General features: G+C 72.4%; 106 protein-coding genes, 1 tRNA gene and 1 riboswitch (2 of these 108 only partly in view). Of the genes, 58 read left to right on the forward strand and 49 right to left on the reverse strand.

Annotation, left to right across the window (positions count from 1 at the left end; translation table 11 throughout):
- On the forward strand, positions 1–53 hold the 3' portion of the coding sequence (locus tag ABD236_RS32850) for a GntR family transcriptional regulator (RefSeq protein ID WP_344080613.1). The gene continues 865 nt to the left of window position 1, outside the view; only the last 53 of its 918 coding nucleotides appear in the window; its start codon lies off the left edge, out of view; it ends in the stop codon at positions 51–53.
- Positions 54–70: 17 nt separating this feature from the next.
- Positions 71–814, forward strand: a complete 744-nt coding sequence (locus ABD236_RS32855) for an HAD family hydrolase (RefSeq protein ID WP_344080616.1) — start codon at positions 71–73, stop codon at positions 812–814.
- 20 nt (positions 815–834) lie between these two features.
- On the opposite strand, the gene ABD236_RS32860 is transcribed toward ABD236_RS32855, so the two are convergent.
- On the reverse strand, positions 835–1,809 hold the full coding sequence (locus tag ABD236_RS32860) for a zinc-binding dehydrogenase (RefSeq protein ID WP_344080620.1): 975 nt from the start codon (positions 1,807–1,809) through the stop codon (positions 835–837).
- Between the two features lie 120 nt (positions 1,810–1,929).
- Between ABD236_RS32860 and ABD236_RS32865 the strand changes: the two genes are divergently transcribed.
- The 6 genes from ABD236_RS32865 to ABD236_RS32890 all read left to right on the forward strand — a co-directional run bounded on the left by ABD236_RS32865 (position 1,930) and on the right by ABD236_RS32890 (position 7,249).
- A complete protein-coding gene (locus tag ABD236_RS32865) occupies positions 1,930–2,538 on the forward strand; it encodes a TetR family transcriptional regulator (protein ID WP_344080623.1) in 609 nt (202 codons plus the stop codon).
- A gap of 115 nt (positions 2,539–2,653) precedes the next feature.
- Positions 2,654–4,786, forward strand: coding sequence for a HelD family protein (locus ABD236_RS32870; protein WP_344080627.1), 2,133 nt, complete (start codon positions 2,654–2,656; stop codon positions 4,784–4,786).
- A 205-nt stretch (positions 4,787–4,991) separates the two neighbouring features.
- Positions 4,992–5,576, forward strand: coding sequence for a YceI family protein (locus ABD236_RS32875; protein ID WP_344080630.1), 585 nt, complete (start codon positions 4,992–4,994; stop codon positions 5,574–5,576).
- A gap of 124 nt (positions 5,577–5,700) precedes the next feature.
- Positions 5,701–6,132 carry a helix-turn-helix domain-containing protein gene (locus tag ABD236_RS32880; RefSeq protein WP_344080632.1) on the forward strand — a complete coding sequence of 144 codons (432 nt, stop codon included), beginning with the start codon at positions 5,701–5,703 and terminating at the stop codon, positions 6,130–6,132.
- 35 nt (positions 6,133–6,167) lie between these two features.
- Complete coding sequence (locus ABD236_RS32885; protein ID WP_344080635.1) at positions 6,168–6,782, forward strand: hypothetical protein; 615 nt, start codon at positions 6,168–6,170, stop codon at positions 6,780–6,782.
- A 116-nt stretch (positions 6,783–6,898) separates the two neighbouring features.
- Positions 6,899–7,249, forward strand: a complete 351-nt coding sequence (locus ABD236_RS32890; protein WP_344080998.1) for a DUF2516 family protein — start codon at positions 6,899–6,901, stop codon at positions 7,247–7,249.
- A gap of 88 nt (positions 7,250–7,337) precedes the next feature.
- Here ABD236_RS32890 and ABD236_RS32895 read toward each other — a convergent pair whose 3' ends face one another.
- The 3 genes from ABD236_RS32895 to ABD236_RS32905 all read right to left on the reverse strand — a co-directional run bounded on the left by ABD236_RS32895 (position 7,338) and on the right by ABD236_RS32905 (position 11,104).
- Positions 7,338–8,762 carry a PP2C family protein-serine/threonine phosphatase gene (locus ABD236_RS32895; RefSeq protein ID WP_344080638.1) on the reverse strand — a complete coding sequence of 475 codons (1,425 nt, stop codon included), beginning with the start codon at positions 8,760–8,762 and terminating at the stop codon, positions 7,338–7,340.
- A gap of 145 nt (positions 8,763–8,907) precedes the next feature.
- Positions 8,908–9,924: a C40 family peptidase gene (locus tag ABD236_RS32900; protein ID WP_425544007.1), complete on the reverse strand. Its 1,017-nt coding sequence runs from the start codon at positions 9,922–9,924 to the stop codon at positions 8,908–8,910.
- Between the two features lie 391 nt (positions 9,925–10,315).
- On the reverse strand, positions 10,316–11,104 hold the full coding sequence (locus tag ABD236_RS32905) for a class I SAM-dependent methyltransferase (RefSeq protein ID WP_344080644.1): 789 nt from the start codon (positions 11,102–11,104) through the stop codon (positions 10,316–10,318).
- A gap of 211 nt (positions 11,105–11,315) precedes the next feature.
- Between ABD236_RS32905 and mshA the strand changes: the two genes are divergently transcribed.
- Positions 11,316–12,659: a D-inositol-3-phosphate glycosyltransferase gene (mshA, locus tag ABD236_RS32910; RefSeq protein WP_344080647.1), complete on the forward strand. Its 1,344-nt coding sequence runs from the start codon at positions 11,316–11,318 to the stop codon at positions 12,657–12,659.
- Positions 12,652–13,137, forward strand: a complete 486-nt coding sequence (locus ABD236_RS32915; protein ID WP_344080650.1) for a type III secretion system chaperone family protein — start codon at positions 12,652–12,654, stop codon at positions 13,135–13,137. The genes mshA and ABD236_RS32915 overlap by 8 nt, the downstream gene beginning before the upstream one ends.
- Before the next feature lie 278 nt (positions 13,138–13,415).
- Here the strand turns inward: ABD236_RS32915 and ABD236_RS32920 are convergent, their stop codons facing one another.
- On the reverse strand, positions 13,416–14,693 hold the full coding sequence (locus ABD236_RS32920; RefSeq protein WP_344080653.1) for an MDR family MFS transporter: 1,278 nt from the start codon (positions 14,691–14,693) through the stop codon (positions 13,416–13,418).
- Between the two features lie 174 nt (positions 14,694–14,867).
- On the opposite strand from ABD236_RS32920, the gene ABD236_RS32925 reads away from it, so the two are divergent.
- The gene (locus ABD236_RS32925; protein ID WP_344080656.1) at positions 14,868–15,629 is read left to right on the forward strand and encodes a phosphoglyceromutase; all 762 of its coding nucleotides are present in this window, start codon (positions 14,868–14,870) and stop codon (positions 15,627–15,629) included.
- Between the two features lie 308 nt (positions 15,630–15,937).
- On the opposite strand, the gene phoU is transcribed toward ABD236_RS32925, so the two are convergent.
- Positions 15,938–16,615, reverse strand: coding sequence for a phosphate signaling complex protein PhoU (phoU, locus tag ABD236_RS32930; protein ID WP_344080659.1), 678 nt, complete (start codon positions 16,613–16,615; stop codon positions 15,938–15,940).
- Positions 16,616–16,828: 213 nt separating this feature from the next.
- Here phoU and phoR point away from each other — a divergent pair, with 213 nt between their 5' ends.
- Positions 16,829–18,106 (forward strand): two-component system sensor histidine kinase PhoR, encoded by a 1,278-nt coding sequence (phoR, locus tag ABD236_RS32935; protein WP_344080662.1) that lies wholly within the window; start codon positions 16,829–16,831, stop codon positions 18,104–18,106.
- A 5-nt stretch (positions 18,107–18,111) separates the two neighbouring features.
- Positions 18,112–18,783 (forward strand): two-component system response regulator PhoP, encoded by a 672-nt coding sequence (gene phoP, locus ABD236_RS32940; protein ID WP_465270246.1) that lies wholly within the window; start codon positions 18,112–18,114, stop codon positions 18,781–18,783.
- A 117-nt stretch (positions 18,784–18,900) separates the two neighbouring features.
- Here phoP and ABD236_RS32945 read toward each other — a convergent pair whose 3' ends face one another.
- Positions 18,901–19,581 carry a copper chaperone PCu(A)C domain-containing protein gene (locus tag ABD236_RS32945; protein WP_344080667.1) on the reverse strand — a complete coding sequence of 227 codons (681 nt, stop codon included), beginning with the start codon at positions 19,579–19,581 and terminating at the stop codon, positions 18,901–18,903.
- A gap of 629 nt (positions 19,582–20,210) precedes the next feature.
- Between ABD236_RS32945 and ABD236_RS32950 the strand changes: the two genes are divergently transcribed.
- The 6 genes from ABD236_RS32950 (at position 20,211) to ABD236_RS32975 (ending at position 26,481) form a co-directional block, all read left to right on the forward strand.
- Positions 20,211–20,693 carry a CarD family transcriptional regulator gene (locus tag ABD236_RS32950; RefSeq protein WP_003953493.1) on the forward strand — a complete coding sequence of 161 codons (483 nt, stop codon included), beginning with the start codon at positions 20,211–20,213 and terminating at the stop codon, positions 20,691–20,693.
- Between the two features lie 248 nt (positions 20,694–20,941).
- Entirely contained in the window at positions 20,942–21,679 is a 738-nt protein-coding gene (ispD, locus tag ABD236_RS32955; RefSeq protein ID WP_344080670.1) for a 2-C-methyl-D-erythritol 4-phosphate cytidylyltransferase, read from the forward strand.
- Complete coding sequence (ispF, locus tag ABD236_RS32960) at positions 21,669–22,172, forward strand: 2-C-methyl-D-erythritol 2,4-cyclodiphosphate synthase (protein ID WP_344080673.1); 504 nt, start codon at positions 21,669–21,671, stop codon at positions 22,170–22,172. The genes ispD and ispF overlap by 11 nt, the downstream gene beginning before the upstream one ends.
- 145 nt (positions 22,173–22,317) lie before the next feature.
- Positions 22,318–23,718 (forward strand): cysteine--tRNA ligase, encoded by a 1,401-nt coding sequence (gene cysS, locus ABD236_RS32965; protein ID WP_344080676.1) that lies wholly within the window; start codon positions 22,318–22,320, stop codon positions 23,716–23,718.
- A gap of 119 nt (positions 23,719–23,837) precedes the next feature.
- Positions 23,838–24,797 (forward strand): 23S rRNA (guanosine(2251)-2'-O)-methyltransferase RlmB, encoded by a 960-nt coding sequence (gene rlmB / locus ABD236_RS32970; protein ID WP_344080679.1) that lies wholly within the window; start codon positions 23,838–23,840, stop codon positions 24,795–24,797.
- Positions 24,798–24,915: 118 nt separating this feature from the next.
- A complete protein-coding gene (locus ABD236_RS32975; protein ID WP_344080683.1) occupies positions 24,916–26,481 on the forward strand; it encodes a DoxX family membrane protein in 1,566 nt (521 codons plus the stop codon).
- Positions 26,482–27,153: 672 nt separating this feature from the next.
- On the opposite strand, the gene ABD236_RS32980 is transcribed toward ABD236_RS32975, so the two are convergent.
- The 3 genes from ABD236_RS32980 to ABD236_RS32990 form a co-directional block, all read right to left on the reverse strand.
- Complete coding sequence (locus ABD236_RS32980; protein ID WP_344080686.1) at positions 27,154–27,879, reverse strand: nucleotidyltransferase family protein; 726 nt, start codon at positions 27,877–27,879, stop codon at positions 27,154–27,156.
- 38 nt (positions 27,880–27,917) lie between these two features.
- Positions 27,918–28,328 carry a hypothetical protein gene (locus ABD236_RS32985; protein ID WP_344080689.1) on the reverse strand — a complete coding sequence of 137 codons (411 nt, stop codon included), beginning with the start codon at positions 28,326–28,328 and terminating at the stop codon, positions 27,918–27,920.
- 225 nt (positions 28,329–28,553) lie between these two features.
- Complete coding sequence (locus tag ABD236_RS32990) at positions 28,554–29,690, reverse strand: ABC transporter ATP-binding protein (protein WP_344080692.1); 1,137 nt, start codon at positions 29,688–29,690, stop codon at positions 28,554–28,556.
- Positions 29,691–29,918: 228 nt separating this feature from the next.
- Here ABD236_RS32990 and ABD236_RS32995 point away from each other — a divergent pair.
- Both ABD236_RS32995 and ABD236_RS33000 read left to right on the forward strand, forming a co-directional pair.
- Positions 29,919–29,995, forward strand: a tRNA-Thr gene (locus ABD236_RS32995).
- A gap of 165 nt (positions 29,996–30,160) precedes the next feature.
- Positions 30,161–32,314 (forward strand): restriction endonuclease, encoded by a 2,154-nt coding sequence (locus tag ABD236_RS33000; protein ID WP_344080695.1) that lies wholly within the window; start codon positions 30,161–30,163, stop codon positions 32,312–32,314.
- Between the two features lie 313 nt (positions 32,315–32,627).
- Here ABD236_RS33000 and ABD236_RS33005 read toward each other — a convergent pair whose 3' ends face one another.
- Complete coding sequence (locus ABD236_RS33005) at positions 32,628–34,025, reverse strand: NAD(P)/FAD-dependent oxidoreductase (RefSeq protein WP_344080697.1); 1,398 nt, start codon at positions 34,023–34,025, stop codon at positions 32,628–32,630.
- A 212-nt stretch (positions 34,026–34,237) separates the two neighbouring features.
- Here ABD236_RS33005 and ABD236_RS33010 point away from each other — a divergent pair, with 212 nt between their 5' ends.
- On the forward strand, positions 34,238–34,975 hold the full coding sequence (locus tag ABD236_RS33010) for a DsbA family protein (RefSeq protein WP_344080700.1): 738 nt from the start codon (positions 34,238–34,240) through the stop codon (positions 34,973–34,975).
- Here the strand turns inward: ABD236_RS33010 and ABD236_RS33015 are convergent.
- Entirely contained in the window at positions 34,953–35,627 is a 675-nt protein-coding gene (locus ABD236_RS33015) for a rhomboid-like protein (protein ID WP_344080702.1), read from the reverse strand. The genes ABD236_RS33010 and ABD236_RS33015 overlap by 23 nt on opposite strands.
- 34 nt (positions 35,628–35,661) lie before the next feature.
- Here ABD236_RS33015 and ABD236_RS33020 point away from each other — a divergent pair, with 34 nt between their 5' ends.
- Positions 35,662–36,549 carry an aminoglycoside phosphotransferase family protein gene (locus tag ABD236_RS33020; protein WP_344080705.1) on the forward strand — a complete coding sequence of 296 codons (888 nt, stop codon included), beginning with the start codon at positions 35,662–35,664 and terminating at the stop codon, positions 36,547–36,549.
- A 73-nt stretch (positions 36,550–36,622) separates the two neighbouring features.
- Positions 36,623–37,099: a GNAT family N-acetyltransferase gene (locus ABD236_RS33025; RefSeq protein WP_344080708.1), complete on the forward strand. Its 477-nt coding sequence runs from the start codon at positions 36,623–36,625 to the stop codon at positions 37,097–37,099.
- On the opposite strand, the gene ABD236_RS33030 is transcribed toward ABD236_RS33025, so the two are convergent.
- The 6 genes from ABD236_RS33030 to ABD236_RS33055 form a co-directional block, all read right to left on the reverse strand.
- On the reverse strand, positions 37,051–37,326 hold the full coding sequence (locus ABD236_RS33030) for a hypothetical protein (protein ID WP_344080711.1): 276 nt from the start codon (positions 37,324–37,326) through the stop codon (positions 37,051–37,053). The two genes, ABD236_RS33025 and ABD236_RS33030, sit on opposite strands and share 49 nt — an antisense overlap.
- An 88-nt stretch (positions 37,327–37,414) precedes the next feature.
- Positions 37,415–38,266, reverse strand: coding sequence for a helix-turn-helix domain-containing protein (locus ABD236_RS33035; RefSeq protein ID WP_344080714.1), 852 nt, complete (start codon positions 38,264–38,266; stop codon positions 37,415–37,417).
- 28 nt (positions 38,267–38,294) lie between these two features.
- On the reverse strand, positions 38,295–38,816 hold the full coding sequence (locus ABD236_RS33040) for a DUF6879 family protein (RefSeq protein ID WP_344080717.1): 522 nt from the start codon (positions 38,814–38,816) through the stop codon (positions 38,295–38,297).
- Positions 38,788–39,030, reverse strand: a complete 243-nt coding sequence (locus ABD236_RS33045; protein ID WP_344080720.1) for a hypothetical protein — start codon at positions 39,028–39,030, stop codon at positions 38,788–38,790. The genes ABD236_RS33040 and ABD236_RS33045 overlap by 29 nt, the downstream gene beginning before the upstream one ends.
- A 125-nt stretch (positions 39,031–39,155) precedes the next feature.
- Complete coding sequence (locus tag ABD236_RS33050; RefSeq protein ID WP_344080723.1) at positions 39,156–40,163, reverse strand: zinc-binding dehydrogenase; 1,008 nt, start codon at positions 40,161–40,163, stop codon at positions 39,156–39,158.
- A 138-nt stretch (positions 40,164–40,301) separates the two neighbouring features.
- On the reverse strand, positions 40,302–41,459 hold the full coding sequence (locus ABD236_RS33055) for an FAD-dependent oxidoreductase (RefSeq protein WP_344080726.1): 1,158 nt from the start codon (positions 41,457–41,459) through the stop codon (positions 40,302–40,304).
- A 111-nt stretch (positions 41,460–41,570) separates the two neighbouring features.
- On the opposite strand from ABD236_RS33055, the gene ABD236_RS33060 reads away from it, so the two are divergent.
- Positions 41,571–42,239, forward strand: coding sequence for a pentapeptide repeat-containing protein (locus ABD236_RS33060; protein WP_344080728.1), 669 nt, complete (start codon positions 41,571–41,573; stop codon positions 42,237–42,239).
- Between the two features lie 41 nt (positions 42,240–42,280).
- Here ABD236_RS33060 and ABD236_RS33065 read toward each other — a convergent pair whose 3' ends face one another.
- From ABD236_RS33065 to ABD236_RS33075, 3 genes are all read right to left on the reverse strand, one after another.
- The gene (locus tag ABD236_RS33065) at positions 42,281–42,784 is read right to left on the reverse strand and encodes a hypothetical protein (RefSeq protein WP_344080731.1); all 504 of its coding nucleotides are present in this window, start codon (positions 42,782–42,784) and stop codon (positions 42,281–42,283) included.
- Between the two features lie 273 nt (positions 42,785–43,057).
- Positions 43,058–43,684, reverse strand: coding sequence for a response regulator (locus tag ABD236_RS33070; RefSeq protein WP_344081002.1), 627 nt, complete (start codon positions 43,682–43,684; stop codon positions 43,058–43,060).
- Positions 43,685–43,709: 25 nt separating this feature from the next.
- Complete coding sequence (locus tag ABD236_RS33075) at positions 43,710–44,831, reverse strand: sensor histidine kinase (RefSeq protein WP_344081006.1); 1,122 nt, start codon at positions 44,829–44,831, stop codon at positions 43,710–43,712.
- A gap of 232 nt (positions 44,832–45,063) precedes the next feature.
- On the opposite strand from ABD236_RS33075, the gene ABD236_RS33080 reads away from it, so the two are divergent.
- Positions 45,064–45,636 carry a GlcG/HbpS family heme-binding protein gene (locus tag ABD236_RS33080; protein ID WP_344080734.1) on the forward strand — a complete coding sequence of 191 codons (573 nt, stop codon included), beginning with the start codon at positions 45,064–45,066 and terminating at the stop codon, positions 45,634–45,636.
- An 81-nt stretch (positions 45,637–45,717) separates the two neighbouring features.
- On the forward strand, positions 45,718–47,118 hold the full coding sequence (locus ABD236_RS33085; protein ID WP_344080738.1) for a M1 family metallopeptidase: 1,401 nt from the start codon (positions 45,718–45,720) through the stop codon (positions 47,116–47,118).
- Positions 47,119–47,145: 27 nt separating this feature from the next.
- Here the strand turns inward: ABD236_RS33085 and ABD236_RS33090 are convergent, their stop codons facing one another.
- On the reverse strand, positions 47,146–48,651 hold the full coding sequence (locus ABD236_RS33090) for a M4 family metallopeptidase (RefSeq protein WP_344081009.1): 1,506 nt from the start codon (positions 48,649–48,651) through the stop codon (positions 47,146–47,148).
- Positions 48,652–49,128: 477 nt separating this feature from the next.
- A complete protein-coding gene (locus tag ABD236_RS33095; RefSeq protein WP_101388906.1) occupies positions 49,129–49,704 on the reverse strand; it encodes a TerD family protein in 576 nt (191 codons plus the stop codon).
- Between the two features lie 186 nt (positions 49,705–49,890).
- On the opposite strand from ABD236_RS33095, the gene arfB reads away from it, so the two are divergent.
- Positions 49,891–50,325, forward strand: a complete 435-nt coding sequence (gene arfB / locus ABD236_RS33100) for an alternative ribosome rescue aminoacyl-tRNA hydrolase ArfB (protein ID WP_344081012.1) — start codon at positions 49,891–49,893, stop codon at positions 50,323–50,325.
- Between the two features lie 180 nt (positions 50,326–50,505).
- On the opposite strand, the gene ABD236_RS33105 is transcribed toward arfB, so the two are convergent.
- Positions 50,506–50,979, reverse strand: a complete 474-nt coding sequence (locus tag ABD236_RS33105; protein ID WP_425544008.1) for a flavin reductase family protein — start codon at positions 50,977–50,979, stop codon at positions 50,506–50,508.
- Between the two features lie 558 nt (positions 50,980–51,537).
- Here ABD236_RS33105 and cdgB point away from each other — a divergent pair.
- A complete protein-coding gene (gene cdgB, locus ABD236_RS33110; RefSeq protein WP_344080743.1) occupies positions 51,538–53,211 on the forward strand; it encodes a diguanylate cyclase CdgB in 1,674 nt (557 codons plus the stop codon).
- 107 nt (positions 53,212–53,318) lie between these two features.
- On the forward strand, positions 53,319–54,314 hold the full coding sequence (locus tag ABD236_RS33115; protein ID WP_344080746.1) for a CBM35 domain-containing protein: 996 nt from the start codon (positions 53,319–53,321) through the stop codon (positions 54,312–54,314).
- Positions 54,315–54,428: 114 nt separating this feature from the next.
- Here ABD236_RS33115 and ABD236_RS33120 read toward each other — a convergent pair whose 3' ends face one another.
- The 3 genes from ABD236_RS33120 to ABD236_RS33130 all read right to left on the reverse strand — a co-directional run bounded on the left by ABD236_RS33120 (position 54,429) and on the right by ABD236_RS33130 (position 57,586).
- Positions 54,429–55,349 (reverse strand): 1-phosphofructokinase family hexose kinase, encoded by a 921-nt coding sequence (locus tag ABD236_RS33120; RefSeq protein WP_344080749.1) that lies wholly within the window; start codon positions 55,347–55,349, stop codon positions 54,429–54,431.
- Between the two features lie 99 nt (positions 55,350–55,448).
- Complete coding sequence (nagA, locus tag ABD236_RS33125) at positions 55,449–56,594, reverse strand: N-acetylglucosamine-6-phosphate deacetylase (RefSeq protein WP_344080752.1); 1,146 nt, start codon at positions 56,592–56,594, stop codon at positions 55,449–55,451.
- On the reverse strand, positions 56,594–57,586 hold the full coding sequence (locus ABD236_RS33130) for an ROK family protein (protein WP_344080755.1): 993 nt from the start codon (positions 57,584–57,586) through the stop codon (positions 56,594–56,596). The genes nagA and ABD236_RS33130 overlap by 1 nt, the downstream gene beginning before the upstream one ends.
- 304 nt (positions 57,587–57,890) lie before the next feature.
- Between ABD236_RS33130 and ABD236_RS33135 the strand changes: the two genes are divergently transcribed.
- The 3 genes from ABD236_RS33135 (at position 57,891) to otsB (ending at position 60,757) form a co-directional block, all read left to right on the forward strand.
- Positions 57,891–59,108, forward strand: coding sequence for an extracellular solute-binding protein (locus tag ABD236_RS33135; protein ID WP_344081018.1), 1,218 nt, complete (start codon positions 57,891–57,893; stop codon positions 59,106–59,108).
- Between the two features lie 503 nt (positions 59,109–59,611).
- Positions 59,612–59,854 carry a DUF3263 domain-containing protein gene (locus tag ABD236_RS33140; RefSeq protein ID WP_344080758.1) on the forward strand — a complete coding sequence of 81 codons (243 nt, stop codon included), beginning with the start codon at positions 59,612–59,614 and terminating at the stop codon, positions 59,852–59,854.
- Positions 59,855–59,914: 60 nt separating this feature from the next.
- A complete protein-coding gene (gene otsB / locus ABD236_RS33145) occupies positions 59,915–60,757 on the forward strand; it encodes a trehalose-phosphatase (protein WP_344080761.1) in 843 nt (280 codons plus the stop codon).
- A 163-nt stretch (positions 60,758–60,920) separates the two neighbouring features.
- Here the strand turns inward: otsB and ABD236_RS33150 are convergent, their stop codons facing one another.
- Both ABD236_RS33150 and ABD236_RS33155 read right to left on the reverse strand, forming a co-directional pair.
- On the reverse strand, positions 60,921–62,306 hold the full coding sequence (locus ABD236_RS33150) for an alpha,alpha-trehalose-phosphate synthase (UDP-forming) (protein ID WP_344080764.1): 1,386 nt from the start codon (positions 62,304–62,306) through the stop codon (positions 60,921–60,923).
- 75 nt (positions 62,307–62,381) lie between these two features.
- Positions 62,382–63,329 (reverse strand): glucosyl-3-phosphoglycerate synthase, encoded by a 948-nt coding sequence (locus tag ABD236_RS33155; RefSeq protein WP_344080767.1) that lies wholly within the window; start codon positions 63,327–63,329, stop codon positions 62,382–62,384.
- 176 nt (positions 63,330–63,505) lie between these two features.
- Positions 63,506–63,633: riboswitch (SAM riboswitch) on the forward strand.
- Between the two features lie 17 nt (positions 63,634–63,650).
- On the opposite strand from ABD236_RS33155, the gene thrC reads away from it, so the two are divergent.
- The 4 genes from thrC (at position 63,651) to groL (ending at position 67,854) form a co-directional block, all read left to right on the forward strand.
- Positions 63,651–64,961, forward strand: a complete 1,311-nt coding sequence (gene thrC / locus ABD236_RS33160) for a threonine synthase (protein WP_344080770.1) — start codon at positions 63,651–63,653, stop codon at positions 64,959–64,961.
- Between the two features lie 33 nt (positions 64,962–64,994).
- Positions 64,995–65,273, forward strand: a complete 279-nt coding sequence (locus tag ABD236_RS33165) for a MoaD/ThiS family protein (RefSeq protein ID WP_344080773.1) — start codon at positions 64,995–64,997, stop codon at positions 65,271–65,273.
- 409 nt (positions 65,274–65,682) lie between these two features.
- On the forward strand, positions 65,683–65,886 hold the full coding sequence (locus ABD236_RS33170; protein ID WP_005315736.1) for a cold-shock protein: 204 nt from the start codon (positions 65,683–65,685) through the stop codon (positions 65,884–65,886).
- 345 nt (positions 65,887–66,231) lie between these two features.
- Complete coding sequence (groL, locus tag ABD236_RS33175) at positions 66,232–67,854, forward strand: chaperonin GroEL (protein ID WP_067162842.1); 1,623 nt, start codon at positions 66,232–66,234, stop codon at positions 67,852–67,854.
- Between the two features lie 88 nt (positions 67,855–67,942).
- Here groL and murQ read toward each other — a convergent pair whose 3' ends face one another.
- Both murQ and ABD236_RS33185 read right to left on the reverse strand, forming a co-directional pair.
- Positions 67,943–68,860, reverse strand: a complete 918-nt coding sequence (gene murQ, locus ABD236_RS33180; RefSeq protein ID WP_344080779.1) for an N-acetylmuramic acid 6-phosphate etherase — start codon at positions 68,858–68,860, stop codon at positions 67,943–67,945.
- A 42-nt stretch (positions 68,861–68,902) separates the two neighbouring features.
- Positions 68,903–69,823 (reverse strand): MurR/RpiR family transcriptional regulator, encoded by a 921-nt coding sequence (locus ABD236_RS33185; RefSeq protein ID WP_344080782.1) that lies wholly within the window; start codon positions 69,821–69,823, stop codon positions 68,903–68,905.
- Positions 69,824–69,913: 90 nt separating this feature from the next.
- On the opposite strand from ABD236_RS33185, the gene ABD236_RS33190 reads away from it, so the two are divergent.
- A complete protein-coding gene (locus ABD236_RS33190) occupies positions 69,914–70,285 on the forward strand; it encodes a hypothetical protein (protein WP_344080785.1) in 372 nt (123 codons plus the stop codon).
- Complete coding sequence (locus tag ABD236_RS33195; RefSeq protein WP_344080788.1) at positions 70,282–70,551, forward strand: DUF4031 domain-containing protein; 270 nt, start codon at positions 70,282–70,284, stop codon at positions 70,549–70,551. Before ABD236_RS33190 ends, ABD236_RS33195 begins: the two co-directional genes overlap by 4 nt.
- Before the next feature lie 17 nt (positions 70,552–70,568).
- Here ABD236_RS33195 and ABD236_RS33200 read toward each other — a convergent pair whose 3' ends face one another.
- Positions 70,569–71,201, reverse strand: coding sequence for an HD domain-containing protein (locus ABD236_RS33200; protein ID WP_344080791.1), 633 nt, complete (start codon positions 71,199–71,201; stop codon positions 70,569–70,571).
- 537 nt (positions 71,202–71,738) lie between these two features.
- Between ABD236_RS33200 and ABD236_RS33205 the strand changes: the two genes are divergently transcribed.
- Both ABD236_RS33205 and ABD236_RS33210 read left to right on the forward strand, forming a co-directional pair.
- On the forward strand, positions 71,739–72,977 hold the full coding sequence (locus ABD236_RS33205; protein ID WP_344080794.1) for an alpha/beta hydrolase family protein: 1,239 nt from the start codon (positions 71,739–71,741) through the stop codon (positions 72,975–72,977).
- Between the two features lie 121 nt (positions 72,978–73,098).
- Entirely contained in the window at positions 73,099–73,788 is a 690-nt protein-coding gene (locus ABD236_RS33210) for a copper homeostasis protein CutC (protein ID WP_344080798.1), read from the forward strand.
- A gap of 46 nt (positions 73,789–73,834) precedes the next feature.
- On the opposite strand, the gene ABD236_RS33215 is transcribed toward ABD236_RS33210, so the two are convergent.
- From ABD236_RS33215 to ABD236_RS33225, 3 genes are all read right to left on the reverse strand, one after another.
- Positions 73,835–75,064 carry an LmeA family phospholipid-binding protein gene (locus tag ABD236_RS33215; RefSeq protein WP_344080801.1) on the reverse strand — a complete coding sequence of 410 codons (1,230 nt, stop codon included), beginning with the start codon at positions 75,062–75,064 and terminating at the stop codon, positions 73,835–73,837.
- Between the two features lie 143 nt (positions 75,065–75,207).
- Entirely contained in the window at positions 75,208–75,882 is a 675-nt protein-coding gene (locus ABD236_RS33220) for a hypothetical protein (RefSeq protein ID WP_344080804.1), read from the reverse strand.
- Positions 75,883–76,011: 129 nt separating this feature from the next.
- Positions 76,012–77,199, reverse strand: coding sequence for an MFS transporter (locus ABD236_RS33225; RefSeq protein WP_344080807.1), 1,188 nt, complete (start codon positions 77,197–77,199; stop codon positions 76,012–76,014).
- Positions 77,200–77,289: 90 nt separating this feature from the next.
- Here ABD236_RS33225 and ABD236_RS33230 point away from each other — a divergent pair, with 90 nt between their 5' ends.
- Entirely contained in the window at positions 77,290–77,622 is a 333-nt protein-coding gene (locus ABD236_RS33230) for an ArsR/SmtB family transcription factor (protein WP_344080810.1), read from the forward strand.
- Positions 77,623–77,728: 106 nt separating this feature from the next.
- Here the strand turns inward: ABD236_RS33230 and ABD236_RS33235 are convergent, their stop codons facing one another.
- Positions 77,729–79,780: a HelD family protein gene (locus ABD236_RS33235; RefSeq protein WP_344080813.1), complete on the reverse strand. Its 2,052-nt coding sequence runs from the start codon at positions 79,778–79,780 to the stop codon at positions 77,729–77,731.
- Between the two features lie 364 nt (positions 79,781–80,144).
- Between ABD236_RS33235 and ABD236_RS33240 the strand changes: the two genes are divergently transcribed.
- Together ABD236_RS33240 and ABD236_RS33245 are read left to right on the forward strand one after the other, a co-directional pair.
- Positions 80,145–80,336, forward strand: a complete 192-nt coding sequence (locus tag ABD236_RS33240; protein WP_344080816.1) for a hypothetical protein — start codon at positions 80,145–80,147, stop codon at positions 80,334–80,336.
- 179 nt (positions 80,337–80,515) lie between these two features.
- On the forward strand, positions 80,516–81,679 hold the full coding sequence (locus ABD236_RS33245; RefSeq protein ID WP_344081021.1) for a glycosyltransferase 87 family protein: 1,164 nt from the start codon (positions 80,516–80,518) through the stop codon (positions 81,677–81,679).
- Here ABD236_RS33245 and ABD236_RS33250 read toward each other — a convergent pair.
- Complete coding sequence (locus ABD236_RS33250; RefSeq protein WP_344080819.1) at positions 81,660–83,309, reverse strand: DNA repair helicase XPB; 1,650 nt, start codon at positions 83,307–83,309, stop codon at positions 81,660–81,662. The two genes, ABD236_RS33245 and ABD236_RS33250, sit on opposite strands and share 20 nt — an antisense overlap.
- 284 nt (positions 83,310–83,593) lie before the next feature.
- Positions 83,594–86,152, reverse strand: a complete 2,559-nt coding sequence (locus ABD236_RS33255; protein ID WP_344080822.1) for a helicase-associated domain-containing protein — start codon at positions 86,150–86,152, stop codon at positions 83,594–83,596.
- 81 nt (positions 86,153–86,233) lie between these two features.
- Between ABD236_RS33255 and ABD236_RS33260 the strand changes: the two genes are divergently transcribed.
- Together ABD236_RS33260 and ABD236_RS33265 are read left to right on the forward strand one after the other, a co-directional pair.
- On the forward strand, positions 86,234–87,229 hold the full coding sequence (locus ABD236_RS33260; RefSeq protein ID WP_344080825.1) for a hypothetical protein: 996 nt from the start codon (positions 86,234–86,236) through the stop codon (positions 87,227–87,229).
- Positions 87,230–87,645: 416 nt separating this feature from the next.
- Positions 87,646–88,287: an HAD family hydrolase gene (locus ABD236_RS33265; RefSeq protein WP_344080828.1), complete on the forward strand. Its 642-nt coding sequence runs from the start codon at positions 87,646–87,648 to the stop codon at positions 88,285–88,287.
- On the opposite strand, the gene ABD236_RS33270 is transcribed toward ABD236_RS33265, so the two are convergent.
- Entirely contained in the window at positions 88,284–88,532 is a 249-nt protein-coding gene (locus ABD236_RS33270) for a hypothetical protein (protein WP_344080831.1), read from the reverse strand. The two genes, ABD236_RS33265 and ABD236_RS33270, sit on opposite strands and share 4 nt — an antisense overlap.
- Before the next feature lie 174 nt (positions 88,533–88,706).
- On the opposite strand from ABD236_RS33270, the gene ABD236_RS33275 reads away from it, so the two are divergent.
- The gene (locus tag ABD236_RS33275) at positions 88,707–89,090 is read left to right on the forward strand and encodes a cold-shock protein (protein ID WP_067162767.1); all 384 of its coding nucleotides are present in this window, start codon (positions 88,707–88,709) and stop codon (positions 89,088–89,090) included.
- 7 nt (positions 89,091–89,097) lie between these two features.
- Here ABD236_RS33275 and ABD236_RS33280 read toward each other — a convergent pair whose 3' ends face one another.
- The 4 genes from ABD236_RS33280 to ABD236_RS33295 are packed head-to-tail and all read right to left on the reverse strand — an operon-like array spanning position 89,098 to position 92,471.
- Positions 89,098–89,955 carry a 1,4-dihydroxy-6-naphtoate synthase gene (locus tag ABD236_RS33280; protein ID WP_344080838.1) on the reverse strand — a complete coding sequence of 286 codons (858 nt, stop codon included), beginning with the start codon at positions 89,953–89,955 and terminating at the stop codon, positions 89,098–89,100.
- Positions 89,948–90,601, reverse strand: coding sequence for a futalosine hydrolase (locus tag ABD236_RS33285; protein ID WP_344080841.1), 654 nt, complete (start codon positions 90,599–90,601; stop codon positions 89,948–89,950). The genes ABD236_RS33280 and ABD236_RS33285 overlap by 8 nt, the downstream gene beginning before the upstream one ends.
- Position 90,602: 1 nt before the next feature.
- The gene (locus ABD236_RS33290) at positions 90,603–91,097 is read right to left on the reverse strand and encodes a DUF2771 domain-containing protein (RefSeq protein ID WP_344080844.1); all 495 of its coding nucleotides are present in this window, start codon (positions 91,095–91,097) and stop codon (positions 90,603–90,605) included.
- 27 nt (positions 91,098–91,124) lie between these two features.
- A complete protein-coding gene (locus tag ABD236_RS33295) occupies positions 91,125–92,471 on the reverse strand; it encodes an MFS transporter (protein ID WP_344080847.1) in 1,347 nt (448 codons plus the stop codon).
- 291 nt (positions 92,472–92,762) lie between these two features.
- Here ABD236_RS33295 and ABD236_RS33300 point away from each other — a divergent pair, with 291 nt between their 5' ends.
- Both ABD236_RS33300 and ABD236_RS33305 read left to right on the forward strand, forming a co-directional pair.
- Positions 92,763–93,671, forward strand: coding sequence for a DUF3027 domain-containing protein (locus tag ABD236_RS33300; protein ID WP_344080850.1), 909 nt, complete (start codon positions 92,763–92,765; stop codon positions 93,669–93,671).
- Positions 93,672–94,195: 524 nt separating this feature from the next.
- A complete protein-coding gene (locus tag ABD236_RS33305; protein WP_425544005.1) occupies positions 94,196–97,297 on the forward strand; it encodes a sacsin N-terminal ATP-binding-like domain-containing protein in 3,102 nt (1,033 codons plus the stop codon).
- 385 nt (positions 97,298–97,682) lie between these two features.
- Here the strand turns inward: ABD236_RS33305 and ABD236_RS33310 are convergent, their stop codons facing one another.
- Positions 97,683–100,100 (reverse strand): HAD-IC family P-type ATPase, encoded by a 2,418-nt coding sequence (locus ABD236_RS33310; protein WP_344080853.1) that lies wholly within the window; start codon positions 100,098–100,100, stop codon positions 97,683–97,685.
- A 110-nt stretch (positions 100,101–100,210) separates the two neighbouring features.
- Positions 100,211–100,480 carry a DUF2530 domain-containing protein gene (locus ABD236_RS33315; RefSeq protein ID WP_344080856.1) on the reverse strand — a complete coding sequence of 90 codons (270 nt, stop codon included), beginning with the start codon at positions 100,478–100,480 and terminating at the stop codon, positions 100,211–100,213.
- Between the two features lie 246 nt (positions 100,481–100,726).
- Here ABD236_RS33315 and ABD236_RS33320 point away from each other — a divergent pair, with 246 nt between their 5' ends.
- On the forward strand, positions 100,727–102,172 hold the full coding sequence (locus ABD236_RS33320; RefSeq protein WP_344080859.1) for an NCS2 family permease: 1,446 nt from the start codon (positions 100,727–100,729) through the stop codon (positions 102,170–102,172).
- Positions 102,173–102,205: 33 nt separating this feature from the next.
- Here the strand turns inward: ABD236_RS33320 and ABD236_RS33325 are convergent, their stop codons facing one another.
- Positions 102,206–102,388, reverse strand: coding sequence for a ribbon-helix-helix protein, CopG family (locus ABD236_RS33325; protein ID WP_067164194.1), 183 nt, complete (start codon positions 102,386–102,388; stop codon positions 102,206–102,208).
- Between the two features lie 157 nt (positions 102,389–102,545).
- Between ABD236_RS33325 and ABD236_RS33330 the strand changes: the two genes are divergently transcribed.
- Genes ABD236_RS33330 through thpR form a run of 3 tightly spaced genes read left to right on the forward strand, consistent with a single transcriptional unit; the run spans position 102,546 to position 104,974 of the window.
- Positions 102,546–102,989 carry a MarR family winged helix-turn-helix transcriptional regulator gene (locus ABD236_RS33330; protein WP_344080866.1) on the forward strand — a complete coding sequence of 148 codons (444 nt, stop codon included), beginning with the start codon at positions 102,546–102,548 and terminating at the stop codon, positions 102,987–102,989.
- Positions 102,990–103,020: 31 nt separating this feature from the next.
- The gene (locus ABD236_RS33335; RefSeq protein ID WP_344080869.1) at positions 103,021–104,379 is read left to right on the forward strand and encodes an MFS transporter; all 1,359 of its coding nucleotides are present in this window, start codon (positions 103,021–103,023) and stop codon (positions 104,377–104,379) included.
- Positions 104,380–104,410: 31 nt separating this feature from the next.
- Positions 104,411–104,974, forward strand: a complete 564-nt coding sequence (thpR, locus tag ABD236_RS33340) for an RNA 2',3'-cyclic phosphodiesterase (RefSeq protein WP_344080872.1) — start codon at positions 104,411–104,413, stop codon at positions 104,972–104,974.
- Here the strand turns inward: thpR and ABD236_RS33345 are convergent.
- Together ABD236_RS33345 and ABD236_RS33350 are read right to left on the reverse strand one after the other, a co-directional pair.
- Positions 104,910–105,845 carry a hypothetical protein gene (locus ABD236_RS33345; protein WP_344080875.1) on the reverse strand — a complete coding sequence of 312 codons (936 nt, stop codon included), beginning with the start codon at positions 105,843–105,845 and terminating at the stop codon, positions 104,910–104,912. The two genes, thpR and ABD236_RS33345, sit on opposite strands and share 65 nt — an antisense overlap.
- A gap of 15 nt (positions 105,846–105,860) precedes the next feature.
- Positions 105,861–106,460, reverse strand: coding sequence for a hypothetical protein (locus ABD236_RS33350; protein WP_344080878.1), 600 nt, complete (start codon positions 106,458–106,460; stop codon positions 105,861–105,863).
- A 47-nt stretch (positions 106,461–106,507) separates the two neighbouring features.
- Between ABD236_RS33350 and ABD236_RS33355 the strand changes: the two genes are divergently transcribed.
- Positions 106,508–106,642: a hypothetical protein gene (locus ABD236_RS33355; RefSeq protein WP_344080881.1), complete on the forward strand. Its 135-nt coding sequence runs from the start codon at positions 106,508–106,510 to the stop codon at positions 106,640–106,642.
- Between the two features lie 17 nt (positions 106,643–106,659).
- Here the strand turns inward: ABD236_RS33355 and ABD236_RS33360 are convergent, their stop codons facing one another.
- Complete coding sequence (locus ABD236_RS33360) at positions 106,660–107,190, reverse strand: carboxymuconolactone decarboxylase family protein (RefSeq protein ID WP_344080884.1); 531 nt, start codon at positions 107,188–107,190, stop codon at positions 106,660–106,662.
- A 3-nt stretch (positions 107,191–107,193) separates the two neighbouring features.
- Between ABD236_RS33360 and ABD236_RS33365 the strand changes: the two genes are divergently transcribed.
- The 4 genes from ABD236_RS33365 to ABD236_RS33380 all read left to right on the forward strand — a co-directional run.
- Entirely contained in the window at positions 107,194–107,727 is a 534-nt protein-coding gene (locus ABD236_RS33365) for a MarR family winged helix-turn-helix transcriptional regulator (RefSeq protein WP_344080887.1), read from the forward strand.
- A gap of 104 nt (positions 107,728–107,831) precedes the next feature.
- Positions 107,832–108,431, forward strand: a complete 600-nt coding sequence (locus tag ABD236_RS33370; RefSeq protein WP_344080890.1) for a Uma2 family endonuclease — start codon at positions 107,832–107,834, stop codon at positions 108,429–108,431.
- Positions 108,432–108,475: 44 nt separating this feature from the next.
- Positions 108,476–109,486, forward strand: a complete 1,011-nt coding sequence (locus ABD236_RS33375; RefSeq protein WP_344080893.1) for an aldo/keto reductase — start codon at positions 108,476–108,478, stop codon at positions 109,484–109,486.
- Between the two features lie 59 nt (positions 109,487–109,545).
- Positions 109,546–110,482, forward strand: partial view of an aldo/keto reductase gene (locus tag ABD236_RS33380; protein WP_344080896.1) — the 5' portion only. The gene runs 62 nt beyond the window's last position; only the first 937 of its 999 coding nucleotides appear in the window; it begins with the start codon at positions 109,546–109,548; the stop codon falls past the right edge of the window.

Here is a 110,482-nt window from a genome sequence, read left to right on the forward strand (position 1 = left end):
TCAACTCACACTGGGATTATTTGGGGACAGAGCGGGAAAGGCGGGCAGGTTGATCGCGTCCCGTCGAACCATGGCCGCCGCCGTCGACCCTTCGCTTTCCCGGGCGCTACGCAAGGCCGGATGCGTGGTGCTTGACTTCGACGGCCCCATCGCCCGCCTCTTCGCCGGCGCCTCCAGGGGGTGCCCCAGTACCGCTCCCTGGATCGCAGGGGAGATGCTGGCTGTCGCCGAGGAGCACGGATGTCTGCTGGATGACGTGGGCGGGTGCACCGATCCCCTGCTGGTGTTGCTGGAGCATGCCAAAGAGGCGAAGCGGCGTGGCGGCGGAGGCGCGTGGGGAAGGGCCGTCGACGAGATGCGGAGTCTGCTCGACACCTGGGAGCGTAAATCCGCTGAACACGCGGAATCGACCCCTGGCGCGGCTGAGTTCATCCGGCTGTGGCACGACAGCGGCCAGCACCTCTCCATCGCATCCAGTAACCATGAGGACGCCATCGAGCGTTACCTGGACCGGGAAGCGCTAAGAAAGTGCCTGGTCGGCCCAGTGGTGGGACGCCCCGACGACCTGACACGGATGAAGCCCGATCCCTGGCCGCTGCGCCAGGCCATGGTGAGTTGTGTCGGCGGTCCGGAGAACCACCTGATGATCGGCGACTCCGTCACGGACTATCAGGCCGCGTGTGCCGTCGGCATGCCGTTTTGGGGCTACCACCGCAACCCCAGCGGCCGCCGCCGACTGCGTGAGGCGGGGGCTGCCGGAGTGGTGGAATCGATGGCCGAGTTCGTGGTGGCCGCGCGCGAGTCTTTGCGCTGAGGGCCCTTGCGCCGGTGCGCCTACGCCCGCAGCAGCACCTTCCCCACAACCCCCCGCCCCTCGATGGCCGCATGCGCCTCCCCCGCCCGCCCCAGCGGGTACACCGCCCCGATCACCGTCCGCAGACGGCCCTCCGCGGCTTCCTCCAAGGCCCTCGCGGCCAGGGTGACTCGGCGGGTCGGGGTGATCTGGACGTCCGCTATGCCGAGCAGGGTGATTCCGCGGCCGGACGCCTCCGACGGGTCCACGGGGGCGAAGCCGTGGCCCGTGGGGGCGCCGTGGGCCGAGAAGCGGCCGCCGTCGGACGTCAGGGGGAAGGCCGCCGCGCCCACGGCGCCGCCCACGCCGTCCAGGACCACGTCCGCGCCCGCCGCGCCCAGCACCGAGCGTGCCCGCTCCGGCCAGTCGGGGGAGGCCGCGTCCACCACCTCGTGCGCGCCCAGCTTCCGTACCAGCGCCACCTTCTCGTCGCCGCGCGCCACCCCGACGACCCGCGCGCCCCGCGACCGGGCCAGCTGGACCAGGAGCGTGCCCATGCCGCCGGACGCGCCCGTGATCAGGACCGTCTCGTCCGCAGCGAGAGCCGTGAGGTCCAGCAGGGCCAGTGCCGTCACGCCGTCGTGGACCAGCGCGGCCGCCTCGCGCAGGCCGAGGCCGTCGGGGACCGGGACGAGGTGGTCCACGGGGACGGCGGCCAGCGAGGCGTAGCTGCCGGGCTCCACCGCGGCGATCACCCGGCGCCCCGCCCACACCGCCGGGTCGACCTCCGAGCCGGTGGCGGCCACCGTGCCGGAGACCCCGCCGCCGGGCACGTACGGCGGCCGTACGTCGAAGTACTCCCCGAACGCACCCGCCCGTATCTGCGTCTGCACGAAGAGCGTGTCGATGTGGTCGACCGCGACTACCACCTCGTCGGGCCCGGCCACCGGGTCCGGCAGCTCCGCCGCAACCAGTACCTCCGGGCCGCCGAACTCCTTCACCTGTGCCACACGCATGGCCGATCACCCATCCCCGTCGTTTGCTGGAAGCCGTTCGCGTTCCTTGATCGGAGTCTTCGGCCTCAAGCGCGGTTGAGGTCAAGCGCGGGCCCGCCGACCGCCCCGTACGCTCGCCCCATGGGTTTGCGGGAGCGGAAGAAGCAGCAGACGTACCAGGCCGTCGCGGACGTGGCGATCGCCCTCTTCCTGGAGAAGGGCTTCGACAACGTGCCGGTCGCGGAGGTGGCGGCCGCCGCCGGGATCTCCAAGCCGACCCTCTTCCGCTACTTCCCGGCCAAGGAGGACCTCGCCCTGCACCGGTTCTCGGACCACGAGGACGAGGCCGCCCGGGTGGTGGCGCAGGGGCGCGCGGAGGGGCTCGCGCCGCTGCCCGCCCTGCGCCGGCACTTCCTGGCCGGACTCGACGCCCGCGACCCGGTGACGGGGCTCAACGACGACCCGCGGGTACGGGCGTACCACGGGCTGCTCTACGGCACCCCGAGCCTGGTGGCGCGGCTGTTCGCGTACCAGAGCCGGGCCGAGGGCGCGCTGGCGGCGGCCCTGGGCACGGACATCGGGGCGCGCCTCGCGGCGGGCCAGATCGTCGCCGTCCAGCGGATCCTCGCGGAGGAGAACTGGCGCCGGATCCAGACGGGCGAGAGCGCCGAGGAGGTGTACGCGAGCGCGGTGGCGACGGCGGAGGAGGCGTTCGAGCAGCTGAGGGAGGGGCTGGGGCGGTATGCCTGAGCCCCTTTTCCTGCCACGCCCGTACGCCCCGGCTTCCTGTCGCGCCCGTACGCCCCGGCCAGCAGAATTCGTTACTGAGTAAAAAATTTAACCGAGTTGCGTTACGCTTGACGGCATGACGCCACTCGACCGCGAACTCAGCCAGGAACGGACCTATCACCAGGCCTGCCGCGCGGCCCTCGCCGGCATGGTCGAAGGCGCCGACGAGCGGGTCGTGACCGGCGAGAACGCCTTCGCCTCCGGCGCGGACGCGGAAGTGCTCGGCTATCAACTGCGCAGCTGGGCAAAGGAGTTGCGGCAGGAGCCGCAGAGCCCGCTGTTCTTCGGGCGGCTCGACTTCGACGACGGCGGCGCCTCCGGCGACCACGCCGGGCAGCGCTACTACATCGGGCGCCGCCGCATCAGCGAGCACCCCTCCGCGCCGCCGCTGGTCGTCGACTGGCGGGCGCCGGTCTCGCGGACGTTCTACCAGGCCGGCACCCGCGACCCGCTGGGCGTCGCCGTGCGCCGCCGCTTCGGCTGGGCCCCGGGCAGCCTCGGCGCCCCCGAGGACCTCACCGGCCTGGAGGACGAGCGGCTGGGGGCGCCCGCTGGGGGTGGAGTCGACGGGACGGGCGAGGCGGGCGGGACCGGTGAGGCTGGCGCAACCGGTGAGGCTGGTGGGACGGGCGAGGCGGCCGGGGGCGTCGGCGGGATCCTCGCCGCCGAGATCGAGCGCCCCCGTGTCGGCCCGATGCGCGACATCGCCGCCACCATCCAGCCCGAGCAGGACGACCTCGTACGGTCCGAGCTCGGCCAGTCCCTGTGCGTCCAGGGCGCCCCGGGCACCGGCAAGACGGCGGTCGGGCTGCACCGGGCCGCGTATCTGCTCTACACCTACCCCCAGCGCATCCAGCGCGGCGGCCTCCTGGTCCTCGGCCCCAACCGGACCTTCCTCCACTACATCGGCCAGGTGCTGCCCGCCCTCGGCGAGATCGACATCCGGCAGTCGACGGTCGATGACGAGGTCGCGCGCGGACCGGTCCGGGCGGTCGACGACGAGGCCGCGGCGGTCGTCAAGCACGACGCCCGGATGGCGCGGGTGCTGCGCCGCGCGCTCTACGCGCGCGTGGACGACCCCGCCGGGCGGTACGAGGCGGTCGAGGTGCCCGACGGCTCGTACCGCTGGCGGGTGAGCGGCGGCGAGCTGGCGCGGATCGTCGAGGAGGTACGGGCCGAGGCGCCGCCGTACGCGGTGGGCCGCGAGCGGGTGCGCAGCCGGGCCGCGCGCGTGATCCAGCTGGAGGCCGAGCGGCGGGCCGGGCCCATGAACAACACCTGGCTGCAACGGATCTCCCGGGCCCGGCCGCTCTCCGCGTTCGTGGACGCGGCCTGGCCGAAGGTGACGCCCGAGGAGGTGCTGGCGGCGCTGTTCACCGACCCGGACACGCTGGCGGCCGCCGCCGACGGCGAGTTGGGCGCCGAGGAGCAGAAGCGCCTGCTGTGGAGCCGGGTGCCGCGCTCGTACAAGTCGGCCAAGTGGTCGGCGGCCGACCAGGTCCTGCTCGACGAGCTGGCGGGGCTGATCGAACGGCCGCAGGGATACGGCCATATCGTCGTCGACGAGGCGCAGGACCTCTCGCCCATGCAGTGCCGGGCCGTCGCCCGCCGCTCCGGCTTCGGCTCGCTGACTGTGCTCGGCGACCTGGCCCAGGGCACCACCCCGTGGGCGGCCCGCGACTGGCCGCGGCACCTGGCGCACCTGGGCAAGCCGGACGCCCCGGTGATCCCGCTGACCACCGGCTTCCGGGTCCCGGAGGCGATCGTGGCCCTGGCGAACGGGCTGCTCGGCGCGCTCGGCGTGGCCGTACCGCCGTCCCGCTCGCTGCGCCGGGACGGGGAGCTGGCGGTGCGGCGGGTCCAGGACGTACGGGCCGCGCTGGTGGAGTCCGTACGGGCGGCGCTCGACCGGGAGGGCTCGGTGGGCGTGATCGCGCGCGACGCGGACGTACCGGAGCTGCGCGCGGCCCTCGCGGCGGCGGGTGTGGCCACGGCGGAGCCGGACGACCTGACCGCGAGGGCCCGGGTGACGGTGCTGCCCGCGACGGTGGCGAAGGGGCTGGAGTACGACCATGTGGTGGCCGTGGAGCCGGCGGCGATCGCGGAGGCGGAGGAGCGCGGGCTGCACCGGCTGTACGTGGTGCTGACGCGGGCGGTCTCCCGGCTGGAGGTCCTGCACAGCGAGCCGCTGCCGCCGGCCTTGCGGTAGGGGTGTGCAACACCCGTACTCCTTGCGGCAGTTGGGTGCGCGAGCGGCCTGGACTCACTATGTTGTGGAGGGTTCAAGCATGGGACCGAGCCCTACGCGGGGCGAGGTCGCGCCCTGCGCGGGGCATGGAGGCGCGGGGCGGCAGCGCACGGCACCGCGAGCACTCCACCACTCGAATGCCTACATCCTCCAGGGGGCCACCGGCATGACCACCACTTCCTCCTCGTCCTCCCCGTCACCCGAACCGGCCGTCTCGGCCGCCGAGCTGCCCGGCTACGAGCCCGGCGCCTGGGCGATCGACCCGGTCCACTCCGAGATCGCCTTCGCCGTACGGCACTTGGGCGTCGCCAATGTGCGCGGCCGGTTCGACGAGTTCGAGGGCGAGATCGTGCTCGCCGAGAACCCGCTGGAGTCCTCGGTCACCGCGACGATCAGGACCGCGTCGGTCTCCACGGCGCACGAGCAGCGCGACAACCACATCCGGTCGGCGGACTTCCTGCACGTGGAGGAGTTCCCCGAGATGACCTTCCGCTCGACGGGCGTGCGCTCCGGCGACGGCGAGGGCTTCCTGCTCGACGGCGAGCTGAGCGTCCGCGGCGTCACCCGCCCCGTCACCCTCGACCTGGAGCTGCACGGCTTCGGCAAGGGCTACGAGGGCCGCTCGGTGGTGGGCTTCACCGCGACCACCAGGATCGGCCGCAAGGACTTCGGCGTCACCGGCGGGACGGTGGGCGCGACCCTCGGCGACACGATCAAGATCACGCTGGACGTGGAGGCGAGCCGGGCCTGACGCGGTACGGCCCCACGTGCACGGCCTCACGTAGACGGCCCCACATAGACGGCCCCACGTGGCGCAGCACACTTTTGCAAGCGCCTGCTTGCAAAAGTTAGCAAGGAGGGGGCAGTATCGGGGTATGGCATCGCTCAACGTCGGCAATCTCGGCGGGTTCCTGCGCGAGCAGCGGCGTAACGCCCAGCTCTCGTTGCGGCAGCTCGCCGATGCCGCCGGGGTGTCCAATCCGTATCTGAGCCAGATCGAGCGCGGGCTGCGCAAGCCGAGCGCGGACATTCTGCAGCAGCTCGCCAAGGCGCTGCGGATCTCCGCCGAGACGCTGTACGTGCAGGCCGGGATCCTCGACGAACGGGCACCGGAGGCGGCGGAGACACGGAGCGTCATCCTCGCCGACCCCTCGCTCGACGAGCGGCAGAAGCAGGTGCTGATCCAGATCTACGAGTCCTTCCGCAAGGAGAACGGGCTCGACGCGGACGCACCTGCTCCGGCCGCCGGCCAGGAGCCCGGCGAGGACGGCGGAGCGGGCGATGCCGCACCGGCTCCCAAGAGCTGACGCTGACCCACGTACTGATCCGGGAGGAAACCAGCATGGCCGTCACCGATGAGCTGCGTAACGCGCTGACCGACCCCAAGCCCCTCTTCTTCGTCGCCGGCGCGCTCGACCTCGGCGCCAAGCAGGCCGCGAAGGTCCCGGAGAAGATCCCGGTGCTGGTCGAGCGGATCCAGACCGAGGTCCCCGCCCGCTTCGAGGCCGTGCGCAACACCGACCCCAAGGTCGTCCAGGAGAAGGTCGTCGACCGGGCCAAGGAGGCCCAGGCCGCCGTCACCGCCAAGGTGACCGAGGTCGTCGGCGCGCTCGACGGCGATGTGAAGAAGCTGGGCGACTCCGTCCAGCACCTCGCCCTCCAGGCGGTCGGCCTCGCGGTCGAGACGCTGGTCAAGGGCCGCGAGGGGTACGACAAGGTGGCCGAGCACGGCCAGGCCGCCGTCAAGGCGTGGCGCGGCGAGGCGGCCGAGGAGATCCTCGACGTCGCCGAGCTCGTCGAGCCGAAGGGCTCGCCGGAGCCCGCGTCCGACGGCTCCGCCTCCACCGAACCGGCCGCCGCCGCGTCGGAGCCCGCCGAGGCTCAGCCCGCTGCCGCCAAGAAGCCGGCCGCGCGCAAGTCCACGGCCAAGAAGACCGCGGCCAAGCCCTCGGAGTGAGCCGGGGCCGTCGCGGGGGCGGGCACCTCGGGCACCTTTTCGGTGCCCGCCTCGTTTGACGGGTACCTTGGCCGCGTAGGGACCGATCCCGGGAAAGGTGGTGGACGACCGTGCTGATGCAGGGATTCATGGGGTTCATGTGGCTGCTGAGTACAGCCCTGACCGCACTGAGCCTGTTCGCGCTAGTGGACGCGGCCTTCCGCCGGGAGGACGCGTTCCGCGCGGTCGACAAGCAGACCAAGCCGTTCTGGCTGATCATCCTGGCCATCGCGCTGCTGGTCAGCGTGTTGTTCCCGCTGCTCTCGTTCCTGCCGGTGATCGGCGCGGTGGCGGTGATCGTCTACATCGTGGACGTCCGTCCCGCGGTGCGGCAGATCAGTGGCGGCCGGGGTCGCGGCGGCCGAGGCGGCCGTCGCGGCGGTTCGAGCAGCGACGGGCCGTACGGGCCGTACAACGGCGGGCGCTGAGTCCCTGAGCCCCTGAGACCCGTTCCGTACGAGTGCTCGCCCGGCCCTGACCCGGCGCCATAGCGTCCGGGTCAGTCGCATATCCGGGTCAGTCGCGTGTCCGGGTCCGCTCCAGCAGCAACACCGCCACGTCGTCGGTGAGTTCACCGCCGTTGAGCTCGCGGGCCTCGGTGACCGCCGCTTCCAGCAGTGACTCGCCGCGCAGGCCCGTCGTCAGCAGCCGGTTGACCATCTCGGTCATGCCCTCCTGGCCCAGCCGCTGTTCGCCGACGCCGGTGCGGCCCTCGATGAGGCCGTCCGTGTACATCAACAGGCTCCACGCCTCGCCCAGTTCCACCCGGCGGCGCGGCCAGCGCGTCTGGGGCAGCAGCCCGAGCGCCGGGCCGCCGCTCTCGTACGCGAGCAGACCCGCCGGGCCGCCCGCGCGGGTGATCAGCGGCGCCGGGTGGCCCGCCAGGCTCAGCTCGGCGCGGCGGCCGTCCGGCGCGATGTCGACCGTACAGAGCGTCGCGAAGATCTCGTCGCTGTCCCGCTCGTGCTCCAGCACCTGCTGAAGCGTCGTCAGGAGCGCGTCGCCGCACAGCCCGGCCAGCGTCAACGCCCGCCAGGCGATCCGCAGTTCCACTCCCAGCGCGGCCTCGTCGGGGCCGTGCCCGCAGACGTCGCCGATCATGGCGTGGACGGTGCCGTCGGGGGTGCGGACGGTGTCGTAGAAGTCGCCGCCCAGCAGGGCGCGGGAGCGGCCCGGCCGGTAGCGGGCGGCGAAGAGCAGCGCGGAGCCGTCGAGCAGCGGCGTGGGCAGCAGCCCGCGCTCGAGGCGGGCGTTCTCCTGGGCGCGCAGCCGTGACTCCGCCAGCTTGTACTGCGCGGTGTCGGCCCGTTTGCGCTCCACCGCGTACCGGATGGCCCGGCTCAGCAGCCGGCCGTCCAGCTCGTCGCGGAAGAGGAAGTCCTGGGCGCCGACCCGGACGGCCTCGGCGGCGCGCTCGGCGTGGGTGGAGGCGGTGAGCGCGAGGACGGCGTGCCGGGGCGCGAGGCGCAGCAGGTGCCGCAGCGCGGCGAGCTCGTCGTCGGGGTCGCGGCCGGGCAGCGCCAGGTCGAGCAGGATGCAGTTCACGTCGTCGGTGAGCAGCCGCTCGGCCTCGGTGAGGTTGCGCGCGGTACGGATCCGCACCCGCGCCTCGGTGCTGTGCAGCAGCTCGGAGACGGTGAAGGGGCCGACCGGGTCGTCCTCGATGACGAGCAGGTCGAGGGCGGCGGCCGGCTGGGGAGCGGTGCCGCCGACACTCGTCTCCGGTCCCGCGACGCCGGTCGCGGGCGCGTCCGGCGCCGTCGGCACGACCGCTCCGCCCGCGCCGCCGAGAGCCTCCGGACCGCCCGTCCCGACCAGCCCCCCGGGCATCCGGGCGCCCGGCAGACCAGGGGCCGGGGCCAGCGGGCCCGGGGCGGGCAGGGCCGGCTCGCCCGGTCCCGGCGGGGGTGTGCGAGGGGACCACATGTGCGGTGCGGGCATCGTTCCGGTCTCCCTCCTCCCGAGGGCGCCGCGGAACGCAGGGCTGCGTTGCCGCCAGTTCCGGACCCTAGCGTCATGGGGCCGCGCAGTGGAATGGCGTCCGGTGACTGTTCGGCAAATGGCTCATGGCATATGCCACATTGCCTTACTTGTCCGGGCGGACGACTCCCAGGATCGGCATGGTGCCCGCGCCCGCCACCGTCACGTTCCGCCCCGGGCGGGGGGCGTGCACGATCGCTCCGTCGCCCACGTACATGCCGACGTGGGTCGCGTCCGCGAAGTAGATGATGAGATCGCCCGGACGCATGTCCTTGATGGCGACATGCGGCAGTTGTGCCCACTGCTCCTGGGAAGTGCGCGGAATGCCCCGGCCCGCCGCGAGCCAGGCCTGCGAGGTCAGGCCCGAGCAGTCGTAGGAGAGCGGCCCCTCGGCGCCCCACACATACGGCTTGCCGATCTGGTCGGTGGCGAACTTCACCGCCTTGCGGCCCTGCTCGCTCGCCCGGCCGTTGATCTCCTTCAGTATCCCCGAACTCAGCCAGTCCGTCTGCGCCTTGTACTGCTGCTGGCGCTCCAGCTCGGCGAGCCGCTCGCGCTCCTTCGCCTCCAGCTGGGACTCCAGCTTCTCGGCGGCCGCGATCTTGCCGGTGATCTCCTTCTTGGCGGTCTCCTTCCTGACCCGGTTCGCCTCCAGCTTCTTCCACTGGGCCGAGGCGTCCTTCGAGTACTGCGCCAAGTCCTGTTGCGTACGGTTCAGTTCGGCCAGCAGGCCCTGGGTGGCCTGCTGGCCCTGGCGCAGCCGGTTCGCGCCGTCCAGGAAGCCGTCCGGGTTTCCGCTGAGCATCATCTGCGCGCCGAACGGCAGCCCGCCCGTGCGGTACTGGAGCCGGGCCGCCGCCCCCGCCTGGTCCTTGAGCCGCTTGATCCGCTCCTCGCCCTTGACGATCTCCTGGGCGATCTTCACGATCTCCGCCGACTGGAGCTTGGTCTGCTCCTGGGCCTGGTTGTACGCCTCGGTCGCGACCGCCGCCTGCCGGTAGAGCTCGTCTATCTCCTTGCGGACGTCCTCAAGGGGCTTCGACGTCACCGGGGCGGCCGGGGGAGCGGCCGACGCGGTCGGGTCCGGCTTCGGATTCGGCGCGGCGAACGCCGTGGCCGGCATCGCGAGCACGGTCAGGGCGCACACCACGGTGATCGCGGTGGCCAAGCGGCGCGGCTGCACTAAGTCTCCCCCTTTGGACAACCGGACAACTCCAGGCAATACGGTAGGTGATTTACCGTCAGTAACATTCTGGCGACGTCGTGATGGTGCCATGCCGCCTCCCAAAACGACAGGGGCGGACGGGCACCTCACGGGTCACCCCCCGCGTGTGGGACGAACGAAAGGGGCCGCGCGTTCCCCTCGGAGCTCCTCGCCCCCGGTATTCACTCGTGCGTGGTCAGCCGTCCCCAGCGGCGCCGCCCCAGGTGCACGCACGCCGGGCGCGCTCGCCCCCTGCGGTCACGCGCCTCTGCGGTCACGCGCCCCCACAAGCACTCACCCCCACGAGCACTCACCCCCGAGGCGCCAGCGCCCCCCACTCCACCGTGACCTCCCCCTGCCGCCACCGCCGGGGCCCGTCCGTCAGCGGCCAGTGGGCCGCCAGGTCCCGGACCGCCCGGATCCACCGCTGCCGCGCGCCCAGCGAGGCGTACGGGGCCGCCGCCGCCCACGCCCGGTCGAAGTCGCGCAGAAAGGCGTGTACCGGCTCGCCCGGCACGTTTCGGTGGATCAGCGCCTTCGGCAGCCGCTCCGCCAGGTCCGAGGGGCGCTCCAGCGAGCCCAGCCGGGTCGCGAACGTCACCGTGCGCGGCCCCGACGCGTCCAGCGCCACCCACACGTGCCGCCGCCCGATCTCGTCGCAGGTGCCCTCGACGAGCAGCCCGCCCGGAGCGAGCCGCCCGCACAGCCGCGCCCAGACGGCCGCGACCTCGCCCTCCTCGTACTGCCGCAGCACGTTCGCCGCCCGGATCAGCAGCGGGGGCCGCGGCAGCGGCACCTCGAAGCCGCCGTGCACGAAGGTGAGGCCCTCGCGCTCGTACGGCTTGGCGGCCGCGACCCGGGCCGGCTCGATCTCGATCCCCACCACCGACACGGCGGGCGCGGCGGTGCGCAGCCGCTGGAGCAGTTCGACGGCCGTCCAGGGGGCGGCCCCGTACCCCAGGTCCACCGCGACCGGCGCCTCGGCGCGGCGCAGCGCGGGCCCGTGCACCTCGGCGATCCAGCGGTCCATGCGGCGCAGCCGGTTCGGATTGGTGGTGCCGCGCGTGACGGTGCCGACGGGTCGCTTGGGTGGAGCCATAGGACGAGGGTAGGCGCCAGGGGGGAGGGGGCCCGGCACGAGCCCGACGGGCAAGTTTTCGGCAAAAGTGCCGGGAAGCGGAAATGAAAGGAAGGGTTCCGGTGGTTACCGGTCATTGAGGGCGCGTACGTGCCCTCCGCACGCATGCCCAGCTCCACCTGCCCAGCTCCACAGCGCCACCCGCCTTGCACCCGGTCGAGAGGACGTCGACGTGAGCCAGTACGTGTCCCGGTTCACCGGCACCCTGGCGGGGCCGCCCCGGCTCCGGCTGCCCGGGGGCCACCGCAGGCCGCGCCGGATCGCCATGCTCAGCGTCCACACCTCCCCGCTGCACCAGCCGGGCACCGGCGACGCGGGCGGGATGAACGTCTACATCGTGGAGCTCGCCAAGCGCCTCGCCGCGATCAACATCGAGGTGGAGATCTTCACCCGGGCGACCACGGGCGGCCTGGCTCCCACGGTCGAGATGGCGCCGGGCGTGCTCGTACGGCATGTGGACGCGGGCCCGTACGAGGGCCTGGCCAAGGAGGAGCTGCCGGCCCAGCTGTGCGCCTTCACCCACGGCGTGATGCAGGCCTGGGCGGGCCACCGGCCCGGCCACTACGACCTCGTCCACTCCCACTACTGGCTCTCCGGCCACGTCGGCTGGCTCGCCGCCCAGCGCTGGGGCGTGCCGCTGGTGCACGCCATGCACACCATGGCCAAGGTGAAGAACGCCGCGCTCGCCGACGGCGACACGCCCGAGCCCGCCGCGCGCGTGATCGGCGAGACGCAGATCGTGAACGCGGCGGACCGGCTCATCGCCAACACCGCCGAGGAGGCCGACGAGCTCGTCCGCTTCTACGACGCCGACCCCGGCAAGGTCGCGGTCGTCCACCCCGGGGTGAACCTGGACCGGTTCCGGCCCGGGGACGGCCGGGCGGCGGCCCGGGCCCGGCTCGGCCTGCCGCAGGACGCCCTGGTGCCGCTCTTCGCGGGCCGCATCCAGCCGCTGAAGGCGCCCGACGTCCTGCTGCGGGCGGTGGCGGTGCTGCTCACCGAGACCCCGTCGCTGCGCTCGCGGCTGGTGGTGCCGGTGATAGGCGGGCCCTCGGGCAGCGGGCTCGCCAAGCCGGAGGGGCTGCACAAGCTGGCGGCCCGGCTCGGCATCTCGGACGTGGTCCGGTTCCATCCGCCGGTCGGCCAGGACCGGCTCGCGGACTGGTTCCGGGCGGCGTCGGTGCTGGTCATGCCCTCGTACAGCGAGTCCTTCGGGCTGGTGGCGATCGAGGCGCAGGCGGCGGGGACGCCGGTGGTGGCGGCGGCGGTGGGCGGTCTGCCGGTCGCGGTGCGCTCCGGCGAGACCGGCTTCCTGGTGCCCGGCCACGACCCCGGTGACTACGCGCGCGCCCTGCGCCGCTTCGCGGACGACCCCTCGCTGGTCGACCGGATGGGCGCGGCGGCCGCCCGGCACGCCCAGTCCTTCGGCTGGGGCACGGCCGCGTCGGCCACGGCGGACGTCTACACCGCCGCGATGCAGGAACACCGCCGTCGCGTACGCTCGCACCATGGCTGACGCACGGGCTGTGATCGAGGCGTACCTGAAGGACGCGGAGCTGGAGTGGGAGTCCCCGGACCCGGACTCGTACGTGGTGAAGCTCCCCGGCACGCGCAAGCTCTCCACGACCTGCTCGCTGCGGGTCGGCCGCCACTCCCTCTCGGTGAACGCCTTCGTGGTGCGCCACCCCGACGAGAACGAGGCGGGTGTCCACCGCTGGCTCCTGGAGCGCAATCTGCGGCTGTACGGGGTGGGTTACGCGATCGATCCACTCGGCGACGTGTACCTCGCGGGCAAGCTGCCCCTGGCCGCCATCACCCCCGAGGAGCTGGACCGGCTCCTGGGCACGGTCCTGGAGGAGGCGGACGGCTCCTTCAACACGCTGCTTGAGCTTGGGTTCGCGTCGGCGATCCGCCGGGAGTACGAGTGGAGGGTGTCGCGCGGCGAATCCACCCGAAACCTGGACGCGTTCACGTCTTTGACCCAACGGAAGTAAGTGGCCCGGCCTTTGTCTGCGGGCCGGTGGCGGGCTGGTCGCGCAGTTCCCCGCGCCCCTAGGTAGTACGGCCCGTTCGGGCGTCCCTGGAAACCCTCTTCGTCTGCGGGCCGGTGGCCTCTTCTCGCGCAGTTCCCCGCGCCCCTGAAAGCCTGTGGCTGAGCTGGGGTCTCTGGCTGCGGCCGGTTACCTAAGGGGCGCGGGGAACTGCGCGAGCAACCCGCCACCCAGCCGCAGACAAACCGGGCACAAAAGGGGGCGCGGGGCGCCGGAGGCCGTCAGACCACGGAGTCCGTTCGGGGCTCTGCGCGCTCGGGCGTGCTGACCCCGGCCACCACGTCCTGGTCACCCGTCAGGCCCCGCATCAGCAGCGCGTACCCGCCCGCCGCCACCGTGCCGAGCACCGCGCAGGCCGCCCAGAGCCAGTCCGCGCCGAACCGGTCGACCACGAAGCCGGACAGCAGCGGGGCGACCAGCGCCGCCACCGACCAGGACATCGTGTAGACGCCCTGGTAGCGGCCCCGGCCGTGGACCGGGGAGAGGCGCACCACCAGGCCGGTCTGGGTGGGCGAGTTGACGATCTCGGCCAGCGTCCAGACGCAGATCGTCAGCGCGTACACCGCCACCGAACCCGCGAAGGCGGTGAGCCCGAACCCGTACCCCGCGAGCAGCGCCGAGACGATCAGCAGCCGGCGCGGGTCGCGGTGCTCGATGGCCCGGGTGACCGGGATCTGGAGGGCGACGATCAGTACGCCGTTGACCGCGATCGCCAGACCGAAGTCCGCGCTGGAGAAGCCGTCCGCGCCCATCGCCACCGGCAGACCCACGTAACCCTGCTGGAAGATCAGGGAGATGAGGAAGGAGAGCCCGACCACGCCCATGAAGCGGCCGTCGCGGAAGACCGTGCCGAGGCCGATCTCCGGCTCGCGCTCCTTCTCCCGTACCGCCGAAGCCGTCGCGTCGGGACGGGACTCGGGCAGCTTCAGGAAGACCAGGACCGCGCAGACCAGGGTGAGGGAGGCCTCGCCGAGGAAGCCCGCCAGATAGCTGTGCTGGGCGATGAAGCCCGCGCCCGCCGAGGAGACGGCGAACCCGAGGTTGATCGCCCAGTAGTTGAGCGAGAAGGCCCGCATCCGGTCCTCGGGCTTCACGATGTCCGCCATCATCGCCTGCACCGCCGGGCGCGAGGCGTTGGAGGCCATGCCGACCAGGAAGGCGACCGCGACGATCGCCGCCGGGTCGGTCATGAAGCCGAGCAGCGCCACCGAGAAGGCCGTCGCCGTCTGGGCGATCATCATCGTGGGGCGCCGGCCGAGCCGGTCGGTCAGGACGCCCGCGCCGAGCGAGGAGACCACGCCGCCCAGGCCGTGCAGGGAGACGACGAGACCGGCGTACGAGGCCGAGTAGCCGCGCTCATGGGTGAGGTACAGCGTCATGAAGGTGGCGACGAACGCGCCGAGCCGGTTGATCAGCGTGCTTGTCCACAGCCACCAGAACTCCCGGGGCAGACCCGAGACGCTCTCTCGTGCGGCGCGTCTGAGACTGGCGACGGACATCGATTCCCCCGAAGATGTGTAAGTGGCGCAGGTGATGTCCGCAACTTACGACGCAGGGGTCGGAGCGCGCCACTCAATTGACACCGTCCGTCAATCGTCCACGTGCCGAGACGCTTCCGGCGGCTTCCTCCCCGCGCGCGCGAGGGCCCGCGAACGTCGATTACGCTCGTGCGCATGGCCGACGCACCGTACAAGCTGATCCTCCTCCGCCACGGCGAGAGCGAGTGGAACGAGAAGAACCTGTTCACCGGGTGGGTGGACGTCAACCTCACCGCGAAGGGCGAGAAGGAGGCGGCGCGCGGCGGTGAGCTGCTCAAGGACGCCGGCCTGCTCCCCGACGTGCTGCACACCTCCCTCCAGAAGCGCGCGATCCGCACGGCCCAGCTGGCGCTGGAGTCCGCCGACCGCCACTGGATCCCCGTCCACCGCTCCTGGCGTCTGAACGAGCGCCACTACGGCGCGCTCCAGGGCAAGGACAAGGCGCAGACGCTCGCCGAGTTCGGCGAGGAGCAGTTCATGCTGTGGCGCCGCTCGTACGACACCCCGCCGCCGGCCCTGGGGGACGGCACGGAGTTCTCGCAGAGCGACGACGCCCGTTACGCGACGATCCCGCCGGAGCTGCGCCCGCGCACCGAGTGCCTCAAGGACGTCGTCGTCCGCATGCTGCCGTACTGGTACGACGGCATCGTCCCGGACCTGCTCGCGGGCCGCACGGTCCTGGTCGCCGCCCACGGCAACTCGCTGCGCGCCCTGGTCAAGCACCTCGACGGCATCTCCGACGCCGACATCGCGGGCCTGAACATCCCGACCGGCATCCCGCTCGTCTACGAGCTCGACGCCGACTTCAAGCCGGTCAAGCCCGGTGGCACCTACCTCGACCCGGACGCCGCCGCGGCCGCGATCGAGGCGGTCAAGAACCAGGGCAAGAAGAAGTAGCCGCCCGTCGGCTCCAGCGCGCGAAGGGCCCCGTCCGGTTTCGGACGGGGCCCTTCCCGTAGCGCTTCCTCAGCAGCCGCCGCCGCACTGGCAGGCGCCGCCCGACTGGCAGCCGCACTGGCAGCCGGGGCCGCACGAGCAGCCCGAGGCTTCGGGGGCGGGGGTCGGGGTCTCGGTCATGGTCCCTCCCGGGGTTGGGGGTACGCGCACCTCACCCCATTGGATGCCCACCGGGGCGGGCGCATCAACGGCGCACACAGGATGACCTCACGCGCCGGTACGTGCTCCCGGTCGCCCCCGGGCACCCGTTACGCGCCTTCGACCTGCACCGGCGGCTGGAGCTCGTCCGCGTGCTCGCCGGTGACCAGGTAGACCACCCGCTTGGCGACCGAGACGGCGTGGTCGGCGAAGCGCTCGTAGTAGCGGCCCAGCAGCGTCACGTCGACGGCGGTCTCGATGCCGTGCTTCCAGCGGTCGTCCATCAGGTGCTGGAAGAGCGTGCGGTGCAGCAGGTCCATCTCGTCGTCGTCCTGCTCCAGCTGGAGCGCCAGGTCGACGTCCTTGGTGATGATCACCTCGGCGGCCTTCGCCATCAGGCGCTGGGCGAGCTGGCCCATCTCCAGGATGGTGGCGTGCAGGTCGCGCGGGACCGCCCGCTCCGGGTAGCGCAGCCGGGTCAGCTTGGCCACGTGCTGGGCCAGGTCGCCCGAGCGCTCCAGGTCGGCGCTCATCCGGAGCGAGGTCACCACGATCCGCAGGTCGGTGGCGACCGGCTGCTGGCGGGCCAGCAGGGCTATCGCGCGCGCCTCCAGGTCGTGCTGCAGATCGTCGACCTTCTGGTCGGCGGCGATCACGCTCTCGGCGAGCTTGAGATCGGCGTCGAGCATGGCCGTCGTGGCGCGCCCGATCGCCGACCCGACAAGGCGGGCCATCTCGACCAGGCCCTCGCCGATCGAGTCAAGTTCCTCGTGGTACGCGTCCCGCATGGGGTGTCCCTCTTTCGATGACTCCGGGCAATGACTTCCGGGGAGGCAGGGGGTGTCGTGACTCCCACGCTCCCACGTTCCGTGGGCTACGCGTCCGATTCGGCCACACCAAGTGAACCAGCACTATCACCATGGTGAACTCTGGGCGACGAACGTTCGAGCAGGCACCCGGATGGCTGGGAGAGTGTCGGCGCACCCGCATAACCTGGATGCATGGACGTGAACGCGGCGGTCGCCGCAGCGGCAGCGATCGCCGGGTTGTGCACCGGTGTCATCGCCATGCTGGCGTTCCGCTGGAGCGAGCGCGACCAGGCGCGGCCCACCCGGACATCCCTGCACACGGACGCGGTGCTGCCGCCCGGCGTGGACACCGTGCTCTCGGTGCTCCGCTCCTCGGCGGTGGTGCTCGACGAGAGCGACTCGGTGGTCAAGGCCAGCTCCGCGGCGTACGCCCTGGGGCTGGTCAGAGGCGGCAAGCTGGCCGTGGAGCCGATGCTCCACATGGCCCGCGACACCCGCCGCGACGGCGAGATACGGCAGGTGGAGCTGGACCTGCCACGCCGGGGCACCGGCCGGGGCGAGGCCCTGGCGGTCTCCGCCCGCGTCGCCCCGCTCGGCTCCCGCCTCGTCCTCCTCCTGGTCGAGGACCTCACCGAGGCCCGGCGCATCGAGGCGGTCCGGCGCGACTTCGTCGCCAACGTCAGCCATGAGCTCAAGACGCCGGTCGGCGCACTCTCCCTGCTCTCCGAGGCCGTCATGGACGCCTCGGACGACCCCGAGGCGATCACCCGCTTCGCGGGCCGGATGCAGATCGAGGCCAACCGGCTGACCAACCTGGTCCAGGAGCTCATCGACCTCTCCCGGGTGCAGAACGACGACCCGCTGGAGGACGCCGAGCCCGTCCGGGTCGACGAGCTGGTGGCCGAGGCCATCGACCGCTCCCGCCACCCCGCCTCCACCAAGCAGATCACCATGGCCGCGGGCGGCACGGCCGACCTGTACGTGTGGGGCAACCGCGGCCAGCTCGCCGCGGCCCTCGGCAACCTCGTGGAGAACGCCGTCAACTACTCCCCGGCCAGGACCAGGGTCGGTATCGCGGGCCGCCGCGTCGCCGCGCCCGGCGGGGACCTGATCGAGATAGCCGTGACCGACCAGGGCATAGGCATCTCGGAGAAGGACCGGGAGCGCGTCTTCGAGCGCTTCTACCGCGTCGACCCGGCCCGCTCCCGCGCCACCGGCGGCACGGGCCTGGGCCTGGCCATCGTCAAGCACGTGGCCGCCTCGCACGGCGGGGAGGTCACGGTGTGGAGCTCCGAGGGACAGGGCTCCACCTTCACCCTGAGGCTGCCGGAGGCCGGCGCCGTACGGGACCGCGCCGCACCCGACCCCGTAGGCCCGGACGACGACGCCGTCGACGAGCCGCCGTACGACACCTTCCCCACCGCGCACGACTCCACCACTGTGCCCCCTGCCCCGGAGGTCCTTCCGTGACCCGAGTGCTCGTCGTCGAGGACGAGGAATCGTTCAGCGACGCCCTGTCCTACATGCTCCGCAAAGAGGGCTTCGAGGTCGCCGTGGCGGCCACCGGGCCCGACGGGCTGGACGAGTTCGAGCGCAACGGCGCCGACCTCGTGCTGCTCGACCTGATGCTGCCGGGGCTGCCCGGCACGGAGGTCTGCCGCCAGCTGCGCGGCCGCTCCAACGTCCCGGTGATCATGGTCACCGCCAAGGACAGCGAGATCGACAAGGTCGTCGGCCTGGAAATAGGAGCCGACGACTACGTCACCAAGCCCTTCTCCTCCCGGGAGCTCGTGGCCCGCATCCGCGCGGTGCTGCGCCGGCGCGGCGAGCCGGAGGAGGTCACCCCGGCGGCGCTGGAGGCCGGCCCGGTCCGTATGGACGTGGACCGCCATGTGGTCACCGTCTCCGGCGGCAAGGTCGACCTGCCGCTGAAGGAGTTCGACCTGCTGGAGATGCTGCTGCGCAACGCGGGCCGGGTGCTGACCCGCATGCAGCTGATCGACAGAGTCTGGGGCGCGGACTACGTCGGCGACACCAAGACCCTCGACGTCCACGTCAAGCGCCTGCGCGCCAAGATCGAGCCGGACCCGGGCGCGCCGCGCTACCTGGTGACGGTCCGGGGGCTGGGCTACAAGTTCGAGCCGTAGAGAGCGCGGTGCCGCGGAACACGCGCCGCGTGAACGAGGAGGGGCCCCGGACTGCTGTCCGGGGCCCCTCCTCGTAGGACGGGTACGTCAGTACGCCGTGCCTTGATGACGCGTAACTCAGTGCTCCGCGCCCGTGCTCGCGCTGCCCGACGGCTTGCCGCCCTTGGCCGGGGTGCCGGACGGCTTGCCCGAGGGCTTGCCGCCGGCGGGTGCGCCCGGCTTCGTGGTGGCGCTCGGCGAGGTGCTCGTGCCCGGCTCGCCGGGAGCCACCGGGGGCTTGGGGAGGTCGCTGGGGCCGTAGCCCTCGAAGTAGCTGGTCGCGGGGACCACGAAGGCGCGCAGCGTCACGTCGCCGGCCTTGCTCAGCTGGAAGGTGACCCGCTGGGCGTCGCCGTTCTTGGCGGCCTCCTTGCCGTTCTCGACCACGGCGGACGCGTTGTCCTTGCCGCCGATGACCAGCGAGCCGTGCGCGGGGACGGTCAGTCCGGTCTGGCCCTTGCCGGGGGAGAGCTTCACCGTGGCGCCGGAGGACGCGAGCTTGATCGCGTCGAGCGTCTGCGGCTTGTCGCCGTTGTTGAAGATCGCCGCGGTGATGACGGCCGGACCGGCGGCGTCCGCCTTCGGCTGGGTCAGCACGGTCGCGTTCTGGATCTTGATGTCGCCGACCTTGACGGCGGCGTTGTCCGGCTTCACTTCGAGCGTCTGCGCGTCGTTGCCGGCCGAGCAGGCGGCGAGGGAGGCGAGCGAGAACGCGATGGCAGAGGCGGCGAGGGCGCCGCGTCGAAGGCTGCGGCTCACGGCGGCGGCAACTCCTTGGACGTAAGGACATCTAAAGGACAGCTAAGTCTGTGTCAGCTGGCTTAGGTTACCGAGCCGTCTCCGGGAGCCCGCACCCGACCCGCCCCAGTGCGCGGGCGCGCCGCGCCAGGACCCGCGCGCCGTGGCGCGCGCACCCCCCGCGCCCGTCCCCGGAACCGCCCCCTCCACCCCGCCGAGGCCTCCGCACCCACTCTGATCTCGGCGTTTCCCGCGCCGTTCACATATCCCCGGTGATCAATTCCCCGGACCGCCACGTATTCCTTACCGAAAACCTCCCCGCCCGCATCCGTTGATCAATTCACGAAAAAATCGCAGTCCCGCCGAACGGGTGACCGATCACCGAACGGAGCAGTGGAAGTTCACCGCTTGGAACCCGACAAAACGGGACGTTCAGACCAACTGGAGGGGGTTGCGGAAGGTGTGACGGGCATGTTTCCCTGCCCCCGAACAGCCGCTCCGACCTGCGAATACCCCCTTCCGTGAGCCCTCCGCAGCACGTTCCTGTTGCTGTTGTCAAGCCCCGAGATATGCCCTGACCTGCGAAAACGCCATTCAGAACAGGCTGTTCTCGTGTTACCCTGGATAGCCACGGAAGGGGTACCTGTCACATGACGTTCAAGGTTGGCGACACCGTGGTCTATCCCCATCACGGGGCCGCGCTGATCGAGGCCATCGAAACTCGCCAGATCAAAGGCGTGGACAAGACCTACTTGGTGCTCAAGGTCGCCCAGGGCGACTTGACGGTGCGCGTGCCCGCGGACAATGCGGAGTTCGTAGGCGTACGCGATGTGGTCGGGCAGGACGGGCTGGACCGGGTCTTCGAGGTGCTGCGGGCACCGTATGCGGAAGAGCCCACGAACTGGTCCCGTCGCTACAAGGCAAATCTCGAGAAGCTCGCCTCCGGCGATGTCATCAAGGTCGCCGAAGTGGTGCGCGACCTGTGGCGTCGTGAGCGCGAGCGCGGACTCTCCGCAGGTGAGAAGCGCATGCTCGCCAAGGCGCGCCAGATCCTGGTGAGCGAGCTCGCACTCGCTGAGAACACCAACGAAGACAAGGCCGAGGCCCTCCTCGACGAGGTTCTCGCGTCCTGACACTGGAGAGTCCGGGGGCTTCGCCTCCCGGAGGACCAGCAATTGCCGCGGTGCCCGCTGACCAGCAGTGACCCTACTGCTGTGTCGCCGGGCGCTGCGGCATGTTCGGACATCATTCGTCACCACGGCACCCGCAGCGGCGTGCCGGGCCGGGTGGTGCGCCCGACCGGTCGTCACGGAAGGGGCCGGTCAGGGGCGTCGCGCCCAGCTTGCTGAGGCCATACCCATGTCGCCGAAGGACACAAACCTTGTCTGAGGAAACGCGCGTTTTCCGCACCGCAGCCGTGATTCCGGCGGCCGGCCGCGGTGTGCGGCTCGGCCCGGGCGCCCCCAAGGCGCTCCGCGCGCTGAACGGCACGCCCATGCTCATTCACGCCGTACGGGCGATGGCCGCCTCCCGCGCCGTCTCGCTCGTGGTCGTCGTGGCCCCGCCCGACGGCGCCACCGAGGTCAAGAACCTGCTGGCCGAGCACGCGCTGCCGGAGCGGACCGACTTCGTCGTGGTGCCCGGGGGCGACAGCCGCCAGGAGTCCGTGCGGCTGGGCCTGGCGGCCCTGCCGCCCGGCATCGACGTGGTCCTCGTCCACGACGCGGCCCGCCCGCTGGTGCCGGTCGACACCGTCGACGCGGTGATCGAGGCGGTACGGGACGGGGCCCCGGCCGTCGTCCCCGCGCTGCCGCTCGCCGACACCGTCAAGGAGGTCGAGCCGCATACCGACGGCACCCCCGAGCCGGTGCTCGCCACGCCCGACCGGTCCCGGCTGCGCGCCGTCCAGACCCCGCAGGGCTTCGACCACGCCACGCTGGCGCGCGCCCATGAGAGCGTCACCGGCGAGGTCACGGACGACGCCTCCATGGTCGAGCGGCTCGGCCTGAAGGTCGTGGTCGTCCCCGGCCACGAGGAGGCCTTCAAGGTCACCCGGCCGCTGGACCTGGTGCTGGCCGAGGCGGTCCTGGCCCGCAGGAGGGCGAACGATGGCTTCTGAGACGCCTCCGGCGCCGGTGATCCCGCAGGTCGGCATCGGCACCGACATCCACGCCTTCGAGGAGGGCCGCGAGCTGTGGTGCGCGGGCCTGCTCTGGGAGGGCGAGGGCCCCGGCCTCGCGGGCCACTCCGACGCCGACGTGGTCGCCCACGCCGCCTGCAACGCGCTGTTCTCGGCGGCGGGCCTCGGCGACCTCGGCGCCCACTTCGGCACCGGCCGCCCCGAGTGGTCCGGCGCCTCCGGTGTCACCCTGCTCACCGAGGCGGCCCGGATCGTGCGGGCCGAGGGCTTCGGCATCGGCAACGTGGCCGTCCAGGTCGTCGGCCCCCGCCCCAAGATCGGCAAGCGGCGCGACGAGGCCCAGAAGGTGCTCTCGGACGCGGTCGGCGCGCCGGTCTCGGTCTCCGGCGCCACCACCGACGGCCTGGGCTTCCCCGGCCGGGGCGACGGCCTCGCCGCGATCGCCACGGCGCTGGTGTACCGAACCGGATGAACACGTTCCGGCGGGCGCCCCGAGCGGCCGCCGCGTCGGCCGCCGAAACCGCCGGCCGGGCCCGCCGGAAAAGCTTCTGTCACACTTCGGTGCCCCGTGGACGAAGGGTCGCGGGGCACTGCTACGGGGCCACTACCCTGGTGTGGTGACTATTCGCCTGTACGACACCAGCGCCCGGCAGATCCGCGACTTCACCCCGCTCGTGCCGGGCTGTGTCTCGATCTACCTCTGTGGCGCGACCGTCCAGGCGCCGCCGCACATCGGGCACGTCCGCTCCTATCTCAACTTCGACATGCTGCGCCGCTGGTTCACGTACCGCGGCTACGACGTGACCTTCGTCCGGAACGTCACCGACATCGACGACAAGATCATCCGCAAGTCGGCCGACCAGGGCCGTCCGTGGTGGTCCATCGGGTACGAGAACGAGCGCGCCTTCAACGACGGCTACAACGCGCTGGGTTGCCTGCCGCCCACGTACGAACCGCGCGCCACCGGCCACATCACCGAGATGATCGAGATGATGCGCGGCCTGATCGAGCGCGGTCACGCCTACGAGGCGGACGGCAGCGTCTACTTCGACGTCCGCTCGTACCCCGAGTACCTCTCGCTCTCCAACCAGGAGCTCGACAACCTCCAGCAGCCCGCCGAGGAAGGCATCACCGGCAAGCGCGACCCCCGCGACTTCGCCATGTGGAAGGCCTCCAAGCCCGGCGAGCCCGACTGGGAGACCCCCTGGGGCCGCGGGCGGCCGGGCTGGCACCTGGAGTGCTCCGCCATGGCGCACAAGTACCTGGGCGAGGCCTTCGACATCCACGGCGGCGGGCTCGACCTGATCTTCCCGCACCACGAGAACGAGATCGCCCAGGCCAAGGCCTTCGGTGACGCCTTCGCCGCGTACTGGATGCACAACGCCTGGGTGACCCTGTCCGGCGAGAAGATGTCCAAGTCGCTCGGCAACTCGGTCCTCGTCTCCGAGATGCTCAAGCACTGGCGCCCGATCGTGCTGCGCTACTACCTCGGCACCCCGCACTACCGCTCGATGATCGAGTACAGCGAGGAGGCGCTGCGCGAGGCGGAGTCCGCCTTCGCGCGCATCGAGGGCTTCTGCCAGCGCGTGGTCGAGAAGGCGGGGGGCACGGTCGAGCCCGCCGCCCAGGTGCCGCCCGCGTTCGCCGAGGCGATGGACGACGACCTCGGCGTCCCGCAGGCGCTCGCGATCGTCCACACCACGGTCCGCCAGGGCAACAGCGCGCTGGCCGCCGACGACAAGGAAGAGGCCATCGCCCGGCTCGCCGAGGTCCGGGCCATGCTCGGTGTCCTCGGGCTCGACCCGCTGGACGCCCACTGGGCGGGCGAGGCCGACCGCGGCGAGGAGCTGCACGGCGCCGTCGACACGCTCGTCCGGCTGGTGCTGGAGCAGCGCGAGGCGGCCCGCGCCCGCAAGGACTGGGCCACCGCCGACGCCATCCGCGACCAGCTGACCCAGTCCGGCCTGGTCATCGAGGACAGCCCCAGCGGCCCCCGCTGGACCCTCGGCCCCCGCTGACGGGGCAGCGCGATGTGCCGCCCGGGCGCCCGGGCGGCACACTTCATATACGTACGTACGCAGGACCCACGGACGCAGCGACGGCCCGTAGGTCGCTAAATCACGGAAACAGGTAGGTCATGGCCGGGAACAGCCAGCGCAGGAACCGCCGCACGTCCAACAAGAAGGGCGCGACGGTCGGCAGCGGTGGCCAGCGGCGCAGGGGTCTCGAGGGCAAGGGCCCCACGCCCAAGGCCGAGGACCGCAAGAAGCACAAGAAGAACCGCATCGCCACCGCCCGGGCCAAGCAGGCGGCGACCCGCCGCCCGGCTCCGCGCCGCGGCGGCCCCAAGGGCACCTCCGAGATGGTCGTCGGCCGCAACCCGGTCTTCGAGGCGCTGCGCGACGGCGTCCCGGCGACCACGCTGTATGTGCAGCAGTACATCGAGAACGACGAGCGGGTGCGCGACGCGCTCCAGCTCGCGGGCGAGCGCGGCAACATCAACCTGATGGAGGCCCCGCGCGCCGAGCTCGACCGGATGACCAACGGGCTCAACCACCAGGGCCTGGTCCTCCAGGTCCCGCCGTACGAGTACGCGCACCCGCAGGACCTCCTGGAGGCCGCGTACGACAACCACGACGAGCCGCTGATCGTCGCCCTTGACGGCGTCACCGACCCGCGCAACCTCGGCGCCATCGTCCGCTCCACCTCCGCCTTCGGCGGCCACGGCGTGGTCGTGCCGGAGCGCCGCGCGGCCGGGATGACGGCCGGCGCCTGGAAGTCCTCGGCGGGCACCGCCGCCCGTACGCCGGTCTCGCGCGTCACCAACCTGACCCGCGCCCTGGAGGACTACAAGAAGGCCGGTGTCACGGTCGTGGGCCTCGCCGCCGACGGCGAGCACACGGTCGAGCAGCTGGAGGCGCTGGCCGGTCCGGTCGTCATCGTCATCGGCAGCGAGGGCAAGGGCCTGGGCCGCCTGGTCGGCGAGACCTGCGACTACCGGGTGCGGATCTCGATGCCGGGTGGCGCCGAGTCGCTGAACGCCGGTGTCGCGGCGGGCATCGTGCTGTACGAGGCGGCGCGCCGCCGCAAGGGCTGAGCCGCCCGGCGCCACGCGCTCCCGGTGTCCGACGCCCGTCCGGAGTAGGTGATCTTGACGGGCCTCGGACAGATCCCCCTCGTCAAGGCAGTGTCCTAAACCTCCATCACTCGGTTAGATGAGTGTGGACACCAGAACGCCCCGGCCCGGGTTCGACGATCAGCCTGCCCTCAGTATGGTCAAGGTGGACTCCGACCCGGCGCAGGTCATCGTCAACCACGCCAGTTTCCGGGTGCACTTCGCCCCGAAGGCCCAGTCGAAGCGACCGCTGAGGGACCCGGCGCGGGTGCCGGGCACCCCGGGAGCGGCCCGCCGCCGGGCCCCGGTGGTGTGGAGCGGCCGGGCGGCGCCCGGGGCGACCGGCCTGTTGCAGGCGGTGCGCGGCCTGGACGCGCCGGCGGCGTCGGCCGAGGCGCTCGACGTGGGCACCACCCAGGTCATCCCGCGCGTCGACGAGGACACCATGCCGACGCCGGTCGTGGTCGCCCCGCGCGCCCCGCTCGCGGACTCCGCGGCCGGCGCCGAGACGGCCCTGCTCCAGGCGGTGCGCCAAGGGGCGTACGGGGACGGCGACTTCGACGCGTTCGAGCGCGGCTACGGCGACGAGGGCCCCGACGGCGCGGACGGCCCCGAGGGCCCCGAAGGCCCCGACGGCTCCGGGCCGCGCGGCCAGCGGCACGGCGCGGACCAGGTGCGGCACGCGTACTACCCCGGCCGCCGGATGAACCTCGGCGTGGTCCTGCTCCCGCTGCGCGTCTTCCTCGGCTTCATCTCCGTCTACGCGGGGATGGGCAAGCTCTGCGACCCCGTCTACTTCGACGGCGGCGAGCGCGGCTCGATGATGAAGTGGCTGAACTCGCTCCACCCGTGGGCGCTGGCCGAGCCGCTGCGCGCCTTCGCGCTCCAGCACCCGGTCGGGGCGGGCCTGTCGGTGGCCTTCCTCCAGATCGTGGTGGGCGTGCTGACCATGCTGGGCCTGTGGCAGCGGGTCGCGGCGGTCTTCGGGGCGCTGCTCTCCGCGGCCCTGCTGCTGACGGTGAGCTGGCAGACGGTCCCGGCGTACGACGCGCCGGACTTCATCTACCTCGCCGCCTGGTCCCCCCTGATCACGGCGGGCGCTCCCGTCTACTCCCTGGACGCCCGCCTCTCCGGCGAGGCCTGGCGCCGTCTCGGCCCGCGCTCGACGCTGTGGGAGCTGCGACGGCGGGTGCTGCGGCGGGGGACGGTGATGGCGACGGTCGTCGTCGGACTGACGCTGCTGATCGGGTCGCTGCTCGGCGGGGCGGTCCGCTCCACGGAGATGGTGACGGTGCCGGGTCCGAACTCCGACCCCACCAACTACCTCCCCGGCACCCCGCTGGCGCCCGCGCCGCACTCGCCCGCGGCCCGCCGGCCCTCCCCGAAGCCGTCCGTCAGCGGCTCGGCCAAGCCGTCCGTGAAGCCGTCGAAGAAGGCGGCGTCCAAGCCGGTACGGGAGTCGGGGGCGGTGGGGGGTGTGCCTAGCCAGACGTCCCAGGGGACGACGGGGCACAAGGCGCCGCCGACCCGCCACCGGTCCGCGCCGGCGGCTCCGCCGTCGACGAGCTCCGGGCCGACGTCGACGGGGGGTTCGTCGACTCCGTCGGGAGGGTCGGGGGGCTCGTCGACAGGGAATCGGAACCCGATCGGTGGCCTGCTGGGGTAGTTGCCCGGGGTTTGCCCCCCACCCCGCCCCTTCCCTAAACCCTCCGGGGGTGGGGGGAGGGGCGGAGCCGTCTCACCCGGGGGCTACGCCCCCGGACCCCCCGTTTCACCTGCGGACCGGCGGCCGCTCCTCGCGCAGTTCCCCGCGCCCCTGGAAGCCTCGCTCGTCTGCGGACCGCGACCGGTTGCTCGCGCAGTTCCCCGCGCCCCTGGAAGCCTCGCTCGTCTGCGGACCGCGACCGGTTGCTCGCGCAGTTCCCCGCGCCCCTGGAAGCCTCGCTCGTCTGCGGACCGGCGGCCGCTTCTCGCGCAGTTCCCCGCGCCCCTCAGGCGGCCCGCCGCAGCCGGACAAGCCAGCTCAGCCACAGGCCTTGGGCGACCTCCACGAGCGACAACAACCCCGCTCAGCCACAGGCCTTGGGCGACCTCCACGAGCGACGGCAACCCCGCTCAGCCACAGGCCTTTAGGGGCGCGGGGAACTGCGCGAGAAGCGGCCACGACCTGCAGACAAGGACCGGGCCCTGAAGGGGCGCGGGGAACTGCGCGAGCAACCGGCCACCGGCCCGCAGACGAAGACCGGGCGCAAAAGGGGGCGCGGGGAACTGCGCGGCCAGTCGGCCACGGGCCGCAGACGGAACGGGGGCTCGGGGCGCAGCCCCGGAGTAAAGGGGCTTACGGGGACGACAGTTCCTTCGCCGCCTCCGTCAGGTCCTTCGCCGTGTCGATGGCCCGCCAGTACGCCCCGTGCGGCAGCGGGTACCCGGCCAGGCGGCGCTCGCGGGCCAGGCGCGGGAACGTGGTGCGCTCGTGGTCCCCCCGGTCCGGCAGCAGCGCCGTGAACGCCGAGGAGAACACGTACACCCCCGCGTTGATCAGATACGGCGAGGGCGGCGACTCGATGAAGTCCGTGATGTGGCCGAAGGCGTCCGTCTCGACCGCGCCCCACGGGATACGGGGACGGGCCAGCGCCAGCGTGGCCGTGGCGTCGCGCTCCCCGTGGAAGGACGCCATCTCCCGCAGGGAGAACCGTGTCCAGATGTCACCGTTCGTGGCGTACCACGGCTGATCGGGGTGCGGCAGGTGCGCGGCGGCGTACTTGAGCCCGCCACCCCGCCCCAGCGGCTCGCCCTCGACCACCGTCGTGACGCGCAGCGGCAGTTCCGCCGAGTCCAGCCACTCCTGGAGCACACCTGCGAGATGGCCGCAGGAGATCACGGCGTCGGTGACGCCCTCCGCGGCCAGCCAGGCGAGCTGATGGCCGATGATCGGGGTCCCGGTGCCCGGGATCTCGACCATCGGCTTGGGGCGGTCGTCGGTGTACGGACGCAGTCGTGAGCCCTGGCCGCCCGCCAGGACCACGGCCTGCGTCGGGAAGGTCGAAGTCGTGCTCGCAGTCATGCGGTGAACGATATGCGGTACGGCGGAGCCGTAGCCGCTCAGGACTCCTGGGCCACGCCCGAGGCGAAGGAGGTGTCGCAGACGGGGCGCGAGTACGACTGCGCCTTGGCGGGGCCGTACTGCTCCACGGCGGCCCGGCCCAGGGCACGCGCGATCGACATGCAGTGCTGGGCGAGGGAGGGGCGTCGCTCCACCTCGCGCTGGAGGTGGGTGAGGGCGGTCCCGGGGTCCTTCTCCTGGAGTTCGACGAGGAGCGCGTCGCGCAGGAGGTCCTGCGGGGCCCGCGGCTTCGCGCGTACGGAGACGTCCTCGGAGGAGGCGGTCAGCAGCTGCGAGTCGCTGGTCCCGGCCCAGTTGACCCGGGTGACCGCGAGCGTCCCGGAGAGGACGAGGACGACGGGCAGGACGAGAGCTAGGGTGCGGCCGATTCGGCGGGCTGTGTGCGTCACGGAGGCGAGCGTAGCGGGGGGTAATGATTTGGCGACATTTAGTCACCCGGTCGGGGGATGGTTCGAGGCGGCGTTTCGAATCCCGTGTTGACGAACGCAGTTCGAAATGGCCGGTCTGCCGGGGTATTTGTCGACAGCCCCCCGGGGGCCCGGGAAACCTGCGCGAAAGGAAGAGCCCCGCACCCCGGTAGGTGGGTGCGGGGCCGGCTGACGTGCCGCCGTACGTCAGTCGCTGAGGCGCTCGCCGGTCGAGGTCGAGAAGACATGCGTCTCGCCGGGGCGCGGGACCACGTGGAGCTGGGTGCCCTTCTCCGGGACCGAGCGGCCGTTGACCCGGACCACGAGGTCCTTCTGCTCGCCGCCGACCTCGGCCGTGCCGTACACGTAACCGTCGGCGCCGAGCTCCTCCACCACGTTCACCGTGACCGCGAGGCCCGCCGGCTCGGCGTCGGAGTCCTTGGAGAGGGACTTCGCCACGCCGCCGCCCAGCTCCACGATGTCGAAGTGCTCGGGGCGGACGCCGACCGTCACCGTGCGGTCGCCCTTGTCGGCCGCGGCGGACAGCGCCTCGCGGCTCACCGGGACGACGCTGTTGCCGAACTTCACGCCGCCGTCGGTGATCGGGACCTCGACGAGGTTCATGGCGGGGGAGCCGATGAAGCCCGCGACGAAGAGGTTGGCCGGGCGGTCGTACATGTTGCGCGGCGAGTCGACCTGCTGGAGCAGCCCGTCCTTGAGGACCGCCACCCGGTCGCCCATGGTCATGGCCTCGACCTGGTCGTGGGTGACGTACACCGTGGTGATGCCGAGGCGTCGCTGGAGCGAGGCGATCTGCGTACGGGTGGAGACGCGGAGCTTGGCGTCCAGGTTGGAGAGCGGCTCGTCCATGAGGAAGACCTGCGGCTCGCGGACGATCGCGCGGCCCATCGCCACCCGCTGGCGCTGACCGCCGGAGAGGGCCTTGGGCTTGCGGTCCAGGTACTCGGTGAGGTCGAGGATCTTCGCCGCCTCCTCGACCTTCTTGCGGATCTCCGCCTTGTTGACCCCGGCGATCTTGAGCGCGAAGCCCATGTTGTCGGCGACGGTCATGTGCGGGTAGAGCGCGTAGTTCTGGAACACCATGGCGATGTCCCGGTCCTTCGGCGGGAGGTGGGTGACATCGCGGTCACCGATGCGGATGGCTCCGCCGTTGACGTCCTCCAGGCCCGCGAGCATCCGCAGGGAGGTGGACTTTCCGCAGCCCGAGGGGCCGACGAGGACGAGGAACTCGCCGTCCTCGATCTCGATCTCGAGCCCGTCGACCGCGGGCTTGGTGGAGCCCGGGTAGATCCGGGTCGCCTTGTCGAACGTGACAGTGGCCATGGGAGACCTGTCCCTTCACCGGCAGGAACGTGCCGGACGATCCGAGTAGAGGGAGAAGTGGTGTAGTCCACCTGGGTGGGCTGCACGAGACGCTACCCGGCGATGTCCGATCTGTCAGCAGGCGGGAGAGGGGAACTTCCTGGAGCCCCCGATCGTGCTCTGTGTAGAGTGAGGGAGCCCCCGCAGGCTGGGGGCGCCCTCGCGTGACGGGTGCCGAGCGCACGCGCTGCCGCCTTAGCTCAGTTGGCTAGAGCGCTTGACTTGTAATCTTGAGGTCGTCGGTTCGATTCCGACAGGCGGCTCCACCGAAACACCGCGTAACACCGTGTCCCGGACCTTCCTGGTCCGGGACAATTGTGTTTCCAGGGGTGCTTCGAGGGGTCCGAGAGGCGCTTCCTGCGGTGCGGGGTGTTTCACGGGGTGTGCGGTGTGTTCTACGGGGTGTGCGGGGAGAGGGGCCGGGGAGCCGTATGAGTCGTCGTTCCAGCGGGCTGGTCGGGGTGTGGGCCCAGGCGCAGCGGGAGCAGCAGCGTCAGCAGGAGGCCCAGCACCGGGCGGCCCTCCAGCAGCAGCGCCGGCGCGAGCAGCAGCAGCGGGAGTACGAGCGGGACGCCGCCCGGGTCCACCGTGAGCAGCAGGCGGCCTACCGGCAGAGCCGCGAGGCGGACGCCCGGCAGCGCACGCGCGAGCTGGACGCGCGCGTGGAGGAGCTGACCGGGCTGCTGGCGGCGGGGTGCGCGCAGCCCGCGTTCCGTACGGCGGCGATGACGCAGCCGGAGAGCGTGGAGCCGTTCTCGCCGGGGGCGCTGGGGCAGCCGGTGGCGATGCCCGATCCGGCGCGCTACCAGGCCCAGGGCGGCTGGCCCGGCGGCCGCCGCGCCCAGCAGGAGGCCCAGGCCGCCTACCAGCGCGACTGGGACGCGGCCCAGCTGGCCGAGACCGAACGCCGCCGCCGGCTCGCCGACTACCGGGAGCGGTACGAGTCCTGGGCGCGGACGCGGCTCGCGGAGGTCCGGGCCCACAACGCGGGCGTGGCCGACCTGGTGGCGGGTCTGCGGGCGGGCGAGCCGGAGGCGGTCGTCGAGTACTTCTCGGCGGCCTTGTACGCGGGCTCCGCGTGGCCCGAGGGCTTTCCCCGCCGGCTGTCCTGCGCGTACGACCGCGGCGCCCGGCAGCTGGTGCTCGACTGGGAGCTGCCCGCCTTCGACGTGGTCCCGGCGGCCAAGTCCGTACGGTACGTGGCCAGTACGGACGAGGAGCGCGAGTCCGCCCGCCCGGTCTCCCAGCGGCGCGCGCTGTACCGGGACGCGCTGGCGCAGAGCGTGCTGCTGGTGGTGCGGGACCTGTTCGCGGCGGACGAGTCCGGCGTACTGGAGTCGGTGGCGCTCAACGGCTTCGTGGACGACGTGGACCCGGCGACGGGCCGCCGGGCGGAGATCGTCCTGGCGGCGCTGATGGTGGACAGGGCCACGTTCCAGGGGCTGCGGCTGGCGCAGGTGAGCGCGGTGGACTGCCTGACGGAGGCGGTACGGGGCCAGTTGTCGGCCCGCCCCGACCAGCGGGCGGCGGTACGCCCGGTGCGCCGCCCCGACGAGGTGGGCACGGGCGTGATCACCCATGGCGCGAACGAGGCGCCGGAACCGGACCTGTTCGTCATGGACCCGATCGCATTCGAGTCCCTGGTGGCGGAGTTGTTCCGGGCACGGGGGATGGACGCGGTGACCACGCAGCGTTCCAACGACGGCGGCGTGGACGTGGAGGCGGTGGACCCCGACCCGATCAGCGGCGGCCGGATCATCGTCCAGGTCAAGCGCTACCGCAACACGGTGCCGCCGACGGCTGTCCGGGACCTGTACGGCACGGTCCAGGGCGCCGGCGCCAACAAGGGCGTCCTGGTGACGACCTCGGGCTTCGGCCCCGGCTCGTACGCCTTCGCCCAGGGCAAGCCGCTGACCCTGGTGTCCGGGGCGGAGCTGGTGGACCTGCTGCACGCGTGCGGGTTGCGGGGGCGGCTGGGGGAGCGGCCCGGGCGGGGCCCGGCGGGGACGCTGGTGGACGTGCCGGCGGGCCCACAGGGCGCGGGGGCGGACGCCGACTCCGGCGCCGACGCCGATTCGTCCCTGGACGCGGAGCTCGATGCGGACTTCAACGTCCTGGGGATGACCTGGACCGGGTCGGTCGTCCTGGACGTGTGCGCGCTGGTGTGCGCGGGGAGCCGGGTGCTGGACGACGACCACTTCGTGTTCTTCAACAACCGGGAGATACCCGGGGGTTCGGTACGGATGGTGCCGGGCGCACTGGGCGACCGCGCGGCGGTCCGAGTGGCGTTCGACGCCCTGCCGCCCCGTGCGGACCGCCTGGTCCTGGTGGCCTCCGTCGACCCCGAGGCGAACCCCTCCGCGGACCTCTCCGGCTTCACCGACGCGGGCATCCGCCTGCGCGACGCGGCGGGAACGGAACTGGACCGCCTGGAGGTCTCGGACGGCCGAGCCGGCGAAACGGCCCTGGTGCTGGGGTCGTTCCGGCGGCGGGCGGGGGGCGACTGGGACTTCGTGGTCGGGGGGAAGGGGTATCGGGGAGGGTTGGAGGAGCTGGTGGGGGACTTCGGGATCGAGGTGGAGTAGGCCCCCATGATTTGCCCGGACCTTGTCTGCGGCTGGGTGGTGGGCTGGTCGCGCAGTTCCCCGCGCCCCTTCTTGTGCCCGGACTTTGTCTGCGGGCCGGTGGTCGGTTGCTCGCGCAGTTCCCCGCGCCCCTAAAAGCCGGTGGCTGAGCAGGGTCCGAAGGCTGCGGCACCCGCCGACGCCCGCGGCCGAGCCAGCGTCTCCGGCTACGCCCGACCCCCTAAGGGGCGCGGGGAACTGCGCGACCAGCCACCCACTCACCCGCAGACAAACTCCGGGCCAGAACCCCCGCAGACAAAGGCCGGGCACAGACTCAGCGTCCCGCCACCCGGTCCGCCGCCACCGCGATCCGGTTCGTCGACGCCGCGTGCGTGGACAGCTCGCGGCGGTCCGCCTCGCGGTACGCCGCGTACATGCCCCGCACGCCCAGCCACCGCAACGGCTCCGGCTCCCAGCGGCGGACCTTGTGGTTCACCCAGGGCAGGGTGGTCAGGTCGGTGCGGCCGGACTGGACGCCGGAGTCCTGTTGGACCAGGTCGCGCAGGGTGCGGGCGGCCAGGTTCGCGGTGGCCACGCCCGAGCCGACGTAGCCGCCCGCCCAGCCCAGACCCGTGGAGCGGTCCAGTGTCACCGTGGCGCACCAGTCGCGCGGCACCCCCAGCACCCCCGACCAGGCGTGCGTCACCGCGACCCCGGCGAGCTGCGGGAAGAAGCGGATCAGGATGTCGCGCAGGGCCTCGATCGTCTCCGGCTGCGTACGTCCGTCGTTGTCGGTGCGCGAGCCGAAGCGGTACGGCACCCCGCGCCCGCCGAGCGCGATCCGGCCGTCGGCGGTGCGCTGCGCGTACATGTACGCGTGCGCCATGTCGCCCAGCGTCTCGCGGCCCTCCCAGCCGATCGTCTCCCACAGCGCGTCCGGCAGCGGCTCCGTGGCGATCATCGAGGAGTTCATCGGCAGCCAGGTGCGGCGCTGGCCCTTCAGCGACGCGGTGAAGCCCTCGGTGCAGCGCAGGACGTACGGCGCGCGGACCGTGCCGTACGGAGTGACCGCGTGCTTGGGGCGGATCTCGGTCACCGGGGTCGACTCGTGGACCCGTACGCCCAGCGCCTCCACCGCCGCCGCCAGGCCCTTGACCAGCTTGACGGGGTGGATACGGGCGCCGTGCGGGGTCCAGGCGGAGCCGACGGCCCCGGCCACCCGGATCCGCTCGGCGCTCTCCCGGGCCCCGAGCAGCAGCCGGTCCTTCTCCCCGAAGGCGAGCTCCGCCTCGTGGAAGGCCTTGAGGCGGCTCAACTGGGCGGGCGTGTAGGCGACTTCGAGCACGCCGCCCTGGTGGACGTCCGCGTCGATCGACTCCTCGGCGGCCACCCGGACGACCTCCGCAACCGTGTCGTTCATGGCCCGCTGGAGGCGTACGGCGGCCTCGTGCCCGTGCAGCTTCGCGTACCGGTCGCGGCCCGCGATGCCGTTGTAGAGCCAGCCGCCGTTGCGGCCGGAGGCGCCGTAGCCGCAGAAGCGGGCCTCCAGCACGGTGATGTTGAGGAAGGGGACGGCCTTCTTGAGGTAGTACGCCGTCCACAGCCCCGTGTAGCCGCCGCCCACGATGACGACGTCCGCCGTCGCGTCGCCGGTCAGGGGCTCGCGTGGGGTCGGGATGCCGTCCTGCGCGTACCAGAAGGAGATGCCGCCGTTGATCGTCCGCGTGCTCATGGGGCTTGTTGGTACACCGCCCGGTGGGGCCTGTCCAGAGGCGGAATCCGCAGCTACGGAATCCGCGCCGGGTGGCACGGGACCTTCGGCCCTGCCGGTGGGGACCTTCGGCGGCCCGGACCGCTCGGCAGGGCAATTAGCGTCACTATGGGCAGATTTGGTGGGGTAGCCAAGCTGCCAGCCACGCTGACATCTCGGGAGAGCTGACTCGTATGACGGGACGTACGTCCGCACGCAAGGTCCGCCGTATGGCGGTGGCGCTCGCGCTCGCCGGGGCGCTCGGCGTGCCGGTCGCCGCGTGCTCCTCGGGGACGGGGTCCAGCTCCTCCGAGCCGGTCGGCCTGGCCGTGAAGGCGGCGCCGCACGCCTCCACCCTCGCCAAGCTCCCCGCCAAGGCGGAAGGTGCGGAAATCGTCGTCGGCAGCCCGTCGGCCGCGCACACCGTGACCGTGTACGAGGATCCGCGCTGCCCGTACTGCGCCAAGTTCGAGGCGTCCGGCGCGGTGCCGCTCGCCGAGCTCGCCGCGCGGGGCAAGGTCAAGATCCGCTACACGCTCGCCTCCTTCCTCGACCGCAACCTCGGCGGCGGCGGTTCGGCCCGGGCGGCGGGCGCGCTGCGAGCCTCGGTGGACGCGGGCAGGTTCGCCGAGTACCACGCGGCGCTCTTCGCCAGCCAGCCCGAGGACGAGAGCAGCGACGGCTACACCGCCGACAACCTGCTGAGGATCGCGGACAAGGTGCCGGGCCTGCGCGGTGCCGCCTTCGACAAGGCGGTGCGCGAGAACACGTACAAGGGCTGGGTCGCCTCCGCCGAGAAGGCCTTCGAGGGCTCCGGGGTGAACTCCAGCCCGACCGTCCTGATCGACGGCAAGCGCCCGGCGGGCGACGGCTCGGCCATCCTCGACGCGGACGCCTTCGCCGAGGTGCTCAAGGACGCCGGTATCTCCTGACGGCCGTCACCGGATTCCACGGCTCGCCCCGCCCCCGTACGAGCGGAAAGCAGGCGAGCCCGACCAGGACGGACGTGAAGTGGCCCAGGTCCGTGAAGGTGCGGCCGGTCAGGAGCGGGGTCCCGTACAGGACGAGGACGCAGACGAGGTACACGTACCGCCAGGGCGCCGCGATCCGGTAGGTCAGGACTGCGACGACGCCCGCGAGGGCGTAACTCACGCCGACATCGAGGGTGTTGACGGCCGACGGCGGGGCGATGTCGTGGTGCACCGCCCACAGCAGCGCGCCCTCGCTGAAGTAGGTGGCGAGGACGTGTGCGAGGACGACGACCGCGAACCAGCGGAGGGTGCCGAGCCAGCGTTCGGCCTGCGCGTGGAAGACGGAGTACAGGACGGCGTACGGCAGCCAGTGGCCGCCGTCGATCCACAGGGCGCTGGTGATCAGGACCCGGACCGGGTTGGTCGACAGCTCGTGGATGTTGGTGGAGCGCTGCCGCAGGAAGTCCTCCTCGAACTCCGGCGACATGTGGTGCAGGGCGATGGTGGTGACGAACAGGACCGCCAGCCAGAGGTACGTGCCGGGGGCGCTGCGGACGTACCGGCGTACCTGGGCGAACGGCCGGGACACGGACCTCCGGGAGAAAAACCGCATGAGGTGATTGACCCATGTGCGTAGGGTCGGTGGGGTGATCGACATTCCGGACGAGCTGATCGCCACGCAGACCCGCTTCCACGGGCCGGCGGGCCGCGCCTTCATCGAGGAGCTGCCCGGCCGGGCGGCCGAGTTCCTGGACCGGTGGGGGCTGCGGCTCGACGGGCCCTCGATGTACGGCATGTGCGCGCTGGTGCTTCCCGTCACGGCCGAGGACGGCACCCCGGCGGTCCTCAAGCTCCAGCTGCTGGACGAGGAGAGCGTGGGCGAGCCGGTCGCGCTGCGGGCGTGGGACGGCGAGGGCGCGGTGCGGCTGCTGCGGCACGACGCGGAGACCGGCACGATGCTGCTCGAACGGCTGGACTCCGCCCGCCTGTTGACGTCGGTGACGGACTCGCGGGAGGCGGTGCTGGTGATCGGGGGCCTGCTGTCCCGCCTCACCGCCGTACCGGCGCCGCCGGAGCTGCGCCGTCTGGGAGACGTGGCCGCGGCGATGCTCGACGACACCCCGGACGCGGTCCGCACCCTCACCGACCCGTCTGAGCGCCGCCTCCTGCTGGACTGCGCGGCGGCGGTCCGCGAGGTCGCAGGCGAGCCCGGCGACCGGCTCCTGCACTGGGACCTCCACTACGAGAACGTGGTCGCCGCCGACCGCGAGCCCTGGCTGGCCATCGACCCCACCCCGCTGGCCGGCGACCCCGCCTTCGAACTCCTCCCGGCCCTCGACAACCGCTACGACCCGGCGGAGCTGCGCTGGCGCTTCGACGCGCTGACCGAGGTCATGGGCCTGGACCGGGCCCGGGCGCGCGCCTGGACCCTGGGCCGTGTGCTCCAGAACTGCCTCTGGGAGATCGAGGACGGGGAGCCGCTGGAGGCGGAACAGGTGGAGGTGGGCCGGGCGGTACGGGCCTGGGCGCTCTAGGTCCTTCCCGCCCCCGTCCCGGGGAGCGGAACACCCACGACCGGTACGCCCCCCGCCCGGTTACCCTGCGGCCATGATTCGTACCGCGACGCCCGAAGACGTCCCCGTCATCCACGCCATGGTCCGCGAGCTGGCCGAGTACGAGAAGTGCCTGGACGAGGCGCTGGCGACGCGGGAGCAGCTGCACGAGGCCCTGTTCGGCGAGCACCCGGCGGCGTACGCGCACATCGCCGAGACCGACACCGGCGAACCGGCGGGCTTCGCGCTCTGGTTCCTCAACTTCTCGACGTGGCGCGGGGTGCACGGCATCTACCTGGAGGACCTGTACGTACGCCCCGAATACCGGGGCGGCGGCCACGGCAAGGCCCTCCTGACGGAACTGGCCCGCATCTGCGTGAGCCGTGGCTATGGGCGCCTGGAGTGGGCGGTCCTGAACTGGAACGCGCCGTCGATCGCGTTCTATGAGTCGCTGGGGGCTCGGCCGCAGGATGAGTGGACGGTTTACCGGTTGGCGGATGCCGCACTGCGGGAGTTGGGCACCGACGGCTGACCCTCACCGGCGGCACCGCCCCGGCCCAGGGCGTCGAGGATCCGCTGCGCGTCCCTTACGCGCAGGGTGCCGAGCTCCACGTGACCGCGCCCGGCACTGGTGACCAAGGGCCGCACGCGCGCTGCCGCGCACTCGGCGATCCCCTCGCGGGCGAGGGCCGTGCGCAGCAGCGCGGCAACGTGTTCGGCCTCGGCCAATGTGCTCTTGTACTGCTCCATGGAGATCATGTGCGCCCTCTCGCGTGGTCCGGATGACGTCCACGCTAGGGAGGCGGCAGTGCCGTATCCAAGGAAGTTCCACGGAGTTCTACGCGGATCACCTCAGCGCGTCCACGGCTGAGGTGATCAATGCGCGGGCGTCGGCCCCGTAGACGGCCAGTCGGGAGAATTCGCCGAACGCCTTGAGGTACTGGCGGATCTCGGCTGGTGAGGTGATGTTCACCCGGGCCGTGAGGAGTTCCGCCTCCGCCTGTTCCTCGTCGTAGACCGTGAACGTCTCGATCATCCACATGCGGCGCTCGGCCGAGAACGGGATCACGCCGAGGGAGACGGAGGGAAACGCCATCGCGGCCAGCAGATAGCCCAGTTGCCCCGCCATCGTCTCGGGGGTGCCGACGCGATGGCGCAGCACCGACTCCTCCAGCACCAGGGCGAAGCGGTGGGAGCCCTCCCGGACCACGTGCGCCGACCGGTCCAGACGCGCCTCGACGGCCTCGTCGACATCGTCGGGGGCCTCGTGGAACCGGCTGATGGAACGCATCAACGCCGTCGCGTAGGCGTGGGTTTGGAGCACACCGGGAACGACGTTGCAGCAGTACGTACGGAACACCCGAGTCCGCTCGTACAGCGGGATGTACCACTCCTGGAGTCGACGCAGCCCCGTTCGCTGGACCCGCCGCCACTCCACGTACATGTTGTCCGCGGAGCGGGCGGCGGCGATCAGATCGACCGCTTGGTCCTCCGCCGCGCAAGCCCGGCACCAGGCGCGGATGTCGTCGTCGGAGGGCGGGGTGACCGCGTTTTCCAGGCGGGAGACCTTCGATGGATACCAGCCCGTACTGGTCGCCACCTGGCGCCCTTTGAGCCCTGCGTCGCGGCGGATCTCCCGCAGGCGGTCGGCTACGAGCTTGCGGGCGTCCTCGACGCTGGACGGGGCGGGCGCGGGCATGTGCTGATCAGTCCGTCAGGTCGGTCGGTCAGATCCGGTAGTCGCCGTGCGGTGTCGCGCGTTCCCATACGGCCTCGAAGGCGGTCGCACAGAGCTTCGCGGCCTCGGCCCGTTCGTCGAGCTCCGCCCCGGCCGAAGCGCCGGTTCCGGTGAAGTGGTTCCACATGACGACGTGCCCGTCGAACAGCCAGAAGTCGTTGCCGGGAAGAGCGATGTCCGACGCCCTACGCCGGGGAAGCCAGCGGACCGACTCCCCCGCCGCCACGTTCTGGTACGTGCATCCGTACTCGTACGCGATGTACTCGCTCACCGGCTCCGAGACGATACGTGCGCGGCGGAATGCCACGCCGCGTGCGGTCGCATCCCGCACCCAGGTGTGGAAGTCGTTCCACCAGGTACCGGGATCCGGGTCCGGCCGCCATCCGGCGCGCCAGGCCTCGAACTCCGCTGCCTCCTCGCCGATCCCGTAGCCGTCCCGCATCTCCAGGTGGACGGCGGAATGGCGGGTGTGCGCGAGCAGATCAACGAATGCCAAGTCGTTCTGCGACATCGCACGCCTCCCTCAACGCGGGCACCATACGGATGGGCACCCGCACCACCGCTTCCGTCTCCGGGAGCGAACCCGTCTCGCGGCACCGTGTCAGGAGCGCTTCCCCGGCCTTCCAGCCCTGAACCACGATCTCTTCCGCTTCGTCGTCCACCCACGTCGTCGGGCACTGGGTTCCGTTGGTGTTCGGGTCTTTGGCGATGAACCGTAGCGCCATGACTGCCCTCCATGCTGTGCCGGTTCCACGATGTTCTACGAACATCGCGAGCGCCATGGCACGCGTCAAGGGCGCACGGGTGTAAGGCGGTTGGCGCGCCGTGCCGGGCGGGCCCGCCCGGGCCGTCAGGGAACCAGCACCACCTTCCCCATCGTCCCCCGCGTCTCCAGCGCCCGGTGCGCGGCCGCCGCCTCCGCCAGGGGGAAGCGCTGTACGGACGGCCGCAGCCGGCCCGCCGCGGCCTCCGCCAGGGCGCGGGTCTCCAGTGTGCGGAGCGGGTCGGGGCCGGGGGCCCGGGACAGCATGGCCGGGCCCAGGACGTTCTCCGACGTGATCGCGCGCTCCCTCACGTACTCCTCCGTGAACGCCAGCGGCTCCCCGTCGTGCAGCCCCTCCCCCGACCAGCCGAACACGAGGTGCCGGCCGCCCGGCTCCAGGAGGTCGACCGCCGTGCGGCCGGTCGCGCCGCCGACCGAGTCGAAGAGGACCGTGGCGCGGCGGTCGCCGCCGAGGAACTCCCGTACGGTGGCGGCCCAGTCGGGGCGCAGGTAGTCGACGGCCAGGTCCGCGCCGTTCGCACGGACGCGGGCCGTCTTGGCCGGGCCCCCGGCGAGGCCCACCACCCTCCCGCCGGCGTTCTTCACGTACTGCACCAGCAGCGTCCCGATCCCGCCGGCGGCCGCGGGGACCAGGGCCACCGTGTCGGGGCCGATGTCGGTGAACTGGAGGATGCCCATCGTCGTACGGCCGGTGCCGATCATCGCGACCGCCTCGGCCGGGTCGAGGGACGCCGGGATCTCGTGGAGGCGAGCGGCGTCCGCGACCGCGAGTTCGGCGTAACCTCCGGGGGCCATGCCCAGGTGGGTGACGACCCGCTTGCCGAGCCAGCCGTCGTCGGTGCCCTCGCCGACCGCGTCGACCGTGCCCGCGACCTCGCGACCGGGGACCGTGGGCAGCACGGCCCTGGCCGGGTACGGGCCCGTCATGCCCTCGCGCAGGGCCGTGTCGAGCAGATGCACGCCGGCCGCCGCGACCGCGATCCGCACCTGCCCGGGACCGGGCACGGGGTCCTCGGTCTCCTCGTACGTGAGGTTCTCGGCCGGGCCGAAGGCGTGGAGGCGAATGGCGTGCATGGCGGTGCTCCCTGCGGACGCGGGTGATCGGAAGGGCTGGACGCCGCCACTCTCCGACCTGAAGTCCGCTTGAGGTCAAGCGCCGCCCGGATCGCCTGCCCGGATCGCCCGCCCGGACCGCCCGCCCGGACCGCCCGCTCAGGCCGCCGCCAGCCGCAGGCTCCGTACCGCCAGTGACGCCGCCTCGATGCCGCTCGCGAAGGCCACCTCCGAGAGCACGCCCGGGGCCGCCACCTGGTCGCCCGCGAGGAACACGCCGTGGCCGCGGTCGATCGCCGGGCGGTCTCGCCAGGTGGTGCCGGGGAGGTCCACCGCGCCCGTACGCCCGGCCGCGAGCGCGTCGCGGCGCCAGGTGAGGCGCTGGCGCCAGCCCGCGAACGCCGCGTCCAGCAGCCGCTCCCCGCGCGCGACGCCGTCGGCCTTCGACTCGTGGGGGGCGATGGGGAACTGGGTCTGGAGCAGTTGGTGACCGGCGGGGGCCAGGGTGCGGCCGGCGGCGGTGAAACGTTCGATCCAGCCCGGGGTCTCCAGGTCGGAGACGACGAACGGGTCGCCCCGGCGCGAGGTGAGGCCCACGTCGAGCAGGACGGTGCGGCCGCTGGTCCAGTGCAGCGAGTCGTCGCCGAGCAGCCGACGGGCCGCCTCCAGGGACGTGGCGATGACCACCGGCCCGTGGTCGTCGGGAAGCGCGTCCACGCGCGCGGTGGTCTCCACGTGCACCCCCAGCTCCCACGCGCGCGTGGCCATCCGTTCGACCAGCGCGCCCCAGCCGCCCACCGGATAGCGCGCCTCGGGCGGCAGCGCCAGGGCGCGGTGCAGCCGCTCCTGGACGAAGGCGGCGGAGAGCGCGCCGGGGTCGTGGTGGAAGAGGGCGACGGCCGCGTAGTTGGCGGCGGCGCGGGCGGCCTTCGCGCCGACGATCCCGGCGGCCCAGGAGGCGAAGTCGCTGTCCACGGGGGCGGTTTCCGGACTCTGCCGGCCGAGCTTGAGCAGGGCCAGAGGCGGAGTGTGGCGCAGCGAGCCGTCCCAGTGGAAGCGGAACCTGGCGGCCTCCAGCGGCGGTACGGAGGAGACGGAGCCCAGCAGCCCCCGGCGTTTGAGCCACGCCCAGTGCGGGCCGCCGTTGTAGAGCACATGGGGACCGTCGTTGGTGAGGTACGGGCCCTCGGCGGTACGCGCGCGTCCGCCCAGCGTGTGGTGCGACTCGTACAGGTTCACCCGGGCGCCGGACTCGGCCGCGGTGATGGCCGCGGTGAGCCCGGCGAGGCCGCCGCCGATGACGGTGATCCGGTCCATGCTGCTCTCCTGTCGCTGTGCGGGCACTCATCGTTAGAGACGGAGAGAGGAGGGTGGAATGTGACAGGTAGGGGTGGGGCGGTTGTCAGTGGCGTGGTCCAGCATGGAGTCATGGCGAAGAGGGCGAGCGAAGTGACGGCGGTACGGCGCCCGGAGGTCCGGCTGCCCCCGCTGTCACCACACGGACCGGCGGAACTGGAACCGGAGGGTGACTACGACGGCCTGGAGTTCCGGAACCTGGACCTCTCCGGCCAGGAGGGCACCGGCGCCCGTTTCATGGACTGCGGGGTGTTCGGCTGCGCGCTCGACGAGACCCGGCTGCCCGGCGCCCGCTTCATCGACACGGTGCTCTCGGGTGTACGGGGCGTGGGGACGGACCTGTCGCGCGCGTCCCTGCGCGATGTGGAGATCCACGACGTCCGGATGGGCGGTGTGCAGCTGCACGGCGCGGTGCTGGAGCGGGTCCTGATCCGCGGCGGAAAGATCGACTACCTCAATCTGCGCGACACGGACCTGCGGGACGTGGTCTTCGAGAACGTCGTCCTGGCCGAGCCGGACTTCGCCGCGGCGCGCCTGGACCGGGTGGCGTTCGTGGGCTGCGAGCTGCGCGGGGCGGACTTCACGGGGGCCCGGATGAAGGACGTGGACCTGCGGGGCGCCGCGCTCCTGGACATCGCCCGGGGTGTGGACCGCCTGGCGGGCGCGGTGATCACCCCGTCCCAGCTGGTGGACCTGGCACCGGCGTTCGCGGCGCAGGTGGGGGTGCGGGTGGTGGCGTAGGGCCCGGTCTTCGGTCTTTGCCCGCTGCCCCTTCGGCCCTTCTAGTCCGTCATCCGGGGAAAGCGGGACTGGAGGGTCCAGATGACCGGGTTCTCGGCGAGGTCGTCGTGCATGTCGGTGAGGTCCGCGATCAGATCGTGCAGGAAGTCGCGGGCCTCGCGGCGCAGCAGCCGGTGGCTGAACGTGATCGGGGGCTCGTCGGAGGACATCCAGTCGGCCTCGACGTCCACCCACCCGAAGCGTCGCTCGAAGAGCATGCGGTCGGTGGACTCGGTGAAGTCGATCTCGGCGTACTGGCTCCGGGAGGAGCGGCTGCCCCGGGGGTCGCGGTCGAGCGCCTCCACGGTGTCGCAGAGCGCCCAGGCGAAGTCGAGCACCGGCACCCATCCCCAGGCTGTGGACACCTCGCGGTCCGCCTTGGTGTCGGCGAGGTAGACGTCTCCGCAGAAGAGGTCGTGCCGCAGGGCGTGGACGTCCGCGCGGCGGTAGTCGGTCTGCGGGGGGTCGGGGAAGCGGTTGGAGAGGGAGTAGCCGATGTCGAGCACACCTCGATGGTCCCACGGCGGGGGGCTTGCCCGGTCTTCGCCTGCGGCTGAGTGGTGGGCTGCTCGCGCAGTTCCCCGCGCCCCTAGGTAGTCCCCCGCAGCCGGAGAACCCAGCTCAGCCGCAGGCCTTCAGGGGCGCGGGGAACTGCGCGACCAGCCACCCACTCAGCAGCAGACAAATGGGGTCCGGGGGCGTAGCCCTCGGGAGACGGGGATCAGCCTCCGCCCACCCCCGGAGGGTTTAGGGAAGGGGCGGGGTGGGGGCAGGACACCTCAGGACAACAGCCGTCGTTCCTTCCCCTCCGCCACCGCCCCCGCCCGCGTCTCCACCCCCAACTTCTCGTAGATCCGGCCCAGATGCGTCTTCACCGTTGCCTCGCTGATGAACAGTGCGCGGGCGATCTCGCGGTTGCCCAGGCCCCGGGACAGCTGCGCCAGGATGTCCAGTTCGCGGTCGGTGAGCGAGGGGCCGCTCGTGCCCCGCATGCGTTCCATCACGCGGCTCGCCACGGGGGGCGAGAGGGCCGTGCGGCCCTGGGCCGCCGCGCGGATCGCGGCGAAGAGCTCCTCCGGGCGCTCGGCCTTCAGGAGGTACCCCGTCGCCCCGGCCGCGATCGCCCGGGTGATGTCCGCGTCCGTGTCGTACGTGGTCAGGACGAGCACCCGCACCCCCGTCCCCGCGATCCGCCGCGTCGCCTCGACGCCGTCGATGCCCGGGCCGAGCTGGAGGTCCATCAGGACGACGTCGGGGCGTAGCTTGGCCGCCGCCGCGACCGCCTCCTCGCCGCTGCCCGCCTCCCCGACCACCTCGATGTCGGGCTCGCTGCCGAGCAGCGCGAGCAGCCCGGCCCGTACGACCGCGTGGTCGTCGCACAACAGGATCCGCACCACACCGCTCACCGTTCCTCCCGTCACCGTTCCTCCGTCACCGTTCCTCCAGCGGGATCGCCGCCGACAGCACCGCGCCCTCCCCGGGGGCCGACTCCACGGTCAGGCTGCCGCCGAGCTGCGCCACCCGTGCCCGTATCGCGGGCAGCCCGTGGCCCCGGCCCTCCCGGGGGGCGACGGCCACGAAGCCGCGGCCGTCGTCCGCCACGTCCAGGACGATCTGGTCACCCAGATAGGTGAGGGTGAGCGCCGCCGTGGCCGCCCCGGCGTGTTCGGTCACGTTCGCCAGCGCGCCCTGGGCGATCCGCAGCAGCGCGGACTCCACCCGGTCGGGGAGCGGCACGGGCGTGCCGTCGACGTGCAGCCGTACGTCCAGGCCGGACTCCGTCGCCGCCCGCGCGGCCAGCGCCCGCAGGGCCTCTGGAAGGCTGCCGCCCGTGGCCAGCTCCGCGGGGGCGAGGTCGTGGACGAAGCGGCGGGCCTCAGCGAGGTTGCGCTCGGCGATCGACTCGGCCGTGCGGACGTGGCGGCGGGCGGCCGCCGGGTCGGACTCCCACACCCGCTCGGACGCCTGGAGCAGCATCTGCTGGCTGGACAGGCCCTGGGCGAGCGTGTCGTGGATCTCCATGGACAGCCGCTGGCGCTCGGCGAGCGTGCCCTCGCGCCGCTCGGTGTCGGCCAGTTCGCGCCGGGTGCGGATCAGGTCGTCGATGAGCAGCCGCTGGCGGTCGCCCTGGCGCTGCATCTGGACGAAGACGGCGGTGGCGACGGCCGCCACGGCGGGCGGCGCGACCACCAGGTTGGGGTCGACCCCCTCGGCCAGCATCAGCTGCGCGGCCACCACGAACGCCGTCAGCAGCGCCACCAGCACCAGCGCCGCCCGCGTCGGCAGGGTCCGCAGCCCGGTGTAGAACAGCGGCACCGCGCACCACGAGAAGCTCGGCGCGAGCACCACCAGCACCATCCACACCGCCACCACCGCCGCGAGCCAGCCCAGCCGCCGGGGCGTGGGCCGCGACCCCAGGGCGGGGCCGAGGACGTACAGCGCGGCCAGCGCCGCCGAGAGCGCGACGATCCACGAGGTGCGGCCGTCGCCGGGATGGCGGATGAGGAAGCGCGTGAGCGAGGCGCCGAGCAGCAGGAAGAAGGCCGCGTGCATCACGACGGGCAGCCATCGCTCGTCGGCCGCCGGCCGATCGGTGTGGCGCTCCGCCGCTGCCTCCACTGTCCGGCTCCTGACCTGCGCGTACGTATGTATCCGTACTCATCCTCACCCGGTCCGGCCACCCCCGCATCAGCCGATCGGATGACGGCCGCATCCACCGGTCCGGGCGCGGGGAGCAGCCGGTGCGCCGACCGTACGGCGGCCGTGGCGGACCCAGGATCGAAGCATGGACATCAACGCGAACCCGCAGCCCCGCCGCACCAAGAAGATCGTCGTGGGCGCCGTCGCCGCCGCCGCCCTCGCCGCCGGGACCTTCGGTGCCGTCAGCGCCAGCGCGGCCGCCCCCGCCGCCAAGGCCCCCGCCGCCCCCCGCGCGGACGTGGGCGACCGCGACCTCACCCACTCCACCCACCTCACCGTGACCGCCGCGACCAGGGCCGCCACCGCCGCCCTCGACGCCGCCCGCAAGGAGAACCAGCGCGTCTCGGTCGCCGTCGTCGACCGCAACGGCAACACCGTGGTCACCCTGCGCGGCGACGGCGCCGGCCCGCAGTCGTACGCGTCGGCCGAGCGCAAGGCGTACACCGCCGTCTCCTGGAACGCCCCCACCTCGGTGCTGGCCGGCCGCCTCGCCCAGGCGCCCCAGCTCAAGGACATCCCCGGCACCCTCTTCCTCGCGGGCGGCGCGCCCGTGCAGGCCCAGGGCGCCCCGATCGCGGGCATCGGTGTGGCCGGCGCGCCGAGCGGCGACCTCGACGAGAAGTTCGCCCAGGCGGGCGTGGCCGCGCTCGGCAAGTAGCCGCACCCGCCGAAGAGCGCGCACGGCGCGAAACCGTCGCATCCCCGGGCCCCCCGCGCCCCCCGATCGTAGGATCGCCCTGTGGATCACCGCAGCGCGATACGCCGGCTCGCCCTCCCCGGCGCCGTCCTGCTCGCCCTCGGCGGCTGCACCGGCGGGGTGGGGGGCAAGCCGGGGGCCGCGGGGCTGCGGGACGGGCTCTTCCCCAAGCTGGGCAACGGCGGCTACGACGTCGAGCACTACAGCGTGGTCCTCGACTACGACCCGGCCCGCGACCATCTCACCGGCAGCGTCACCCTCGACGCCCGCGCCACCCGCGACCTCAGCGCCTTCAACCTCGACTTCGCGGGGATGGAGGTGACCTCCGCGACCGTCGGCGGTGAGCGCGCCGACGCCAACCGGGCCGGCACCGAGCTGACCCTGCGCCCGGCGGACGACATCGACAAGGGCGAGCGGTTCCGTACGACCGTGGCCTACTCCGGGACCCCGAGGACCCTCACCGACCAGGACGACTCGCACGAGGGCTGGCTGCGGACCGCCGGTGGCGGCGCGCTGGCGCTGGGCGAGCCCGCCGGGTCGATGACCTGGTTCCCGTCCAACAACCACCCCGCCGACAAGGCGACGTACGACCTGAAGGTCACCGTGCCGAAGGGGCTGACGGCGCTCTCCAACGGGGAGCTGACGTCGACGGTCACGGCGGGTGGGCGCACCACCTACACCTGGCACACCGGCGAGCCGATGGCGAGCTACGCGGCGACGGTGGCGATCGGGAAGTACGACGTCAGGACGTCGAAGACGCCGTCAGGGCTGCCGGTGCACACGGCGGTCGACGCGGCGCAGGCCTCGGAGAAGGAGATCGCCGACACGGCCGGCAAGGTCCCGGAGATCGTCGAGTGGGGGAAGGAGAACTTCGGTCCTTACCCCTTCTCCTCCGCCGGCGTGATCGTCGCGCCCGAGGGCTCGGCCGAGTACGCCCTGGAGACCCAGAACCGGCCGGTGATCCCGGCCGACCAGCTCGACACCGAGACCCTTGTCCACGAGCTCGCCCACCAGTGGTTCGGCGACTCCGTCACCCCCAGGCGGTGGAAGGACATGTGGCTCAACGAGGGCTTCGCGACCTACGCGGAGTGGCTGTGGAGCGAGGACCACGGCGGGAAGTCGGCCCAGGCGCACTTCGACGAGGCGTACGCCAAGGGGGCGGACGACGAGGTGTGGGCGTTCCCGCCCGCCGAGCCGCCGTCGGCCGCCGTGATCTCCGAAAAGCCGGTGTACCAGCGCGGGGCGATGGTCGTCCACCAGATCCGCCGGGCCCTCGGCGACGACGCGTTCTACGACGTCGTCCAGGGCTGGACCAAGCGGTACCGGCACGCGAACGCCTCCACCGAGGACTTCACCCGGTTCGTGGACGAGAGCACCGACGAGGACCTGACGGACCTGTGGGACACCTGGCTCTACGGGGAGGGCAAGCCCAAGTCCCCGTAGAGCCCCGGTGGTTGTGCTCCCGTACGGTTACTTCACGTTGACGGCGGTCCAGGCGGCCGCCACCGTCTTGTACTCGGTGCTGCTCGCGCCGTACAGGTCGCTCGCCGCGCTCAGGGTCGCGGTGCGCGCCTTGGCGTAGTTGGTCGTCGACGTCATGTACGTGGAGAGCGCCTTGTACCAGATCTTGTACGCCTTGGTCCGCCCGATGCCGGTGACCTTGGAGCCGTCGGACGTCGGGGAGTTGTAGCTCACGCCGTTGATGACCTTGGCACCGCTGCCCTCGGACAGCAGGTAGAAGAAGTGGTTGGCGACGCCGGACGAGTAGTGCACGTCCTTGTTGCCGACCGTGCTGGACCAGTAGTCGGCCGACTGGCCGTCCTTGCTCGGCTTGTCCATGTAGCGCAGCGGGGTGCCGTTGCCGCGGATGTCGATCTTCTCGCCGATGAGGTAGTCACCGGGGTCGCTGGCGTTGTTGGCGAAGAACTCCACCGAGGTGCCGAAGATGTCGCTGGTGCCCTCGTTGAGCCCGCCGGATTCCTTGCTGTAGTTGAGCTTGGCGGTGGCGGCGGTGAGGCCGTGGCTCATCTCGTGGCCGGCGACGTCGAGCGCGGTGAGCGGCTTGAGGTTGTTCGCGCCGTCGCCGTACGTCATGCAGAAGCAGCTGTCGTCCCAGAAGGCGTTGACGTACGCGTTGCCGTAGTGGACCCGGGAGTAGGCGGCCTTGCCGTTGCCCGCGATGCCGTTGCGGTTTAGCTCGGCCTTGTAGAAGTCCCAGGTCACGGCGGCGCCGTAGTGCGCGTCCACACCGGCGGTCTCGCGGTTCTGCGGGGTGCCGTCACCCCAGACGTCGGTCGCCTTGGTGAAGAGGGTGCCGGTGCCGGAGGAGCCGTGCTTGAGGTCGTACGTCTTGTGTCCGCCCCGGCCGCCGTCGGTGAGGCTGTAGGTGGAGCCGGACAGCGTGGTGCCGAGGGTGACCTTGCCCGAGTACTCGCTGGTGCCGGTCCCGGTGTCGATGGCCTCGTACGAGTAGAGCTCGGCCCCGGTGGCGGCGTCGGTGATGACATGGCGCTCGCTGGGGGTGCCGTCCTTCTGGGTCCCCTTGACGACGGCCTCGTACGCCAGGACGGGTGTGCCGCTCGCGGCCCAGACGACCTTGCGGGCGCCGGCGGGCGCGGCCTTGAGCGAGACGCCCGAGGTGGCCACGGATATCCGGGCCCCGGTGCTCTTGGTGACGCCCTTCAGGGCGCCGTCCTTCTTGGCGTGGACGACGAGGTCGCCGCCGAGGACCGGCAGGCCGTCGTAGGTGCGCTCGTAACGGGTGTGGACGGTGCCGTCCACGTCCTTGATGACATCGCGTACGACCAGCGCCTCCTTGGCGCCGAGCCCTATCTGCCGGGCGGCGGCGGGCGCGGCGGCCTGGGCGGCCTGGAGTGCGTCGGCGCGCTCGGCCACACCGAGCACGCGGGCGCTCGCGCCCGCCTCGCGGTCGGCGGCTCCGGCACTGGTGCCCGACTGGACGCCTACGACGACCATGGCGGCGGTGGCGGCAAGTGCGGCGGCACGCAGGGAGTTTCTCACTGAGGGGTCTCCTTCACTCGATCCGTTGCGCGGTGGGGGTGCGCGGTGGGGGGTGGTGCGAGTGGGTGGTGCCCGTGCGGGTGATGTCTGTTCGGGTGCTGCCCGCACGGGTGGTGGTGGCAGGTGCGTGGGGCGCATCTGCGTGTGGTGCGTGGGGGGAGCGTGCCAGCCGATGACCAGTTTTTGACAGGGTACCGACAAGTATTTGACTGGAATGTGTCCGTCAGGGGGTGCGGCGTGTCCGGTAAGCGATGCGATGTGCCCTCTGGGCGGCGCCGGTTGGGGACGTGGGCGCGGGCACGCCGAAGCCCCCGGCGCGGGGTGCGCCGGGGGCTTCGGAGGTCCGGGCGGGGGCTGTGGGATCAGGCCCCGGGGCCGGTGGTGCCGCCGGTTGCGGTGTCGGTGCCGGTGTCAGCGACGGGGGCTCGGGACTCAGACGTTGACGCCGAAGTCCTGGGCGATGCCGACCAGGCCCGAGGCGTACCCCTGGCCGACCGCGCGGAACTTCCACTCCGCGCCGTTGCGGTACAGCTCGCCGAAGACCATCGCGGTCTCGGTGGCGGCGTCCTCGCTCAGGTCGTAGCGGGCGATCTCGGCGCCGCCGGCCTGGTTGATGATGCGGATGAAGGCGTTGCGCACCTGGCCGAAGTTCTGCGAGCGGTTCTCCGCGTCGTAGATGGAGACCGGGAAGACGATCTTGTCGACGTCGGCGGGGAGGCCCGCCAGGTTGACGTTGATCTGCTCGTCGTCGCCCTCGCCCTGGCCCGTGACGTTGTCGCCGGTGTGGACGATCGTCTGGTCCGGGGTCGACTTGTTGTTGAAGAAGACGAAGTGGGCGTCCGAGTAGACCTTGCCCGCCGGGTTGACCGCGATCGCGGAGGCGTCGAGGTCGAAGTCGGTGCCGGTGGTGGTGCGGACGTCCCATCCGAGGCCCACCGTGACGGCGGTCAGGCCGGGGGCCTCCTTGGTGAGCGAGACGTTGCCGCCCTTGGACAGGCTTACAGCCATGGGATGGTCCCCTTCGTCGTGATGTGCGGGCTACGGCCGTTCCCGAAGCTACCGTCACCCCTCATAACGTCGGCAGGGGAGCCCGGGTTCCAGTTCGCTTTACTTTCTTTGCGTTGCCCGGCGGGGGCGGCGTACGCACAAGGGTGTACGCAAAAGCGGGTGACGCCGTCCGCCCGGCAGGGGACCATGGAGCTCATGTCCGGGCCCTACTTCATCCGCGGCTCCGTCTCCCTGCCGGAGGCCGAGCTCATGTGGCGTTTCTCGCGGTCCTCCGGGCCCGGCGGGCAGCACGTCAACACCAGCGACTCGCAGGTGGAGCTCCGGTTCGACCTGGCGCGTACGGAGGCGCTGCCCGAGGTGTGGAAGGCGCGGGCGCTCACGCGTCTGGCGTCGCGGCTGGTGGACGGGGTCGTGTCGGTACGGGCCTCCGAGCACCGGTCGCAGTGGCGCAACCGGGAGACGGCGGCGGTGCGCCTCGCGGCGCTGCTGGCGGAGGCGACCGCGCCGCCGCCGAAGCCGCGGCGGGCCACGCGGGTGCCGCGGGGGATCAACGAGCGCCGGCTCCGTGAGAAGAAGGCGCGGGGGGAGACGAAGCGGGGCCGTACGGGCCGCGACTGGTAGCCCCGCGGGGGCTGCGCCCCTTTGTGCCCGGCCTTCGTCTGCGGCTGAGTGGTGGGTTGCTCGCGCAGTTCCCCGCGCCCCTGGGTATTTAGGGGCGCGGGGAACTGCGCGACCAGCCACCCACGGTCCGCAGCCGAAGAGCTCCCTCGGAGAGTTTCGGGAAGGGGCGGGGTGGGGGAATCACCCCAGTTGCCGGTACCGGCCCCGGAAGTACGTCAGCGGTCCCCCCTCCGCGCTGGGCAGCTCCACCCCCAGCACCCGGGCGATCACCAGGGTGTGATCCCCCGCCTCCACCCGCTGCTCCGTGCGGCACTCCAGCGTGGACAGCGCCCCGCCCACCAGCGGCGCGCCGCTCACCGGGCCCCTCTTGTAGGGGATGTCGTCGAACAGCAGGCGGTCGCTGATGCGGCCCTTCATCGCGAAGCGGCCCGCGATGTGGCGCTGGCTCTCCGAGAGGACCGAGACCGCCCAGAGGGGCTGCTCGGCGAGCAGATCGTCCATGCGGGAGCCGTTGCGTACGCTCACCAGGATCAGGGGTGGGTCGATGGAGACGGACAGGAACGCCGTGGCCGTCATCCCGACGTCCTCGCCGCGCGGGCCGGCGTCCTCGTCGTGGGCGGTCACCAGCACCACCCCACCGGCCAGCCGGGACATCGCGGCGCGGAATTCGTCATTGCTCACCCCCTCAGCATGGGGGTTCTGCGACGGCAGGGTCGGGAGAGCTCGGAGAACGTCTGTCTGCAACACGTACAGAACGCTAGTCTCCGGGTCAACGCCGTACATCGGGCCCTGGGACCAGAAAGGTCCTAGGACCGGGTGGGGGAGGGGCGGGGGACCACAAATCCCCCACCGGGAACCCGTCGCGGCCCCGTCGAGCCCGTCCGTCCCTTCCCGCCGCACTGCAAACCGCAGCCCCCCTGTCACCCCCGCCCCGCCCCAGAAAACCGGCATTAACGCCTGTTTGCATTCCGGAATTTCGCGGAGCGCTCCCACCCTCTCAAGCGCCTTTGTCGTCACCTGGTGTGACTTGAGTCACAGAGCGCAGTAATTGTTGACCCTGTGTACCGAGTGAGCAGCTCGCTGTGATTCAGTGACGGGGACGCTGCACGAAAAGCACCCACGGGGAAGCCGGAAGCCGGGCCGGAAGCCGGAGAAGAAGCACGCCGAATCAGGATCCTGGAGTTGCTGTCGAGGTCTCGGGGAGAGCGAGCAATGGAGACCGAGTCGGAGCCGTACGTCCGTCTTGCGACCCTGCGGCAGCTGCATCAGGTGGTCACCGACCTGAACACGGCCCGCAGCCTGGCGGACACGCTGCAGACCGTCGCCGACGGCGTCATCGCCGGGCTCGGCTACGAGCTGGCCTGCGTCAATCTCGTACGCCCCGACGGGGATCTGGTCGTCGCCGCTTTCGCGGGCAATGCCGCCGCCGAGGCTCTGATCACCGGGCGCGTCGGCTCGCGCGCGTCCTGGGAGCGCCGGCTCACCATGGGCGAGGGCTGGGGCGACCTGCGGTTCATCCCGCACACCGAGGGCTGGGTGCTCCTGGAGGACGACGTCCCGCAGTGGTACACCGAGGGGCCCGAGCCGCGCTTCGAGGACGAGTGGCACCCCCAGGACCGGCTCTACGCGCCGATGTACGCCTCGGGCGGCGGGCGGGAGCTGCTCGGCGTCATTTCCGTCGACAAGCCGCGCAACGGGCGGCGCCCCGGCGCGTGGGGGCGCGAAGCGCTCCAGATGTACGCCTCGCAGTCCGCCATTGCGATCAGCAACGCCCGGCTTCGCGCAAACATGCAGCGCGCGCTCGTCCGCCTGGAGCGGGAGCAGCAGGCGCTGCGGGCCAGCGAGGAGAGCTTTCGGCAGGCCTTCGAGTACGCGCCGTCCGGGATGGCCATCGCCGAGATGGGCGGTGACCAGCACGGACGTCTGCTGCGGACCAACGACGCGCTCTGCCGGCTGCTCGGCAGGCCCGCCGCCGTCATGCGCCGCTACTCCTTCGCCGACCTCGTCCACCCCGAGGACATCGGCCTCCTGCTGCGCACCTCCGCCGAGGGCGGCCGCGCCGAGCTGCGGCTGGGGCGCCGGGACGGCTCGTACGTATGGGTGTCGCTGCGCAACTCCGTGGTCGCCGATACCGCCGACGGTCCCCGTTTTCTGCTCACTCACGTCGAGGACATAGAGGAGCGCAAGCGGCACGAGCTCCAGCTCGCCCATCGCGCCTCGCACGACTCGCTCACCGGGCTGCCCAACAGCGCCGAGCTGCGCGCCCGGCTCTCGGCCCGGCTCTGTCAGCGGCCGTACGCGGTGGGCCCGGCGAGCGCCGTGGAGGCACTGGACGCGGCGTACGGCGGGGCGCACGACGGGCGCGGCGAGACCCCGGGGCACGCGGTCTGCGCCCCCGGCGGCTTCGACTTCGACCCGGTGCCGGGCGGCGGTCCCTTCGACCACCACGTGCACATGGTCGCCCCCGAGGGTGATGTCGACGACGGCACCAAGGGCCTCGCGGTCCTCTTCTGCGACCTCGACGGCTTCAAGTCGATCAACGACCGGTTCGGCCACAACACCGGCGACGCCGTCCTCATCGAGGTCGCGCGCCGGCTCACCACCGGCGTGCGCGACGGCGACACGGTGGCCCGGCTCGGCGGCGACGAGTTCGTCGTCCTCGCCGACGGCCTCGGCGCGGCCGACGCGGCCGACCTCGCGGTCCGGCTGCGCAACGCGATCATCCCGCCGATCCGGGTGGACGGGCGCGCGGTCCGGGTGGGCGCGAGTTTCGGCATCGGCTGGGCCAGCTGCGGGATGTCCGTGGAAGAGGTGCTGCGCTCCGCCGACCAGCGCATGTACATCGAGAAGCGGTCGCGCGCGAAGGTCCACCGGCGCGCCGGTTAGCCGCCGGTGCGTCGGGCGGGCGACCGAGGTCGCGGCCATGGTGTCGGCCGTTCGGGGTAGGCTCGGCCGGTCGGCGACGGCTGGCGAACAGTGAGGAGTGACCCCGGATGACGCCCGGCAACAACGGCGCGAGCACGCCCGAGGACGACGATCCGTTCGGCTATCTGTACGAGGACGGGCAGGCCTCCGGCGCCACCCCGCCCCGCTCCGGCGGTTACGGCTACGGCTACCCGGGCCCGGCGGCCCCGCAGCAGCCCGGCGTGCCCAGAACCTCGTACAACCAGGTGCGGACGGTCGGGGAGCGCCAGTACGGGCAGGTCCCGCAGCAGCAGTACGGGCAGCCCCCTCAGCAGTACGGCCAGCCGCAGCAGCAGTACGGCCAGCCCACCGCCCAGTACGCGGCGCCCGAGACCTACGGCGGCGCCCCGAACCGTCCCGGCCCCCCGGCCGACGGCGGCGGTGGGCGCGGCGGCCGTGGCCCCAACACCAAGGGTCTGCTGATCGGCGCGGTCGCGGTGGTCGCGGCGGTCGTCATCGGCATCGGTGTGGCGCTCGCCACCAACGGCGACGGCAAGAAGGACGACGACGCGGCCAAGCCGACGGGCGGCGCCTCCCAGGGCGCCTCGCAGCAGCCGTCCCACAAGCCCTCCGACCCGGCGTCCCCTCCGGCGCAGGAGCTCCCCAAGCAGGACGCGGCGACGCTGAAGCTCGGCGGGGGCGCGGTGCTGGCCAAGGACGTCAAGGGGGCGCAGGGGACGGACGGGGCGTACGTCAACGGGTTCAACCAGATCGGGGCCTCGCTGACGTGGCAGGCGGATCTGCCGTCGGCCGGCGGCTACTACCTGTATCTGCGGTACGCCACCCCGGCGAAGGAAGCCAACGCCACGGTCACGGTCAACGGCAAGCCCAACGCGCAGCCGGTCCGGCTGGGGAACTTCATAGGGTCCTCCGACCCCAACCTGGAGAAGAACTGGCAGACCACCTGGACCCAGGTCACGCTCAAGCAGGGGCAGAACACCATCAAGTTCTCCTGTGAGCAGGGGAACCAGTGCGACGCGGTGTTCGACTGGGTCGAGATCAGCAAGACGAAGAAGTCCTACTAGGCGCGTCTTTGGCCGCCGGCCGTGGGTGGCGGTCGCGCAGTTCCCCGCGCCCCTGGGTGGTCAGGGGCGCCGGGAACTGCGCGCTCAGCCACAGACGACCCGCAGCCGAGGCACTCAGTCCCCCAGCGCGGTCACCCGGACCCCGGTGAGCAGTTCCTCGTACGCCTCCCCGTCGTACTCCCCCGCCACCGGCGCCAGCACCGTCGCCGTCGACAGGGCCACTGCCCGCCGCAGCCGGTCCGGCCACGGCAGGCCCTCCACCAGGGACGACAGGAGGGCCGCCACCGCCGAGTCGCCCGCGCCCGTGGGGTTGCCGCGGACCGGGGCCGGTGGGGCCGCCTGCCAGGTGCCGTCCGGGGTGATCGCCAGCAGGCCCTCGGGGCCCAGCGAGGCCACCACGCTGTGCGCGCCCCGGCGGCGGGCGTCGCGGGCCGCGCGCAGGGGCTCGCGGGAGCCGGTGAGCCGGGCCAGCTCGTCCGCGTTGGGTTTGATCAGGTCGGGGCGGGCCGCGAGGCCGCGCCGCAGGGGCTCGCCGCTGGTGTCCAGGAGGACGGGGACGTCTGCCGCGCGGGCCCGGCGTACCAGGTCCGCGTAGGCGCCCACCGGCACGCCGGGCGGCAGGCTGCCGCAGAGCGCCACCGCGTCCGCCTCGCGCAGCAGCGGCTCGTACGCGGCCAGGAACGCCTCCCACTCGGCGGCCGTGATCTGCGGGCCGGGCTCGTTGAGCTGGGTGGTGTCGCCGGTGGCCGTGTCCACGACCGCGATCGTGCGGCGGGTGTCGCCGCAGACCGGGACCAGCGCGTCGACGGGCGCCAGCGGGGCGAGCAGTTCGCGCAGGTGCGCGCCGGTGCGGCCGCCCGCGAAGCCCGTGACCACGCAGCGGTGGCCGAGCGCGGCCAGCACCCTGGCCACGTTGAGGCCCTTGCCGCCGGGGCGCTCGGTGACCTGCTCCACCCGGTGGGCGGCGTGCGGGACGAGCGCGGGGACCCGGTAGGTGATGTCGAGTGCCGTGTTCAGCGTGACGGTCAGGATCACGGGGCGATCATGCCAAACGGACGGTGGCCGGCCCAGACCCCACAGCCCCGGAATCCGGCCACCGTCCCGTCACAAGGGCGCCGTCAGGGCGCCGTGGGCTCAGGCCCGCCCGGGCGCCACGATCCACTCGCCCCGGCGCATCACGCCCTTGAGCACGAACGCCTCGTCCAGGACCACCAGGTCCGCGTCCTTGCCCGGCTCCAGCGAGCCGACCCTGTCGTACACGCCGAGCAGCCGCGCCGGGTTGGCGCTGAGCGCGCGCACCGCGTCCTCGACCGGCAGGCCGTCGACGGTCACCGCGCGCCGCAGCGCGCGGTCCAGGGTGAGGGTCGAGCCCGCGATCGAGCCGCCCTCGACGAGCCGGGCGACGCCCTCCTTGACCTCGACCTCCAGCGGGCCGAGGTGGTAGAGCCCGTCCCCGAAGCCGGCCGCGTCCATGGCGTCCGTGATGAAGGCGACGCGGCCCGCGCCCTTGTGGTGGAAGGCGAGTTCGAGCGAGGCGGGGTGCAGGTGCGTGCCGTCGTTGATCAGCTCCACGGTGATCCGCTCGTCCTCCAGGAGGGCGGCGATCGGGCCGGGCTCGCGGTGGCCGAGCGCGGGCATCGCGTTGTAGAGGTGGGTGGCGACGGTGGCGCCCGCGTCGATCGCCTCGACGGTCTGCTCGTAGCTGGCGTCGGTGTGCCCGATGGCGGCGATCACCCCGTGCTCGGCGAGCAGCCGTACGGAGTCCAGGCCGCCGGGGAGCTCGGTGGCGAGCGTGAACATCTTGGCGGTGCCCCGGGCCGCGTCCATCAGCTTGCGGACCTCGGCCGGGTCCGGGTGGCGCAGCAGGTCCTCGCTGTGGGCGCCCTTGCGGCACGGCGAGATGAACGGGCCCTCGAAGTGGACGCCCGCCAGGTCGCCCTGCTCGACCAGCTCGGAGAGCAGCCCGGCGCGCTGGGCCAGGAAGTCCATCTCGCCGGTGACGGTGGAGGCGACCATGGTGGTGGTGCCGTGCAGCCGGTGGGTGTGGACGCCCTTCAGGACGTCCTCGACCGTGCCGTTGCTGAAGGAGGCGCCGCCGCCGCCGTGGACGTGCATGTCGACGAAGCCGGGCACGACCCAGTGGCCGGTGAGGTCGACGCGCTCGGCGCTCTCGGGTGCGCTCCTGGCGATCCGCGCGCCCTCGACGATCACGCGTCCGTTCTCGACGACGCCGGTCGGCAGCACGACGCGGGCGCCGGAGAGGACCTTGACTGCGGCCATCAGGCGGTTACCTCCGTGGAGTGGATGGGGCCGGCGTCGGTGCCGGGAGGGGTGTCGGGGCCGGCGCCGGGGGCGGTCTCCAGCAGGTCCCAGGCGAGCAGTCCCGCGCCCAGGCAGCCCGCCGTGTCGCCGAGGGCCGCCGGGACGATCGCGGGCAGCTTCTGGAACGTGACCCGCTCCTGGACGGCCGCCCGCAGCGGTACGAACAAGGTTTCCCCGGCTTCGGCGAGTCCGCCACCGATGATCAGCGTGCGGGGGTCGAGCAGGGTGAGCGCGGTGACCAGGCCGTCGGCGAGCGCGTCCACCGCGTTCTGCCACACGGCGGTCGCCGCCGGGTCGCCGGACTCGACGGCCTTGGCGCAGTCGGCCGCGTCCGCGTCCGGGTCGCCGCTCGCCTCGGCCCACGCCTGGGTGACGGCGGAGGCGGAGGCCAGCCGCTCCAGACAGCCGCGCTGGCCGCAGCCGCAGGGGATGCCGCCGGGGCGCACCACGATGTGGCCGATCTCGCCCGCGTAGCCGTGGGCGCCCGGCTCGATGCGGCCGTCGATGCCGATGGCCCCGGCGATGCCGGTGCCCAGCGGGATGAACAGGAAGCGGTCGGCGCCCCGGCCGGCGCCGATCCGGCCCTCGGCGAGGCCGCCGGTGCGCACGTCGTGGCCGAGGGCGACGGGCACGCCGTCGAGGCGCTCGCTCAGCAGCCGCCGCATGGGGACGTCACGCCAGCCCAGGTTGGCCGCGTAGACGGCGATCCCGTTCTCGGCGTCGACGATGCCGGGCACGGCGACTCCGGCCGCCAGCGCGCTCTCGCCCAGGTGCTCCTCGCCGTACGTCCGCAGCTCGGCGGCGAAGTCGAGGATGGTCGCGACGACGGCCTCGGGGCCGCGCTCGCGGCCGGTGGGCCTGCGCGCCTCGTACAGCAGGCCGCCGTCCACCCCGATGAGGGCGGCTTTCATCCCGGTGCCGCCCACATCCAGGGCGATGACGTGTCTCACGGGGGACAGTCTCGCGCGTTCACCCATGAAAGGTCTAGTCCACTCACCGGGTGGCGGGTAAGCGTTTTCCCAAGTGCCGCCCGGATTACGGCCGTACGGGTGGGGTGGCGGCGGCAGAAGTTGCGGAAGTGATACCCAAGTGGTGTAGACCTCAGCCCCGGCTTCGGGGGAAGATCGCAGCTCATGTAGACAGGACGTTGCGAACAGGACGTTCACGGGGGACCGACTGGCGAACAACGAGGGTGGGACAGGGCACGTGCAGCGGCGCTTCATCGGTCTGACGGCGGCGGTCGTCGCACTCGGCATGGCAGCGGGCCTCTCCGGCTGCGGCAGCGACGGCGGCTCGGGCAGTGTCACCCTCAAGCTGGTCGCCGCCGACTACGACATCGCGGGCGGCAGCAGCACCAAGGCGTACTGGCACGACGTCGTGGGTGACTTCGAGAAGAAGAACCCCGGCATCAAGGTCGAGGTCACGGTCCTGTCGTGGGACGTCGTCGACGCCAAGGTCGCGGAGATGGTGAAGGCGGGCAAGGCCCCCGACATCGCGCAGATCGGCGCGTACTCCGACTACGCCGCCGACGGCAAGCTCTACTCCGTCGACCAGCTGCTCTCCATCCCCGTCCAGGCGAACTTCCTGGCGCCGCTGGCGGACGCGGGCGAGATGAAGCGCGTCCAGTACGGCATCCCGTTCGTGGCCTCCACCCGGCTGCTCTTCTACAACCAGACGCTCTTCGACAAGGCGCACATCAAGCCGCCGCAGACCTGGGCGCAGCTGGCGGCCGACGCCAAGGCGCTCAAGGCCAAGGGGGTCAAGACCCCCTTCGCGCTGCCGCTGGGCAGCGAGGAGGCCCAGGCCGAGACGATGATGTGGATGCTCAGCGGGGGCGGCGGTTACGTCAACCAGATCTCCGGCTACGACATCGACTCGCCGGAGAACGTCAAGACGTTCAACTGGCTGAAGAAGAACCTGGTCGAGGAGGGCCTGACCGGCCCCGTCGCCCCGGCGAAGCTGAACCGCCAGACGGCCTTCGACGCGTTCGCCAAGGGCGAGGTCGGCATGCTCAACGGGCACCCCTCGCTGATGGAGCAGGCCCGCAAGAAGGGCGTCAAGTACGGGATGGTCCCGCTGCCCGGCGCCGAGGGCAAGGCCAAGTCGTCGATGGGCGTGGCCGACTGGATCATGGGGTTCAAGCAGAACGGCCACCGCGAGCAGATCGGGAAGTTCCTGGACTTCGCGTTCAACGACGAGAACGTGCTGGCGTTCGCGGACAAGTACGACCTGCTGCCCGCGACCCGTACGGCGTCCCAGACGATGCAGAACGACGGCAAGCACCCGGAGCTCAAGGAGTTCCTGGCCGCGCTGCCGACGTCGGAGCTGCCGCCGGTCGGCAAGACGTCCTGGCCGAAGGTGAGCGAGACGGTCAAGAAGCGGATCGGTGCGGCGGTGGGGGTGGACGGGGACCCGCGGTCGGTGCTTGAGGGGATCGCGAAGGTGGCTACTGAGGCGGAGAACGCGGAGTAGTTGGCCCGGCCTTTGTCTGCGGGTGAGTGGTGGGCTGGTCGCGCAGTTCCCCGCGCCCCTGTTTGTGCCCGGCCTTTGTCTGCGGGTGAGTGGTGGGCTGGTCGCGCAGTTCCCCGCGCCCCTGATCGGCCCGGTCTTTGTCTGCGGGCCGTATGTGGCTGGTCGCGCAGTTCCCCGCGCCCCTTCTTGCGCCCGGTCTTCGTCTGCGGGTCGTGGCCTCTTCTCGCGCAGTTCCCCGCGCCCCTTCTTGCGCCCGGTCTTCGTCTGCGGGTCGTGGCCTCTTCTCGCGCAGTTCCCCGCGCCCCTAAATGCCAGGTGGCTGAGCTGGGATCTCCGGCTGCGGCCGACCCCCTAGGGGCGCGGGGAACTGCGCGAGAAGCGGGCACGGTCCGCAGACGAACGAGGGCTTTCAGGGGCGCGGGGAACTGCGCGAGCAACCCGGCACCGGCCTGCGGACGAAGATCGGGCGCCAGGATGCGGGGCGGGCGGATACGTTGGGTTGTATGACTGAGCAGGACGACGGGCTCGGGGAGCGGGCGAGGGCCGTGTTGGCCATCGAGCGGCGGTCCTGGGCCGGCCCCGGGGCCAAGGAACGGGCCGTACGCGAGCAGCTGGGAATCTCGCCCACGCACTACTACCAGCTCCTCAACGCCCTCCTCGACGACGAGCGCGCCCTGGCCCACGACCCCGTCACGGTGAACCGCCTGCGCCGGATACGCGAGGCGCAGCGCGAGCGCCGGGGATGATCCGGACCGGGGGCGACCCCGGCATGGCTGTGATCCCGTCCGCGCCGTTAGGGTCGTGGCATGGGCAGCCAACCGCATCCCTTGCCGACTCCTGACACCTCCGCCGGGCGTGAGGCCCTGGCCGCGCTCCTGGCCGCGCCCGAGCGGGCCGTGATCGCCCTCGACTTCGACGGCACGCTGGCCGAGATCGTCCCCGACCCCGAGCAGGCCCGAGCGCACCCCGGCGCGGTGCCCGCGCTCGCGGCGCTCGCCCCCAAGGTCGCCTCGGTGGCCGTGATCACCGGGCGGCCGGCGGGCGTGGCCGTACGGTACGGGGGCTTCGCGGGCGTTCCCGGCCTGGAGCACCTGGTGGTGCTGGGCCACTACGGCGCCGAGCGCTGGGACGCGGTGACCGGGACGGTCCACGCGCCCGCGCCGCACCCCGGGGTGACCGCCGCCCGGGCCGAGCTGCCCGGGGTGCTCGACGCGCACGGGGCCTGGCGGGGCACCTGGATCGAGGAGAAGGGGCAGGCGGTCGCGGTGCACACGCGGCGCGCCACGGATCCGCAGGCCGCGTACGCCGCCCTGCACGACCCCCTCGCGGCTCTGGCCACCCGCCACGGGCTGATCCTGGAGCCCGGCCGGCTGGTGCTGGAGCTGCGGCCGCCGGGGATGGACAAGGGGGTGGCTCTGGCGGAGTACCTGCGGGAGGTGGGGGCCGGGGCGGTCCTGTACGCCGGGGACGACCTGGGTGATCTTCCCGCGTTCGCGGCCGTGGAGAAGCTCCGGTCGGGCGGGGTGCCGGGGTTGTTGGTGTGCAGTGGGTCGGCGGAGGTGCCGGAGGTCGCGGAGCGGGCGGATCTGCTGGTGCCGGGGCCGGCGGCGGTGGTCCAGTTCCTCTCGGCGCTGGCCGAGGCGCTTTAGCCCCTGGCGGCCGGATGTTCGTCTGCGGACCGTAGGTAGCTGGTCGCGCGGTTCCCCGCGCCCCTAAATGCCCAGGGGCGCGGGGAACTGCGCGAGCAACCCAGCACGGTCCGCAGCCGAAAGGTCCCTCGGAGAGTTTCGGGAAGGGGCGGGGTGGGGGAAATCAGCGTCGTAGCGCGGACAACTGGTCCAGGAACCAGCGCTGGGGCGGGAGCGCCGTCGCCGCCGCAGCCAGCCGCTTCGTGCGGGCCGTACGTTCCTCCGGCGCCATCGACAGCGCCTCGTGCAGCGCCGCCGCCGTCCCGGACACGTCGTACGGGTTCACCCCCACCGCGTCCTCCCCCAGCTCCTCCCACGCCCCGGCCTCCCGCGACAGGACCAGCGCGCACCCCTCGTCCGAGACGACCGGGACCTCCTTGGCCACCAGGTTCATCCCGTCCCGGATCGGGTTCACCAGCGCCACGTCCGCCAGCCGGTACGCCGCGAGCGACCGAGCGAAGTCGTCCTTGACGTGGAGGACCACCGGGGTCCAACCCGGCGTCCCGTACGTGGAGTTGATGGACGCGGCCAGCCGCGACACCTCCTCCGTGTACGACCGGTACACCGCCAGGTCCTGCCGCGACGGATACGCGAAGGCGACGTGCACCACCCGCTCGCGCCACTCGGGCCGCTCCTGAAGGAGCTGCCGGTAGGCCAGCAGCCCCCGCACGATGTTCTTCGACAGCTCCGTGCGGTCGACCCGCACGATCGTGCGGCGGCCCGCGCCGATCTCCTCGCGCAGGGACGCCATCCGCTCCTCGACGTCCGCCTCGTGCGAGCGGGCCCGCAGGAACTCCGCGTCGGCGCCGAGCCCGTGCACCCCGACCCGGGTGGTGCCGGTCCCGCCGACCACCTCCTCGCAGCAGCGCGTGAACGCGTCCGCCCAGCGGTGGGTCAGGAAGCCGAGCCGGTCCGCGCCGAGCATCCCCCGCAGCAGCTGGGCGGCCACGTCGTCCGGGAGCATCCGGAAGTACTCCGGCGGCGCCCACGGGGTGTGCGAGAAGTGGCCGATCCGCAGGTCGGGGCGGAGCTCCCGGAGCATGCCGGGCACCAGCGTCAGGTGGTAGTCCTGGACCACCACGGCCGCCCCGTCCGCCGCCTCGTCCGCCAGCGCCTGGGCGAACGCCCGGTTGTACGCCTCGTACGCACCCCACTGGCGGCGGAACTCCGCGTCGAAGACCGGCTCCAGCGGGGTCTGGTACAGCATGTGGTGGACGAACCAGAGCACCGAGTTCGCGATGCCGTTGTACGCGTCGGCGTGCACGGCGGCGTCGATGTCGAGCATCCGTACGCCCGGCTCGCCCACCCCGCGCCGCACGGCCTCCCGGTCGCCGTCGCCGAGCGCGGAGCACACCCACAGGGTGTCCGCCTCGGCGCCGATGGCGCTCAGGCCGGAGACCAGCCCGCCCCCGCCGCGCCGGGGCGTGAGTGTCCCGTCGGGGTCGAGGGCGTAGGAGACCGGGCCGCGGTTGGAGGCGACGAGGATGTGGGCAGCGCGCGCGGAGACCATGGAGACGAACCTAGCCCGAAGCGGAATGCCTCAAACGTGCGAACGGCGGCACGGACCTCTGATGCTCACGCCCGGTTACGCCGCGCGATGCACCGCGTACTCCGAGATTTCCCTCATCGGCGGCCGCTCCTCGGTGTCGACCTCGTAGGTGCGCGGGACGAAGCCCTGCTCGCCGCGCTCGAACTGGGTCAGCGCGGGGCGCACCAAGTGGGCCCGGGAGAGCCGCAGTTGGGCGGTGCGGTAGATCGCCGCCGCCATCCGGCCGAGCGCCTGGCCGTCCTGGTGGCGGTGTTTGCGTACGCCGACGTCCACCTGGGCCAGCGCGTCCAGGCCCACCGTGTGCAGCGCGTCGACGAGCAGCCCCAGCTCCACTCCGTAGCCGACCGGGAACGGCAGCCGCTCCAGGAGGGAGCGCCGGGCCGCGTACTCGCCGCCCAGCGGCTGGACGAAACCGGCGAGGCGCGGCCAGTGCAGATTGAGCAGCGGCCGGGCCACGAGTTCGGTGACGCGACCGCCCTGACCTGGGGAGTCGCCGAAGGGGCGGTCGTACATCGCCTTGACGAAGTCCACCTCGGGGTCGGTCAGGAGCGGGCCGACGATGCCGGAGACGAAGCCGGGATCGAAGTCCTTCAGGTCCGCGTCGACGAAGCAGACGACGTCACCCGTGGTGACCAGCAGCGAGCGCCACAGGACCTCGCCCTTGCCGGGCAGCGCGGGTATCCGGGGCAGGATCGCGTCCCGGTGCACCACCCGGGCGCCCGCGCGGGCCGCGACCTCGGCCGTACGGTCGGTGGAGCCGGAGTCGACCACCACCAGCTCGTCCACCAGCGGCACCGCGGCGGTCATCAGCTCGCGCCGGATGGCGGTCACGATCTGCCCGACCGTGGCCTCCTCGTTCAGCGCCGGCAGCACCACGCTGACGGTGGTGCCGGTGCGGCGCTTGGCGGCCGTGATCGCGTCCAGCGGGCGGTCGGCCGCCGACCAGGAACGCCTGCTCAGCCAGCGTTCCACCTCTTCCAGCACGATCGGTGACCCCTCTGTGAGTGACGGTGTGGCCGCCGCGTGTGATCCATCTCGCGGTTCGGACGACTATCTCAACCGTCCGGGCCTTCGGTTACAGTCTTGAACAACGCGGACGGCCGTCGCATGTCGGGGTCGTCGCGCGAACAAATGCCCGGGTCCTGGACCCGGTGCCACAGCGCTCATCCAGAGGGACTGAGGGAACGGCCCGTTGAAGTCCCGGCAACCCTCCTGCCGACCGCGAGGTCACGGTGGGGAAGGTGCCAATTCCGTCTCATGGCGAAATGCGCCATGGGGAAGATGAGGAGAAAGGGCCTCGCCATCATGGCTGTGCAGACCGTTGAGAACGCCACCGACGCCACCACCACGAATGCCGCCGACGCCGTGGACCTCGGTCCCGCCGCCGCGCTTTCCTGCCGGGAATGCGGGGAGCGGTTCGAGCTCGGCCCCGTCTTCGCCTGTGCCCTGTGTTTCGGTCCGCTCGAAGTCGCGTACGACCTTCCCACGGGTGACCCCGAGGCGCTCCGCAAGCGGATCGAAGCGGGCCCGAACAGCATCTGGCGCTATGCGCCCCTGCTGCCTGTTCCGGCCAATGTGGCTGAAAAGCCCAACCTGAATCCGGGATTCACCAAGCTCGTCAAGGCCGACAATCTCGCCCGTGAACTGGGCGTCACCGGCGGCCTGTACGTGAAGGACGACTCCGGCAACCCGACGCACTCCTTCAAGGACCGCGTCGTAGCCATCGCCGTCGAGGCCGCCCGCGCCTTCGGCTTCACCACGCTCTCCTGCTCCTCCACCGGTAACCTCGCGGGCGCCGTCGGCGCGGCCGCCGCCCGGGCGGGGCTGCGCTCCTGCGTCTTCATCCCGCACGACCTGGAGCAGGGCAAGGTCGTCATGGCCGCGGTGTACGGCGGCGAGCTCGTCGGCATCGAGGGCAACTACGACGACGTCAACCGCTTCTGCTCGGAGCTCATCGGCGACCCGCTCGGCGAGGGCTGGGGCTTCGTGAACGTCAATCTGCGCCCGTACTACGGCGAGGGCTCCAAGACGCTGGCGTACGAGATCTGCGAGCAGCTCGGCTGGCGGCTGCCCGACCAGATCGTCATCCCGATCGCCTCCGGCTCCCAGCTCACGAAGATCGACAAGGGGCTGCAGGAGCTGATCAGGCTGGGCCTGGTCGAGGACAAGCCGTACAAGATCTTCGGCGCCCAGGCGGAGGGGTGCTCTCCGGTCTCCACCGCCTTCAAGGCGGGCCACGACGTCGTACGGCCGCAGAAGCCGGACACCATCGCCAAGTCGCTGGCCATCGGCAACCCGGCGGACGGCCCGTACGTCCTGGACATCGCCCGGCGCACCGGCGGCGCGGTGGAGGACGTGAACGACGAGCAGGTCGTCGACGCGATCAAGCTGCTCGCCCGGACCGAGGGCATCTTCGCCGAGACCGCGGGCGGCGTCACGGTCGGCGTCACACAGAAGCTCATCGAGAACGGGCTGCTGGACCCGAGCCTGACTACTGTCGTCCTGAACACGGGCGACGGCCTCAAGACCCTGGACGCGGTGGCGCCGACCACCGGCCCGACCGCGACCATCCGCCCGAGCCTGGACGCGTTCCGCGACGCCGGCCTGGCCGGCTGACCCACCAGCTCCCAGACGGAAGGCAGGAAGCCCATGAGCGTCAACGTCCGCATCCCCACCATCCTCCGCACCTACACCGGCGGCAAGGCCGAGGTCGCGGCCGAGGGGGCCACCCTCGCCGAGGTCATCGCCGACCTGGAGAAGAACCACACCGGGATCGCCGCCCGGGTCCTGGACGACCAGGGCAAGCTGCGCCGCTTCGTCAACGTGTACGTCAACGACGACGACGTCCGCTTCGAGCAGGGTCTTCAGACGGCGACGCCGGACGGCGCCGGGGTCTCGATCATTCCGGCCGTCGCGGGCGGTTGCTGAACCTACGCTGCGTTACCTGAATTGCCCCCTCCGCAAGCTAAGCGGAGGGGGCAATTCAGTGTGGTTGAGCGCGGTACAGTGGGGAAGTCCCCTTCGTTGTCCATGCCACGCGCATATGAGAACGCGACGAACGGGCGTCGAGAAGCAGTCAAAGTGTTCGAGCATATTGCTCCTTAAGTGCGCTTTGCCCGGCCCGACTTGCCCCGGAATGCTGGAATAGGCGGCATTCCGCTCCTGACCCGTGCCCGGAATTCTCGTCCGATTGACCTGTTGCAGAGGGCAGTTGGGCAGATACATTCAGCCGCGGTCGACGCGTTCCGGCGCACACCCTCTCCTGTCGGAGGGTGAGGTCTGACCCGGGTCCGCGAAGTGCGGTCCCGTGCAAGGGCCAGTAATAGGGGAGTTAGGCATGGCTCAGGGCACCGTCAAGTGGTTCAACGCGGAGAAGGGGTACGGCTTCATCGCGGTCGACGGTGGTGCGGATGTTTTCGTCCACTACAGCGCGATCCAGATGGACGGGTACCGCACCCTTGAAGAAGGTCAGCGAGTCGAGTTCGAGATCTCGCAGGGCCAGAAGGGTCCGCAGGCGGACATGGTCAAGCTCGCCGTCTGATCTCGGCGCGATCGGCCACCGACGCACACAGGCCCGTGGGGCCCGCATCCTCTGTAAATGGATGCGGGCCCCACGTGTGTGTTCCGGGCCCGGCGCCCGGCCCCGCCACCGGCGCGCGGGGTGTCCGGGACCCGGCCGGGGCGACGGGGCGGCCTTGCACTCTCCTGGGCCGAGTGCTAATCATTGGGCTTAGCACTCTCCGAGTGAGAGTGACAGAACTTGGATCGGGTCAGTGAGGCCCGCGGACCTCGTGGGGCAAGGAACCACAAGGGTCGCAGGCCGTCCGTCGCGGGCACCGGCGCGGTCCACGAAGAACGCCACCCCTGTCCGGGAGGACCACTTCACATGGCCAAGATCATCGCGTTCGACGAGGAGGCACGGCGCGGTCTCGAGCGCGGGATGAACCAGCTCGCCGACGCCGTAAAGGTCACCCTTGGCCCCAAGGGCCGCAACGTCGTCCTCGAGAAGAAGTGGGGCGCCCCCACGATCACCAACGATGGTGTCTCCATCGCCAAGGAGATCGAGCTCGAGGACCCGTACGAGAAGATCGGCGCCGAGCTGGTCAAGGAAGTCGCCAAGAAGACGGACGACGTCGCCGGTGACGGTACGACCACCGCGACCGTCCTCGCCCAGGCGCTGGTGCGTGAGGGTCTGCGCAACGTGGCCGCCGGTGCCAACCCGATGGCCCTGAAGCGCGGCATCGAGAAGGCCGTCGAGGCCGTCTCCGGTGCGCTCCTGGAGCAGGCCAAGGATGTCGAGACCAAGGAGCAGATCGCTTCGACGGCCTCCATCTCCGCCGCCGACACCCAGATCGGCGAGCTCATCGCCGAGGCGATGGACAAGGTCGGCAAGGAAGGCGTCATCACGGTCGAGGAGTCCCAGACCTTCGGTCTGGAGCTCGAGCTCACCGAGGGCATGCGCTTCGACAAGGGCTACATCTCGGCGTACTTCGCGACCGACATGGAGCGCATGGAAGCCGCGCTCGACGACCCGTACATCCTGATCGTCAACTCGAAGATCGGCTCGGTCAAGGACCTGCTGCCGCTCCTCGAGAAGGTCATGCAGTCGGGCAAGCCGCTCCTGATCATCGCCGAGGACGTCGAGGGCGAGGCCCTGTCGACCCTGGTCGTGAACAAGATCCGCGGCACCTTCAAGTCCGTCGCCGTCAAGGCCCCGGGCTTCGGCGACCGCCGCAAGGCGATGCTGAACGACATCGCCATCCTCACCGGCGGCACGGTCATCTCCGAGGAGGTCGGCCTCAAGCTGGAGAACGCCGGTCTCGACCTGCTCGGCCGCGCCCGCAAGGTCGTCATCACCAAGGACGAGACCACCATCGTCGACGGTGCCGGTGACAGCGAGCAGGTCGCCGGTCGCGTGAACCAGATCCGCGCCGAGATCGAGAACTCGGACTCGGACTACGACCGCGAGAAGCTCCAGGAGCGCCTGGCGAAGCTGGCCGGGGGCGTGGCCGTCATCAAGGCCGGCGCCGCCACCGAGGTGGAGCTCAAGGAGCGCAAGCACCGCATCGAGGACGCCGTGCGCAACGCGAAGGCGGCCGTCGAGGAGGGCATCGTCGCCGGCGGTGGCGTGGCCCTGCTCCAGGCCTCCTCGGTCTTCGAGAAGCTGGACCTGTCGGGTGACGAGGCGACCGGCGCCAACGCCGTGAAGCTCGCCCTGGAGGCCCCGCTCAAGCAGATCGCCGTCAACGGTGGTCTCGAGGGTGGCGTCGTCGTCGAGAAGGTGCGCAACCTGGCCGTCGGCCACGGTCTGAACGCCGCGACCGGCGAGTACGTCGACATGATCGCCGAGGGCATCATCGACCCGGCGAAGGTCACGCGCTCCGCGCTGCAGAACGCTGCGTCGATCGCCGCGCTGTTCCTCACCACCGAGGCCGTCATCGCCGACAAGCCGGAGAAGGCCGCCGCGGCCGCTCCGGGCGGCATGCCGGGCGGTGACATGGACTTCTGATCCTTCTCGAAGGATCGGCGAGCCCGGTTGCGTACGGAGGGCGGCACCCCGCTGGGGGTGCCGCCCTTCGGCGTGCCGGCGGCGGGGCCTACGGCAGCGCCGCCCGCAGCCGGCCCTGGGTCTGCGACAGGCGGCGGTTGGCGGTGGCCGCGTCCACGTCCGCCAGCAGCATCAGGATCGCCGTCTTCACCTCGCCGTCGGCGGCCGTCAGGGCCGTCTCGATCCGGTCGTCGTCCGCCCCGGTGGCCAGCGCGACGATCCGGCGGGAGCGGGCGCGCAGCTTCTCGTTGGAGGCCCGGACGTCGACCATGAGGTTCCCGTACGTCTTGCCGAGCCGGATCATGGTGATCGTCGAGATCATGTTGAGGACGAGCTTCTGGGCGGTGCCGGACTTCAGCCGGGTGGAGCCGGTCAGCAGCTCGGGCCCCACCACCACCTCGATGCCGTGCTCGGCGGCGGCGGCGAGGGCCGAGCCCGCGTTGCAGGCCAGGCCGATCGTCAGCGCCCCGCGCGCCCGGGCGTGCTGCACGGCGCCCACCGCGTACGGGGTGCGGCCGGAGGCGGAGACGCCGACCACCGTGTCGAGCGCGGTCAGCCCGAGCGCGTCCAGGTCGGCGGCGGCCAGCTCCTTGGAGTCCTCGGCGCCCTCGACGGAGCTGGCGAGGGCCTTCGGCCCGCCCGCGATCAGCCCGACGACCTGCGCCGGGTCGGTGTTGAAGGTGGGCGGGCACTCGCTGGCGTCCAGGACGCCGAGCCGCCCGGCGGTGCCCGCGCCCGCGTACACCAGGCGCCCGCCGCGGCCCATCCGCTCGGCGGTGGCGTCGATGGCGGCGGCGATCCGCTCCAGCTGCGCGGCGACGGCCGCCGGGACGCCGGCGTCCTCGCTGTTCATCAGGCGGGCGATCTCGGCGGTCGGCAGCCGGTCGATGTCGGCGAGCTCGGGCCGGAAAGCCTCGGTGGTCAACGCGGCCAGCTGGGCGCGGAGTTCCCCGTACGTGGAAGTCATGACAGCGCTGCTCTTTCCGTACGTGTGCGAGGGCACCCGGGGTCAGCGGGTGCGCGGGCTGCGGCGGTGCGCGAGCGCCTCGTAGGAGGCGGCCAGCGCGGGGGCGGCCGTCTCGTAGGTGCGCTGGGCGACCCCGACGAACAGGCAGTCCACGACGAGGAGTTGACTCGTGCGGGACGACATCGCGGCCGGGCGCAGCTCGCTCTCGCGGGCGGTCGAGGTGGTCAGTATGTGGTCGGCGTACTGGCAGACGGGGCCGTCGGGGCGGCCGGTGATGGCGATGGTGGTGGCGCCCCGGTCGAAGGCGACGCGCAGCGGCTCGATGGCGTCGCCGGTCGAGCCGGAGTGGGTGATGGCGACCGCCGCGTCCCCCGAGCGCAGCTGCACGGCGTTGGTGACGGCGAGGTGCGGGTCGGTGTGGGCGTGCGCGATCAGGCCGATCCTGAGCAGCTTCTGGGCGAGGTCCTGGCCGACGAGCGAGGAGGCGCCCACCCCGTAGACGTCGATGCGGCGGGCCTGGGCGAGGGCGGCGACGGCGGCGCCGAGCTGGCCGGTGTCCAGGGCGGCCGCGGTGTCGGCCAGGGTCTGCTGCTCGTCGTAGGCCAGCTTGGCGACGACGTCCGCGATGGGGTCGTCGACGGCGATGTCGGCGGTGACGGCCGGGGCGCGCCCGGACTGCTGCTGGGCGGCGAGCCCGGCGAGCGCGAGGCGCAGGTCGCGGTAGCCGGGGTAGCCGAGCAGCCGGGCGGTGCGGACCACGGTGGCCTCGCTGGTGCCGGTGAGCTCGGCGAGGCCGGTGACGGTGAGGGCGGCGCAGCCGGCCGGGTCCTGCGCGACGGCCTCGGCGACCCGCTGCATCGAGCGGGTCATGGAGGGCGCGAGGGTGCGCACCTTGGCCGCGAGGGCGGCGGGGGCCGGGGGAGCCGAGGCGCCGGTGAAAATTTCCTTCACGTCATGGGTCACCCCTGAAAGGTATTTTCGTACGGAGGCCGGGTCAACTCCCTGGCCCGGCCCCGGACGGGAGGATGTGGCGGATGGGGTGACAATGGCTGCATGGACGACGTCGACCCCCTGGAGCAGTACCTGCACGCCGCCCGCGCCCTGGTGCTGGCGGACCTGGCCGCGCGCGACGTGGCCCAGGCCGATGTGGTCTCGCTGGTCGAGGACGCGGTGACGCACCGCCGCTGGTGGGTGGAGCAGTGGCCGGACGGGGTGCAGTACGTCGCCGGGCTGGTCGCGCAGGATGTGCAGGACGCGCTCCTGGAGAGGTACGGCCGCTGGCCCATCTGCCCGGTGTGCGACGCCGGGGACCCGCACGCGCTGGACGTGGAGCCCGAGCTCGGCCCCGACCCGCACTGGGTGTGCGGCAAGGCGGGCGTGACGGTGGCCCCGGTCGGCGGCCTGGGCACGGGCGCCCTCGGATGACCCTCTACATCGACCCGCCGACCTGGCCGGGCCACGGCCGCCTCTGGTCGCACCTGGTCAGCGATGTGTCGTACGAGGAGCTGCACGCCTTCGCGGCCGCCATCGGCTGCCCGCCGCGGGCGTTCGAGCGCGACCACTACGACGTGCCGTCGACGCGGTACGCGGACGCGGTGCGGGCCGGGGCGGTGGAGGTCGGGTCCAAGGAGCTGGTGCGGCGGCTGACGGGGGCGGGGCTGCGGCGGCCGAAGGGGCGCCCGGCGCCGTAGCTCGGTCCCTCGGGCTCTCAGTCCGTGAGGAGCTCCAGCTCCGTCGTCAGGTTCTCGCGGGCGCGGGCCTCCCACTCCCTGCTTCCGTACGGGGTACGGAACAGCCTGGGCAGGGCGAGGAGCTGGCGCAGGACCTGGGCGCGGCCCGCGCGGAACGCGTCGTCCGGGACGAAGGCGTACTCCTCGCGGACGGCGGCGGCGTACGCGGCGTACTCCTCCGGGTCCCCGGCGAGCACCGCGAGGTCCGCGTCGCACAGGACCTCGCCGTTGGTGTCGCCGTCGGCGGGGTCGTGGGTGACGGTGAGGCGGACGAGCCGGGCCACTTCGGCGGTGCTCCCTTCGTCCAACCCTGCCTCGGGCAGCGCCCGTTCGGCCAGCGCGGCGCTGCGCTCCTCGTTCTCCGAGCGGTCCGGCCGGTACACGGCGTCGTGGAACCAGGCGGCGAGCCGTACGAGTTCGGGGTCCTCGGCGTGTTCGGCGAGGGTGTCGATGCGGTGCAGGACGTGGGTGAGGTGGGCGGTGGTGTGGTACTTGCGGTGCGGCTCCGCCCAGCGGGTGAGGAGGTTGGTGGCGTAGGGGGTGGGGTCGGGGGTGGGGGATCGGCGGGCGGCGGTAAGGGTTGCGGCCCAGCGGACGGACAGATCGACCATGCCCCGAGCGTAATGGGCCCCCTGGTGCCCGGACCCCGTCTGCGACCCGGTGGCGGGTTGCTCGCGCAGTTCCCCGCGCCCCTGATCCGCCCGGCCTTCGTCTGCGGCTGGGTGGGTGGCTGGTCGCGCAGTTCCCCGCGCCCCTTATCGGCCCGGTCTTCGTCTGCGGCCCGGTGGCCGGTTGCTCGCGCAGTTCCCCGCGCCCCTAAAAGATCCGTGGCTGAGCGGGATTCTCCGGCTGCGGCGCACCCCCTAGGGGCGCGGGGAACTGCGCGAGAAGCGGCCACGGTCCGCAGATGAAAGAGGGGTTAGGGGCGCGGGGAACTGCGCGAGCAACCCACCACTCAGCCGCAGACGAAGACCGGGCCAATAAGGGGCGCGGGGAACTGCGCGAGCAACCGGCCACTCACCCGCAGACAAGGACCGGGCCCAAAAGGGGAGCCGCAGACAAAGGCCGGGCGCCCCTCGGGGTACCCCGACCCCGCCCCGGGGGCTTACCCGATTGGCGTGAGGAACCGGTGGTGGGACATTCAACGCATGATCACGCCGTCTCGCCGTACCGTCCTCACCGCCGCCGCCCTCACCGCCACCACCACCCTCCTCACCCACACCCCAGCCACCGCCGCCCCCGCAACCACCCCCGCCCGCACCCAGCTCCCACCCCCCACCGGCCCCCACCCCGTCGGCACCTTCAGCCTCCGGCTCGTCGACCGTGCGCGGCGCGACCCGTGGGAGGCGCGGGAGTGCCGGGAGCTGATGGTGGGGGTGCGGTACCCGGCGCGGGCCGTGCACGGGTACGAGCGGGCGCCGCAGATGACCCCGGCCGCGGCCGACGCGTACGGCCGGAGCAGCGGCATCGGGACCGCCGGCACCGTCGACTGGCGTGCCACCCGCAGCCACGCCCACACCCACGCCCCCGTCGCCCGCCCCACCCGCCCCGCCGGCTTCCCCGTCGTCCTCTACTCGCCCGGCGCCAGCGACCCCCGCACCCTCGGCACCACGCTCTGCGACGAGCTCGCCTCGCGCGGCTATGTCGTGGTCATGATGGACCACACGTATGACGCCCAGGTCGTGGAGTTCCCCCGGCAGCGGCTCGAACTCAGCGTGCTGGGGCGCGAGTACGCCCGGGCGAAGGAGGCCGGGCCCGAGCACATCGTGGCGCTGCTGAAGAAGGTCGTCGACGTCCGCGTCGCCGACACCCGGTTCGTCCTCGACCAGCTGTGCCACCTGCCGGGCCCGCTCGGGCGCCTCCTCGACCTCGGGTCCGTCGGGATGTTCGGGCAGTCGGCGGGCGGCTTCACCGCCGCGCAGACCATGCACGACGACCGCCGCATCAGGGCCGCGCTCAACATGGACGGCGTGATGGGCTACACCGAGCGCGACGACGACCCGGCGAACCCCTCGTCCGTCGCCACCGACGGCGTCGACCGGCCGCTGCTCCTCATGGGCATGGACGGCGACAACCACCACACCGTCGCCTCCTGGGGCGGCGCCTGGGAGCACAGCACCGGCTGGCACCGGGACCTGACCCTCGCCGGCTCCGCGCACGCCTCCTTCACCGACCTCCAGTCGCAGGTGCCGCAGATCGCCCGCCAGTTGGGGCTGCCCCGCGAGTTCGTCGTCAAGAACGTCGGCGCCATCGACCCCGTACGGTCGGTCGACGCCCAGAAGGCGTACGTGTCCGCCTTCTTCGACCGGTGGCTGCGCGGCCGCGACGACGCGGGGCTGCTGGAGCGGCCCTCCCGGCAGTGGCCGGAGGTGCGGTTCGTGGAGTGAGAGCCGGAAGGCCGCGCCCCGGCCGCCGTACCCCTGGGTCATGCGATCGCGCACCTCGGCGCGTAGGCTGTTATTGGACTAGACCTGTCGACCTGTAGGACAGCCGAGGAATTGGGGTCAGATGAGCAACCGTGCACTGCTTGAGGTGATCGCCCTCGATGTGGCCGACGCGGTCGCGGCGCAGGCCGGCGGGGCGGACCGGCTGGAGCTGGTCACCGACATGGCGGCCGACGGCCTGACCCCCTCCCGGGAGACCTTCGTGGCGATCCGCGCCGCCGTGGACATCCCGCTGCGCGTGATGCTCCGCTCGGCCGACGGCTTCGCGGCGGGCGACGTGGACGCGCTGGTCAGGGACGCGCGGGCGCTGCGGGCGGAGGGCGCGGACGAGTTCGTCCTCGGGTTCCTCGACGAGACCGGGGCGCCGGACATGGCGGCGGTACGGGCGCTGGTGGCCGAGCTGGACGGGTGCCGCTGGACGTTCCACCGGGCCATCGACCGCGCCGCCGACCGCGACGCCCTGCGCAAGGAGCTCTCGGGCCTGGCCGGGCTCGACACGTATCTGACAGCGGGAGCCGCCGAGGGCGTCGACGAGGGGCTGGCGACCCTGATCGCGGAGGCGGGGCGGTCCGGCGAGCCGGGCTACGAGCCCCGCATCCTCGTCGGCGGCGGCCTCCGCCTCGACCACCTGCCGCGGCTGCTCGGCGCCGGGGTCGACGCGGTCCACATCGGCGGCGCCTCGCGGCCCCACGGCTGGGACGGGCCGGTGGCGGCCGAGGCGGTCGCGCGGTGGCGCGGGGCGCTGGACGCGTAAGGGGTACGGCCGGGGGCTCGCCCCCGGGTGGCCCCGGAAGGGGCGGCTACCGCCCCTTCCCCACCCCCACCTCCACCCCGGACACCCGCGCCACCACACCCCGCTCCTCCACCCGCACACCCCGCACCCGCAGCTCCCGCGCCTGGCTCGGCAGCGTGAACGAGAACGACAGGCGGTCGGAGAGCTCCGGCGGGCGCATCGCGAGCAGGCCGGTGATCAGCTTCGGGTCGACGCCGATCTTCGACAGCAGCCAGGGGTGGTCGGCCACCACGTCGACGAGGTTGACCTGCGTCAGCTGTTCCACGAACCGGGGTGTGCCGACCAGCTCGTGCAGCTTCGCGTCGCTGCGCAGCGCCGCTCGTACGTCCTGCTGCGGCACCCCGAGCCGCCGCACCACCGCCGGCGCCGACAGCAGCGCCTTCACCCGGGCCGTGTCCCGGCTGAGGAGTTCGGCGGACTCCCGGTGCAGGGTGAGGCCGCGGTTGCGGCCCGGCCGGTAGGTGGCGATGCCCGGCATGTCGAGGCTCATGCCGTCGACGTCCGTGGACAGCCCGCTGGTGCCGACGAGCCGCACCTGGGCCCTGGCCCGTACGCGCAGCTCCTGTCCGGCGATGCTCAACTTGCCGTCCGCGCCCACCGTGTCGTCGCTCACCTTGCTGAACTTGAGCCGCGAGGCGGTGAGTTCGCGGTTCATGTCGTCGAAGGACAGGGTGACCCGGCCGTCGAGGTCGCCGATGACCGCACTGCGGATGTCGCTCGGCAGATCCCCCGTCAGCTTGATGTCCCGCGCGCTGGCCTGCACCTTCGTGAGCGAGACCCGGTCGGCCGCCACATGCGGCACGGTGACGTCCACCCGCGTCAGATGCTTGTCCAGGACCTGGGTGAGGAAGGGGAAGCCGTGGATGTCCACCTGCGGGGCGGCTTCGAGGCGCAGCTCGTCCTGGAGCGCGCGCTGGGCCTTCTTCTCCGCGTACATCACCGCGCACCGGTCCGCGAGCACCAGGAACCCGATGCCCACGACCAGCGCGCACACCAGCTTGGCGAGGCGCGGCAGCACGGCGAACGGGCTGCGGCGGCGGCGCCGGGTGCGCCTGGCGCGGCGGCCGTTCCCGGAGCGCCGGTGGTCGGGCGGCGACCACGGCTCGTCCTCCGGCTCGGCGTGCAGCCGGCCCAGGTCGAGCGGCAGGACCCGGGGCCGGGGCGCGGGGTCGAGACCCGGCTCGGGGTCGGCGAGTGCCGCGAGTTCGTCGTACGGGTTGCGGGGACGGGACGGCATGCGTGTGGGGGGTCGCATCACCTCATCCCATCACACATGCGATCTTCGTACGGGTGTGACAGCGGCGACGCGGGCCGCCTGTGGCGCAAAGCACGTGGAGGGGCGGCCAGTTGCGCGGCCGCCCCTGGCGCACGTCCGCCCCGCTACTTCCAGTAGATGCCCTCACCCGTGGTGAAGGGGTCGCCCCAGTACTCCGCCGACACGACCTTCGTCGTCGCCGACGGGGCCAGCGCGATCGCGCAGCCCTTCTGCGTCTTGCCGTGGGTGAAGCCCTTGGGCAGGGAGTCGTTCGGGCACTTGTCGAAGCTGCCGATGATCATCAGGTTCTGCGCCTCGCCGCCGTCGCCGAGGTGGCCCTTCATATGGCTGACCGAGGCGTACGCCAGGTCCGTCGTGCCGACGTTCTTGACCGTGTAGCGGATGTAGTACGGGACCTTCCCGCTCACCTTGTCGCCGAGCTTGAGCGGCGCGAGGTCGGCGGGGGCGCCCTTCTCGATCGCGTCCACGGTGAGGGCGATCTCGCCCTTCGTGGTGGTGCCGTACGTGAACGGGAACTGCGCGGCCTGGCCGAGCTTGAAGGTCTGGCCGCCCTTGGCCTGGCCGGCGGCGCCGCCGGCCGCGGGCGCCGAGGGCTGCTCGGACGGCTGGCTGGACGGCGCCGAGGACGAGGGGGCGGACGGCGTCGGCGTCGCCCCGCCGACCGGCTTGTCCGCCCCGTCGTCCCCGTTGCACGCGCTCAGCGCCAGCGAACCGACGACCACCAGACCCACCGACGCCAGCTTGAACCGGCCGCCGCGGCGCATGACAGAACTGCTCACTGTTCGTACTCCCCCGTTGAAGCGGTGATGCTGTGGACCGCCTTTGCGATCCCTGCGAACAGAGTTCCTAATGCAATTCCGTGACGACCCGCCACCACGCTGACCGATATGCCCGGCCCCGTGGCCGTTTCATGACTTGCCCAGGACGAAAGCGCTACGGGCGGGGTCAGCCGGCGCCGACGCGGCCCGGCGGGTGGTCGCCGCGGCGAGGGCGATCGCCGCCAGCATCAGCAGCGTCGAGGCGAACGGGAACCAGCGCTCGCCGAGCACCGCGATCGCCGCGCTGCCGGTGACGCCGCCGCCCGCCACGCCCAGATACAGCGCGCTGCTGTTCAGGGAGAGCAGCAGCGGCGCGGCGGGCGGGTCGAGCGCCACCAGCCGGGCGGGCAGGGCGACCGCCACCGACCAGCCCGCGAGCGGGTTCACGGCCGACGCGATCACGGCCGTCGCCATCGACCGCATCAGCCACGGCTGGGCCAGCGTCACCGCAGCCGCGACCGCGCCGCCCGTCAGGATCACCGCCCTCGGGCCCCAGCGGTCCACCACCCGGCCGCCGAACGAGCTGCCCACCACCGAGAACGCGCCCGACACCAGGAGCAGCAGGGTCAGCTTCGACTGGTCGCCGCCGGTCGCGGGCTCGGCCGCCACCGTGAAGTAGATGAACACCGTCTGGACGGCCAGGAAGACCAGGAACGTGGTCGCCGCCGCCCCGAGCACCCGGCGGTCGCCCAGCGGGGCGAGCCGGGTCCGCAGCCCCGGCGAGGGCTGGGGCGCCGGGAGCCCCCGGAGCATCAGCCCGACCCCCGCGAACGCGGCCGCGCCGAGCGCCGTGACCAGCCACATCGTCAGCCGCCAGTCCGTCCGGCCGATCCAGGTGCCCAGCGGCACCCCGAGCGCGGTGGCCACGGTCAGCCCGCCCATCACCGTGGCGATGGCCCGGCCGCGCCGCTCCGGCGGGACGAGCGCGGTGGCCACGGCGTTGGCGGTGGGGGTGTAGAGGGCCGCGCCCACGGCCGCGAGGACGCGGGTGGCGAGCAGCAGACCGAAGGTCGGCGCGAGCGCGGAGAGCGCGTTGGCCACGGTGAAGACCACCAGCGCCGTCAGCAGCGTGCGCAGCCTCGGCCACTTCGCCGTCACCGTGGCCAGGACCGGCGCGAGCACCGCGTACGCGAGCGCGAAAACGGTGATCATCTGGCCCGCCGCCGAGACGGAGACGTCCAGGTCGTCGGAGACCAGCGGCAGGATTCCGGCGATCACCATCCCGTCCGTACCGACGGCGAAGGTGCCCAGGGCGAGCAGGAGCAGGCGTAGGCGCATCAGTTCCCCCGTATCGTTTGATGTGCATCAAACGATCGCGGAATGGTTTGATGTTTGTCAAACGATTCTTGCGGGAGGGAGAGTGCCGGGATGGGTGACGAACAGGGCGGCCAGTGGCTGGAGCAGCCCGACACCGCGGAGATCGAGCTGGTCAAGGTGTTGCACGCGCTCGGCGACCCCGTACGGCTGGCGCTGCTGAAGGTGTACGCGGACGGGGAGCAGTACAGCTGCGCGCCGGGCGCGCTGGGACTGGACCACTTGCACAAGTCGACCGTCTCGCACCATATGCGCATTCTGCGAGAGGCCGGGGTCACCTCGACCCGGGTCGTCGGCCGCAGCCGGTATGTACGGCTGCGCCGGGACGACCTGGACGCCCGGTTCCCCGGCCTCTTGGACGCGCTGATCGCTGCGCTGCCCGCCTAGTGGTTGGGTGCGGGTCGTCGTGGGCTGGTCGCGCAGTTCCCCGCGCCCCTAAGGGGGATGGGGGTCGGGCAAGTTGCTCGGGAGGCGGCTCCCGGAAGCGTAGGTCTCAGGCCAACTGCTCCGGCAGCGCTGACGCGTGGCAGACCGTCAGGCCGGAGACCGCCCGGGTCAGCGCCACGTACAGGCGGCGCAGGCCCGTGCGCTCGTCCGGTTCGCCGTCGACCACCGCCGAGGGCTCGTCCAGGACCACGTAGTCGTACTCCAGGCCCTTCGCCAGGGACGCGGGGACCAGGGTGAGGCGGGAGGCGGCCGTCGTCTCCTCGCCGGGGTCCAGGAACGCCAGGCCCGCCGCCGTCAGCGCCCCGGCCAGCACCGGGATCCGGGCGTCCGCCGCGATCAGACCGATCGAGCCCTCGTGCTCCAGCGCCTCACGGCAGGCGGCGAGCACGTCCGCGTCCAGTTCGGCCGGGTCCGAGGCGCGCACGGCCAGCGAGCCCGGGGTCTCCCGCACCGACTCCACCGGCGCCAGGCCCGGCGAGATCGACGGCAGCAGCCGCGAGGCGTACGCGATCACCTCGCGCGGCACCCGGAAGCCCGCCGTCAGCTCCTCCACCACCGCGTCCGCCTTGCCCAGATGCCGCAGCGCCTCGTCCCAACTCGCGGTCGCCCAGGGCGTGGTGCCCTGCGCCAGGTCGCCCAGGACCGTCGCCGAGCCGGTCGAACAGCGGCGCCCGACCGCCCGGTACTGCATGGGGGAGAGGTCCTGCGCCTCGTCGACCACCACATGACCGAGCGAGTGGGTGCGCGCCACCAGGTCGTTCGCCTCGTCGATCAGCACCGCGTCCGCCGCCGACCACTTGGCGCCCTTCACGCTCCGCGCGGGCTTGGCCCACAGGATCGTCTTCTGCTCGTCGGGGGTGAGGACGCCCTCCGCGTGCGCGGCCAGGAAGTCGGCGTCCGAGAGCAGCCGCAGCACCAGCTTCGCCGGGTCGACCGGCGGCCACAGCTCCTTCACGGCCGCCTTCACCGCCGCGTTGCGGGCCACCGCGTCCTGCACCCGGTCGTCGGGCGCCTCGCCCGCCTGCTCCATCCGTACGAGCACGGCGTGCGCGATGCGCTGCGGCAGGGCGTCCCGGGCGGCGCCGTAGCGGATGTCCCGCGCCTGCAACTCGCGGACGATCTCCTCCAGTTCGTACGCCGGGATCCGCCACCGACGCGAGCCGCGCACCACCACCAGCGGCTCGGTGGGCAGCGTCACGTGCGAGCGGACCGCGCGGCGCAGCACCTCGGCCATCCGGGCGTCGCCCTTGACGACCGCGGCGGCCGCCTCGTCGGCGCCCCGCACCTCGACGTGCGCCACCAAGTCGTCCACGGTCGCCTGCTTGACCTCCAACTCACCGAGCGCGGGCAGCACTTGCTCGATGTAGTGCAGGAAGGACGCGTTCGGCCCGATGACCAGCGTGCCGGTGCGGGCCAGGCGCTCGCGGTGCGCGTAGAGGAGGTACGCCACCCGGTGCAGGCCGACGGCCGTCTTGCCGGTGCCGGGGCCGCCCTGGACGCAGACGGACCCGCTGAGCCCGGACCGGACGATCTCGTCCTGCTCGGGCTGGATCGTCGCCACGATGTCGCGCATCGGGCCGACGCGCGGCCGTTCGATCTCCGCCTGGAGCAGCTTGCTGGTGGTGGCCGCCTCGGCGGGGTCGGTGAGGTGCTCGTCCTCGTACGCCGTGAGCTCGCCGCCGGTGTAGCCGAAGCGGCGGCGCAGCCCGATGTCCTGCGGGTCCTTGCGGGAGGCGCGGTAGAACGGCTGGGAGACCGGCGCACGCCAGTCGATCACCATCGGGTCGCCCTCGGCGTCGTGCACATGGCGGCGCCCGATGTAGAACTGCTCGCCCTCGGCGCCTTCGGCCACCTCGGCGCCCGGCGCGTGCAGATAGTCGAGGCGGCCGAAGAAGAGCGGGGTGTGCGAGAGGTCCGCGAGCGCCTTGACGCGGTCGTCGATCTGGCGTTGCAGGACGGCCGCGTTCACCCAGTTCGCGGTGACGTCCTTGATGTCGAGGTTCTCCACGTCCTCACGCATCGCGCGCAGGGCCGCACGCGACTCGCGGAGATGGGCGCGCTCGCGGCTGAGGGGGTCTTCGGGGGCGTGCGTGGACACGGGGGCTTTCCTCCGGGCGGCTGATCGGGCGGCTGGACGGGGCTGCGGATCGCCTTGCGGCTTCGGCGGCCGGCCGGTTTCCGTCCGGGCGGCGGCACTCCTCGGAGGGAGGCGGGGTGGGGGTGCCCCCTGCTCATCGAGAGCGTGAGGGGGGGGAGGGCGATTGTAGTGGTGCGCCTCTGGGCGGGCGAAACGAATTTTCCCGGCGGCTCCGGAGGGCGGGCGGGTCAGACCCTGGTACGGACCCTAGGGGCCGGGGTCCTACCCGTAGGGGATGGCGTTCGACCACAGGTGGATACGGGGACGCCACGGGTTCAGCCCGCAGAGCGATGAAACGGGAGGGACCGGGGAGCACCATGGATACATGAGCACCGTGACCATGACCTCCCGGCCCACCGTCCCCTCCCCCCGGGGCGCCACCGCCACCGGCGCCGACCACGCGCCGCACCGCGTCGGCAACGCCCTGCGCGCCGCCAAGGCCTTCGCCGGCGCCGCCCTGAGCGTCGTCGTCCTCGGGGAGTACTCGGAAGAGGCGGGCGTGCGCCGCCACCGCTGAACCCGAGCCGCCCGTCCGGCCCCCGGGCTCGCCGGGCTCGCCGGGCCCGAGCCTGCCCCTTCGTGATCGTGTGATCCTCTAGGGTCACGGCCGTGAAGTACCGGACCGTGACCGACCGTTCACCGACGGAAACACCTGCGGCCAGCCCCTCTGCCGTCCCACCCGCGACAGGCGCCGTCCTGCTCGCCCTCTCCCTCGCCGCGCTCACGGCGCTCTGCGTCGCCACCCGCGTTCCCATGGCGGACGCCCTGGTCTACCGGGCGGAAGGCACGGCCGTCGCGCACGGCACCGATCTGTACGGCTTCACCGTCACCCGCTGGCAGCTGCCCGCCACCTACCCCCCGTTCGCCGCGCTCCTGTTCGTGCCGACCGCCTGGCTGCCCGTGCCGGTGCTCAAGGCCGTCTTCGCCGTCGGCAACGCGCTGCTGCTCGCCCTCCTGGTACGGCTGTCCTGCCGTTTCGCCCGGATCACGCCCGGCCCCGCCGCCCTCCTGGCCGCGACCGCCGCCGGGCTCTGGCTTGAACCGGTGTTCCAGACGCTGCTGTTCGGCCAGATCAACCTCGCCCTGGCCTGTCTGGTCCTCGGGGACCTCCACCGTCCGCCCGGCTCCCGGGGCAAGGGCGTCGCCGTCGGCATCGCGGCGGGCATCAAACTGACTCCGGCGCTCTTCCTGCTGTACGCGCTGCTGAAGGGGCGGCGGCGGGAGGCGGCGACGGGCGCCGCCGCGTTCGCCGGGACCGTGCTGCTCGGCGCGCTCGTCCTGCCCCGCGCCACCGTCGACTTCTGGACCCGGCGGCTCTTCGAGACCGACCGGGTCGGCAAGGCGTGGATCGTCGACAACCAGTCGCTCCAGGGCCTGCTGGCCCGGCTGCTGCACACGCCCGCGCCCGGCGCGGTGTGGGCGGCGGTGGCGGTGGCCGTGGCGGCGGCGGGCCTGTGGACGGCCCGCCGCGCGGACGAGCGCTGGGGCGTCCTGGTCACGGCCCTCACCGCGCTGCTCGTCTCCCCCGTCAGCTGGTCGCACCACTGGGTGTGGTGCGTCCCGCTGCTGGCGGTGCTGGTGGCCGAGGGCCGGGTGCGTACGGCTGTCGCGGTCGCGGTGGTGTTCACGGCCCGCACGCTGTGGCTGGTGCCGCACGCGGGCGACCTGGACCTCCACCTCCCGTGGTGGCAGCAGCCGCTGGCGTCTCCGTACGCGCTGCTGGGGCTGGCGGTGCTGGGGGGCCGCTGCCCGGCAATCCCCTGGGCGCCCCGCAGGGGCGCTTCCAGGGGCGCGGGGAACTGCGCGAGCAACCACAGCCCACCCGCAGACGAACAACGACTCAGCCCGCATCCCCCGTGAGCAAGTCGTCCGCGTCCACGATCCGGTACGCGTACCCCTGCTCGGCCAGGAAGCGCTGGCGGTGGGCCGCGAAGTCCTGGTCGAGGGTGTCGCGGGCCACCACCGAGTAGAAGTGCGCCTGGTGGCCGTCGGCCTTCGGGCGCAGGACGCGGCCGAGGCGCTGGGCCTCCTCCTGCCGTGAGCCGAAGGTGCCGGAGACCTGGATGGCGACCGTCGCCTCGGGCAGGTCGATCGAGAAGTTGGCGACCTTGGAGACGACGAGCACGGAGATCTCGCCCTGCCGGAAGGACTCGAAGAGCTTCTCGCGCTGGGCGTTGGGCGTCTCGCCCTTGATCACCGGCGCGTTCAGATGCTCGCCGAGCTCGTCGAGCTGGTCGATGTACTGCCCGATCACCAGGATCTGCTGGCCCGCGAACTTCCGTACCAGCGCCTCGGTGACCTTCCGCTTGGTGGCGGTGGTCGCGCAGAACCGGTACTTCTCCTCGGTCTCGGCCGTCGCGTACGCCAGGCGCTCGGAGTCGGTCAGATTGACCCGCACCTCCACGCAGTCGGCGGGCGCGATGTAGCCCTGCGCCTCGATCTCCTTCCACGGCGCGTCGAAGCGCTTCGGCCCGATCAGCGAGAAGACGTCCGACTCGCGCCCGTCCTCGCGCACCAGCGTCGCCGTGAGCCCGAGCCGCCGCCGGGCCTGGAGGTCGGCGGTGAACTTGAAGACCGGCGCGGGCAGCAGGTGCACCTCGTCGTAGACGATCAGCCCCCAGTCCCGCGAGTCGAAGAGCTCCAGGTGCGGATAGACGCCCTTACGGCGAGTGGTGAGCACCTGGTACGTGGCGATGGTGACGGGCCGGATCTCCTTGCGGGTCCCGCTGTACTCGCCGATCTCGTCCTCGGTCAGCGAGGTGCGCTTGACCAGCTCGTGCTTCCACTGCCGGGCCGAGACGGTGTTGGTGACCAGGATCAGCGTGGTGGCCTTGGCCTGCGCCATGGCGCCCGCCCCCACCAGCGTCTTGCCCGCGCCGCAGGGGAGCACGACCACCCCGCTGCCGCCGTGCCAGAACCCCTCGACGGCCTGCTTCTGGTACGGCCGCAGGGCCCAGCCGTCCTCGGCGAGCTCGATGGGGTGCGCCTCGCCGTCCACGTACCCCGCGAGGTCCTCGGCGGGCCAGCCGAGCTTCAGCAGGGTCTGCTTGATCTGGCCGCGCTCGGAGGGGTGCACGGCGACGGTGTCCGCGTCGATCCGGGCGCCGACCAGCGGGACGATCTTCTTGGAGCGCAGGATCTCTTCCAGCACCGGACGGTCGGTGGTGGTCAGCACCAGGCCGTGTACCGGGTGCTTGCTCAGGGTGAGCCGTCCGTAGCGCGCCATCGTCTCGGCGACGTCGACGAGCAGGGCGTGCGGGACGGGGTAGCGGGAGAACTCGACGAGCGCGTCCACCACCTGCTCGGCGTCGTGCCCGGCCGCGCGCGCGTTCCACAGCCCGAGCGGGGTCAGCCGGTAGGTGTGGATGTGCTCCGGCGCCCGCTCCAGCTCCGCGAACGGGGCGATGGCCCGGCGGCAGGCGTCGGCCTGCTCGTGGTCGACTTCCAGGAGCAGGGTCTTGTCCGACTGGACGATCAATGGCCCGTTCACGTACCTACATCCCTCCGCAGGTGCCAAACCTTTAGTGTGCCTCAGCTGTGGGGCCCGGGGTTCGTCCGCGGGTGAGTGGTGGGTTGCCCGCGCAGTTCCCCGCGCCCCTGGGTAGTCGGCCACAGCCGGAAAAGCCAGCTCAGCCACAGGCTTTTAGGGGCGCGGGGAACTGCGCGAGCAACCGGCCACTACCCGCAGACGAACGAGGTTTTTCAGGGGCGCGGGGAACTGCGCGACCAGCCCACCACCGGCCCGCAGACAAAGACCGGGCAAAAGGGGCACGCTCAGGCCGGGTCGTCCGCCAGTTCCGCGACACCCGTGATCCGGTGCAGCGGATACGTACGCACCTCGTCGGCCGTATGGTCGTACGCCGTCACGAACCCACCCTCCACCCGCACCGGCGCGATCACCCGCTGGCTGGCGGCGCCGTCGGCGTTGACGTAGCCGATCCACAGCGCCGAGCCGGTCAGCACGGCCGCCTGGACGGTGGCCAGGGTCTCGGCGGCGGTGGTGCGGGGCAGCCCGCCCGGCTCGGCGGGCGCGGTGCGCGGCGCCTCCTTGCGGACGACCGTGGCGGCCTCGTCGCCCGCCCGGATCGCCCGGACCGCCGCGCCGAGCAGCGTCTCGTCGGGCAGCGGCGGCCCCTCCGGCACGGGCGCGGGGGCGGTACGGGGCGGGGTGCGGCGGGTGTCGGCGCGGGTGATCACCACATCGCCCTCGGCGGACTCGGCGGCCGGCGCGTAGCCCATCGCGCGCAGGCCCTCCAGCAGGGACGCGGGGTCGGCCTGGGCGGCGAGCACGGTCGGGGCCAGCCGGCGCAGCCGCAGCCCGGCCGACCGCTTGTCCGCGACGATCTCGTCGAGCAGCGCGTCGTCGTCACAGCGTACGTACGCGGAGGCGGCGCCCACCCGCAGATGCCCGTGGCGGCGGGCCACGTCGTCGATGAGGTAGCTGAGCGGCTGCGGGACGGGCGTGGCGCTGTGCGCGGCCAGGAACGCGTGCAGGTCGGAGGCGGCCTGCCCGGCATCCAGGGCGCGGCGCACCGAGGCGGGCGTGAAGCGGTAGACCGTCGCGCCCCCCTTCGACTCGATGTCCGCCAGCACGTTCAGGGTCGCGGCGAGCGGCCGCCGCAGCGGTCCGGGCGCGACGGCGGTCAGGTCGGCCTGGAGCAGTACGTGGTCGACGGGCTCGGGCAGGTGCGGCGCCAGCGCGGCGGCGGCCGCGAGACCCAGCAGCGGGGCCGTGGTGGCGCTCGGCCGCCGGCCCCCTGGGGTCTCGCCGTCCCCGCCCGCGCCGAGCAGCGCCCGCCCGTGCGCGGCGAGCGCGCCCCGGCCCGTCACCCCCAGCCACTCGGCCTCGGCCAGCGTCCACCGGGCCAGCCGGGGCCGCAGGTCGTCGGGGCCGGTACGGGTCGGGTGCTCCCAGCGCAGCCGGTCGAGCAGCGTCTCCGGGTCCGGCGCGGTCCCCTCGGGGAGCAGCGCGAGCAGGTCGAGCACCCGGCGCCGCACCTCCGGCGCCGGGGACCGGTCCAGGTCGGGGCCGAGCGCGGCCAGGGTGCGGGCGCGGACGTCCTGTTCGCCGACCAGACCGGGCGTACGGGTGGCGGCGAGCCAGGCCGCGGCCAGCCTTGACCAGCGCTCGGCGGGCGGCAGCTCCAGCCACTCGTCGTACGCGGGCGTCGGCGCGTACCGCTCGTCCGCCTCGCCGTCGGAGGCCAGAAGGCCCGCCGCGTAGGCGAGTTCGAGCCAGAAAGCGGCGGCCTGTTCGGTGGTGTCCAGGCCCGCGGCCGTCCGTTTCAGGTCACGTACGCTCAGTCCGCCCGCGCGCAGCACGGCGGGCCCGCCCTCGTTCCACTCGGCGAGCAGGTCCTCGACCATGGTCAGCGCGGTCAGGGCCTGCCCGGCCGCGGCGGAGTCCACCACCCGGGGCTTGTACTCCTTGGCCGGCGCGACGGCGGGCGCCACCGGCTCGGGCGCCCGGTGTGCGCGCCCGGCGCGCAGATGCAGGGCGACCTCGCGCGGCAGCACGACCGTGCGCGCCGACGTCGGCAGCAGCAGCCCGTGGTCGCGCAGCCAGCGCACCGGCGGCGCCGGATCCGCCGACACCTCTCCGTACGGCGGCCCCCAGACCAGCCGGTCGAGCACCGCGAGCGCCTCCGGCGGGGCGGTGTCAAGGAGCGCCGACATCCGGGTGCGGTCGGTGAAGAGCGAGGTCAGCGCGGCGACGGCGGACACCGGGTCATGCGTGGCGGGCAGTCCCGCCGTCTGGAGGATCTCCTGCACCCGCCCCGGCGACATCCCGGCCGTGGCCTCGGCGACGGTCGGGCCGAGGCCGGTGGGGGAGGGGTGCGCGGGGGAGGGCGCGAGCAGCTCGCGGGCGGTGCGCACCAGCCGCAGCCGCTCGTCGGGCCCCCACACCAGCGCCTGCTCCCGCAGCCCCGCGAGCGCCCCCGGCAGCGCGTCCTCGACGGCCGCGTCGCCCTCGTCGCCCGCCAGGAGCGCCAGCAGTACGGAGTACGCCGCCGGGTCCGGCGCCACGGCCAGGGCCTGCGCGGTCTGCAGCGCGAACCGGTCGAGCCGCTCCAGCGCCCGTACGACGGAGGCCCGCGTCCCGGCCCGGGTGGCCAGCTGGGTCAGATCGTTCGGTACGGGGGTGAGCAGGTCGGGCCGGGCGTGCAGCAGGGCGGCGAGGGAGGCGTCGGAGCGGGCGCGGAGGGCCTCGGCGAGGGTGCGGGGCGCGGCGGCGGCACGGCTCGCACCGGCGGCGTCGCCACCGCTCGTCCGCCCCGCTCCGCTGCTTTCTTCGGACACGTGCGCCTCCTGGTCGCGCTCGCCGGTCCCCATCCGCCCCACGGTAGCCGCTGCGCGCTACCGTCAGGGCAGGGAGGCGGCGGCGGGCCCCGGCGGGGCACGGAGGGGAACGGTGTGGGGATCGAGAGCGACCAGCTGGTCTACGACTATCTGAGCCGGATCGGCGACCTGGCCCAGCAGCGGCAGCTGCCGTCGGCGGCCCGGATGCGGCTGGTGTCCTCGCTGCGGGACGAGATCGACCGCAGACGGGCGAAGTCCGGCGCCGACTCCCCCGCGGCGGTGCGCCGGATCCTGGGGCGGCTCGGTACGCCGGACGAGGTGGTCGAGTCCATGACCACGGCCGGCGGGTACGAGGCGCCGCCGGAGGTGGAGGCGGCGGGCAAGGGGGTGCCGGGGCAGCGCGACGGCGGCCGGGGCCGCCGTCCGGTCTTCCCGCGCCCGCGCGCGTCGTCGCCCCCGCCCGCGCCGCCGAGTACGGCCGCGGCGCCGCCGCACCTCGCGGGCATGGACGAGCTGGGCTCCTCGCAGGGCGAGCCGGACTGGTGGCGGATCGAGCCGGGCCCGTTCGTGGGGGGCGGCCCCGGGGAGTCGGTGGCGGGGTTCGTGGGCGGGGTGGAGATCCCGGAGATACTGCGGCCGCCGGAGCCCGAGCCCGGGCCTGAATCCGAGGCCGAGTCCGCGTCCGCGTCCGCGTCTCTCTCGGCTTCCGGGGAGCCGGTGGAGGAGGAGCCGCCCGCGGCCCGCCGGACCTGGGCGTCCCGTCTCCCGCGACCCGCCCTCACCAGCCCGCTCCTGCTGGCGGCGGCCGTGCTGCTGGTGGTCGGGGCGGTCCTGGGCAACTGGCTGGCCCTGGGCGGCGGCTGGCTCCTGGCGTACGCGTCGCGGCGCCTCACTCCTGCGGAGACGAAGTGGGCGGTGCTGGGGTTGCCGGGGCTGGCGGTCGCCGGGGGGCTGGTGTGGTTGTGGGGGCGGCAGTCCGGGCGGTGGGGTTCGCCTATCGCGGAGGGGGCGATGGGGGACGCGGTGGCGGGGGTGTGGCCTTGGGTGGTGCGGGGCGCTGCGCTGGCGTCGGCGGCGTTCTTGACGTGGCGCAGCCAGCGTCCGCGCTAAGGGTGTTGTTTTCCCCACCCCGCCCCTTCCCGAAAGCCCTCTGGCGGGCGGCCGGGCGTCACCTGCGGACCGTGGCGGGTTGCTCGCGCAGTTCCCCGCGCCCCTGGGTGGTTCGTCGACTGCGGCCCGGTGGCCGCTTCTCGCGCAGTTCCCCGCGCCCCTGAAAGCCTGCGGCTGAGCTGAGTTCTTCGGCCGACCCCAGTCCCCCAGGGGCGCGGGGAACTGCGCGAGCAACCGGCCACGATCCGCAGACGAACGGGGTTTTTCAGGGGCGCGGGGAACTGCGCGACCAGCCCGCCACGGTCCGCAGACGAACGAGGGTTTCCAGGGGCGCGGGGAACTGCGCGACCAGCCGACCGCCGGGCCGGGGACGAGCGCGTAGCGGGGGTCGGGGGCGCGGGCCCCACAATGGGCGCATGGTCCCCCACCCCGTCACCGTCGTCGGCTTCGACCTCGACATGACCCTCATAGACTCCCGCCCCGGCATCCACGCCTGCTACCGACGCCTCGCCGAGGACACCCGCACCCCCATAGACGCCGACGCCGCCGTCAGCCGCCTGGGGCCCCCGCTGGAGTGGGAGCTGAGCCACTGGTTCCCCGAGGACCGCGTCCCGGAGATGGTCGCCCGCTACCGCGAGCTGTACCCCACGTACGCCATCACCCCCACCACCGCCCTCCCCGGCGCCGCCGACGCGATCCGCGCCGTCCAGGAGTCCGGCGGCCGGGCGATCGTCGTCACCGCCAAGAACCGGCCGCAGGCCGCCCTGCACCTCACCCATCTCGGCCTGGAGCCGGACGAGCTCGTCGGCGGGCTGTGGGCGGAGGCCAAGGCGCGGGCGCTGCGCGCGCACGGCGCCTCGGTGTACGTCGGCGACCACACCGGAGACGTGCGCGGCGCGCACACCGCGGGCGCCCTCTCGGTCGCCGTACCGACCGGCTCCATCGGCGCGCAGGAGCTGCGCGAGGCGGGCGCGGACGTCGTCCTCACCGACCTCACGGAGTTCCGCCCGTGGTGGAAGGCGTACCTCAGCACGGCCGCGACAGCGGAACGGGGCTAGGCCGCACCCCGGTCCGACCGCACCGACCGCACCACACCCACCCCCGCGATCAGGAACCCCACACCCATCAGCATGCACACCGCGTACGCGACCGGCGGGAACGGCGTCGTGTGCAGGAACAGCGGCGCCACCGTGACCAGCGTGGCGAGCGCGCCGACGAAGAAGACGAGGACACCGGCGCGAACCAGCCGGTCGCCGCTGTTCGACTCGTCGCTGGCCGAATTCGCTTGGGTTTCGTTACTCACTCGGTCAGGGTAGTTCCCTGCCCGTAAGGACCCGCCGGGACGTCTTGTCAGCAGCCTCTGGACCATTAGCCTTGGTGTCGGCGGGTCCGAAGGCGACCCGCTGCTGTGCTATCCAGAGCCGTTTTCCGCGGCGACCCGCGCACCCCGACGACGAGTACGAGGACGAGGACAGACGTGCCTACCGGCAAGGTCAAATGGTTCAACAGCGAGAAGGGCTTCGGCTTTCTCTCCCGCGACGACGGCGGCGACGTCTTCGTGCACTCGTCCGTGCTCCCCTCCGGGGTGGAGACGCTCAAGCCCGGCCAGCGCGTCGAGTTCGGTGTGGTCGCGGGCCAGCGCGGCGACCAGGCCCTCTCGGTGACCGTCCTCGACCCGGCCCCCTCGGTCGCCGCGGCCCAGCGCCGCAAGCCCGACGAACTGGCCTCCATCGTCCAGGACCTGACGACGCTGCTCGAGAACATCACGCCGATGCTGGAGCGCGGCCGCTACCCCGACAAGGCGGCGGGCAAGAAGATCGCCGGACTGCTGCGGGCGGTGGCGGACCAGCTCGACGTGTAGGAGCCCGTCACACCATGCTGAGCGCGTCGCGGCCGAGCGGAGGCACCAGACCCTCGGCCGCGGCCCGCGTCAGCAGCCCGCGCACCGCCGCGTAGCCGTCCTCGCCCAGGTCGTGCGTGAACTCGTTGACGTACAGCCCGATGTGCTGGTCGGCGACCGCCGGGTCCATCTCCTGGGCGTGCTCGCGTACGTACGGCCGGGAGGCCTCCGGGTCGTCCCAGGCCATGCGGACGGACGTGCGGATGACCTCGGCCAGCTCGCGCAGCCGCGCCTCGCCCAGCGACCGGCGGGCGATGATCGCGCCCAGCGGGATGGGCAGGCCGGTGGTGGACTCCCAGTGCTCGCCCATGTCGGCGAGCGAGTGCAGCCCGTACTCCTGGTAGGTGAAGCGGGCCTCGTGGATGACGAGTCCGGCGTCCACCCTGCCGTCCCGCACCGCCGGCATGATCTCGTGGAACGGCATCACCACGATCTCGCCGACCCCGCCGGGCACCACGTCGGCGGCCCAGAGGCGGAAGAGCAGATACGCGGTCGAGCGCTCGCTCGGGACGGCGACCGTCTTCCCGGTCAGGTCCACGCCGGGTTCGCGGGTGAGCACCAGCGGGCCGCAGCCGCGCCCCAGCGCCCCGCCGCAGGGCAGCAGCGCGTACTCGTCGAGGACCCACGGCAGTACGGCGTAGGACACCTTCAGCACGTCGAAGCCGTTGTCGGCGGGGCCGCGTTCGGCGATGCCGTTGGTGATGTCGATGTCCGCGAAGGTGACGTCGATGTCCGGCGCTCCGGGGACCCGGCCGTGCGCCCAGGCGTCGAAGACGAACGTGTCGTTGGGGCAGGGCGAGTACGCGATGTTCAGCGGCTCAGTCATGACCGTTCCAACTCTCCAGTACGGGCGGGAGCTTCCCGAAAGCGTCGGTGAGGGCGCCGAGCGCGTCCCCGATCCGCCAGGCGGAACGGTCACGCGGGCCCACGGCGTTGGAGACCGCCCGGACCTCCAGGGCGGGCACGCCCTGCTGGGCGGCGGCCTCCGCGACCCCGAACCCCTCCATCGCCTCGGCGGCGGCCCCGGGGTGGCGGGCGGCGAGCTCGGCGGCGCGGGCGGCGGTGCCGGTGACGGTGGAGACGGTCAGCACCGGTCCGTACGCGGCCCCGGTGGCCTCGGCGGCCGCCCGGGCGAGCCGCTCGGGCGGCAGATGGGCCGAGCGCCCGAACCCGAGCGCCTCCACATCCAGATAACCCTCGGGCGTGTCGGCACCGAGGTCGGCGGCGACGATCCGCGAGGCGACGACGGGGGAGCCCACGGGTGCGAAGGGCAGGAAGCCGCCCCCGATCCCGGCCGAGACGACCAGGCCGTACGGGGTACGGGCGAGCGCGGCGGCGGTGGCGGCCGCGGCCGCGGCGGGGCCGACCCCGCCGACGAGCACATCGAGAGCACCGGCGCCGGGGCCGGACGGGAACGCCCGGGTGACCGCGTCCCGCTCGGCGGGGACCGCGGTCACGACCAGGACACGCATGTCAGCTGTCGTCGCGCTTGAGCGTGAAGCTCCACACCGACTTGGGCTTGTTGGCGTCGTTGACCTGAATGATGTTGATCTTCTTGGTCTTGGGCGCGGCGCCCTGCCCGCCCGTCGCGAAGACGTCCGCGTTCGGGAACGAGCGGTAGGTCTTGTTGGACGGCTCGGTGATCGGGTTGCCGTCCAGGACCGCGACCCATTTGTCGCCGTGCTCGACGACATCCGGGTCCACGCCCAGCCGCAGGGTGGAGCCCGGCGAGTACTTGATCGTCTTGGACGTCTTCACATTGCTCAGGCAGGTGGTGAGCTTTTCGTCCGTCAGGGGCTTGCCGTCGCCGCGGCAGGCGGCCTCGGCGTTCACCGAAGTCGTCCCGACCGTCACGGTCGCGAGGGGCGTCGGCTTGTCGCAGGCGGAGAGGACGAGGAGGCCGACGGAGACAGCGCCCAGGGCGATGCCGGCCCGGCGGGCCTTACCGGAGGTGAACGAGGCGGTCATGAGCCGAAGGCTATCGGTCCCCCGAGATCACGCCACGCGCGGGTGTGGCGTGCCGCGCCGCGCGGAGCTCAGCAGCCCCCGTACGGACGTGACCGCACCGGCCGCCAGCAGGCCCGCCGCGACCGCCATCCCCAGGACGCCGTTGAGCGGCAGCACGATCCCTATGGCACCGCCGAGCACCCACGCCATCTGGAGCGCCGTCTCGGAGCGCGCGAACGCGGAGGTGCGCACCTCCTCGGGCACGTCACGCTGGAGCATCGCGTCCAGCGACAGCTTCGCCAGCGCCTGGGTGAACCCGGCGGTGGCGCCCAGCACCGCCATCAGCAGCCCGCTGAAGAACGCCGCCGCGCACACCGCCGCGCCCAGCGCGGCCAGCAGCGCCGTCACGATGATGACCTCCGGGCCGCGCGAGCGCAGCAGCGAGCCCGCCGCCGTGCCCAGCGCGTTGCCGACGCCCGCCGAGACGCCGACCACGCCCAGCGACACGGCGGCGCTCTGCCCGGCGAGCGGGTGCTCGCGCAGCAGGAACGCCAGGAAGAAGATCAGGAAGCCGGAGAGGGAGCGCAGGGCGGCGTTGGCGATCAGCCCGTTGCGCACGGACGCGCCGACCGAGCTCAGCCCCGGTTTGCGGCCGCCGTGGTCGACCAGGCCGGCCTTGCTCTCACCCTTGGCGGAGTCCACCTTGTGGTCGAGCGTGAACGCCAGGAACGTGCCCGTCACGAAGAGGCAGAACGCCCCGTACAGCGGCCATTCGGGCCCGACGTGCTGGAGCCCCGCGCCGACCGGGGCCGCCGCGGCCGTCGCCAGCAGCCCCGCGAGTGTGACCCGGGAATTCGCTTTGACCAGCGAGAACCGTGGTGGCAGCAGCCGGGGCACGACCGCGCTGCGCACCACTCCGTACGCCTTCGACGCCACCAGGACGCCCAGCGCCGCCGGATACAGCTCCAGGCCGCCGGTGGCGACCGCGCCCGACATGGTGAGCGCCAGCAGCGCCCGCGCCAGCATGGCGCCCGCCATCGCGGCGCGCCGGCCGTGCGGCATCCGGTCCAGCAGCGGGCCGATCACCGGGGCCAGCAGGGTGAACGGGGCCATCGTGATCGCCAGGTACAGCGCGACCCGGCCGCGCGCCTGGTCGGTCGGGACGGAGAAGAAGACGGTGGACGCCAGGGCCACGGTGATCATCACGTCGCCCGCGCCGTTCACCGCGTGCAGTTCGATGAGTTTGCCCAGGCCCGACTCACCGGCGCCGTGCGCGTGGGTCGCCTTTCGGATGGAACGGACGGTGCCCGTGATGGGCAGGTGCAGCGCTCGTCCGACCGTCCGCCCCGCCCTGCGGAGGGGACCGGTCTCGTCGGTGGACCTCACGGTAGCCACGCAGTCATAGTGCCCCAACCCCGTCTGACCATGACGTACCGACGGGGATTCGGACCGGCAGGTGGGCCACGGGCCGCGAAGGGGGTAGCGTGACAGGCGCGCCGCCCGCGGCTGCTCATGGCCGCGCGCCTCTCCGCGATCCCGCAGAATGGATGGCGAAAGGCGCGCCCCTGATCAGCTCACGGCCCGGGCGCGGACGTCGACGCGGCCCCCTGGTCCGCTCCGTCCGCGACTCGTACGTACGCGGTCCCCGGCGCACCCGTGAGACGGCGTAGGAGAGAAGCGAGACCTGTGAGTGCTGCGACGACGCGAAGCCGTACCCCCGACCGCCTGTGCGCCGAAGCGGTCGACCTCGCCAGGGAGGCGGCCGAGGAGGCCGCCGCGCCCGGCGTGGTCGGAGAGCACGTCTCGGTGGTGGCCGAGGGTGACCGGGTCGTCACACACCTCTTCGAGTGCAAGGAGCCGGGGTACCGGGGCTGGCGCTGGGCGGTGACGGTCGCGCGGGCCTCCCGCGCGAAGCTGGTCACCCTCGACGAGACGGTCCTGCTGCCCGGACCCGACGCGCTCCAGGCGCCCGAATGGGTGCCGTGGAGCGAGCGGCTGCGTCCGGGTGACATGGGGCCCGGCGACCTGCTGCCCACCGAGGCGGACGACCTGCGCCTGGAGCCCGGCTACAGCGGGGAGGACGCCCCGCCGCCGAACTCCGCCGTCTCCGAGGAGATGGCCGAGCGGGTCGAGGCGGAGGACGCCGAGCTGGTGTCCCGGCCCGGCACCTCGCGCGGCTCGATCGCGGCGGTGGCCGAGGAGCTCGGCATGCGCCGGGCGCGGGTCCTGTCGCGGTACGGGCTGCACGCGGCGGCGGACCGCTGGGACGAGTCGTTCGGCGCGAAGACCCCGATGGCCCAAGCCGCGCCCGCGTCCTGCGTGTCGTGCGCCTTCCTGGTCCCGCTGGCCGGGTCCCTGCGGCAGGCCTTCGGCGTCTGCGCGAACGAGTTCGGCCCGGCGGACGGGCACGTCGTGTCCCTCTCCTACGGCTGCGGCGGCCACTCGGAGGCCGCGGTCATGCCGAAGCCGCCGCGGCCGTCGGCGCCGGTGCTGGACACGCTGGGGGCGGACGCGTTGGCCTTGCGGCCGGCCGGGGACGGGGGGTCGGTGGAGGCGGCCCTGGACGACGCGGCGGAAGACCTGGGCCACTCGTAGCCCCCCCGTCCCTGCACCCCGCTGCGCGTTAGTCCGCGGCCCGTGGCGGGCTGGTCGCGCAGTTCCCCGCGCCCCTAGGGGGTCGGGGCCGCCCAGGAACGCAGCTCAGCCACAGGCCTAGGAGGGCGGGCCGGCCGAAGACCCCAGCTCAGCCACCGCCCTTCAGGGGCGCGGGGCCAGCCGGAGTACTCAGCTCAGCCCCCGAGCCTTTAGGGGCGCGGGGAACTGCGCGAGAAGCGGCCACGACCCGCAGACGAAAGAGGGCTTAGGGGCGCGGGGAACGGCGCGAGCAACCGCCCACTCAGCCGCAGACAAGGACCGGGCCGAACAGGGGCGCGGGGAACTGCGCGAGCAACCACCCACTCACCCGCAGACAAAGCCCGGGCCCAAGCAGGGGCGCCTGCGCGTCCAGCGGGCCCGGGGCCGGGCCACGGGGGCCCGGGGCGGAGCCACGGGGGGTGTGGGGACGCGGTACCTTCGGGATCAGGGCATGGTGCCGTGGACGCAAGAAGCGGAGTGCACGCGTGATCGTGAAGGCGACGGCGGTCGAAGGGTCCGACCCCTTCGGAACCGCGCGGCTACGGCGCGGCGTGGTGGACGCCTGGGCCACCGCCCCCACCCGCTTCCGGGAGGACGCCAACGCCGAAGAGGACCTCGCCCTCGGCGGCTACCGCGACCGCCTCGTCGTCGAACTCGCCCAGAACGCCGCCGACGCCGCCGCCCGGGCAGGCGTACCCGGACGGCTCAGGCTCACCCTGCACCCCGGCGCCCCCGGCGAGCAGCCCGTCCTCGCCGCCGCCAACACCGGCGCCCCCCTGGACGCCACCGGCGTCGAGTCGCTCTCCACCCTCCGCGCCTCCGCCAAGCGCCGCGACGCCGGCACCGCCGTGGGCCGGTTCGGCGTCGGGTTCGCCGCCGTCCTCGCCGTCAGCGACGAGCCCGCCGTCGTCGGCCGCACCGGCGGCGTCCGCTGGTCGCTGGCCGAGGCCCGCGACCTCGCCGCCGAGGCCGCCCGCTTCAGCCCCGGCCTCGGCGACGAACTGCGCCGCCGCGACGGCCACGTACCCCTGCTGCGGCTCCCGCTGCCCGCCGAGGGCCGCGCGCCCGACGGATACGACACCGTCGTCGTGCTGCCGCTGCGCGACGAGCCCGCCGAGGACCTCGTCCGCAGGCTGCTGGCCGCCGTCGACGACGCCCTGCTGCTCACCCTGCCCGGCCTCGTCGAGGTCGTGATCGAGACCCCGGACGGCTCGCGCGTACTGCGCCGCTCCGAGCACGACGGATACGTCCACGTCGACGACACCCGCGACGGGGTCAACCGCTGGCGGGTCGTCAGCGACGGGGGCGCGCTCGACGCCGGACTCCTCGCCGACCGGCCCGTCGAGGAACGGCTGCGGCCCCACTGGTCGGTCACCTGGGCCGTCCCCGTGGACCTGGACGGCGCCCCCCAGCGGCCCCGTACCGCCTCCGTCGTGCACGCCCCCACCCCCACCGACGAGCCCCTCGGCCTGCCCGCCCTGCTCATCGCGTCGCTGCCGCTGGACACCGCCCGGCGCCACCCGGCCCCGGGCCCGCTCACCGACTTCCTGGTGGAGCGCGCCGCCGAGGCGTACGCGCGGCTGCTCGGCGACTGGGAGCCCGTCTCCACCGGCACCGTCGACCTCGTCCCCGGCCCGCTCGGGCGCGGCGAGCTGGACGGGGCGCTGCGCGCGGCGATCCTGGAGCGGCTGCCCCGGGTCGCCTTCCTCCCCCCGGCCGTGCCCTCCGAAGAGCTGCCCGCGCTGCGCCCGTTCGAGGCCGAGGTGGTCGAGGGGGCGGGCGCCGACACCGTGAAGGTGCTGGCCGAGGTGCTGCCCACGCTGCTGCCGGCCGGCCTCGAGCGCCGGGCCGAGCTGCGTACGCTCGGCGTCGGCCGCCTTCCGCTCGGGGACGCCATCGAGCGCATCGGCGGCGCCGAGCGCGCGCCCGGCTGGTGGTACCGGCTGTACGAGACCCTCGCCGGGGTGGACCCCGACCGGCTCTCCGGGCTCCCGGTTCCGCTGAGCGACGGGCGTACGGCCATCGGCCCCCGCCAGATCCTGCTGCCGCTGCCCGACACCCCCGCCGACCTCGCCCGCCTGGGCCTGAAGGTCGCGCACGCGGACGCCGCGCACCCTCTCCTGGAGAAGCTCGGCGCCCTCCCGGCCACACCCCGGGCCGTCCTGACGACCCCCCAGGTACGGGCCGCCGTCGCCGCCTCCCTCGACAGCGGCGAGATCTGGGACGAGGACGCGCTCGACGCCGACGAACTCGCCGAGACCGTACTGGCCTTGGTGCGCGACGCGGCCCTGGAGCCCGGCGACGAGCCGTGGCTCGGCGCGCTCGCCCTGCCCGACGAGGACGGCGAACTCGCCCCCGCCGGTGAACTCGTGCTGCCCGGCAGCCCCTTCGCCGCCGTCATCCGCCCCGGCGAGCTCGCCGAGGTGGACGGCGAACTGGCCGAGCGCTGGGGCGAGCAGCCGCTCGCCGCGTGCGGGGTGATGGCCACGTTCGCGCTGGTCCGCGCTACCGACGTGGTCCTCGACCCGGACGAACTGGAGCCCCGCGAGGGCGACTTCGCCGAGCCCGACGACGCCGGGCTGCTCGACGCGGTCGACGTGTGGTGCGAGGACGTCCTCGACCGGCTGCCGCACACGCCCGTACCCCCGGTGGCGACCGAGATCGTGGCCGTGCGCGACCTCGACCTCGTCGACGACGACGCCTGGCCGCAGGCCCTCGCCCTGCTGGCCCGGCCGCCGCTGCGGGACGCGCTGACCCAGCCCGTACGGATCCTGCTGCCGGACGGCACGACGGAGACGGTCCGCCCGTACACGGCGTGGTGGCTGCGCGGCCACCCCGTCCTGGGCGGGCGCCGCCCGGCGGGCCTGCGCGCGGCCGGGTCCGACCCGCTGCTCTCCGGTCTGTACGAGTCGGCCGACGCGACCGGGTTCGACGACGCGCAGGTGCTGCGGGCCCTGGGCGTACGTACGTCGGTGGCGGCGCTGCTCGACGAGCCCGGCGGCGCGGCCGAGCTGCTCGCCCGCCTCGCGGACCCGTCCCGGCCCGTCTCGGACGCCCAACTGCACGCCCTGTACACGGCCTTGGCCGACCTCGACCCCGAGCAGGTGACGCTCCCCGACGAGCTGCGGGCCGTGGTGGACGGGGAGGTACGGGTGGTGGACGCGGCGGAGGCGGTGGTCGCGGACGCGCCGGATCTGCTGCCGCTGGCGTCCGGGGTGCCGCTGCTGCCGGTCGCTCCGGCGCGGGCGCCCGAGCTCGCGGAGCTGCTCCAGGTGCGGGGCCTTGCCGAGGTCGCCTCGGCGGAGGTCACGACGGCCGGGACCGAGCGCGCGGTCCCGTCGGCGGTCCGCGTCCTGCTCGGCCCCTCGGCGCCGTCCTCGTACGTGGAGCACGAGGAGTTGCTGGCGGGCGGGGTGGAGCTGGACTGGCGGGCGGCCGACGGGGTGGTGCACGCGGCGACGCTGGAGGGGGTGGCGGCGGGGCTCGCGTGGGCGGCGGGGCAGTGGCCTCGGCGGTTCGAGGTGGCGGCGCTCCTCGAGGACCCGTCGCGCACGCCCGAACTGTCCCGAGCCCGCTGGTTCGACTAGGGATTGCCCCCCACCCCACCCCTCCCCTAAACCCTCCGGGGGCGAGCCGCCCCCCGCTGCGCGTTCGTCTGCGGGCCGGTGGCCGGTTGCTCGCGCAGTTCCCCGCGCCCCTTAGGTAGTACACCCGCAGCCGGAAACCCAGCTCAGCCACAGACTTTTAGGGGCGCGGGGCCAGCCGGAGTACTCAGCTCAGCCCCGAGCCTTCAGGGGCGCGGGGAACGGCGCGAGAAGCGACCACGACCCGCAGACGAGAGCGGGGTTAGGGGCGCGGGGAACTGCGCGGGCAACCCGCCACTCAGCCGCAGACGAAGGCCGGGCCAAAGAGGGGCGCGGGGAACTGCGCGAGCAGCCACCCACTCAGCCGCAGACAAAGGCCGGGCAACCGCTACGTCGGCCAGCGGCGGCCCACCCACCTCCAGGCCAGTTCCAGCAGCCCCGCCCCCACCACAGCGACCCCCACCGCCGCCCACGGCAACGTCGTCCCCGCCAGTTTCAGCGCGAAGAACTTCTGGAGCCAGGGGACCGCCAGGACCAGGAGGAACGCCGCGCCCATGGACAGGACCAGGGCGATCCGCCACCACGTGTACGGGCGGGCGATGATCGCCAGGACCCACATCGAGACCAGGAACAGCGTCAGCGTCGCCGCGCTGGTCTCCGCCTCCCGCGCCCCGGGCCCCTCGTAGTAGTGCCGCGCCAGCAAGTACGTCGCGAACGTCGTCACCGCCGCGATCGCCCCGCCGGGAATCGCGTACCGCATCACCCGCCGTACGAAATGCGGCTTCGCCCGCTCGGTGTTGGGCGCCAGCGCCAGGAAGAAGGCCGGGACGCCGATCGTCAGCGTGGAGAGCAGCGTCAGGTGGCGCGGCAGGAACAGGTACTCCACCTGCGTGCACACCACCAGCAGCGCGAGCAGCACCGAGTACACCGTCTTGACCAGGAACAGCGTCGCCACCCGGGTGATGTTGCCGATCACCCGGCGCCCCTCCGCCACCACCGACGGCAGCGTCGCGAAGCTGTTGTTGAGGAGGACGATCTGGGCCACCGCCCGCGTCGCCTCCGAGCCCGAACCCATCGAGACGCCGATGTCCGCGTCCTTCAGCGCCAGGACGTCGTTGACGCCGTCCCCCGTCATCGCCACCGTGTGGCCCCGCGACTGGAGCGCCGCCACCATGTCCCGCTTCTGCTGCGGCGTGACCCGGCCGAACACCGCGTTGTCGTCCAGGACCGACGCCATCTCCGCCTGGTCGCCGGGCAGTTTCCGCGCGTCCACCGTCCGGGAGGCGCCCGGCAGCCCCAGCTTCCCCGCCACCGCGCCCACCGACACGGCGTTGTCACCGGAGATGACCTTCGCGTGGACGTCCTGCTCCTCGAAGTAGCGCAGGGTGTCACCCGCGTCGGGGCGCAGCCGCTGCTCCAGCACCACCAGCGCCGTGGCCCGCGCGTCCGACGCCACCTGCGGGTCGTCCAGCTCGCGCCGGGCCCGGGCGAGCAGCAGGACCCGCAGACCCTGTTCGTTGAGGCCGTCGATCTCCGCCAGCGAGGGGTCCCCGGACGGCAGCAGCACGTCCGGCGCGCCCAGCAGCCACGTCGAGTTCTCCCCGTCGCCCTCGCTGAACGCCGCCCCGCTGTACTTGCGCGCCGAGGAGAACGGCAGCGACTCCCGGCACCGCCACTCCTCGCTGTCCGGATACGCGTCGATGATCGCCTGGAGGGACGCGTTCGGCCGCGGGTCGGACTCGCCGAGCGCGCCGAGCACCTTGCGTATGTACGCCTCGTCCGCGCCCCCCAGCGGCCGCAGCTCCGTGACGTCCATCCCGCCCTCGGTGAGCGTGCCCGTCTTGTCGAGGCAGACGACGTCCACGCGCGCCAGGCCCTCGATCGCCGGGAGCTCCTGCACCAGGCACTGCTTGCGGCCGAGCCGGATCACCCCGATCGCGAAGGCGACCGAGGTCAGGAGCACCAGGCCCTCGGGGATCATGGGGACGATTCCGCCCACCGTGTACGCGACCGACTCCTTGAAGTTGTCGTCCTTGACCACCAGTTGGCTGATGACCAGCCCGATCGAGGTCGGGACCATCAGCCAGGTCACGTACTTGAGGATCATCGAGATGCCGGAGCGCAGCTCGGAGTGGACCAGCGTGAACCGGCTGGCCTCCTCCGCGAGCTGCGCCGCGTACGCCTCGCGCCCGACCTTCGTCGCGGTGAAGGCGCCGCCGCCGGCGACCACGAACGAGCCCGACATCATCTTGTCGCCGGGCTTCTTCAGTACGGGGTCGGCCTCGCCGGTCAGCAGTGACTCGTCGACCTCCAGGCCGTCGCTCTCCACCACCTCGCCGTCGACCACGACCTTGTCGCCCGGCCCGAGCTCCACCAGGTCGCCGAGGACGATCTCGGAGGTGGAGATCTCGGCGGCCACCCCGTCGCGCCGGACGGTCGGCTTGGCCTCGCCGATGACCGCGAGGCTGTCCAGGGTCTTCTTGGCACGCAGCTCCTGGATGATGCCGATACCGGTGTTGGCGATGATCACGAAGCCGAAGAGGCTGTCCTGGAGCGGCGCCACGAAGAGCATGATCAGCCACAGCACGCCGATGATCGCGTTGAAGCGGGTGAAGACGTTGGCGCGGACGATCTCCGCGGTGGAGCGGCTGCTGCGTACCGGTACGTCGTTGACCTCGCCCCGGGCCACCCGTTCGGCGACCTCGGCGGCGCTCAGACCGCTCGCCCGGCCGGACGCCTCGGAGGGCGGCACGGGGTGGACGGGGTCGAGTTCCGCCCCGGCGTCGATATTGGCGCGCTGCGTCATGATTTCGACGGTACGGGGGGAATTCCCGCTTCACCTGCCGGGAAGGCCGAACATCAGACCTTGGGAGGAGACGAATGGTCCTGCGGCGGTATGCCGGGACGGAACGGCTCCTACCGGCTGGCGGCCGCCTCCCGCGCCGCCGCGTGCCGCTTGAGGGCCGCGTCGCGCCCGCGTACGTACCAGATGCCGATCAGGCCGAGGCCGCCGCCGGCCAGGCACGTCCACACCCACCACAGATGGCCGTGGTCGTCGAACCAGCCGTAGAACGGCAGCTGGACGAGGAAGAGGACGAACCAGAGGACCGTGCCGCCGGTGATGGTGGCGACGACGGGCCCTTCCAGGGGCTCCGGTGCCTCGTGCTTGGGTGTCCACTTCGCCATGCGATCAGTGTAGGGGGAGGGGGCCGGCGGCCCATGGGCACGCTCGGACCCCAGGCGCCCCTTGTGTCTACGCGCGGAGATAGCGATCTTCGCCTTATGTATTCATACTGAAACGGCTTACGGCTGACTCGTTTTGTTCGTTGAAACGTCCAAAAAAGTTCGGGAAAAGCCGCTTTTCGTATGGCGCGGCTCCCCGCAGCGCAGCAGCTCCCCGCTCCCCGCCCCGTCTCCTGACTGAGGTTCCGCATGTCCCCCTCGGCCACCGCCAAGGTCGACACTCCCCCCGCCCCGAAGCCGCCGGCCAACGTGGTGGACCGCTACTTCAAGATCTCCGAGCGGGGCTCCACCCTCGGCCGGGAGATCCGCGGCGGCTTCGCCACCTTCTTCGCGATGGCCTACATCATCGTGCTGAACCCGATCATCCTCGGCAGCGCGAAGGACATGTACGGGCACCAGCTCGACGGCGGCCAGCTGGTCACCGCCACCGTGCTGACCGCCGCGTTCACCACGCTCCTGATGGGCGTCATCGGCAACGTGCCGATCGCGCTGGCCGCCGGGCTCGGCGTCAACACCGTGGTCGCCCTCCAGCTGGCGCCCCGGATGAGCTGGCCCGACGCGATGGGCATGGTCGTCCTCGCGGGCTTCGTGGTGATGATCCTGGTCGCCACCGGGCTGCGCGAGCGGGTGATGAACGCGGTGCCGCTGGGCCTGCGCAAGGGCATCGCGATCGGCATCGGCCTGTTCATCATGCTGATCGGCCTGGTCGACTCGGGCTTCGTCTCCCGGATCCCGGACGCCGCCCACACCACCGTCCCGCTCCAGCTCGGCGGCAACGGCCATCTGCTGGGCTGGCCGGTGCTGGTCTTCATCCTCGGCGTGCTGCTGACGCTGGCCCTGCTCGTGCGCAAGGTGCCCGGCGCGATCCTCATCTCCATCGTGGCGATGACCGGCCTCGCGATGATCATCAACGCGGTGGCGACCGTCCCGTCCTGGGGCCTGACCACCCCGACCTGGCCCGGCAACCCGGTCGCCAGCCCCGACTTCGGCCTGGTCGGCAAGGTCAGCCTGTTCGGCGGCTTCGACAAGGTCGGCGTGCTGACCGGCGTCCTGTTCGTCTTCACCGTGCTGCTGTCGTGCTTCTTCGACGCCATGGGCACGATCATGGGCATCAGCGACGAGGCCGAGCTGACCGACGCCGAGGGCAACATGCCCGGCATCAACCGGGTGCTCTTCGTGGACGGCATCGCCGTCGCGGCGGGCGGCGCCTCGTCCTCCTCCGCCACCACCTGCTTCGTGGAGTCCACGGCGGGCGTCGGCGAGGGCGCCCGTACCGGCTTCGCCAACGTGGTGACCGGCGGGCTCTTCACGGTCGCGCTGTTCCTGACCCCGCTCGCCACCATGGTGCCGTCCCAGGCCGCCACCCCGGCGCTGCTGGCGGTCGGCTTCCTGATCCTGTCCGGCTCGATCCGGCAGATCGACTGGGACGACTGGACGATCGCGATCCCGGCGTTCGTGACGATGGTGATGATGCCGTTCACGTACTCCATCACCAACGGCATCGGCATGGGCTTCCTCACCTTCACGCTGCTCCGCCTGGTGGCGGGCCGCGGCCGCGAGGTGCCGGTGGCGATGTACGTCGTCTCGGCGGTGTTCGCCTTCTACTACCTGATGCCGGCGCTGGACCTCACGTAGTCACCCCTGTACGGGGCGGCGCTCGGGCAGGCCCTAGGCGGCCCCGTAGAACTTCTCCGTCTCGTCGACCGCGGCGTTGAACCGCTCGTCGAAGTCATCGCGAATGAGCGTCCGGACCACATAGTCCTGGACGCTCATTCCGCGTTTGGCGGCATGCTGCCGGAGCCGTTCGAGCAGCTCACCGTCTATCCGCAGGCTGAGCACGCTGGTCCCCATGGCACGAGGGTCGCCGCAGGCCCCGCCCCGGCGCGTCACTTTTCCGATAGCTCTCACTCATTCGGGTGATGTGTGTGGTGGTGTGTGGCGGCCGTTACGGTGCGCCGGTGGTACGTGGGCTGGTATTTAGCCAGAGTAATGAGTTATTCTAACGAACATGTCTGACCTGCCCCACGGCGACGACGCCGACGTCGCCGCCGTGAACTCCCTGCGCTCGGCGGTCATGCGCCTGAGCCGGCGCCTGAAGCACCAGCGCGTCGACGAGTCGCTGAGCCCCACCGAGATGTCGGTGCTCGGCACCCTCTTCCGCTGCGGCTCGGCCACCCCCGGCGAGCTGGCCCGCAAGGAGCACGTCCAGCCGCCGTCGATGACCCGCATCGTCGCGCTGCTGGAGGCGAAGGGCCTGGTCAGGCTGGAGCCGCACCCCGACGACCGCCGCCAGAAGGTGGTCAGCCAGACCGAAGAGGCCGAGGCGATGCTCGAAGAGAGCCGCCGCAAGCGCAACGCCTGGCTGGCTTCCCTCGCGGAAGGCCTGGACGAGGACGAGTGGGCGAAGCTGCGCGCCGCCGCACCCGTACTGGAGAAGCTCGCACACCTGTGAACTGACCGCGCATAAAAGGAGGCGAACCCCTTTGAGTACGGGATCCGGAGCAGACTCCGCCCCCGCACACAAATCCACCCACGACACCGCTGCCGCCGGCAGCACCCGGCGGGGGACGTTCTCCTCCCTCGCGATCCGCAACTACCGGCTGTTCTTCTCCGGTGCCATCGTCTCCAACATCGGCACCTGGATGGCGCGGATCACCCAGGACTGGCTGGTCCTCCAGATCACCGGCTCCTCGGTGGCGGTGGGCATCACCACCGCCATGCAGTTCCTGCCGATGCTGCTCTTCGGGCTGTACGGCGGCGTCATCGCCGACCGCTTCGCCAAGCGGAGCATCCTCTTCGTCACCCAGAGCGCGATGGGCCTGGGCGGGCTGTTCCTGGCGGCCATGACGCTCTCCGGCCACGTCCAGGTCTGGCACGTCTATCTGACGGCGTTCTTCACCGGTCTGGTGACGGTCGTCGACAACCCGACCCGCCAGTCCTTCGTCTCGGAGATGGTCGGCCCCGACCAGGTCCGCAACGCGGTCAGCCTGAACTCGGCCAACTTCCAGTCGGCCCGGCTGGTCGGCCCCGCGGTCGCGGGCGCCGTGATGGCGGCGGTGGGCCCCGGCTGGGCCTTCCTCGCCAACGGCCTCTCCTTCCTGGCGCCGCTGGCGGGCCTCGCCCTGATGCGTACGGCGGAACTGCGGCCGACCCGGCTCGCGCCGCGCGGCAAGGGCCAGCTCCGCGAGGGCCTGGACTACGTCTCCAAGCGCCCGGAGCTGATCTGGCCGATCGTCCTGGTCGGCTTCGTCGGCACCTTCGGCTTCAACTTCCCGATCTGGCTCAGCGCCTTCGCCCATGACGTCTTCCACGGCGGCTCCGGGATGTACGGCCTGTTCAACAGCCTGATGGCGATCGGCTCCCTGGTCGGCGCGCTGCTCGCGGCCCGCCGGGGCACCACGCGCCTGCGGCTGCTGGCGGGGGCGGCGGGCCTGTTCGCGGTCCTGGAGCTCGCGGCGGCGGCGGCCCCCGGCATGGCGCTGTTCGCCACGCTGCTGATCCCGGTCGGCGTGCTCGGCCTGACGGTCAACGTCACCGCGAACGCCTCGGTCCAGATGGCCACCGACCCGGAGATGCGGGGCCGGGTGATGAGCCTGTTCATGATGGTCTTCACCGGCGGCACCCCGCTGGGCGGCCCGCTCTTCGGCTGGCTCACGGACGAGTACGGCGTACGGGTCAGCCTCGCCCTGGGCGGACTGATCTGCGCGGTCGCGGCGGTCGGCGTCGGCCTGATGCTGGCGCGGGCGGCGAACCTGCGGCTCAAGGTGGACCTGCGGCGAGGCCGCCGCCACCTGGAGTTCGTGCCGAGGGTTCCCAGGGAGCAACTGGCCACGGCGGCGTGACGAGTCCTTCCCCTGGGGCAAAACTGGTCCCATGAGACTCTTCGTGGCCGTGCTGCCCCCGCCGCCCCGGCTGGCGGAAATCGGCGCGGCGGTGGACGAGTTGCACGCGCTGCCCGGCGCGGACCGCCTGCGCTGGGCGGGCCGCGACGACTGGCACCTCACCCTGGCGTTCCTGGGCGAGGTGGCCGAGCCCGTCCTCCCGGACCTGCACGACCGCCTGGCCCGGGCCGCCCACCGCACCCCGCCCTTCGCACTGCGCCTGCACGGGGGCGGCCGCTTCGGCGACAAGGTGCTGTGGGCGGGCGTGGCGGGCGGGACGGACGCCCTCCGCCTGCTGGCCGAACGGTCGGACGCGGCGGCCCGCCGCGCGGGCGTCCCGATGGAGGAGCACCGCCGCTACCACCCCCACCTCACCCTGGCCCGCAGCCGGTCGGGGGCGGACCTGCACCCTTACGTGGACGCCCTGGCGGGCTTCGAGGGCACGGCGTGGCAGACGGACGAGCTGGCCCTGGTCCGCAGCCGGCTGCCGGTCAGCGGGGTGCCCGGGGAGGCGCCCCGGTACGAGGTGGTGGGGCGGTGGGGGTTGGGGGAGTGACGAGCCGCAGCTCTCGGCGGAAGGCGACGCGGACGGTCCCGTCGGCGGGCACCATGACCACGAACCCGCGGGTACGGGTCCAGCCGTCCGGGATGAGGAACATGCGGTTGCCGGACTGGGCGAGCAGACGCACGCCTCGGTAGCGGTACTTGTACTTCTGTCCCGGGCCGTCCGCCGGCAGCGAGGTCTCCTGCACCGGCGCGGCACCGAAATAGAGCTGCTCGGCGGTGTCGACGACCAGCGTCGGCCGGTGCCAGAGATTCCGGGCCAGCTCCCGCCCGTCGTCCCTGCCAAGGGCGTTGGCGTAGGCCTTGACGGCCCAGAAGCAGCTCACGGCGATCAGCGCCACCACGAGGGCGAGGGTCTTCAGCTCGCCGGGGAAGGGGTGCCCGGTGGTCTTGAGGTGCAGGGTGCGCCCGTACACCACGAGCAGCAGGCCGCCGCCGCAGAGCAGCGGGGTGTCGAGCGGCCCGGCGGGCCACACCTGGAGACCGCCGAGCAGCCCGAGGACGAAGAGCGCACCGCCGCACACGACGAGCCCCACCCCCGCCTGTCCCACGCGGCGCACCAGGCCCGGTCGCGCGTCACCGACGGAGGAGACCCACCCCAGCCCGAGCGCTCCCACGAGCGCGGCGGTGAGCGCCACGGCCAAGGGCATGAACAGGGCCGCCGCGCTGCGCAGCAGCAGCTCCTGGGTGGACAGGCCGAGGGTGGCGATGTCGATGCCGAAGTACCCGTAGAAGGACGAGGTGTACGCGTAGCCGAAGTAGAAGAGGAGGCCGGTGAGCAGCGTGGTGGGCGCGACGAATCCGGCGACGGCCTTGAGCCAGTTGCCCCACGGGGGCCGGGCCGAGGTGGGCTGCTCCTCCATGTACGCCCTCCTGGGTCAGGTGGCGTCGAGGGAGTCGGAGGGCCCGGGCTCCGAGGGCTCCTCCTCCGGGTCCGGCGGCACGGTTTCGGCCGGGAACGGGCTGCTCCGCGGTTTGGGGTCGCCGTTCAGCGTGACGCAGGCGGTGTGGACGGGGATGAGTGGCTCGTCGGAGGTGTTCTCGAACACCCATTCGAGCGTCACGGATTCATTGTGTGAGAGCTTGACCGGCTGTGGGCCCGTCGTGGTCGTCCAGCGGCCCGTGGGGCTGCAATCGGAGACGGTCGCGGTGCCGTCGTACGGGTCGTCGGCGGTGTTGGTGAAGGTCACCCTGACGCTGGGCCAGACCCCGTCGAAGTCGGTCGAGACCCGCCCCGCCGTCTTGAAGCCGCCGCTGCCGCCGCCGTCCTCCCCGCCGTTGGTCTGCTGACCGCTCGTGCCCTCGCTCGGCTGCCCGGTCGGCTCCTGGGGCGGCGGCGTGGTGGGCGCGTCGGTCTGCGAGGTGTCGCCCGGCGGGCCGGGGTCGTCCGAGCCCGAGGAGCAGCCCGAAAGCAGCAGCCCCGCCACGAGGAGGGGGACCGGAACGAGGCGGTGTCGCCGACGTCGTACGTGATCCACCTTCGGGACGGTAACAGCGAGTCACCGCCTGTTTACGGTGGCGCGCCTTGGGGCGGCCGAACGGGGGCCCGAGGGCGTTCGTTACGCTCATACGCGTGAACCCGAAGACCAGGAACCGGATCATGGCCGGTGTGCTCGTGCTGATGTTCGTCGTGGTGGCGGTGGCGGCCGCGCGGGGCTGAGAGGCCCGAGCCCCCACTCAGTGCGACGCGCCCGTCAGGCGGTTGGCGAACGTCGACACCGTGTACGTGCCGATGCCCAGGACGACCTCCAGGGCGTTCTGGCGGGTGTGGCCGTGGGACAGGAACGCGTCCAGGGCGTCGTCGGGGACCGCGCCCGCCGTCGCGTACACGGCCAGCGTGAACTTGCGTACGGCTTCGAGGCGTTCGTCCGTCAGTGGCTCGCCCTCCCGCAGCTCGGCTATCAGCGACTCCGGCGCGCCGAGGCCGCGCAGCTTGGCCGTGTGCATGTTCACGCACAGGTCGCACGCGTTGCGGGTGGCGACCGTCATGATCACGACCTCGCGGGCCACCGGTTCGAGCGTCGTGCGCTCGAAGAGGGCGCTCATCTTCAGGAAGCCCTCCAGCGTGTGCGGTGAGGTGGCCAGCCGGGCCACGGCCGGGGACAGGTGCCCCAGGTTCTTGATCGTTCCCTCCATCGCGCGGCGCGACTCGGCCGGTGCGGACTCCAGGGTGTGCTCGGTGAATGCCACGGCGTTCCTGCTCCCCATAAGATGGACAACGTGGTTGACGACAAGAAGGTAAACCAGGTTGTCGGTTCTCGCAACGGAGAAAGCGAGGAGGCGCCCACCCCCGGCTACGAGCTGCCCCTGCTCCTCCTCGGCGGCTTCCGCTCCCTCATCGACCGCCTCCATGCCGAGCTCGCCCGCCAGGGCCACCCCGACCTGCGGCCCGCCCACGGCTTCGCGCTCCAGGCCGTCGGGCCCGGCGGAGCCACCGCGAGCGAGATCGGGCGGCGGCTCGGCGTCTCCAAGCAGGCCGCCGGCAAGACCGTCGACCGCCTGGAGGCCCTGGGCTACGCCGAACGCGCCGACGACCCCGCCGACGCCCGCCGCAAGGTCGTCCGCATCACCCCGCGCGGTTTCGACGCGCTCGCCCGGTCGGCGGCCGTGTTCGATGAACTGCGCGCCGACTGGGTCCGTACGCTGGGCGCCGGTCCCGTACGCGACCTGGAGGCGGCCCTGCGCACGGTCGTCCCGCCGGAGGCGTTCCGCCTCGACGCGTCGAGCTGGTTCGCGGGCTCATAGCCGCGTACGCACTCAGGTTCGACAGCCCGTGTCCTGGGCTCCGTGCGTATCGTTGTACCGGGTGGCTGGCCGCCGGGGAGCGGAGGCCGGGGAGGAGCGCCACGATGACCGTCGTAGACGTCGTAGATACCGACAGGATCGAGATGGCCGAGAGCGAAGAAGAGCTCACCTTGGACACGTTGTTCGAGTGGCTCGAAAAGATGCCTTTCCCCGAGGGTTACAAGACCGAGATCGTCGGGGGGAACATCTTCATGGCGCCGCAGCGGCAGGTCCACTTCGAGATCATCCTGGACCTCCTCGAGCAGTTGCGAACCAAATACCCACGGAAGCGTTTGGCCTCTGACGTCCGCATCGACTTTCCCGGCCACCTCAACGGCTTCGCCTGCGATGTCGTGGCGATGAAGGACGGCGCGACCTTGAACGAATCGGGGCGCTGGCGCTACACGGACGTCGAATTCGTTGCCGAGGTGATTTCCAGGCGTACGGCCTCGAACGACTATGGCCCCAAGAAGGCCGCGTTCGCTGCTGCCGACGTGCCCGCCTACCTGATCGTCGACCCGTACACCGGCAAGTGGCACCTGCATACTCTGCCGAAGGACGATGAGTACCACTGCACTCTTTCGCTCGACTTCGGTGACGCCATCGATCTCACGCAGACGCCCGTGGGGCTCACTCTCACCACCGAGGAGTTCCCCCGAGGCTGAACGCCCTTGCTTCGAGCGCACTTCAACAGGTTCGCTGGTCCCCCATGGAGTACACGCAGCTCGGACGCACAGGTCTCAAGGTCAGCCGTCTCGTCCTCGGCACCATGAACTTCGGCCCGCAGACGGATGAGGCCGACAGCCACGCGCTCATGGACGCGGCCCACGACGCCGGTATCAACTTCTTCGACACCGCCAACATCTACGGCAAGGCCGAACACAAGGGCCTCACCGAGGAGATCGTCGGCAACTGGTTCGCGCAGGGCGGTGGGCGCCGCGACAAGACGGTCCTGGCGACCAAGGGCTACGGGAACATGACCCAGGACGGCACCCCCTGGAACATCACCTCCTGGCCCAACCACGACCGGCTCTCCTCACTCAACATCCGGCGCTCGGTGGAGGCCAGCCTCAAGCGGCTCGGCACGGACTACATAGACATCTACCAGTTCCACCACGTCGACCGGGCCACTCCTTTCGAGGAGATCTGGCAGGCCATGGACGTCCTCGTACAGCAGGGCAAGGTCCTGTACGTCGGCACCTCCAACTTCCCCGGCTACAAGATCGCCCAGGCCAATGAAGTCGCCTCCCGCACCGGCCGGTTGGGGCTCGTCAGCGAGCAGTGCCTCTACAACCTCGCCGAGCGCCGCGCCGAGATGGAGGTCATTCCGGCGGCCCAGGAGTACGGCGTCGGGATCATCCCCTGGTCCCCGCTCCACCAGGGCTTGCTCGGCGGCGCCCTGCGCAAGGAGCGGGCGGGCGACGGGGCGCGCACCAAGGCCGGCAGGTCCGCCGCCGGGCTCGCGGATCCGGCGGTCCGGGCGCAGGTGCAGGCGTACGAGGACCTGCTCGCCAAGCACGAACTGGAGCCGGGCGAGACGGCGTTGGCCTGGCTGCTCACCCGGCCGGGCGTGACCGGCCCGATCGTCGGCCCGCGCACCGCCGAGCAGCTCGCGTCGGCTCTGCGAGCGGTGGAGCTGGAGCTGAGCGAGGAGGTGCTGGCCGGGCTCGACGAGATCTTCCCCGGGCCGGGCCCCTCGCCGGAGGCCTTCGCCTGGTAGGAGCCGGGTGGCGCGTGGTGCTTGCTTGAAGCGCACTTCAAGGCGTTCGCTGGTGCCTCATGGAGTACACACAGCTCGGACGCACAGGTCTCAAGGTCAGCCGTCTCGTCCTCGGCACCATGAACTTCGGCCCGCAGACGGACGAGGCCGACAGCCACGCGCTCATGGACGCCGCCCACGACGCGGGCGTCAACTTCTTCGACACCGCCAATGTCTACGGTCAGAGCGCCGGGAAGGGCCGCACCGAGGAGATCATCGGCAACTGGTTCGCGCAGGGCGGCGGGCGCCGCGACAAGACGGTCCTGGCCACGAAGGCGTACGGGAACATGTCCGTCGACGGCGCCCCCGTCTGGCCGAACCACGACAAGCTCTCCGCGCTCAACATCCGCCGGGCGGTCGAGGGAAGTCTGAAGCGGCTCGGTACGGACTACATCGACGTCTACCAGTTCCACCACGTGGACCGGGCCACTCCTTTCGAGGAGATCTGGCAGGCCATGGACGTCCTCGTACGGGAGGGGAAGATCCTGTACGTCGGCACGTCGAACTTCCCCGGCTACAAGATCGCCCAGGCCAATGAAGTCGCCGCGCGGACCGGGCGGTTGGGGCTGGTCAGCGAGCAGTGCTTCTACAACCTCGCCGAGCGCCGCGCCGAGATGGAGGTGATCCCGGCGGCCCAGGAGTACGGCGTGGGGATCATCCCCTGGTCCCCGCTGTACGGGGGCCTGCTCGGCGGGGCGCTGCGCAAGGAGCGCGAGGGCGGGGGCTCGCGGTCGACCGGCGGCCGGGCCGCCGAATCGCTGAAGGACCCGGTGGTGCGGGCCCGGATCCAGGCGTACGAGGACCTGCTCGCCGAGCACGGCCTGGAGCCGGGCGAGGTGGGGCTCGCATGGCTCCTCACCCGGCCCGGCGTGACGGGCCCGATCGTCGGCCCGCGCACGGCGGACCAGCTGGCCTCGGCCCTGCGCGCGGTGGAGCTGAAGCTGGACGAGGAGCTGC

Source organism: Streptomyces crystallinus, assembly GCF_039521265.1.
In the GTDB taxonomy this organism is placed as follows: domain Bacteria; phylum Actinomycetota; class Actinomycetes; order Streptomycetales; family Streptomycetaceae; genus Streptomyces; species Streptomyces crystallinus.

Excerpts from the sequence above, each read along its gene's own strand:
- ABD236_RS32855 (WP_344080616.1), top strand. The coding sequence starts at position 71 with ATGGCCGCCGCCGTCGACCCTTCGCTTTCCCGGGCGCTACGCAAGGCC.
- ABD236_RS32860 (WP_344080620.1), bottom strand. The coding sequence starts at position 1,809 with ATGCGTGTGGCACAGGTGAAGGAGTTCGGCGGCCCGGAGGTACTGGTT.
- ABD236_RS32865 (WP_344080623.1), top strand. The coding sequence starts at position 1,930 with ATGGGTTTGCGGGAGCGGAAGAAGCAGCAGACGTACCAGGCCGTCGCG.
- ABD236_RS32870 (WP_344080627.1), top strand. The coding sequence starts at position 2,654 with ATGACGCCACTCGACCGCGAACTCAGCCAGGAACGGACCTATCACCAG.
- ABD236_RS32875 (WP_344080630.1), top strand. The coding sequence starts at position 4,992 with ATGACCACCACTTCCTCCTCGTCCTCCCCGTCACCCGAACCGGCCGTC.
- ABD236_RS32880 (WP_344080632.1), top strand. The coding sequence starts at position 5,701 with ATGGCATCGCTCAACGTCGGCAATCTCGGCGGGTTCCTGCGCGAGCAG.
- ABD236_RS32885 (WP_344080635.1), top strand. The coding sequence starts at position 6,168 with ATGGCCGTCACCGATGAGCTGCGTAACGCGCTGACCGACCCCAAGCCC.
- ABD236_RS32890 (WP_344080998.1), top strand. The coding sequence starts at position 6,899 with ATGCAGGGATTCATGGGGTTCATGTGGCTGCTGAGTACAGCCCTGACC.
- ABD236_RS32895 (WP_344080638.1), bottom strand. The coding sequence starts at position 8,762 with ATGCCCGCACCGCACATGTGGTCCCCTCGCACACCCCCGCCGGGACCG.
- ABD236_RS32900 (WP_425544007.1), bottom strand. The coding sequence starts at position 9,924 with ATGCCGGCCACGGCGTTCGCCGCGCCGAATCCGAAGCCGGACCCGACC.
- ABD236_RS32905 (WP_344080644.1), bottom strand. The coding sequence starts at position 11,104 with ATGGCTCCACCCAAGCGACCCGTCGGCACCGTCACGCGCGGCACCACC.
- ABD236_RS32915 (WP_344080650.1), top strand. The coding sequence starts at position 12,652 with ATGGCTGACGCACGGGCTGTGATCGAGGCGTACCTGAAGGACGCGGAG.
- ABD236_RS32920 (WP_344080653.1), bottom strand. The coding sequence starts at position 14,693 with ATGTCCGTCGCCAGTCTCAGACGCGCCGCACGAGAGAGCGTCTCGGGT.
- ABD236_RS32925 (WP_344080656.1), top strand. The coding sequence starts at position 14,868 with ATGGCCGACGCACCGTACAAGCTGATCCTCCTCCGCCACGGCGAGAGC.
- phoU (WP_344080659.1), bottom strand. The coding sequence starts at position 16,615 with ATGCGGGACGCGTACCACGAGGAACTTGACTCGATCGGCGAGGGCCTG.
- phoR (WP_344080662.1), top strand. The coding sequence starts at position 16,829 with ATGGACGTGAACGCGGCGGTCGCCGCAGCGGCAGCGATCGCCGGGTTG.
- ABD236_RS32950 (WP_003953493.1), top strand. The coding sequence starts at position 20,211 with ATGACGTTCAAGGTTGGCGACACCGTGGTCTATCCCCATCACGGGGCC.
- ispF (WP_344080673.1), top strand. The coding sequence starts at position 21,669 with ATGGCTTCTGAGACGCCTCCGGCGCCGGTGATCCCGCAGGTCGGCATC.
- rlmB (WP_344080679.1), top strand. The coding sequence starts at position 23,838 with ATGGCCGGGAACAGCCAGCGCAGGAACCGCCGCACGTCCAACAAGAAG.
- ABD236_RS32975 (WP_344080683.1), top strand. The coding sequence starts at position 24,916 with ATGAGTGTGGACACCAGAACGCCCCGGCCCGGGTTCGACGATCAGCCT.
- ABD236_RS32980 (WP_344080686.1), bottom strand. The coding sequence starts at position 27,879 with ATGACTGCGAGCACGACTTCGACCTTCCCGACGCAGGCCGTGGTCCTG.
- ABD236_RS32990 (WP_344080692.1), bottom strand. The coding sequence starts at position 29,690 with ATGGCCACTGTCACGTTCGACAAGGCGACCCGGATCTACCCGGGCTCC.
- ABD236_RS33000 (WP_344080695.1), top strand. The coding sequence starts at position 30,161 with ATGAGTCGTCGTTCCAGCGGGCTGGTCGGGGTGTGGGCCCAGGCGCAG.
- ABD236_RS33005 (WP_344080697.1), bottom strand. The coding sequence starts at position 34,025 with ATGAGCACGCGGACGATCAACGGCGGCATCTCCTTCTGGTACGCGCAG.
- ABD236_RS33010 (WP_344080700.1), top strand. The coding sequence starts at position 34,238 with ATGACGGGACGTACGTCCGCACGCAAGGTCCGCCGTATGGCGGTGGCG.
- ABD236_RS33015 (WP_344080702.1), bottom strand. The coding sequence starts at position 35,627 with ATGCGGTTTTTCTCCCGGAGGTCCGTGTCCCGGCCGTTCGCCCAGGTA.
- ABD236_RS33025 (WP_344080708.1), top strand. The coding sequence starts at position 36,623 with ATGATTCGTACCGCGACGCCCGAAGACGTCCCCGTCATCCACGCCATG.
- ABD236_RS33030 (WP_344080711.1), bottom strand. The coding sequence starts at position 37,326 with ATGATCTCCATGGAGCAGTACAAGAGCACATTGGCCGAGGCCGAACAC.
- ABD236_RS33035 (WP_344080714.1), bottom strand. The coding sequence starts at position 38,266 with ATGCCCGCGCCCGCCCCGTCCAGCGTCGAGGACGCCCGCAAGCTCGTA.
- ABD236_RS33040 (WP_344080717.1), bottom strand. The coding sequence starts at position 38,816 with ATGTCGCAGAACGACTTGGCATTCGTTGATCTGCTCGCGCACACCCGC.
- ABD236_RS33045 (WP_344080720.1), bottom strand. The coding sequence starts at position 39,030 with ATGGCGCTACGGTTCATCGCCAAAGACCCGAACACCAACGGAACCCAG.
- ABD236_RS33050 (WP_344080723.1), bottom strand. The coding sequence starts at position 40,163 with ATGCACGCCATTCGCCTCCACGCCTTCGGCCCGGCCGAGAACCTCACG.
- ABD236_RS33055 (WP_344080726.1), bottom strand. The coding sequence starts at position 41,459 with ATGGACCGGATCACCGTCATCGGCGGCGGCCTCGCCGGGCTCACCGCG.
- ABD236_RS33060 (WP_344080728.1), top strand. The coding sequence starts at position 41,571 with ATGGCGAAGAGGGCGAGCGAAGTGACGGCGGTACGGCGCCCGGAGGTC.
- ABD236_RS33075 (WP_344081006.1), bottom strand. The coding sequence starts at position 44,831 with ATGCACGCGGCCTTCTTCCTGCTGCTCGGCGCCTCGCTCACGCGCTTC.
- ABD236_RS33080 (WP_344080734.1), top strand. The coding sequence starts at position 45,064 with ATGGACATCAACGCGAACCCGCAGCCCCGCCGCACCAAGAAGATCGTC.
- ABD236_RS33090 (WP_344081009.1), bottom strand. The coding sequence starts at position 48,651 with ATGGTCGTCGTAGGCGTCCAGTCGGGCACCAGTGCCGGAGCCGCCGAC.
- ABD236_RS33095 (WP_101388906.1), bottom strand. The coding sequence starts at position 49,704 with ATGGCTGTAAGCCTGTCCAAGGGCGGCAACGTCTCGCTCACCAAGGAG.
- arfB (WP_344081012.1), top strand. The coding sequence starts at position 49,891 with ATGGAGCTCATGTCCGGGCCCTACTTCATCCGCGGCTCCGTCTCCCTG.
- ABD236_RS33105 (WP_425544008.1), bottom strand. The coding sequence starts at position 50,979 with ATGTCCCGGCTGGCCGGTGGGGTGGTGCTGGTGACCGCCCACGACGAG.
- cdgB (WP_344080743.1), top strand. The coding sequence starts at position 51,538 with ATGGAGACCGAGTCGGAGCCGTACGTCCGTCTTGCGACCCTGCGGCAG.
- ABD236_RS33115 (WP_344080746.1), top strand. The coding sequence starts at position 53,319 with ATGACGCCCGGCAACAACGGCGCGAGCACGCCCGAGGACGACGATCCG.
- nagA (WP_344080752.1), bottom strand. The coding sequence starts at position 56,594 with ATGGCCGCAGTCAAGGTCCTCTCCGGCGCCCGCGTCGTGCTGCCGACC.
- ABD236_RS33135 (WP_344081018.1), top strand. The coding sequence starts at position 57,891 with ATGGCAGCGGGCCTCTCCGGCTGCGGCAGCGACGGCGGCTCGGGCAGT.
- ABD236_RS33140 (WP_344080758.1), top strand. The coding sequence starts at position 59,612 with ATGACTGAGCAGGACGACGGGCTCGGGGAGCGGGCGAGGGCCGTGTTG.
- otsB (WP_344080761.1), top strand. The coding sequence starts at position 59,915 with ATGGGCAGCCAACCGCATCCCTTGCCGACTCCTGACACCTCCGCCGGG.
- ABD236_RS33150 (WP_344080764.1), bottom strand. The coding sequence starts at position 62,306 with ATGGTCTCCGCGCGCGCTGCCCACATCCTCGTCGCCTCCAACCGCGGC.
- thrC (WP_344080770.1), top strand. The coding sequence starts at position 63,651 with ATGGCTGTGCAGACCGTTGAGAACGCCACCGACGCCACCACCACGAAT.
- ABD236_RS33165 (WP_344080773.1), top strand. The coding sequence starts at position 64,995 with ATGAGCGTCAACGTCCGCATCCCCACCATCCTCCGCACCTACACCGGC.
- ABD236_RS33170 (WP_005315736.1), top strand. The coding sequence starts at position 65,683 with ATGGCTCAGGGCACCGTCAAGTGGTTCAACGCGGAGAAGGGGTACGGC.
- groL (WP_067162842.1), top strand. The coding sequence starts at position 66,232 with ATGGCCAAGATCATCGCGTTCGACGAGGAGGCACGGCGCGGTCTCGAG.
- murQ (WP_344080779.1), bottom strand. The coding sequence starts at position 68,860 with ATGACTTCCACGTACGGGGAACTCCGCGCCCAGCTGGCCGCGTTGACC.
- ABD236_RS33190 (WP_344080785.1), top strand. The coding sequence starts at position 69,914 with ATGGACGACGTCGACCCCCTGGAGCAGTACCTGCACGCCGCCCGCGCC.
- ABD236_RS33195 (WP_344080788.1), top strand. The coding sequence starts at position 70,282 with ATGACCCTCTACATCGACCCGCCGACCTGGCCGGGCCACGGCCGCCTC.
- ABD236_RS33200 (WP_344080791.1), bottom strand. The coding sequence starts at position 71,201 with ATGGTCGATCTGTCCGTCCGCTGGGCCGCAACCCTTACCGCCGCCCGC.
- ABD236_RS33205 (WP_344080794.1), top strand. The coding sequence starts at position 71,739 with ATGATCACGCCGTCTCGCCGTACCGTCCTCACCGCCGCCGCCCTCACC.
- ABD236_RS33210 (WP_344080798.1), top strand. The coding sequence starts at position 73,099 with ATGAGCAACCGTGCACTGCTTGAGGTGATCGCCCTCGATGTGGCCGAC.
- ABD236_RS33215 (WP_344080801.1), bottom strand. The coding sequence starts at position 75,064 with ATGCCGTCCCGTCCCCGCAACCCGTACGACGAACTCGCGGCACTCGCC.
- ABD236_RS33225 (WP_344080807.1), bottom strand. The coding sequence starts at position 77,199 with ATGCGCCTACGCCTGCTCCTGCTCGCCCTGGGCACCTTCGCCGTCGGT.
- ABD236_RS33230 (WP_344080810.1), top strand. The coding sequence starts at position 77,290 with ATGGGTGACGAACAGGGCGGCCAGTGGCTGGAGCAGCCCGACACCGCG.
- ABD236_RS33240 (WP_344080816.1), top strand. The coding sequence starts at position 80,145 with ATGAGCACCGTGACCATGACCTCCCGGCCCACCGTCCCCTCCCCCCGG.
- ABD236_RS33255 (WP_344080822.1), bottom strand. The coding sequence starts at position 86,152 with ATGGGGACCGGCGAGCGCGACCAGGAGGCGCACGTGTCCGAAGAAAGC.
- ABD236_RS33265 (WP_344080828.1), top strand. The coding sequence starts at position 87,646 with ATGGTCCCCCACCCCGTCACCGTCGTCGGCTTCGACCTCGACATGACC.
- ABD236_RS33280 (WP_344080838.1), bottom strand. The coding sequence starts at position 89,955 with ATGACTGAGCCGCTGAACATCGCGTACTCGCCCTGCCCCAACGACACG.
- ABD236_RS33285 (WP_344080841.1), bottom strand. The coding sequence starts at position 90,601 with ATGCGTGTCCTGGTCGTGACCGCGGTCCCCGCCGAGCGGGACGCGGTC.
- ABD236_RS33290 (WP_344080844.1), bottom strand. The coding sequence starts at position 91,097 with ATGACCGCCTCGTTCACCTCCGGTAAGGCCCGCCGGGCCGGCATCGCC.
- ABD236_RS33310 (WP_344080853.1), bottom strand. The coding sequence starts at position 100,100 with ATGACGCAGCGCGCCAATATCGACGCCGGGGCGGAACTCGACCCCGTC.
- ABD236_RS33315 (WP_344080856.1), bottom strand. The coding sequence starts at position 100,480 with ATGGCGAAGTGGACACCCAAGCACGAGGCACCGGAGCCCCTGGAAGGG.
- ABD236_RS33320 (WP_344080859.1), top strand. The coding sequence starts at position 100,727 with ATGTCCCCCTCGGCCACCGCCAAGGTCGACACTCCCCCCGCCCCGAAG.
- ABD236_RS33325 (WP_067164194.1), bottom strand. The coding sequence starts at position 102,388 with ATGGGGACCAGCGTGCTCAGCCTGCGGATAGACGGTGAGCTGCTCGAA.
- ABD236_RS33330 (WP_344080866.1), top strand. The coding sequence starts at position 102,546 with ATGTCTGACCTGCCCCACGGCGACGACGCCGACGTCGCCGCCGTGAAC.
- thpR (WP_344080872.1), top strand. The coding sequence starts at position 104,411 with ATGAGACTCTTCGTGGCCGTGCTGCCCCCGCCGCCCCGGCTGGCGGAA.
- ABD236_RS33345 (WP_344080875.1), bottom strand. The coding sequence starts at position 105,845 with ATGGAGGAGCAGCCCACCTCGGCCCGGCCCCCGTGGGGCAACTGGCTC.
- ABD236_RS33360 (WP_344080884.1), bottom strand. The coding sequence starts at position 107,190 with ATGGGGAGCAGGAACGCCGTGGCATTCACCGAGCACACCCTGGAGTCC.
- ABD236_RS33365 (WP_344080887.1), top strand. The coding sequence starts at position 107,194 with ATGGACAACGTGGTTGACGACAAGAAGGTAAACCAGGTTGTCGGTTCT.
- ABD236_RS33370 (WP_344080890.1), top strand. The coding sequence starts at position 107,832 with ATGACCGTCGTAGACGTCGTAGATACCGACAGGATCGAGATGGCCGAG.
- ABD236_RS33375 (WP_344080893.1), top strand. The coding sequence starts at position 108,476 with ATGGAGTACACGCAGCTCGGACGCACAGGTCTCAAGGTCAGCCGTCTC.